Source organism: Microbulbifer maximicatervae (SeqCode) (assembly GCF_052467325.1).
This window is the reverse complement of the sequence record NZ_CP174310.1, coordinates 2,251,269-2,366,611: the sequence shown is the minus strand read 5'-3', so window position 1 is coordinate 2,366,611 and position 115,343 is coordinate 2,251,269. Positions and strand designations below refer to the sequence as shown.

General features: G+C 49.2%; 99 protein-coding genes and 1 pseudogene (2 of these 100 cut by a window edge). 71 read left to right on the top strand and 29 right to left on the bottom strand.

The features are described from left to right. Together ACJJIE_RS10650 and ACJJIE_RS10645 are read left to right on the top strand one after the other, a co-directional pair. On the top strand, nucleotides 1–1,785 hold the 3' portion of the coding sequence (locus ACJJIE_RS10650; protein WP_444894566.1) for a glycoside hydrolase family 3 protein. It extends 807 nt beyond the left edge of the window; 1,785 of the gene's 2,592 nt are visible here — the last part of the coding sequence; the start codon falls outside the window, past its left edge; its stop codon occupies nucleotides 1,783–1,785. A 781-nt stretch (nucleotides 1,786–2,566) separates the two neighbouring features. Then, nucleotides 2,567–3,334 (top strand): alpha/beta fold hydrolase, encoded by a 768-nt coding sequence (locus ACJJIE_RS10645; RefSeq protein ID WP_444894565.1) that lies wholly within the window; start codon nucleotides 2,567–2,569, stop codon nucleotides 3,332–3,334. Between the two features lie 129 nt (nucleotides 3,335–3,463). On the opposite strand, the gene ACJJIE_RS10640 is transcribed toward ACJJIE_RS10645, so the two are convergent. The 4 genes from ACJJIE_RS10640 to ACJJIE_RS10625 all read right to left on the bottom strand — a co-directional run bounded on the left by ACJJIE_RS10640 (nucleotide 3,464) and on the right by ACJJIE_RS10625 (nucleotide 7,651). After that, nucleotides 3,464–4,135, bottom strand: coding sequence for a DUF1349 domain-containing protein (locus ACJJIE_RS10640; RefSeq protein ID WP_282931799.1), 672 nt, complete (start codon nucleotides 4,133–4,135; stop codon nucleotides 3,464–3,466). Continuing rightward, the gene (locus ACJJIE_RS10635; protein ID WP_444894564.1) at nucleotides 4,132–5,214 is read right to left on the bottom strand and encodes a sugar phosphate isomerase/epimerase family protein; all 1,083 of its coding nucleotides are present in this window, start codon (nucleotides 5,212–5,214) and stop codon (nucleotides 4,132–4,134) included. The genes ACJJIE_RS10640 and ACJJIE_RS10635 overlap by 4 nt, the downstream gene beginning before the upstream one ends. Before the next feature lie 95 nt (nucleotides 5,215–5,309). After that, nucleotides 5,310–7,046, bottom strand: a complete 1,737-nt coding sequence (locus ACJJIE_RS10630) for a GMC oxidoreductase (RefSeq protein WP_444894563.1) — start codon at nucleotides 7,044–7,046, stop codon at nucleotides 5,310–5,312. Nucleotides 7,047–7,057: 11 nt separating this feature from the next. Then, nucleotides 7,058–7,651 (bottom strand): gluconate 2-dehydrogenase subunit 3 family protein, encoded by a 594-nt coding sequence (locus ACJJIE_RS10625; protein WP_444894562.1) that lies wholly within the window; start codon nucleotides 7,649–7,651, stop codon nucleotides 7,058–7,060. 317 nt (nucleotides 7,652–7,968) lie between these two features. Here ACJJIE_RS10625 and ACJJIE_RS10620 point away from each other — a divergent pair, with 317 nt between their 5' ends. The 13 genes from ACJJIE_RS10620 to rpoS all read left to right on the top strand — a co-directional run bounded on the left by ACJJIE_RS10620 (nucleotide 7,969) and on the right by rpoS (nucleotide 21,089). Continuing rightward, nucleotides 7,969–9,198, top strand: a complete 1,230-nt coding sequence (locus ACJJIE_RS10620; RefSeq protein WP_282931803.1) for an AraC family transcriptional regulator — start codon at nucleotides 7,969–7,971, stop codon at nucleotides 9,196–9,198. A 68-nt stretch (nucleotides 9,199–9,266) separates the two neighbouring features. Continuing rightward, a complete protein-coding gene (gene tilS / locus ACJJIE_RS10615) occupies nucleotides 9,267–10,577 on the top strand; it encodes a tRNA lysidine(34) synthetase TilS (protein ID WP_444894561.1) in 1,311 nt (436 codons plus the stop codon). Nucleotides 10,578–10,702: 125 nt separating this feature from the next. Continuing rightward, on the top strand, nucleotides 10,703–12,337 hold the full coding sequence (gene pyrG, locus ACJJIE_RS10610; protein WP_252085084.1) for a CTP synthase: 1,635 nt from the start codon (nucleotides 10,703–10,705) through the stop codon (nucleotides 12,335–12,337). Nucleotides 12,338–12,392: 55 nt separating this feature from the next. Beyond that, entirely contained in the window at nucleotides 12,393–13,238 is an 846-nt protein-coding gene (gene kdsA, locus ACJJIE_RS10605; protein ID WP_413664888.1) for a 3-deoxy-8-phosphooctulonate synthase, read from the top strand. A gap of 143 nt (nucleotides 13,239–13,381) precedes the next feature. After that, complete coding sequence (gene eno, locus ACJJIE_RS10600) at nucleotides 13,382–14,668, top strand: phosphopyruvate hydratase (RefSeq protein ID WP_444894560.1); 1,287 nt, start codon at nucleotides 13,382–13,384, stop codon at nucleotides 14,666–14,668. Between the two features lie 95 nt (nucleotides 14,669–14,763). Continuing rightward, on the top strand, nucleotides 14,764–15,051 hold the full coding sequence (locus ACJJIE_RS10595) for a septum formation initiator family protein (protein WP_282931806.1): 288 nt from the start codon (nucleotides 14,764–14,766) through the stop codon (nucleotides 15,049–15,051). Then, a complete protein-coding gene (ispD, locus tag ACJJIE_RS10590; RefSeq protein WP_282931807.1) occupies nucleotides 15,048–15,767 on the top strand; it encodes a 2-C-methyl-D-erythritol 4-phosphate cytidylyltransferase in 720 nt (239 codons plus the stop codon). The genes ACJJIE_RS10595 and ispD overlap by 4 nt, the downstream gene beginning before the upstream one ends. Next, nucleotides 15,767–16,252, top strand: a complete 486-nt coding sequence (gene ispF / locus ACJJIE_RS10585; RefSeq protein WP_444894559.1) for a 2-C-methyl-D-erythritol 2,4-cyclodiphosphate synthase — start codon at nucleotides 15,767–15,769, stop codon at nucleotides 16,250–16,252. Before ispD ends, ispF begins: the two co-directional genes overlap by 1 nt. Continuing rightward, nucleotides 16,245–17,207, top strand: a complete 963-nt coding sequence (gene truD, locus ACJJIE_RS10580) for a tRNA pseudouridine(13) synthase TruD (protein WP_282931809.1) — start codon at nucleotides 16,245–16,247, stop codon at nucleotides 17,205–17,207. Before ispF ends, truD begins: the two co-directional genes overlap by 8 nt. 49 nt (nucleotides 17,208–17,256) lie before the next feature. After that, a complete protein-coding gene (locus tag ACJJIE_RS10575; protein WP_282931810.1) occupies nucleotides 17,257–17,928 on the top strand; it encodes a protein-L-isoaspartate(D-aspartate) O-methyltransferase in 672 nt (223 codons plus the stop codon). Next, the gene (locus ACJJIE_RS10570) at nucleotides 17,925–18,887 is read left to right on the top strand and encodes a DUF368 domain-containing protein (protein ID WP_282931811.1); all 963 of its coding nucleotides are present in this window, start codon (nucleotides 17,925–17,927) and stop codon (nucleotides 18,885–18,887) included. The genes ACJJIE_RS10575 and ACJJIE_RS10570 overlap by 4 nt, the downstream gene beginning before the upstream one ends. Nucleotides 18,888–19,081: 194 nt before the next feature. Beyond that, nucleotides 19,082–19,843: a peptidoglycan DD-metalloendopeptidase family protein gene (locus tag ACJJIE_RS10565; protein ID WP_444894558.1), complete on the top strand. Its 762-nt coding sequence runs from the start codon at nucleotides 19,082–19,084 to the stop codon at nucleotides 19,841–19,843. 199 nt (nucleotides 19,844–20,042) lie between these two features. Beyond that, nucleotides 20,043–21,089, top strand: a complete 1,047-nt coding sequence (rpoS, locus tag ACJJIE_RS10560) for an RNA polymerase sigma factor RpoS (protein WP_444894557.1) — start codon at nucleotides 20,043–20,045, stop codon at nucleotides 21,087–21,089. A gap of 92 nt (nucleotides 21,090–21,181) precedes the next feature. Here rpoS and ACJJIE_RS10555 read toward each other — a convergent pair whose 3' ends face one another. The 3 genes from ACJJIE_RS10555 to ACJJIE_RS10545 form a co-directional block, all read right to left on the bottom strand. Beyond that, nucleotides 21,182–21,508 carry a YdbL family probable chaperone protein gene (locus tag ACJJIE_RS10555; protein ID WP_444894556.1) on the bottom strand — a complete coding sequence of 109 codons (327 nt, stop codon included), beginning with the start codon at nucleotides 21,506–21,508 and terminating at the stop codon, nucleotides 21,182–21,184. A 10-nt stretch (nucleotides 21,509–21,518) separates the two neighbouring features. Beyond that, nucleotides 21,519–21,713, bottom strand: a complete 195-nt coding sequence (locus tag ACJJIE_RS10550) for a YnbE family lipoprotein (protein WP_282931815.1) — start codon at nucleotides 21,711–21,713, stop codon at nucleotides 21,519–21,521. 181 nt (nucleotides 21,714–21,894) lie between these two features. After that, entirely contained in the window at nucleotides 21,895–24,885 is a 2,991-nt protein-coding gene (locus ACJJIE_RS10545; protein WP_444894555.1) for an intermembrane phospholipid transport protein YdbH family protein, read from the bottom strand. A gap of 517 nt (nucleotides 24,886–25,402) precedes the next feature. Here ACJJIE_RS10545 and pepN point away from each other — a divergent pair. Beyond that, nucleotides 25,403–28,033, top strand: a complete 2,631-nt coding sequence (pepN, locus tag ACJJIE_RS10540; protein WP_444894760.1) for an aminopeptidase N — start codon at nucleotides 25,403–25,405, stop codon at nucleotides 28,031–28,033. Nucleotides 28,034–28,075: 42 nt separating this feature from the next. On the opposite strand, the gene ACJJIE_RS10535 is transcribed toward pepN, so the two are convergent. Then, complete coding sequence (locus ACJJIE_RS10535) at nucleotides 28,076–28,624, bottom strand: histidine phosphatase family protein (RefSeq protein ID WP_444894554.1); 549 nt, start codon at nucleotides 28,622–28,624, stop codon at nucleotides 28,076–28,078. Nucleotides 28,625–28,634: 10 nt separating this feature from the next. After that, nucleotides 28,635–30,194: a carboxylesterase/lipase family protein gene (locus tag ACJJIE_RS10530; protein ID WP_444894553.1), complete on the bottom strand. Its 1,560-nt coding sequence runs from the start codon at nucleotides 30,192–30,194 to the stop codon at nucleotides 28,635–28,637. A 273-nt stretch (nucleotides 30,195–30,467) separates the two neighbouring features. Between ACJJIE_RS10530 and ACJJIE_RS23255 the strand changes: the two are divergent. Continuing rightward, nucleotides 30,468–30,731, top strand: a pseudogene (locus ACJJIE_RS23255) (BapA/Bap/LapF family prefix-like domain-containing protein); the annotation flags it as partial. Between the two features lie 366 nt (nucleotides 30,732–31,097). Here the strand turns inward: ACJJIE_RS23255 and ACJJIE_RS23250 are convergent. Beyond that, the gene (locus ACJJIE_RS23250; protein ID WP_507021891.1) at nucleotides 31,098–31,847 is read right to left on the bottom strand and encodes a DUF2715 domain-containing protein; all 750 of its coding nucleotides are present in this window, start codon (nucleotides 31,845–31,847) and stop codon (nucleotides 31,098–31,100) included. Between the two features lie 2,323 nt (nucleotides 31,848–34,170). On the opposite strand from ACJJIE_RS23250, the gene ACJJIE_RS10520 reads away from it, so the two are divergent. The 4 genes from ACJJIE_RS10520 to ACJJIE_RS10505 are packed head-to-tail and all read left to right on the top strand — an operon-like array spanning nucleotide 34,171 to nucleotide 40,009. Then, nucleotides 34,171–35,610 carry a TolC family outer membrane protein gene (locus tag ACJJIE_RS10520; RefSeq protein WP_282931822.1) on the top strand — a complete coding sequence of 480 codons (1,440 nt, stop codon included), beginning with the start codon at nucleotides 34,171–34,173 and terminating at the stop codon, nucleotides 35,608–35,610. After that, the gene (locus ACJJIE_RS10515; RefSeq protein ID WP_444894551.1) at nucleotides 35,607–37,805 is read left to right on the top strand and encodes a type I secretion system permease/ATPase; all 2,199 of its coding nucleotides are present in this window, start codon (nucleotides 35,607–35,609) and stop codon (nucleotides 37,803–37,805) included. The genes ACJJIE_RS10520 and ACJJIE_RS10515 overlap by 4 nt, the downstream gene beginning before the upstream one ends. A 22-nt stretch (nucleotides 37,806–37,827) precedes the next feature. Then, nucleotides 37,828–39,084, top strand: a complete 1,257-nt coding sequence (locus tag ACJJIE_RS10510; protein ID WP_444894550.1) for a beta-barrel domain-containing protein — start codon at nucleotides 37,828–37,830, stop codon at nucleotides 39,082–39,084. Nucleotides 39,085–39,097: 13 nt separating this feature from the next. Next, on the top strand, nucleotides 39,098–40,009 hold the full coding sequence (locus ACJJIE_RS10505) for a transglutaminase-like domain-containing protein (RefSeq protein WP_282931825.1): 912 nt from the start codon (nucleotides 39,098–39,100) through the stop codon (nucleotides 40,007–40,009). A 127-nt stretch (nucleotides 40,010–40,136) separates the two neighbouring features. On the opposite strand, the gene ACJJIE_RS10500 is transcribed toward ACJJIE_RS10505, so the two are convergent. Next, nucleotides 40,137–44,906, bottom strand: a complete 4,770-nt coding sequence (locus ACJJIE_RS10500) for a CapA family protein (protein ID WP_282931826.1) — start codon at nucleotides 44,904–44,906, stop codon at nucleotides 40,137–40,139. A 636-nt stretch (nucleotides 44,907–45,542) separates the two neighbouring features. Here ACJJIE_RS10500 and ACJJIE_RS10495 point away from each other — a divergent pair. Continuing rightward, nucleotides 45,543–46,808, top strand: a complete 1,266-nt coding sequence (locus tag ACJJIE_RS10495) for an MDR family MFS transporter (RefSeq protein ID WP_444894549.1) — start codon at nucleotides 45,543–45,545, stop codon at nucleotides 46,806–46,808. Between the two features lie 84 nt (nucleotides 46,809–46,892). On the opposite strand, the gene ACJJIE_RS10490 is transcribed toward ACJJIE_RS10495, so the two are convergent. Continuing rightward, nucleotides 46,893–48,929 (bottom strand): oxidoreductase, encoded by a 2,037-nt coding sequence (locus tag ACJJIE_RS10490; protein ID WP_444894548.1) that lies wholly within the window; start codon nucleotides 48,927–48,929, stop codon nucleotides 46,893–46,895. Between the two features lie 225 nt (nucleotides 48,930–49,154). After that, the gene (locus ACJJIE_RS10485) at nucleotides 49,155–50,048 is read right to left on the bottom strand and encodes a LysR family transcriptional regulator (RefSeq protein ID WP_413664907.1); all 894 of its coding nucleotides are present in this window, start codon (nucleotides 50,046–50,048) and stop codon (nucleotides 49,155–49,157) included. 108 nt (nucleotides 50,049–50,156) lie between these two features. On the opposite strand from ACJJIE_RS10485, the gene ACJJIE_RS10480 reads away from it, so the two are divergent. Genes ACJJIE_RS10480 through ACJJIE_RS10455 form a run of 6 tightly spaced genes read left to right on the top strand, consistent with a single transcriptional unit; the run spans nucleotide 50,157 to nucleotide 55,211 of the window. Next, nucleotides 50,157–50,831: a histidine phosphatase family protein gene (locus tag ACJJIE_RS10480; protein WP_282931830.1), complete on the top strand. Its 675-nt coding sequence runs from the start codon at nucleotides 50,157–50,159 to the stop codon at nucleotides 50,829–50,831. 14 nt (nucleotides 50,832–50,845) lie between these two features. Further along, a complete protein-coding gene (locus ACJJIE_RS10475) occupies nucleotides 50,846–52,078 on the top strand; it encodes an acyl-CoA dehydrogenase family protein (protein ID WP_444894547.1) in 1,233 nt (410 codons plus the stop codon). Beyond that, on the top strand, nucleotides 52,071–53,123 hold the full coding sequence (locus tag ACJJIE_RS10470) for a phosphotransferase (RefSeq protein ID WP_444894546.1): 1,053 nt from the start codon (nucleotides 52,071–52,073) through the stop codon (nucleotides 53,121–53,123). The genes ACJJIE_RS10475 and ACJJIE_RS10470 overlap by 8 nt, the downstream gene beginning before the upstream one ends. A gap of 24 nt (nucleotides 53,124–53,147) precedes the next feature. Continuing rightward, a complete protein-coding gene (locus ACJJIE_RS10465) occupies nucleotides 53,148–53,924 on the top strand; it encodes an SDR family oxidoreductase (protein ID WP_282931833.1) in 777 nt (258 codons plus the stop codon). Nucleotides 53,925–53,926: 2 nt separating this feature from the next. Further along, nucleotides 53,927–54,703, top strand: a complete 777-nt coding sequence (locus ACJJIE_RS10460; RefSeq protein WP_282931834.1) for an SDR family NAD(P)-dependent oxidoreductase — start codon at nucleotides 53,927–53,929, stop codon at nucleotides 54,701–54,703. 49 nt (nucleotides 54,704–54,752) lie between these two features. Next, on the top strand, nucleotides 54,753–55,211 hold the full coding sequence (locus ACJJIE_RS10455; protein WP_282931835.1) for a MaoC family dehydratase: 459 nt from the start codon (nucleotides 54,753–54,755) through the stop codon (nucleotides 55,209–55,211). 89 nt (nucleotides 55,212–55,300) lie between these two features. Here the strand turns inward: ACJJIE_RS10455 and ACJJIE_RS10450 are convergent, their stop codons facing one another. The 4 genes from ACJJIE_RS10450 to dinB form a co-directional block, all read right to left on the bottom strand. After that, entirely contained in the window at nucleotides 55,301–55,825 is a 525-nt protein-coding gene (locus tag ACJJIE_RS10450; protein WP_282931836.1) for a hypothetical protein, read from the bottom strand. 78 nt (nucleotides 55,826–55,903) lie between these two features. Further along, nucleotides 55,904–56,368 (bottom strand): hypothetical protein, encoded by a 465-nt coding sequence (locus ACJJIE_RS10445; RefSeq protein ID WP_282931837.1) that lies wholly within the window; start codon nucleotides 56,366–56,368, stop codon nucleotides 55,904–55,906. A gap of 13 nt (nucleotides 56,369–56,381) precedes the next feature. Further along, entirely contained in the window at nucleotides 56,382–56,909 is a 528-nt protein-coding gene (locus ACJJIE_RS10440) for an RNA polymerase sigma factor (RefSeq protein WP_282931838.1), read from the bottom strand. 273 nt (nucleotides 56,910–57,182) lie between these two features. Next, complete coding sequence (gene dinB, locus ACJJIE_RS10435) at nucleotides 57,183–58,259, bottom strand: DNA polymerase IV (protein WP_282931839.1); 1,077 nt, start codon at nucleotides 58,257–58,259, stop codon at nucleotides 57,183–57,185. Between the two features lie 82 nt (nucleotides 58,260–58,341). Between dinB and ACJJIE_RS10430 the strand changes: the two genes are divergently transcribed. Continuing rightward, a complete protein-coding gene (locus ACJJIE_RS10430; RefSeq protein WP_413664916.1) occupies nucleotides 58,342–58,884 on the top strand; it encodes a carboxymuconolactone decarboxylase family protein in 543 nt (180 codons plus the stop codon). A gap of 25 nt (nucleotides 58,885–58,909) precedes the next feature. On the opposite strand, the gene ACJJIE_RS10425 is transcribed toward ACJJIE_RS10430, so the two are convergent. The 4 genes from ACJJIE_RS10425 to mutS form a co-directional block, all read right to left on the bottom strand. Continuing rightward, entirely contained in the window at nucleotides 58,910–59,068 is a 159-nt protein-coding gene (locus tag ACJJIE_RS10425; RefSeq protein ID WP_282931841.1) for a DUF1328 domain-containing protein, read from the bottom strand. Between the two features lie 45 nt (nucleotides 59,069–59,113). Next, complete coding sequence (locus ACJJIE_RS10420) at nucleotides 59,114–59,809, bottom strand: polysaccharide deacetylase family protein (RefSeq protein ID WP_282931842.1); 696 nt, start codon at nucleotides 59,807–59,809, stop codon at nucleotides 59,114–59,116. A 62-nt stretch (nucleotides 59,810–59,871) separates the two neighbouring features. After that, nucleotides 59,872–60,195 carry a ferredoxin FdxA gene (fdxA, locus tag ACJJIE_RS10415; protein WP_108732342.1) on the bottom strand — a complete coding sequence of 108 codons (324 nt, stop codon included), beginning with the start codon at nucleotides 60,193–60,195 and terminating at the stop codon, nucleotides 59,872–59,874. A gap of 139 nt (nucleotides 60,196–60,334) precedes the next feature. Then, nucleotides 60,335–62,986: a DNA mismatch repair protein MutS gene (mutS, locus tag ACJJIE_RS10410; RefSeq protein WP_444894545.1), complete on the bottom strand. Its 2,652-nt coding sequence runs from the start codon at nucleotides 62,984–62,986 to the stop codon at nucleotides 60,335–60,337. Nucleotides 62,987–63,804: 818 nt separating this feature from the next. On the opposite strand from mutS, the gene ACJJIE_RS10405 reads away from it, so the two are divergent. The 15 genes from ACJJIE_RS10405 to ACJJIE_RS10335 all read left to right on the top strand — a co-directional run bounded on the left by ACJJIE_RS10405 (nucleotide 63,805) and on the right by ACJJIE_RS10335 (nucleotide 73,669). Beyond that, nucleotides 63,805–64,233 carry a hypothetical protein gene (locus tag ACJJIE_RS10405; protein WP_444894542.1) on the top strand — a complete coding sequence of 143 codons (429 nt, stop codon included), beginning with the start codon at nucleotides 63,805–63,807 and terminating at the stop codon, nucleotides 64,231–64,233. Between the two features lie 115 nt (nucleotides 64,234–64,348). Further along, nucleotides 64,349–64,699 carry a hypothetical protein gene (locus ACJJIE_RS10400; RefSeq protein ID WP_444894544.1) on the top strand — a complete coding sequence of 117 codons (351 nt, stop codon included), beginning with the start codon at nucleotides 64,349–64,351 and terminating at the stop codon, nucleotides 64,697–64,699. A gap of 219 nt (nucleotides 64,700–64,918) precedes the next feature. Beyond that, on the top strand, nucleotides 64,919–65,215 hold the full coding sequence (locus ACJJIE_RS10395) for a hypothetical protein (protein ID WP_444894543.1): 297 nt from the start codon (nucleotides 64,919–64,921) through the stop codon (nucleotides 65,213–65,215). Between the two features lie 101 nt (nucleotides 65,216–65,316). Next, nucleotides 65,317–65,745 (top strand): hypothetical protein, encoded by a 429-nt coding sequence (locus ACJJIE_RS10390; protein ID WP_444894542.1) that lies wholly within the window; start codon nucleotides 65,317–65,319, stop codon nucleotides 65,743–65,745. Nucleotides 65,746–65,868: 123 nt separating this feature from the next. Beyond that, nucleotides 65,869–66,297, top strand: coding sequence for a hypothetical protein (locus ACJJIE_RS10385; protein ID WP_444894542.1), 429 nt, complete (start codon nucleotides 65,869–65,871; stop codon nucleotides 66,295–66,297). Nucleotides 66,298–66,411: 114 nt separating this feature from the next. Further along, entirely contained in the window at nucleotides 66,412–66,918 is a 507-nt protein-coding gene (locus tag ACJJIE_RS10380) for a hypothetical protein (RefSeq protein WP_444892124.1), read from the top strand. A 110-nt stretch (nucleotides 66,919–67,028) separates the two neighbouring features. Then, nucleotides 67,029–67,346 carry a hypothetical protein gene (locus ACJJIE_RS10375; RefSeq protein ID WP_444893097.1) on the top strand — a complete coding sequence of 106 codons (318 nt, stop codon included), beginning with the start codon at nucleotides 67,029–67,031 and terminating at the stop codon, nucleotides 67,344–67,346. Between the two features lie 102 nt (nucleotides 67,347–67,448). Then, nucleotides 67,449–67,784, top strand: coding sequence for a hypothetical protein (locus ACJJIE_RS10370; protein WP_444894541.1), 336 nt, complete (start codon nucleotides 67,449–67,451; stop codon nucleotides 67,782–67,784). 144 nt (nucleotides 67,785–67,928) lie between these two features. Beyond that, entirely contained in the window at nucleotides 67,929–69,320 is a 1,392-nt protein-coding gene (locus tag ACJJIE_RS10365; protein WP_507021889.1) for an IS4 family transposase, read from the top strand. A gap of 36 nt (nucleotides 69,321–69,356) precedes the next feature. Next, nucleotides 69,357–69,767 carry a hypothetical protein gene (locus ACJJIE_RS10360; protein ID WP_282931847.1) on the top strand — a complete coding sequence of 137 codons (411 nt, stop codon included), beginning with the start codon at nucleotides 69,357–69,359 and terminating at the stop codon, nucleotides 69,765–69,767. Nucleotides 69,768–69,830: 63 nt separating this feature from the next. After that, on the top strand, nucleotides 69,831–70,394 hold the full coding sequence (locus ACJJIE_RS10355) for a hypothetical protein (protein WP_444894539.1): 564 nt from the start codon (nucleotides 69,831–69,833) through the stop codon (nucleotides 70,392–70,394). Next, the gene (locus tag ACJJIE_RS10350; protein ID WP_282931849.1) at nucleotides 70,379–70,954 is read left to right on the top strand and encodes a hypothetical protein; all 576 of its coding nucleotides are present in this window, start codon (nucleotides 70,379–70,381) and stop codon (nucleotides 70,952–70,954) included. The genes ACJJIE_RS10355 and ACJJIE_RS10350 overlap by 16 nt, the downstream gene beginning before the upstream one ends. A 144-nt stretch (nucleotides 70,955–71,098) precedes the next feature. Then, entirely contained in the window at nucleotides 71,099–71,488 is a 390-nt protein-coding gene (locus ACJJIE_RS10345) for a DUF6678 family protein (RefSeq protein WP_444894538.1), read from the top strand. A 485-nt stretch (nucleotides 71,489–71,973) separates the two neighbouring features. After that, a complete protein-coding gene (gene ltrA / locus ACJJIE_RS10340) occupies nucleotides 71,974–73,266 on the top strand; it encodes a group II intron reverse transcriptase/maturase (protein ID WP_444894537.1) in 1,293 nt (430 codons plus the stop codon). 37 nt (nucleotides 73,267–73,303) lie between these two features. Then, on the top strand, nucleotides 73,304–73,669 hold the full coding sequence (locus ACJJIE_RS10335) for a hypothetical protein (RefSeq protein ID WP_444894536.1): 366 nt from the start codon (nucleotides 73,304–73,306) through the stop codon (nucleotides 73,667–73,669). Between the two features lie 37 nt (nucleotides 73,670–73,706). Here ACJJIE_RS10335 and ACJJIE_RS10330 read toward each other — a convergent pair whose 3' ends face one another. Beyond that, on the bottom strand, nucleotides 73,707–74,693 hold the full coding sequence (locus ACJJIE_RS10330; RefSeq protein WP_444894535.1) for an IS110 family RNA-guided transposase: 987 nt from the start codon (nucleotides 74,691–74,693) through the stop codon (nucleotides 73,707–73,709). Between the two features lie 271 nt (nucleotides 74,694–74,964). Here ACJJIE_RS10330 and ACJJIE_RS10325 point away from each other — a divergent pair, with 271 nt between their 5' ends. From ACJJIE_RS10325 to ACJJIE_RS10310, 4 genes are all read left to right on the top strand, one after another. Next, the gene (locus ACJJIE_RS10325; protein WP_282931854.1) at nucleotides 74,965–75,468 is read left to right on the top strand and encodes a hypothetical protein; all 504 of its coding nucleotides are present in this window, start codon (nucleotides 74,965–74,967) and stop codon (nucleotides 75,466–75,468) included. A 102-nt stretch (nucleotides 75,469–75,570) separates the two neighbouring features. Further along, entirely contained in the window at nucleotides 75,571–75,783 is a 213-nt protein-coding gene (locus ACJJIE_RS10320; RefSeq protein WP_444894534.1) for a hypothetical protein, read from the top strand. Between the two features lie 710 nt (nucleotides 75,784–76,493). Beyond that, entirely contained in the window at nucleotides 76,494–77,216 is a 723-nt protein-coding gene (locus tag ACJJIE_RS10315) for a protease inhibitor BamI-like protein (RefSeq protein WP_444894533.1), read from the top strand. A 23-nt stretch (nucleotides 77,217–77,239) separates the two neighbouring features. Then, on the top strand, nucleotides 77,240–78,412 hold the full coding sequence (locus ACJJIE_RS10310; protein ID WP_444894532.1) for a M12 family metallo-peptidase: 1,173 nt from the start codon (nucleotides 77,240–77,242) through the stop codon (nucleotides 78,410–78,412). Nucleotides 78,413–78,923: 511 nt separating this feature from the next. Here ACJJIE_RS10310 and ACJJIE_RS10305 read toward each other — a convergent pair. Continuing rightward, nucleotides 78,924–79,859: a TauD/TfdA family dioxygenase gene (locus tag ACJJIE_RS10305; protein WP_444894531.1), complete on the bottom strand. Its 936-nt coding sequence runs from the start codon at nucleotides 79,857–79,859 to the stop codon at nucleotides 78,924–78,926. Further along, the gene (locus tag ACJJIE_RS10300) at nucleotides 79,852–80,622 is read right to left on the bottom strand and encodes a class I SAM-dependent methyltransferase (RefSeq protein ID WP_444894530.1); all 771 of its coding nucleotides are present in this window, start codon (nucleotides 80,620–80,622) and stop codon (nucleotides 79,852–79,854) included. Before ACJJIE_RS10300 ends, ACJJIE_RS10305 begins: the two co-directional genes overlap by 8 nt. A 659-nt stretch (nucleotides 80,623–81,281) precedes the next feature. On the opposite strand from ACJJIE_RS10300, the gene pcaB reads away from it, so the two are divergent. Together pcaB and ACJJIE_RS10290 are read left to right on the top strand one after the other, a co-directional pair. After that, nucleotides 81,282–82,631: a 3-carboxy-cis,cis-muconate cycloisomerase gene (gene pcaB, locus ACJJIE_RS10295; protein ID WP_444894529.1), complete on the top strand. Its 1,350-nt coding sequence runs from the start codon at nucleotides 81,282–81,284 to the stop codon at nucleotides 82,629–82,631. A gap of 321 nt (nucleotides 82,632–82,952) precedes the next feature. After that, nucleotides 82,953–83,693 carry a carbon-nitrogen hydrolase family protein gene (locus tag ACJJIE_RS10290; RefSeq protein ID WP_444894528.1) on the top strand — a complete coding sequence of 247 codons (741 nt, stop codon included), beginning with the start codon at nucleotides 82,953–82,955 and terminating at the stop codon, nucleotides 83,691–83,693. Between the two features lie 39 nt (nucleotides 83,694–83,732). Here the strand turns inward: ACJJIE_RS10290 and ACJJIE_RS10285 are convergent, their stop codons facing one another. The 3 genes from ACJJIE_RS10285 to ACJJIE_RS10275 all read right to left on the bottom strand — a co-directional run bounded on the left by ACJJIE_RS10285 (nucleotide 83,733) and on the right by ACJJIE_RS10275 (nucleotide 86,688). Further along, complete coding sequence (locus tag ACJJIE_RS10285; RefSeq protein ID WP_444894527.1) at nucleotides 83,733–84,785, bottom strand: NAD(P)H-dependent flavin oxidoreductase; 1,053 nt, start codon at nucleotides 84,783–84,785, stop codon at nucleotides 83,733–83,735. A gap of 130 nt (nucleotides 84,786–84,915) precedes the next feature. Further along, nucleotides 84,916–85,653, bottom strand: a complete 738-nt coding sequence (locus ACJJIE_RS10280; RefSeq protein ID WP_444894526.1) for a TIGR04219 family outer membrane beta-barrel protein — start codon at nucleotides 85,651–85,653, stop codon at nucleotides 84,916–84,918. A 162-nt stretch (nucleotides 85,654–85,815) separates the two neighbouring features. Next, the gene (locus ACJJIE_RS10275; RefSeq protein WP_282931865.1) at nucleotides 85,816–86,688 is read right to left on the bottom strand and encodes a LysR family transcriptional regulator; all 873 of its coding nucleotides are present in this window, start codon (nucleotides 86,686–86,688) and stop codon (nucleotides 85,816–85,818) included. Between the two features lie 197 nt (nucleotides 86,689–86,885). Here ACJJIE_RS10275 and leuC point away from each other — a divergent pair, with 197 nt between their 5' ends. The 21 genes from leuC to ACJJIE_RS10170 all read left to right on the top strand — a co-directional run bounded on the left by leuC (nucleotide 86,886) and on the right by ACJJIE_RS10170 (nucleotide 113,081). After that, on the top strand, nucleotides 86,886–88,334 hold the full coding sequence (leuC, locus tag ACJJIE_RS10270; protein WP_444894525.1) for a 3-isopropylmalate dehydratase large subunit: 1,449 nt from the start codon (nucleotides 86,886–86,888) through the stop codon (nucleotides 88,332–88,334). After that, nucleotides 88,334–88,981 carry a 3-isopropylmalate dehydratase small subunit gene (gene leuD / locus ACJJIE_RS10265; RefSeq protein ID WP_444894524.1) on the top strand — a complete coding sequence of 216 codons (648 nt, stop codon included), beginning with the start codon at nucleotides 88,334–88,336 and terminating at the stop codon, nucleotides 88,979–88,981. Before leuC ends, leuD begins: the two co-directional genes overlap by 1 nt. Nucleotides 88,982–89,011: 30 nt before the next feature. Then, nucleotides 89,012–90,070, top strand: a complete 1,059-nt coding sequence (gene leuB / locus ACJJIE_RS10260; protein ID WP_444894759.1) for a 3-isopropylmalate dehydrogenase — start codon at nucleotides 89,012–89,014, stop codon at nucleotides 90,068–90,070. Between the two features lie 69 nt (nucleotides 90,071–90,139). Beyond that, nucleotides 90,140–91,255 carry an aspartate-semialdehyde dehydrogenase gene (gene asd, locus ACJJIE_RS10255; protein WP_444894523.1) on the top strand — a complete coding sequence of 372 codons (1,116 nt, stop codon included), beginning with the start codon at nucleotides 90,140–90,142 and terminating at the stop codon, nucleotides 91,253–91,255. A 189-nt stretch (nucleotides 91,256–91,444) separates the two neighbouring features. Continuing rightward, entirely contained in the window at nucleotides 91,445–92,440 is a 996-nt protein-coding gene (locus ACJJIE_RS10250) for an Asd/ArgC dimerization domain-containing protein (protein ID WP_282931869.1), read from the top strand. A 197-nt stretch (nucleotides 92,441–92,637) separates the two neighbouring features. Then, a complete protein-coding gene (locus ACJJIE_RS10245) occupies nucleotides 92,638–96,015 on the top strand; it encodes a motility hub landmark protein FimV (RefSeq protein WP_444894522.1) in 3,378 nt (1,125 codons plus the stop codon). 131 nt (nucleotides 96,016–96,146) lie between these two features. After that, complete coding sequence (gene truA / locus ACJJIE_RS10240) at nucleotides 96,147–97,040, top strand: tRNA pseudouridine(38-40) synthase TruA (RefSeq protein ID WP_444894521.1); 894 nt, start codon at nucleotides 96,147–96,149, stop codon at nucleotides 97,038–97,040. Between the two features lie 125 nt (nucleotides 97,041–97,165). Next, nucleotides 97,166–97,774: a phosphoribosylanthranilate isomerase gene (locus ACJJIE_RS10235; RefSeq protein WP_444894520.1), complete on the top strand. Its 609-nt coding sequence runs from the start codon at nucleotides 97,166–97,168 to the stop codon at nucleotides 97,772–97,774. 575 nt (nucleotides 97,775–98,349) lie between these two features. Next, nucleotides 98,350–99,573, top strand: a complete 1,224-nt coding sequence (trpB, locus tag ACJJIE_RS10230) for a tryptophan synthase subunit beta (RefSeq protein ID WP_108732438.1) — start codon at nucleotides 98,350–98,352, stop codon at nucleotides 99,571–99,573. A gap of 92 nt (nucleotides 99,574–99,665) precedes the next feature. Continuing rightward, nucleotides 99,666–100,475, top strand: a complete 810-nt coding sequence (gene trpA, locus ACJJIE_RS10225) for a tryptophan synthase subunit alpha (protein WP_413664953.1) — start codon at nucleotides 99,666–99,668, stop codon at nucleotides 100,473–100,475. Nucleotides 100,476–100,635: 160 nt separating this feature from the next. Next, nucleotides 100,636–101,490, top strand: coding sequence for an acetyl-CoA carboxylase, carboxyltransferase subunit beta (accD, locus tag ACJJIE_RS10220; RefSeq protein WP_282931874.1), 855 nt, complete (start codon nucleotides 100,636–100,638; stop codon nucleotides 101,488–101,490). A 76-nt stretch (nucleotides 101,491–101,566) separates the two neighbouring features. Continuing rightward, on the top strand, nucleotides 101,567–102,841 hold the full coding sequence (folC, locus tag ACJJIE_RS10215; protein WP_444894519.1) for a bifunctional tetrahydrofolate synthase/dihydrofolate synthase: 1,275 nt from the start codon (nucleotides 101,567–101,569) through the stop codon (nucleotides 102,839–102,841). Beyond that, nucleotides 102,822–103,466: an SPOR domain-containing protein gene (locus tag ACJJIE_RS10210; protein ID WP_444894518.1), complete on the top strand. Its 645-nt coding sequence runs from the start codon at nucleotides 102,822–102,824 to the stop codon at nucleotides 103,464–103,466. Before folC ends, ACJJIE_RS10210 begins: the two co-directional genes overlap by 20 nt. A gap of 241 nt (nucleotides 103,467–103,707) precedes the next feature. Then, on the top strand, nucleotides 103,708–104,202 hold the full coding sequence (locus ACJJIE_RS10205) for a CvpA family protein (RefSeq protein WP_282931877.1): 495 nt from the start codon (nucleotides 103,708–103,710) through the stop codon (nucleotides 104,200–104,202). Nucleotides 104,203–104,247: 45 nt separating this feature from the next. Further along, entirely contained in the window at nucleotides 104,248–105,735 is a 1,488-nt protein-coding gene (gene purF, locus ACJJIE_RS10200) for an amidophosphoribosyltransferase (protein WP_282931878.1), read from the top strand. A gap of 184 nt (nucleotides 105,736–105,919) precedes the next feature. Next, a complete protein-coding gene (locus tag ACJJIE_RS10195; RefSeq protein ID WP_282931879.1) occupies nucleotides 105,920–107,101 on the top strand; it encodes an O-succinylhomoserine sulfhydrylase in 1,182 nt (393 codons plus the stop codon). A gap of 415 nt (nucleotides 107,102–107,516) precedes the next feature. Beyond that, nucleotides 107,517–108,428, top strand: coding sequence for an AAA family ATPase (locus tag ACJJIE_RS10190; protein ID WP_444894517.1), 912 nt, complete (start codon nucleotides 107,517–107,519; stop codon nucleotides 108,426–108,428). Nucleotides 108,429–108,432: 4 nt separating this feature from the next. Beyond that, nucleotides 108,433–109,440: a DUF58 domain-containing protein gene (locus ACJJIE_RS10185; protein ID WP_444894516.1), complete on the top strand. Its 1,008-nt coding sequence runs from the start codon at nucleotides 108,433–108,435 to the stop codon at nucleotides 109,438–109,440. Then, entirely contained in the window at nucleotides 109,440–111,470 is a 2,031-nt protein-coding gene (locus ACJJIE_RS10180; protein ID WP_444894515.1) for a transglutaminase TgpA family protein, read from the top strand. The genes ACJJIE_RS10185 and ACJJIE_RS10180 overlap by 1 nt, the downstream gene beginning before the upstream one ends. A 36-nt stretch (nucleotides 111,471–111,506) precedes the next feature. Continuing rightward, on the top strand, nucleotides 111,507–112,715 hold the full coding sequence (locus ACJJIE_RS10175) for an MFS transporter (RefSeq protein WP_444894514.1): 1,209 nt from the start codon (nucleotides 111,507–111,509) through the stop codon (nucleotides 112,713–112,715). Between the two features lie 72 nt (nucleotides 112,716–112,787). Then, complete coding sequence (locus tag ACJJIE_RS10170) at nucleotides 112,788–113,081, top strand: DUF3175 domain-containing protein (protein ID WP_444894513.1); 294 nt, start codon at nucleotides 112,788–112,790, stop codon at nucleotides 113,079–113,081. Nucleotides 113,082–113,111: 30 nt separating this feature from the next. On the opposite strand, the gene sppA is transcribed toward ACJJIE_RS10170, so the two are convergent. Together sppA and ACJJIE_RS10160 are read right to left on the bottom strand one after the other, a co-directional pair. Further along, on the bottom strand, nucleotides 113,112–114,977 hold the full coding sequence (sppA, locus tag ACJJIE_RS10165) for a signal peptide peptidase SppA (RefSeq protein WP_413664961.1): 1,866 nt from the start codon (nucleotides 114,975–114,977) through the stop codon (nucleotides 113,112–113,114). Nucleotides 114,978–115,063: 86 nt separating this feature from the next. Continuing rightward, nucleotides 115,064–115,343: the 3' portion of a DUF2069 domain-containing protein gene (locus ACJJIE_RS10160; RefSeq protein WP_413664962.1), read on the bottom strand. 68 nt of this gene lie beyond the right edge of the window; only the last 280 of its 348 coding nucleotides appear in the window; its start codon lies beyond the right edge, outside the window; its stop codon occupies nucleotides 115,064–115,066.

Below are 115,343 nucleotides of genomic sequence, written 5' to 3'. Positions count from 1 at the left end.
GACCGAGGTGATAATGCGGTTCCGGAAAAAGAACTGGCAGAGGTCCATGCGGCGGGTTACCTGACGTCCCTGCCGGCTGGCGTACAGACCGTGATGGCTTCATTCAATAGCTGGAACGGTGAAAAACTCCACGGCCACAAATACCTTCTGACCACTGTTTTGAAAGAGCGCCTCGGTTTTGATGGCTTTGTTGTGGGCGACTGGAATGGCCACGGTTTCGTGCCCGGTTGCACCGTAGAGAGCTGTGCAGCGGCGATTAATGCCGGCCTCGATATGTTTATGGTGCCGGCGGACTGGAAAGCCCTATATAACAACACGCTGGCCCAGGCCAAAAGCGGTGAAATCGGTGCAGAGCGTATCGATGATGCGGTTCGCCGTATCCTGCGAGTGAAGATCCGCGCAGGCCTGTTTGACCGCAATATGCCGCTGGCAGGCAAAGACGGCATCCTGGGCAACTCGGAGCACCGCGCAATCGCTCGTGAAGCGGTACGCAAATCCCTGGTGTTGCTGAAAAACAACGACCAGCTGCTGCCATTGACTGCGGACCAGAATATTCTGGTTGCCGGCGATGGTGCGGATAACCTGTCCAAGCAGAGTGGTGGTTGGACGATTTCCTGGCAGGGTACCGGCAACACGCGCGCAGACTTCCCCGGTGCGACTTCCATCTTTGAAGGTATTTCATCGGCGGTTAAAGCCGCTGGCGGTGAAGCGGTATTGAGTGCGGATGGCAGCTTCTCAGATGCCACTTTTGCCAATGGTAAGGCGCCCAAGGTTGCAATTGTTGTATTTGGTGAAGAGCCCTATGCAGAGTGGCACGGCGATATTACCAACCTGGAATACCAGCGCGGTAACAAGAAGGATTTGGCGCTGCTGAAAAAACTGCGCGAGCAGGGTGTTCAGGTAGTCAGTGTGTTCCTGTCCGGTCGTCCGCTTTGGATTAACAGTGAATTGAATGCATCCGATGCCTTTGTTGCTGCCTGGCTGCCTGGCTCTGAAGGTGCTGGTGTTGCGGATGTCCTGATTAAAGGTGCCGATGGGCAAGCCCGTTACGACTTTACCGGCAAGCTGCCATTTAGCTGGCCAATGCACAGCTATCAGAATGTCCTGAATCCTTACCACGAGAATTACGAGCCACTGTTTGAGTTGGGCTATGGCCTGGCTGCTGAACAGGAATCCCTGGTGAGTAACGAATTGCCGGAGACCAGTGAATCCAGTGCCGGTGGCGGTTTAGAAGAAGCTTGGCTGTTGGTATCCCGCCCGCAAGCTCCCTGGGTGTTGAATATTGCTGAAGCTGGGGCAGAGGTTGTACCTGTGCACGGTAACTTCGCGGTTAGCGGAGACGATAAAAACATCACTGTCAGCTCCATCGATATGTCTTCCCAGGAAGATGCTCGACTGATTACCTGGAAAGGCCTGCGTCCTGGTGCAGTTCAGTTGTCTGCTGAATATATGCAGGACCTGAATGTTTACCTGGAAGAGAAATCTGCTCTGACACTGAATATCCGTGTCGATCAGCCAATTGAAAAGCCGGTGGTGGCTACCATGAACTGTGGTGATGGCTGTTCTGCAAAGGTACCGCTGGAGTCTGCGCTGAAATCCATGGAGCAGAAAAGCTGGACCCGGGTTTCTGTAGATCTGCAGTGTTTTGTAAAAGCCGGTGCGGATTTCGGCAAGGTCTTTAGTGCCTTTGGTCTGGAGAGTGAAGCTCCGATGGCTATTGCGGTTGCCAACGTTAAGTTGACCCCGGAAGCTGGAGTATCTGCTGATATTCGTTGTGACGGTTAAGTTACAACACACTGAAAGGGCTAATTACCCTCAGTTCTAACCGGAGCCTGTTTTTTTGGTTCCGGTTAGCGGCTGAAACAATTTGTTCTCACAGGAACGGTGCCAGTGTGATGTTCTATCCCGTTGGCACTTCTTTGCCCGCCAATCTCTTCTTTCCAGATATTACTATTTCTTTTATCCCATAAATTTTCTGCTGGGGTGGAAAGAAAGAATACACTTCACTCGAGACTCGCTGTGAATACAACTCTGTAAGCTCCTAATCGGCATCCATGCCTCATAGGGTCCTATTTCCTTCTCCATTTTTAGTATATTGGATAGCGTTATCCCACGATAAATCTACCTCTCCTGATTTTTGTTATTTCACGCCTTCATAGTATTGCTTGTCACAAAATTATTGCCGCTATTGGTGCTGTATTGAGTTGTCAGGCACTGCAAACGTGCAGGCGAATAAATAATTCAATAAATTTTATTTTCTAATCTTATTTAAATTTTGGAGTGGGGTAGGCTTTGCGCAGGTTCCATTTTCTCGGGAACAGAAAGGTAATTGATTTGAAATGAAGCTGCCATTCCTCTCTGGTTAGTATGGCTTCGCTCTCAAAATTAGGGCTCTTGGATAGTTGGCATTCTTATTGCTGGTTATTTTTCGAGTGTTTACTTTTCAGACCTGGCCTTCCATTGAATTATGGCGGTTATGGTGGGTTGGTTCCCTATTTGATTTTTATGCATTTTGAGGTCCTCGGTCATGATGGTGCCGGGGATGGTGCGGATAAATTAACTTGAAATGGAATTGGAGGAACTAATGGCACCTTGTCATATCGTTTTTTTACCTGGACTTTTCGCGCGTGGGTGGATTTGGAATCAGGTTGCAGATGCTTGCCGGCAGCAGGGACATAAAATAACTGTTATCGAGCCATCTATCCCCGAGGTTTTTATGGGTAAGTTGGATTCGGCGCACGAAATGATTAGAGAGTGTCTCCAGTTAAATGGAGATATGGATAATAATATTTTGGTCGGCAACTCGATGAGTGGGCTTATTACGTTAGATTTTGCCGTAAAATATCCTGAATTGGTGGCTGGGGTGGTTATCAGTGGAGCCCCGGGGCTTGAGGAATTGGAGGCAGGAGTTTCCCTTTCTGATTTACGCGGGTCGGTACCTGGAGCAGCAAATATACTTTGTGAGCGGGTCTTCCGAGATATTAACCGCCTGCCGAAACCGGACTACGAAAAGGGCGTCGCCGATATCAATACTATTTTCTCCACTAACGAAACGTTTAAATCAGTGGTTAAATGGCTGAATATAAGTAGGAAGTATGATGTTCATAGCAGTCTGAAGAAAGTGAGATGCCCGATCAAGTTAATATGGGGAGACTTCGATCAAATAACACCGGCTGAATCCTGGCGGTTGCTGGCTTCCCAGAATGATAATTTGGATTATTGTGAAGTGTATGATTGCGGGCACAGTCCTATGCTGGAAAAGCCTGAAGAATTTTATCAGCTTCTCTCTGGGTATCTTCTTGGTATAAACAGGCCCTTGGCGCGGACTGCTTGATGACAAGCATTTCCCGGGTGGCTCGAGATACATAGCTATGACAGAAGTTGCGCTTGTCATAGCTATGTATCTCGAAGGCTGTTATTAATGTTCTCTCGAAGTTTTTTCTTCGAGACGATATTCGGGTCGTTAGGTTCCCTGCATATAGTCTGTAATTGTTTTTTCCTCAAAGTTAATATCAGAAAACAAAGCTTGTACTTTGGGGCCTGTAGGTGATTGGGCGAGAAAACCAATCCTGGTGGGCTTGGAGGTCTGCAGGGAAAATGATCGAAGGTATGACCAGTGTCTGCTATCCTCTGAGTGATAAAAGAAGTATGTAGTTCCTTTCCTTGCAATTTTTAGATGGCTGTATTCCCTCTGGGTTTCTACATGGTAGGCATCGTCACCACCTTTATAAACGACGGTAGACGCTATGCCATTTTTGCCAGAGTTAAACCTCTCAAGTAGAAGTTTTGCCCAGTTTCCCTCGTCTGCATAAACAATTAAAGCGGCTCCATCAAAGTTTTTCTCAAGGTCTACAGAGACTTTTGCGGAAAAAATAAAGTCAGTTTTCGGTGCGAAAAGTAACCTTGGGGCATTGTCTATTTGATAAGAGTTGTCGGCATTGGTGAATAAATCGCTGCCTTTTGTGGCGGTGATGGTGATTTTTGAAGGTGCGATACTTGGTTCTTGAATGGTGTGCTGTTTTTCCAGCGGATAAGGAATTCTTAAATAGTCGTAAGTTTCTGGGGCGGCTGTCATTGCTATGCAATTGCTGGCTTGAAGTATCAAAGTCAATAGGGCGGGGAATAGGTATTTCATGATTTTATATCCTTTCTAGTGGACATATACGATGAAAGGTATTGCTGAAGATTTGCTTTTGATTTTATAAGCGCCTCTATTGTTTCCATACCCTTTGGCGCAGTTTCCTGCTCAAGAATAATCCACTGGCTGCCGCCGACTTCGATACTGGCCTCAATAATTGAAGGCCAATCTATTAGATCCATGCCGATTATAGGGAGCCTCTGAATAACTCCGTAATGCCTCTGCGGGCCTTGAAGGCTGCAGATGTTAGGCGCAGCTCGCCGCGAATGGCCGTAGCCCTTTGCAAGAGCTGCAACGCAGCAGCTGTAGCCTTCAAGGCCCGCCCTTCGGGGCTCGCAGAGCGATTCACACTCCGCGTTGCAACTTCTTGAAAGGTCTAGACATTCCTGCGAAGCCGCGCCTTGATTGTGAACCGCTTTGCAAGCCAGAGGTATCACGGAGTTATTCAGAGGCTCCCTAGCTTTATTGTTAATATTCTCATCAGGAACCCAGGATTTAAAGTGAGTGGTATAGGTTCGCCCCGGATATCGTTTTAGATAGCTGATAGGATCTTTGCCTGCCGCAGAAATCCAGCCGATGTCTAACTGCAAAATGAAATTGTCATCAGTAGACTGGGATATATAGTCCCAGAAAGTTGTGTTTTGGTAAGTGGAAAATTCTTTATCGTGATTATGAAATCCCATTTTCAAACCGTACTTGGAAAGAACGGATTGCGCACTGCGAAGCTGCGATATTAACTTGTCTACCCCGTTAGGGTCCCAGCTTCTCGGGTCCCAGCCAACAATTAGGTATTCGGCACCCAGGGTCTGGTAATAAGTGGCCGTTGCATCAATTGATTCCGGGAGCAGCTGGGTAATAGAAACGTGTGCACCGCTCACTTTTAGCTTTAATTGCTCCAGTAGAGAGCGGAGTTCCTTTGGCTTTTCTTTGTACGGACCTAGTTCCGTAGCCAGTTCTATCGCATTAAAACCTGCTGCTTTTAGTCTTTTTAGGGTGTCTGAAAAGTCCCGGTTTAACTCATGGCGAACAGACCATAGTTGAACCCCGAGTTGGGGTTCAATTTTCTCAGTAGCCATATTCACTTCAATTGCGACTGATTTTAAGGTGGGTAAAGTTGTCAAGAGAAGAGCTGTAAACAGATTGCGATATAAACTTCGTAGGCTTATCACTTTTATAATCTCCCCGCAGAAAGTTCGCTGGCTGCATAGTTTGCGGCTCGAGCAGTTAATGCCATAAAAGTTAGAGAGGGGTTTTGAACTGCTGAAGAGGCGAAGCAGGAGCCATCGGTTACAAAAAGGTTGGGTATATCGTGCGATTGGTTGTGCCCATTTAAAACTGAGTTGGTTTTATCACTACCCATTCGTGCTGTGCCTACCTCATGGATGGCACTTCCAGGGGGGTATTTATCACTAGTGACTTGTCCACTAACTTCACTTAGCCCCAAATTCTTAAGCATAGCTTGCATGGTCTCAGAGGCATCCTCCATCATTAGACGCTCATTTTCAGACCATTGGCAATTGATATGTAGTTGCGGGATTCCCCACTTATCTTTTTTGGTGGAGTGGAGGCTGACCTGGTTTTCGTGCCTCGGTAACATCTCTCCCTGTGCACCGATCCAAAATCCCCAGCGCCCAGGTTGTTGCAGTTTTTCTTTGAAAGATTTTCCAATCCCCTCGGAAGCAGCCATTGTCCGCCAGTCCTGCCGATAGGCGCTTCCTGAAATCTGGTAGCCGCGCTTGTAGTGCTTTCGGTAAAGTTCGGGGCGATATTGGAAATTGGGAATCAGGATGCCGGTTGGTCTCCACCCGGAGAAGTACTCATCTTCATAACCATCAATAAAGCCGTGGGCTGAGGCATTGTAATTGTGATCCATAAGGTAGTGGCCCAGTACACCAGAGCTGTTGGCGAGCCCCTTGGGGAAATGCTTGTTGGCTGAGTTGAGGAGTATTTGGGTTGAGCCCAATGTGGATGCGCAGAGGAAAACGATTCGGCCAAAATACTCTCGTTGTTGCAGGGTTTCGCTGTCGATTACCCTTACGCCAGCTACTCGGTTCTTTTGCGAGTTGTAAATAAGGCTGTGTACCACGCTATTACTGGCAATTTGTAGTTTGCCGGTTCTCATTGCGGCTGGCATGGTGGCGCTTTGTGTCGAAAAGTAGCCGCCGAATGAGCAGCCTCGTTGGCACTGGTTACGAGCCTGGCAGTTGTATCGGCCTAGGGCTACCTGTTCCCGGTTTGGCTTGGTCAGGTGAGCAGCTCTTCCAATAATGAAATGTTTATCACTGTACTGCTTTTCAAACTTGGACTTGATGTCTTGTTCACACTGGTACATCTCAAATGGTGGTTGGTATTCGGAGTCTGGCAGCTGCTCAATATTGTCCGTATTGCCACTGATTCCGGCAAAGCGTTCGACTTTGCTGTACCAGGGTGCAATATCCTTGTAGCGAATGGGCCAATCAACTCCTACGCCATCACGTTTGTTTGCGAGAAAGTCGTGGTTACTCAATCGATATGACTGCCGGAACCAGAGAAGGCTTTTGCCCCCTACTTGATTGCCGCGAATCCAGGTAAAGTCTGAGCCGGGCTCTGTGGAGTAGGGTTGTTCGTTGTCATTACAGAAAAAATGCTTGGTGCTTTCATTGAGAAAAATGCTACGACTTTGTATTGGGTAGATTTCTTTTTTCTCTTTCAGATTCATTTTAGTACGGAGTGGGAATTCCCAAGGTCCCTTGTTTTCTGTGGGGTAGTCCTGACCGTGTTTTACCATCCGGCCCCGATCTATCATCAGGGTATTTAATCCCCGTTCGGTTAGTTCTTTTGCTGCCCAGCCGCCGCTAATACCTGATCCTATAACGATTGCGTCAAATATCTGGCTTTCTTTTTGGATCAATAATTCATCATTTTGCATAGTGCTTTCCTTTAAATACGTGGCAGTGAACCCCAGGCCTTCCCGGTTTGATCCAATGGAACTGAACCTTTGAATCCACCGGGAATTGCTTGGTAAGCAAGCTCACGAGTGGCTCCGGTAAAGCTGGTGTAGTAGCCAAGGCACACCAGGAATTTAAGATTCCTGAAATCTTGCTGTAAGTCTGGGTTAAAGGGGGCTATTCCGGTGTCGAGTGATTCGAGTAGAGCAACCGATTGTTCTGGGGCAAGATGAATAAAGGGGTGTCCATACCGGGTGGTGGCACGCTCATCCAACTCATGTAAGAGCTTTTTGGTTTTTAGCTGGGTCTGCTCTTCTATGCAGTCAGTTAAATAGTGATCGACAAATAAATGGCACTCTGTTTCAGCTGCGCCGGGAGTATCCGTTGCGGGTATCAGGTAGGAGCAGATTTTGTGCAGGGTGGTGAGTTGTTCAATAGAGAAAAGCCGTGCCCGGTAGGCGTCAGTTCTTCGCGATTTGAAAAAATTATCTGCTGCCGCAAGAGCTTGCTGCTCTGTGCAGGTTAGGGCCAGAGAGGTCCCGCCCACAGTGGCCAGTCCTTGAATAAATTTCCGACGGTTTATCATCCCGGTCTCCTCTTGTTGCTTGAAGAGTTAGTTCTTTTCTAGTGAATCGATACTGGTAGGGAGATTTTGTCTTGGGGGCTTCAGCTCGTCGTCTTGATTTGTGGTGATACCCAAATCTGGACGTACAAATTCAGGTATTACCTAAAGCTTTACCCCTTATTTGGGCGGGCTGATGGTGGTTTAGTGGTAATATCTTTCTAGGGAGCCTCTGAATAACTCCGTGATACTTCTGGCATGCAGAGCGGTTCACAATCAAGGCGCGGCTTCGCAGGAATGTCTAGACCTTTCAAGAAGGTAGAAGGGCTATTTGAGTATCAATGGACGCTTTACTATTCAATTTCCACGATATTGTTCTGATAATGACCAGTTATCAGTGCGCTCTTTTTGCACTGTTGTTGTTAGTGATTCGTCGCGAGCGGCGTTTCAGCAACACCTTGTTGGCGCTATTTCTGTTCTCACAAGCCGCTATTCCCCTGGATATCCTGATTAATTTTGGTGAAGGTTTCCGCAGTTGGTCCATTGAGACTTCCCCGAACTTGTTCTTTGTATTTGGCGCAGCCTACTGGTTAGAAGGTCCCCTGTTACTTTGGTATACCCGCTCCTTAACTCGCGAGGGGTTTAGGATTTCCAGGCGAGACCTTTGGTACCTGCTGCCTTTTTTACTGGCAGTCGTGTTTGAATATTTCTCCTACTGGCAATTTGATAGCGAAACCAAGACAGCCATGCTGCGTGGGGAGAATTTAACTACTGGCTCAATGTTCGATCACTTGTTGGGATTGGCTCGTGAATCGCTTCGGGTACTTTTCGGTGTTTTGTGTCTTTTTGAGGTGCGTCGATGCCGCAGGCAGATTCGAGATAATCATTCCAGTATTGAGAAAATTGACCTGACTTGGCTGTTGGTGTTGATCTGGGGCTTCTTGCTGGTTCGTATTTGGGCTCTGATGATTAACCTGGCGGTAGGGTTGGCGCAGGAGTGGCAGCTCCAGTTGGATATTGGAGCGATGGGGCTGTTTAGTAACTACGCCGTATTTGTTTTGGTTAGTGCCATGATCTTCTTTAGTCTCAGTTACTCCTCAATGTTTGAGGGCGATGGGCATAAAGTGGAGAAGTCCGGGGAAGATGTAAGTTCTGACCAGGAACAGGATGCTAATGGGGAGCCTGAGATTGATCTGGAGTTGGCAGCCCAAATTGAAAATTATATGCGGGAAGAAAAGCCTTACTTGGTTCCAGCCCTTACCCTAGAGCAGTTGTCAGGGCAGTTACAGGTATCACGCAGGTTGCTTTCACAGACGATTAATCGTCATTTTCAGTGCAACTTCTTCGAATTTGTAAACCGTTACCGTATAGATGAGGCAAAACGGATGTTGCGGGAGCCGCAAAATGCGGGGCTCACCGTGATGGAGGTAATGTTGTCCTCGGGCTTTAATACCAAGGCTACATTTAACTCCTTTTTTAAGAAAATGGTGGGTATGACGCCGACCGAGTACCGCCGGCTTAATTGCGAAGCCAGGGCTGGCAGTGAGAAGGGTGCTATAGAGCCCAACTAAAGGGCTCTAGCCGCCTTTGCTGGGTTTGGCAGTATACTTTTGAAAATTTGATTCTGGCTCGACCCCTTGTGAAACCCGTAGACCGCCCTGAAAAACTCCCAACTCTGATAAAGGGGTTGCTAAAGTCCCACCCTGCCAGCGGCCAGCTGTGGGTGGGGTTTTCTGGTGGTCTGGACTCCACTGTTCTCCTGCACCTTCTGGTAACTTGCCAGGTTCCCGTGCGTGCGCTTCATATTCACCATGGCCTGAATGCAAATGCGGACATTTGGCTGGCTCACTGTAAAGAGTTTGCTGAAAATCTGGCGGTACCCTTTACAGCCATCCAGGTTACTGTTGATTACAAAGATGGCGGATTGGAGCAGGGGGCTCGCCGGGCGAGATATGCGGCCTTCAATCAGGTGATGTCCGAAGGTGATCAAATTCTGCTCGGTCACCACGCGGACGACCAAGCTGAGACTTTCCTGCTGCGCTTAATGCGGGGCGCGGGCGTGTTGGGATTGGCCAGCATGTCCGAGAGTCGAACGATCGGAGATAATAAGTACTTACTACGCCCTCTACTCGGAGCGGGGCGAAAAGAGCTAGAGCAGTGGGCTGAGGCTCACGGATTGAGCTGGATTGAAGATGACAGCAATGCGGATGAGGCCCTGGAGCGTAATTTTTTGCGGCATCGAGTTGTGCCACTGCTCAACCAGCGTTGGGGAGTGAGTCGCCAGATCGCTCGGGCAGCGGAGAACCTGAGGGAGTCTGCGGACTTGCTGTCTGAGTTGGCACTTGCTGACCTGGAGGAGGCTGATTTAAAGGTGGGGCGATTTGGCGAAAGTCTGGCCCTGCCTCGCTTCTTCAGCCTTAGCGAGGGGCGCCGTAAAAACCTTATGCGGCATTGGGTATTGGGCCAAGGGGGGCAGCCGCCAGAGTCAACCCTATTAAATCAGGCGCTTTTCCAGGTGACTCATGCGGCAGGGGATGCACAGCTTGAAGTTAATATGGGTGGGCGAGTGGTACGACGTTTTCGGAGTCGTCTTTACCTGACCCCTGAGCTGGCGCCAATTGCCAATAAACCCGATAAAAATTGGTACTGGGATGGCCGCTCTAATCTGGCTCTGCCAGCGGGTGGCATTCTTCGGCCCTCGTCGGATTGGCCAGTGGGCGATTATAGAGTGTGTTATCGCAGAGGAGGGGAGCGTGCGCACCCGGTAAATCGCTCCAGGTCACAAACGCTTAAGAAGCTCTTGCAGGAGTGGGCCCTTGAGCCCTGGCTCAGGGATCGTGTCCCATTGGTATTTTTGGGGGATGATCTGGTGGCTGTCGCGGGGCTCTTTTCATGCAAAGCAGGCTGCGCCATCCCGGATGAACCACCCGGCTGGCGGTTTTTCGATTGAGTGTTAAGGGGGTTTCTGCTACCCTGGCGCCCCGTCTAAAAGGCACCGGGAGAAGCTGGATTATCCGCCCGGGCCAGCCCTGTAAGCTCGACATTCATCGAGCGCTCAACTGACCAAGGTTTTGCATGACGCGCTATATTTTTGTAACTGGTGGCGTGGTTTCCTCGTTGGGGAAAGGTATCGCCTCCGCCTCTTTGGCCGCCATTCTCGAGGCCCGCGGCCTCAAGGTTACCATCCTCAAACTGGACCCCTACATCAACGTAGACCCGGGTACCATGAGTCCCTTCCAGCACGGCGAGGTGTATGTCACCGAGGATGGTGCCGAGACTGACCTGGACCTGGGTCACTACGAACGCTTTATCCGTACCCGGATGTCCAAGCGTAACAACTTCACCACCGGCCGCGTGTACGAAACCGTACTGCGCAAAGAGCGCCGTGGTGACTACTTGGGTGGCACCGTACAGGTGATCCCCCATATTACCGACGAGATCAAGCGCCGCGTTGTAGAAGGTGGCCGCGATGTCGATGTTGCTATTGTTGAAATCGGTGGCACCGTAGGTGATATCGAATCCCAACCGTTCCTGGAATCTGTGCGTCAGCTGCGTGTGGAAATGGGCACCAATCGCGCCCTGTTGATCCACCTGAGCTATGTGCCTTTCCTTGCAACTGCTGGTGAAACCAAGACCAAGCCGACTCAGCACTCTGTTAAAGAGTTGCGTTCTATCGGCTTGCAGCCGGATATTCTGCTGTGCCGTTCCGAGCGCGAGATCGATGAGGACTCCCGCCGCAAGATCGCACTGTTCACCAATGTGGAAGAGCGCGCTGTTGTACCGCTGCCCGATGCCAAGACCATCTACGGCGTACCGCGTCTTCTGCACAGTTACGGCCTCGACGATATCGTTGTGGAAAAACTGCAGCTGGAATGCCAGGCACCAGACCTTTCCGAGTGGGATGAAGTGGTCGATGGCAAGCTGAACCCGCAGCACGAAGTAAAAATTGCCATGGTTGGCAAATACATGGAGTTGCTGGATGCCTATAAGTCCCTGATCGAGTCCCTGACCCATGCGGGTATCAAGCATCGCTGCAAAGTGGATATCGACTTTATCAACGCTGAAGACGTTGAGGGCGAGAATGGCATTGACCTGATCAAGGATGCCGATGCAATCCTGGTTCCCGGTGGATTTGGTGAGCGCGGTTTAGAGGGCAAGCTTGAATCTGTTCGCTACGCTCGTGAAAACAATATTCCTTACCTGGGCATCTGCCTCGGTTTGCAGTCTGTGGTTATCGAGTTCGCGCGCAATGTGCTCGGCCTCGAGGGTGCCAACAGTACTGAATTCAATACTAAAACCCCGCACCCGGTTATTGGCCTGATCACAGAGTGGATCGATAGCGAAGGCAATATCGAGAAGCGCGACGAGCAGTCCGACCTGGGTGGCACCATGCGCTTGGGTGGCCAGGAGTGTCGCTTGGCTAAAGACACCAAGGCTCGCGATATCTACGGCGCCGACGTCATTGTAGAGCGCCACCGCCACCGCTACGAAGTGAACAACAACTACGTTGATCGCCTGCAGCAAGCTGGTTTGAAAATTGGCGGCTGGTCTGCAGACGATACCCTGGTAGAAATGGTTGAATTGCCGAACCATCCCTGGTTCGTTGCTTGCCAGTTCCACCCGGAATTTACTTCAACCCCGCGCGACGGCCATCCGCTGTTCGAAAGCTTTGTTGCCGCCGCAATGAAGCAGCGTGAAAACCAGGGTTAATCAGTAATCCGCCCCCGGTCTCTGTGACTGGGGGTGAGATGACAGGGAGCTGACAGTGAAAACAATTGAAGTCGGAAATATTCAGGTCGCCAACGACAAGCCCTTCGCGCTGTTTGGCGGTATGAATGTACTGGAATCCCGCGACCTGGCGATGCAGGTGGCTGAGCACTATGTAAAAGTCACTGAAAAACTGGGTATTCCCTATGTTTTTAAAGCGTCTTTTGACAAGGCCAATCGCTCTTCCATCAATTCCTATCGCGGACCGGGAATGGAAGAAGGCCTGAAGATTTTTCAGGAAATCAAAGATACCTTTAAGGTTCCCTTGATTACCGATGTCCACGAAGTACACCAGGCTGCTCCGGTTGCCGAAGTCGTGGATATTATCCAGCTGCCGGCCTTCCTGGCCCGCCAAACTGACCTGGTCGCGGCTATGGCAGCGACTGGTGCAGTGATCAACGTCAAAAAGCCCCAGTTTATGAGCCCGCCACAAGTTAAAAATGTGGTGGAGAAATTTGCTGAGTGTGGCAACGAAAATATTCTTTTGTGTGAGCGCGGTGCCTGCTTTGGCTACGACAACCTGGTTGTCGATATGCTGGGCTTTAGCACCATGATCAATGCCTCCGGCGGTGCGCCGCTGATTTTTGACGTCACCCACTCACTGCAAATGCGCGATCCTTCCGGTGCAGCTTCTGGTGGTCGCCGTGCACAGGTCACTGAGCTGGGCCGCGCAGGTTTGGCTATCGGGATTGCCGGCCTGTTCCTGGAAGCACACCCGAATCCAGACAAAGCATTGTGTGATGGCCCCAGTGCATTGCCACTGGAAAAGCTGGAGCCATTCCTGGCGCAGATGAAAGCGGTAGATGACCTGATCAAAGGTTTTGAGCCGCTGGATACGAAATAAAAAAGAGATACTTTTGCGCGCCCTGATTGGGCGCGCGGCACTTTCCCCTCTGCTATTTGGCCTGAGCGCTGTAGCAAAAAGTGCGTAAAGTCTGATTTACGAAAACCTATTTTCAGTAAGTACCAATACGGAGCCCATTGTAAATGAGCAAGATTGTCGCTGTTAAAGCCTTTGAAGTAATGGATTCTCGCGGTAACCCTACCGTTGAAGCCGATGTAATCCTGGAGGATGGTTCTATTGGCTCCGCCTGCGCCCCCTCCGGTGCCTCCACTGGCTCCCGTGAAGCGCTGGAACTTCGCGATGGCGATAAAAGCCGTTACTTGGGTAAGGGTGTCCTGAAAGCGGTTGAAAATATCAACACTACTATCGCTGACCTGCTCAAGGGTATGGATGCTGCCGATCAGCGCGCCCTGGACAAGGCGATGATCGATGCCGACGGCACTGAAAATAAGGCGAACTTCGGCGCTAACGCTATTTTGGCGGTTTCCCTGGCTGCCGCTAAAGCAGCTGCCGCTTCCAAAAAAATCCCCTTGTACCAGCACATTGCTGAGGTAAACGGCACTCCGGGCGAGTACTCCATGCCGGTACCGATGATGAATATCCTCAATGGCGGCGAACACGCTGACAACAATGTAGATATTCAGGAATTTATGGTTCAGCCGGTTAAGGCTGAATCTTTTGCCGAAGCTCTGCGCCAAGGTGCTGAGATCTTCCACTCCCTGAAAAAAGTACTGTCCAGCAACAGCCTGAACACTGCGGTTGGCGATGAAGGTGGCTTTGCTCCGAACCTGCCTTCCAACGAAGCGGCACTGAAAGTCATCGCTGAAGCGGTAGAAAAGGCCGGTTACACCCTGGGCGATGATATTACCCTGGCTCTGGACTGCGCTTCTTCCGAGTTCTACAAAGATGGCAAGTACGACCTGGCTGGCGAAGGCAAGCAGTTCGATAGCGAAGGTTTTGCCAGCTACCTGGCCGATCTGTCCGCCAACTATCCGATCCTGTCTATCGAAGACGGTATGGACGAGAGTGATTGGGACGGTTGGAAAGTTCTCACCGACAAAATTGGTGAAAAAGTACAGCTGGTAGGCGACGACTTGTTCGTAACCAACACCAAGATCCTGAAAGAAGGTATCGAGAAAGGTGTCGGTAACTCTATCTTGATCAAGTTCAACCAGATCGGCTCCCTGTCCGAGACTCTGGATGCGATCAAAATGGCTAAAGATGCGGGCTATACCGCTGTGATCTCCCACCGCTCCGGTGAGACCGAAGATACCACTATTGCGGATCTGGCGGTTGCGACTGCTGCTGGTCAAATCAAGACCGGTTCCCTTTGCCGTTCAGACCGCGTAGCCAAGTACAACCGTCTGCTGCGCATCGAAGCTGAGCTGAATGGCTCCGCTCCTTATCGCGGCCGCGCTGAATTCAAGTAATCTATTATTTGAATTAGCGTGCAAGTACTACAAAGAGGGGCCAGCCCCTCTTTGTAGTACTATAAATACGAACAAGCGAAATATCGTAATCTCGTATGAAATGGCTGCTGGCAATACTCACCATTATGCTCCTCGCCACCCAGTACCGACTTTGGGTTGGTGAAGGTAGTCTCGCCGAAGTTACCCGTCTCAAGCGTCAATTAGCCCAACAGCAAGAAAAAAATATCGCGCTGGTGCGGGAAAACCGTCAACTGTTTAGGGAAGTCCGCAGTTTGAAAGTTGGCACTGATGGTGTGGAAGCGAAAGCCCGTTATGACCTGGGACTGATCAAGGAAGGGGAAACACTGTTTATCTTCCTGGATAAGGAAGAGGCTGAAAATTGATTAAGGATTATTGGGTCATTGTACCCGCTGCCGGCGTTGGCAAACGTATGGGGGCTGATCGCCCGAAACAGTACCTGCCATTGCTCGGGCGACCACTGCTATCCCTGACTTTAAAAAATATTCTTGGGTGGCCAGGCTTGGCCGGCGTTGTAGTATCGCTATCGGAGCAGGATACCTACTTCCCTCACCTGAAAGAAGCAAACCACCCCTTGGTACACACCGTCATTGGTGGAGCTGAGAGAGCAGACTCTGTTCAGTCCGCTCTGGATTTCCTGGCGGAGCGAGAAAGCGGCGATACTCCGGTTTTAGTCCACGATGCTGCACGACCCTGTGTATCTGAGCGCGATATCTGCGCTTTACTCAGTGACGAAGTCTCACCGATGGCACTTTTGGCGCGCCCCGCAAGCGACACATTAAAGCGCAGTCATGTGACTGGCGGTGTAGCCTGTGTGGAAGAAACGGTTGACCGCGAAAGTATTTGGCTGGCGCAAACCCCGCAACGGGCCCCTCTCAGTACTCTGCACTCATGCCTTGGTAAAGCCCTGGAACAGGGGGTTGCTGTAACCGATGAAGCCAGTGCACTGGAGTTTTTTGGCCATTCACCGCAATTGGTTGCGGGTGATAGTGACAATATTAAAGTGACGCACCCCGCCGATATCATAATTGCAGAAACTATTTTACGTCTGCGCTACTCCCCGACTGAGGATAAGCGATAGTGAGTTTTCGAATAGGCCAGGGCTTTGATGTGCACGCATTTGGCCCCGGTGATCATGTAGTGCTCGGAGGAGTACAAATCCCCTATGGGTATGGTTTGGTAGCTCATTCTGACGGGGATGTTTTACTGCACGCCCTCTCGGATGCCTTACTGGGTTCTCTGGCCCTGGGAGATATTGGTAAACACTTTCCCGATAACGATGAACAATTTGCCGGAGCGGATAGCAGAAACCTGCTTCGACATGTTGTTGGGTTAATCGATGATAAAGGGTATCGCCTGGTTAATGCGGATATGACGTTGATTGCCCAGGCCCCCAAAATGGCTCCGCATATCGATGGAATGCGAGTCAATATTGCCGCTGACTGTGGTGTTGATTGCGATGCGATCAGTGTCAAAGCAACCACTACAGAAAAGCTTGGATTTACTGGTCGCGGTGAGGGTATCGCCGCGCAAGCTACTGTTTTATTAGAGCGCAAAGATGTCTGAAGTTTGGAACCTGGATTGGCCCCGAGCGCTTGGGGGTGCGGTAATTTCTGGTGATTTTCGCACAGAACCAGAAGATTTTATTGTCGATGAATTGGCTATGCCGCCGGCTGATAAAGATGGTGAGCATGTTTACTTACAGGTTAAAAAGCGCGGGGCAAATACTGCCTGGGTTGCCAAAGAGTTGGCGAAGTTAGCCGGGGTGCAAAGCAGAGATGTCAGCTTTTATGGCTTGAAAGACCGACATGCTGTTACCACTCAATGGTTCAGTGTATGGCTCGGACAAAAGCCAGAAGCAGACTGGTCGCAAATAAACAGCGATGAGATTTCATTGCTCCAGGCCTTCCGGGGACCACGCAAGTTGCGTCGTGGCGAGCATATGGGGAATCGCTTCAAGATTCGGCTGCGCAATGTAGAAGGTGACCGGGACAAAGCAGAAGAAGTACTTCAGCTGATTCCCAAAGGGGTGCCCAATTACTTCGGTGAACAGCGCTTTGGGATTGATGGCAATAACCTTAGCTTGGCAAAAAACTTAGCTGAAGAAGACGGTCGCTGCCGCAAAAGCGAAAAGGCTTTTGCCATGTCTGCTGCCCGTAGCTGGCTGTTCAATCAGGTTTTGGCTGAACGAGTTAACACCGGAACCTGGCAGAGCCCTCTCGTTGGAGAGCCTGAAGATTACCCAACCGGGCCTCTTTGGGGGCGTGGCAGAAACCTGTCAACGGATGCCCTGGGGCAGTTGGAAGAGCAAGTGTTGTCCCCGTGGCAGCCTTGGTGCAACTGGCTGGAGCACTGCGGTCTTAGCCAGGAGCGCCGGGCCATGATTTTATCCCCGGAGGCATTTCGCTATGAGTGGGAAGGTGATCATTTAATCGTCGAATTTGCCTTGCCACCGGGTACTTTTGCTACGGCTTTGCTACGGGAGATAGCTCAGCTGGTCAATGTTAAACAGTGCACATAAAATTTTAGGTGACTGGCACTGTTGCACAAATCATGGACAAGAAAAGAATATGGATCGCTTGAGACAAGAAGGTCTGGGGATGACTTCCCAGCGAACCCGTAATCGCTTGATCCAGCGATTGCGGGAAGAGGGGATATCCAACGAGGAGGTACTGGATGTAATGGCATCTACACCTCGACACCTCTTTTTGGATGAGGCCCTGGCTATTCGGGCTTATGAAGATACTGCTTTGCCCATAGGGTATGGCCAAACTATTTCCCAGCCATACATTGTCGCCCGTATGACTGAACTCTTACTGAGTAGAGCCAAGTCTCTACACCGGGTTCTGGAAGTGGGTACGGGCTCTGGTTACCAAACGGCCATTCTTGCTCGTTTGGTCGAACAACTTTATTCCGTCGAGCGTGTCGAACCTCTATTGGAAACCGCTCGCCATCGGTTGGGGGAGCTGGGTTATAGCAATGTAGAGTATAAGCTCAGCAGTGGGGGCTTTGGTTGGAAAGAAGAGGGTCCTTACGATGCTATCCTGGCTGCAGCAGCACCTGCAATGATTCCTGATGAGCTGCGAGAACAGCTGGCTCCCAATGGAGTTTTGGTAATTCCGGTGGGGGCTGAGCAGCAATACCTGACGATGGTGACTCGTCGTGAGGATAGTAATAAGTTTGATGTGGAAAAGTTGGAAGCGGTACGTTTCGTGCCTTTACTCGGTGGCGTGGTTCGATGAGATTTACTGAGGTTCTAAAAAGTCGCTACCCCGGAGTACTTCTGCGGGGAATGGCAATGGGGGCTGCCGATGTGGTGCCCGGTGTTTCCGGGGGAACTATTGCCTTTATTACCGGCATCTACCAGGAGCTTTTGGACTCCCTCAGTCGAATAGGCCCGCATTGTATTACAGTGTGGCGGAAGGAGGGGTTTCTATCCACTTGGCGCTATATTAATGGGAGCTTTCTTCTCTCTCTTTTCCTTGGGGTATTGTTGAGCGTTTTTAGCTTGGCCCACCTGATTAGTGGCTTACTGCAAAATTATCCAATTGTTGTGTGGTCTTTCTTTTTCGGTTTGGTTCTCGCCTCAATTGTTCCCATCGTGAGAAATATCCCCCGGTGGTCGCCATCTGTTTTGGTTTTTCTCGCACTGGGTATTGCGCTTGCAGTAACAGTGAGCGAGATGCGGCCTTCGGAGATACCGGCAACTCCACTTACACTGTTTTTATCAGGTGCTTTGGCGATATGTGCGATGGCACTGCCGGGAATTTCCGGCGCTTTCCTGCTGTTATTAATTGGGATATACCCCAAGGTTTTAGCTGCAGTTCATGAACTCCAAATTTTAAACCTATTGTGCTTTGCGGCAGGGGCGGCAATAGGGCTGATGCTCTTCAGCCGCTTGTTGTCTTGGCTGATGCACAAATATGTAGCCAGGACATTGGCATTTCTTGCCGGGGTTTTGTTGGGTAGTTTGAAGATTATTTGGCCCTGGAAACTGCCAATGTCCGGGGAAATCGAAGCATCAAGCAAATTGGCCCCTTTGCTATCCAACACTTCTCCGCTAACTTATGTCGAGCAAACCGGCGACAGTGCTCATTTGGGGGGCGCAATTGTTGCGGCTCTAGTGGCAGCGCTCTTAGTTCTCGCTGTAGACTTCTTTGGCAAGGTGCACAGAGAGAAGTCTTGCGCCACTCCGCAATAAGATCTGGAAAATCTCGGTATGGCAGCGTTTTATCAAACTTTTCCAGAGATTTTTGGAGCTTTTCTTTAGACACTTTTTCCATAAATGCCGTGGTCTGATGTAAAAAGAGAATAATGGAATGTCATCTTTTGCAACCTCTTGAGCGCCGATGTTGGCGGAACAAACTCCCTAAAATCGGTCATTGTTTGTGGGGGGTGTTTAAAATATTAGGCTTGCTGGTTCTACTGCAGGCCGTTTCCTCCTGTTCCAGCCATAAGGCTCCCTCAAGCTCCCTACGCCAGCCTCCGAGTATCAAAATTACCCACCACACGGTTGGTAAAGGGGATACCCTTTATTCGATAGCCTGGCGTTACGGCAAGGATTTTCGCCAATTGGCGGCGATAAATGGTATCCGCTCCCCTTATCAAATATATCCTGGGCAGAGAATCAGGCTGACGGGTTCAGTGCCAACCAAGAGCACTGCCAGCACGCAAAAGAAGCAAAAAGCGCCAGTTGCAAAAGCTAAACCGAAAACAACACAAACGACCACTGCTAAAAAATCTTTAACACCAAGCCCAAAGCGCCAATCAACAGCATCTCGCCGGAGCGGATCGGTCAACTGGCGCTGGCCCGCCAAGGGGAAAGTGATTAGTCACTTCCGCTCTGGGGACCCATTGCGTAAGGGAGTTGATATCGCGGGTGAAAAGGGTGAGTCTGTACTGGCAGCGGCTGATGGCACCGTGATCTACGCAGGAAGCGCCTTGAGAGGTTATGGAAAGCTGCTGATCGTCAAGCACAACGAGGTTTACCTCAGTGCCTATGCACACAATCACCGGTTGCTCGTAAAGGAGGGCAGCAGGGTAAAGGCGGGGCAAAGGATAGCGGAACTGGGTTCGAGTGGTACCGACCGCAACAAGCTCCACTTTGAGATTCGCAAAAACGGTCAGCCAGTAGACCCTCTTGCCTACTTACCGTAAGTTCACGGCCGCAGTAAAGCTCTGCAAATAAAAATGGACTTTTAACTAGTACCACTTGAGGTAGTCACTGTAATCGTGGCCATCCCAGGGTCAGCCGATTCAGTGGCTGTCGCCACATACCTGCGGCATTGATAGTTGTGTTATCAATGTCCGAGTGTGTTGTGCGGCTGAAATTGGCAAAGTACAAGGAGCAGGGGAAATGGAAGCACAACGGCAAGACCAGTCTGTGACTGGCCAGGCAGAAGACTTTCCTCCTGAGTTAGACGTTGAAAATGATGAGCAGAAATTAGGTTCAACTGAAGCAGGTGTTAGTCGCACGCGGAAATCTGCGGCTAAAAAGAGTTCCGCACCCTCCCAGGCAGAGAAAAGTAGAGTTTGTAGATTGGATGGCGATGGCCATTTGCAGAAAAATCTCGACGCTACTCAACTCTATCTCAATGAAATTGGATTCTCCCCCCTATTGACCGCAGAAGAAGAGGTGTATTACGCGCGCAAGGCTTTGCGTGGAGATGCTGCGGCAAGAAAACGAATGATCGAGAGCAATCTTCGCCTTGTTGTAAAGATTGCTCGCCGCTACGTTAGCCGAGGCTTGGCACTGCTGGACCTTATTGAGGAAGGTAATCTGGGCCTGATTCGAGCAGTTGAGAAGTTTGATCCAGAGAGAGGCTTTCGCTTTTCCACTTACGCTACCTGGTGGATACGTCAGACGATAGAACGGGCCATAATGAATCAGACCCGAACCATCCGCCTGCCCATCCATGTCGTGAAAGAGTTAAATGTATACCTCCGCGCATCTCGAGAGTTGGCGCAGAAGCTGGATCACGAGCCATCTGCGGAAGAAATTGCCACCCTCCTTGAGAAGCCAGTCGAAGATGTCGAGCGTATGCTTGGGCTCAATGAGCGGGTTACTTCTGTAGATACTCCCATTGGCCCCTCTTCTGAGAAGACCTTGGTAGATACCATCCCCGATCAGCAGGAGTCCGACCCAGCAGAGCTTTTACAGGACAGGGACCTTTTTGACAGCATCAACCGTTGGTTGGGAGAGTTACCCGACAAACAGTGTGAAGTGGTCTCTAGGCGGTTTGGTTTGCGCGGTTTTGAAGCGAGCACCCTGGAAGAAGTAGGGCGTGAAATCGGTCTCACCAGGGAGCGCGTCAGGCAGATACAGGTGGATGCACTGAAACGTTTAAGAGAGGTGATGGAGAAGCAGGGGCTCGACGGGCATTCACTATTTGGCAATTTGTAGCCTCTACTCCTTGATAATACCCCACTGCCAGTTTCTGGCTGTGGGGTTTTTTATCATCTCTTCTTGCTGAGCTGAAGTCTTCGGGCTATGAGTTACTTCCTTACCCAGCGTCCCAGGTTGTCCTGGTAGTATTCTCCGGGTGACAAGCGGGCTTCCAACTTTTCAGCGGCGCGTGTTGCCACCTGGGCTATATCAATTTTATTGCGTTCAGCGATTCGAGCGTAAGCAGCCTTTCGTTTGGCATTCACATCTTTGACCAGTTTTTCCAGTTCTGGTGAGCTGGCATCTACGATAGCGATGTATCCGCTATTGGCTTCACCAACCAGGCCCTTACTTTTGGCTTCATTTAGGGAAATTGCCATTGCAGGCAGGGCGATTAATAAGCTCAGTGCCAAAAAGGCTTTCATTAATGTCTTCATATTTGCCTCTTTAGAAAATCCCTTCCTTGTCTTCAAACAGGTTGTCCAGGTCCTTGTCGACCTTGACCCGAATTTCATGCTCAATTTTCACATTCAGGTTTACTGTAATTGGCTCACTGGGAGCCTTTACCGCTACAGTGGGTGTACACCCTGTAGCAACCATAGCGTATAGCAGCCCCATAGGAATCAGTCGGCTGGCTTTCATCTGACACTCCTCACAGTACCTCTTTGGTACCCTTTTACTTTTTGTACCTAGCCCGTGTTACCTGCCTGGTTCAGCAGGTGAGTTGGATGCCGGCAGACCCAAGTATTTTATTGAGTCAACCTTAACCGGTGATGAACCAAGCAGACTTGTACATACCAATAAAGGCTACTTCACTCCTGACCTATTGGTCCAGCTGCTTTTCCAGGGTTTCAGTCAAATCACGACTGGCTTGCAATGAGCGCAGCATGTCTGGGATATTGTTTTCAAGGTTCAGGTTGATCACCAGGTCTCGATCAGAATCGATAGCCTCGCTTCGCCCAACCAGCTTTAGCTGTAGTTGGAGATCTCCGCTGGCTGGATAGTCTATGCTGCCTTCCAGTGTTTGAAACTCATAATCTTCCAATGCATTGGCTATCAACTTGAGTTGGGGGTTGCTTGCCAGCATCTGCGGAGAGAAGGCTCCGTAGTAGCGCAAGCGTCCGCCTGGAGCTTCACCCTGAAGGTGGCCGGCTTCCACAGTGATACCCTCAGGCCCCGTTACAATGGGGATTTCTAAATTAATTAGCCCGCTGGCCTCAAAGTTTTCTGAGTCCGTCTCCTGAGCTAAAGCCTTTAGAGAAATACCTTGCGCATGTACGATGCTTTTTCGAGTCTCTTCAGCGAGATTCCAAATAAGGGCTGATGAAGTAACCTTGCCTTGCAAAAAATCAGCAGAAAAATTATGCAATGTAATATCTTTCTGTTTGTCCAGTTGCAGTGATAACTGGACATTTTTCACTGGTAAGCCCGCGTTAATAGATTCTATCGATAGTGGGTATGGTGTAGGTGTGATCCAGTGCCCATCTTCGTTTTCTACTTTTAGATCTCCACTGATTCCGGTGGCAAAACTATCTTTATAGGTTGCTGCAATATCGTCCAATGAAACATGGATACTATCTTTGGACTGGGAGGGCAAAGACACAGAACCACCGGCAGAAAGTCTGCCCGAGACGATATTAAGGGGAAGGCCCTGGATCGTATCGTTTAGAGAGCGATCCGTACTAAAGGTAACTTCAGGAACGGAAAATTCAACTCCACCTGAGGATTTTGATAAGTCGTAAGAGCCGCTTAAATCAATTTTAATTGCACCTGCTTTAATTTGACTATGACTTGTTAGCTTATTGTGTTGCAGGGATAGCTTGCCTTTGGCTGAAGAGTTAACCTTGTACTTTTCCGGTGTCTCAATCTCTAAATTGTTACTATTAAATTCACTGTCCAGCGCTGTAGCACCATTTTTGATGGTAACAATACTATCAAGAAAATTGAGGTCTCCAGAAAGGGAAAAGTGCTCGGTGTTGATAATTCCAAACTGACTGCTTATTTCTGGGAGAGTACAGATTGTAGGCTCTGTTATTTCGCAGTGCACTGTTGGTATATCTAAGTTTACCCTGTCAGCTGCCAATGTTTTGGTTGCTATTTTTTCTCCAGACACTTTAATGCTCTCTAGCGTGAATTTTTGACCTTTAAGATTGCTTTCAACCTTTGCCTTGGCAGTTGAACTCAAATTAGTAACTGCTAATTCTCTGGATCGCTCATGAAGTTGGGGTACTTTTGTCTTTAGGTCAAAGTTACAGGCACTGGTGTCAGAGAAGTGACATTGTATGTCGCTAGCGGTTAACTGTACTGTCGAGTCCCCATTGGAGCCTTGGATTGTTGCAGTTAGAGATCCTTGTTCGACCTTAATATCTCTTTTGTTGGGATTGGTCAGGTCACCTGTAATGGAGATAAGATCTTTAATGCTTGCCTGAATCTTGCTCTGATGTAATCCGGTAGTAATTAAAGGCGAGTTTTTTCCTGATGTGGGAGCTGAAATATCCAATTGAATAGTTTGGTTTGGTATCAATTCTAATTGAAAGCTATTTACTTCTGGAGAGTTAATATTGTTAAGCGAACTTAGTTGAAGTTTACCCTTAAATGCCACATCTCCATTAACACTATCTATAGGTAGTGTTGGCAAGTGTCTGAGATATAGGGGGGAATTAACTATAGTATTTGCACTTGTTAGATGAAAAGTACCTTCGATATCTAATTCGGGAGATGTCGCCGATGTGCTCGAGCTAAAGTCCGCACTTAATAGCGGGGTATTGGTGTTTTTATCAGTACCTAAAGCTATATCAAGCTCGCCACTCCCCTTGATATGTCGAGGTTTAAATGGAAATAGTGATTCAAGTGTTATTTTTATTGGATTACTTATAGATAATTGGGCTTCTATATTGGAGTTTAGTTGACCGTATGGGATTGTGGCCTTTAGATCATTGCCATTAAGTTGAATGTCAATTTCTCGGTAGCTTGAAATGGATAGCAGATTGTCTGGCAAGCTAATTGCGGTGGTAGCTATAATTTTGCCTGATACTGTCGGCTTAGTTGTGGAGCTAGCTTTAGGTTCAAATATCTCTATCAGTGGGGCTATAGATTCCAGCTCTGATACAAGTTCACTGTTTAAAATCCATGTGTCAGTTTCTAGTTTAGCAATAGTTATATCAGCTTCAGACAGAATCTTTGAGTTGTTAGTTAGTATTCTGGGTTTTAGTTTGATTTCTGACAAACCTAAAAAAGCCTCAAAATATAAATTAAGCTCGCCAAACTGGGGGTGTTTAAGGGGAGTTTCAGCATGAATTTTTGTGCTGTCGCGAGCTATATTTAGTGGGCCGCCAATCAATTGGCCATCGAGTACTATTTGCTTAACGGATATCTTGCCTGGCAAAAAGCGGGTTAGACTTTGGCTTAGGGCACTTAACGATAATGTATTACTTGTCTTGACATTATTTTCCTGGAGCTGCTCGTTGATATGGGCTTTGGTAACGATATCTTCAGCTTCCATGCTCCTGGTTAGCTTTTCTATTGATAGTTCAATTTTTTGGGTGTTATCTCGGTCATAAATAATATGGAAAGGATAGACAATTTTTACTCCCTCGAGGAGGATAATACTATTTACGCTGGACTTTAGGCGAACTTCCTGGATGGAAACTTCTTTAAAACCCAGTCGTAGTCCTGTCAGCTCCTGAATAACTACCTCTCCTGAGAAAATATTGATTAGCTGAGAGGCAACGATATCCTTTTTCCACCAGCTAGCTGCTATGAGGGCAGCTAAAAAACAAGATAGAGTTATGATGGAGATACGGAGTTTACGCACACTGAACCTCGGAATTCCCGCAAGAGATTAGCTCAAACTTAAATCTATTATTCGTTACGAAAGGGCGAAGTAGGAATACTATAATCCCTTACTGCTACCTTATGACGAGTTTACCAGATTGGATAATTATACTGGCTGCAATTTCTCACCATGTTGGTCAGTATCTACTGTGCTGTGGGGCGGGGCAGACAGTAAGTGCTTTATATGGGTAGATAATCGACTACCAATTAATAGTTTTCACCTATTTAGGTGATCTTGCTGATAGTTTTTGGTTTCTCCACCGCTATTGCCGCCATGTCTGTGGAGGCAGACGTGCCAAGAGTGGCTGTGGGCAAGGCTGCAAGGGCAAGTATTAATCAAACTTATCTATGCGTGGCACCAATCGCGCTGGGAAGCTATAGTCCGGTTTTTAACTTGGGTGATAAATAGTATTGGCCCGGGTAACGATATTGTTGGTCCAATTAATCGAATTCATACTGCCCCGGAAGGGCATAGAATGACTGAAGGTGTTTCAATAATGAAAGATAGCCAGCCAAAGACCATTTACCTGAAAGACTATCAAGTACCAGATTACCTGGTGGATGCTACTGATTTACATTTTGAGCTGGAACCCAAGGCAACTTTGGTCAAATCTCGTTTGAATATTCGCAGAAATCCGCAAGCGGGTGCAGGGCTGCCGCCTTTAGTGCTGGATGGTGTCGAGCTGGAATTGCTTTCGGTTTCTTTGGATGGAGTTTTGTTGTCTACATCTGATTATCAGGTTCTACCTGAGGGCCTGTCTATCCCTGTAGAGAAACCAGAATTTCTGCTGGAAATCCGCAATCGGATAAATCCGGAGGAAAACACATCTCTAGAGGGATTATATCTCTCTAATGGTATGTATTGCTCTCAATGTGAAGCTGAAGGATTTAGAAAAATTACTTTCTATCCTGACCGGCCGGATGTTATGTCCAAATTTACCACCACCATCGTCGCGCCGATGGACCACCCAGTACTACTTTCAAATGGCAATGAAGTTGAAAGGGGTAGATATGAAGATGGTCGTCAGTTTGTAACTTGGGAAGATCCATTCGCCAAGCCGGCTTACTTATTTGCGTTGGTAGGCGGGGACTTGGAGCATGTGGAAGATAGCTTCACAACAGCCTCTGGTAGAAAGGTTAAGTTACAGATCTTTACGGAAGCGAAAAATATTGGGAAGTGTGATCATGCTATGCGCTCACTTAAAAATGCGATGCGTTGGGATGAGGAAACTTACGGAAAGGAATATGACCTAGACATCTTTATGATTGTTGCTGTTGATCATTTCAATATGGGGGCTATGGAAAACAAAGGATTGAATATTTTCAATTCGGCCTGTGTGCTCGCTAGCCCAGAAACAGCAACGGATTCAGCTTTTCAGCGGATTGAGTCTATTGTAGGACATGAGTATTTTCACAACTGGTCCGGCAATCGGGTTACTTGCCGGGATTGGTTTCAGTTGAGTCTGAAGGAAGGTTTTACCGTATTTCGTGATGCGGAGTTCTCCGCTGATCTTAATTCCCGAGCGGTTAAGCGTATTGAAGATGTATCCCTTTTGCGTACTACCCAGTTTGCTGAAGATGCCGGCCCTATGGCCCATCCTATCAGGCCAGATTCTTATATAGAAATTTCAAACTTTTACACTCTGACAATTTATGAAAAGGGTGCGGAAGTTGTACGGATGATTCATACACTCTTAGGTGCAGAAGGGTTCCGCAAAGGAAGTGACTTGTACTTTCAGCAGCACGATGGTTGCGCGGTAACCTGTGAAGATTTCGTCAAGGCGATGGAAGATGCTAACAAGGTTGAACTGAAGCAATTCCGCAACTGGTACAGCCAAGCAGGCACGCCGATACTTGATGTGACAGATAGCTTTAATGAAACTGATGGCACTTATAGTCTAACTATTCGCCAGTCTTGCCCTTCATCGCCAGGTCAGGAAGAGAAGTTACCTTTCCACTTACCAATAAGAATTGGATTGCTGGGGGCTGATGGCGCAGAGCTTGTACTCAATGAGCAGGGTGATACTGAAACTGTTTTACAGTTAACAGAAGATGAGCAATCTTTTGAGTTTTCCGGACTTGCGGAGAAGCCTTTACCCTCATTGCTGCGAGGCTTCTCCGCTCCAGTAAAAATAAGGTACAACTATAGTAATGAGCAGCTTCAATTTTTAATGAGCAAGGATAAGGACACGTTTAACCGCTGGGATGCAAGTCAGCGCCTAGCATTAAATGCTTTGTGTGAGCTTCAGGTGGCTTTTCGTAAAGGTGAGGAACTACAGGTACAACCAAGTTTAATCAGTGCTTATAAAGAGGTTTTACAGGATGTTGATCTCGATCTAGCGCTGGTCGCAGAGATCTTGCAATTGCCCAGCGAGCAGTTTATCGCTGAAGAGTCATCATCTATTGATGCGGAAGCAATAATTGTTGCGAGGGAATTTGTAAAGAAGGTAATTGCAGGTGAATTATTTGATGAATTTCGCAAGCGCTATCTAGAATTGAATACCACAAAGCCCTATAGCCCGAATGCGTTAGATATTGCGCAAAGACGACTTAAAAATACCTGTTTATCCTATATCTGCATAACAGAAACTGAGGAGGCGTTAGATATAGCCCAGGTTCAGTTTGAGAGCGCTAGTAATATGACAGATAGTGCGGCGGCTCTCGCTGTTATTATTAATCATGCACCGGAAGACCGAGCCGGGGGGTTGATTGAACAATTTTATGAGCGCTGGAAAACCGATACTCAAGTAGTAGAACTATGGCTGGGTCAGCAGAGTTGTAGTCCCAAGCGCGGTACATTGGAAAATATTCGTGCACTTATGGATCACCCTGCTTTTGAAATGAAAAACCCCAATAAAGTAAGGTCTGTAATAGGTGGTTTTGCTAATCGTAATTTTAAGCAATTCCATAAGAGCGATGGTAGCGGGTTTGAGTTTGTTGCCGATCAGGTTCTGGCCTTGGACAAGCTAAATCCACAAATTTCAGCAAGGCTGGTTATACCGATCACACGTTGGAAAAAATACTCTGGTAGCCTGGGTGAGAAGATGAAAGTTGCCCTGCAAAGGGTTGCTGATTCGGGAGACCTATCTAAGGATTTGTTTGAGGTAGTCAGCAAAAGCTTGATTTAAAATAAATGCCCGCTTGGGGTATGCTGCACATACCCCATTTTCTTATAGAATTTTGTTTTCTTTTTCTTCGCCTAGCTGGACTAAATGTAGCTTGTTTCCATCATTTTTTAGCTCAGTGATTGAGGTGTAATCGGGCCTAAACTGTTGTACTTTTTGGTGGTTCCGGATATGTGCAACAACTGAATTGATGACCATAAAATGGCAGAAGATAAAGGTGTCCTCTGAAAGATTTTCCAAATACCTGATTATTCCATCACGCCAATCTTTTTGTTCTCTGTCACAGGGGTCCCACTCTCCAGTAAGTAATGTTCGTAACCAGGTTAGGCGTTGAGCTTTGGGTATTTCCTCTGGTGTAGGTATTTCCGTCACTGCATTTTCAATTACAACCTCTATATCCCAAACTTCGGCCAAGGGCTTTGCTGTTTGCTGTGCACGGAGTTTGGGGCTGCTTATTAATTGAACTTTCTCGAGAGAGGAAAGTTTTAGGGCTAGCTCTTCTGCCTGCTTGTAACCTTCGTTTGTGAGTATTGGATCGGGGATGTGCTCCCCTTTCGCTGCTTCTCCATGCCTGATTAAAAAAATTCTTGCCATCTATGCCAACCTAAAGATAACCATTCAACCTATCGTCGGGTATATGTTGCCATAAACTGAGAAGCTCTGGTGAGTTAAACGCCCTGGCTGAGGGATGATTGCCAAATCGCTTACTGTGTTTTCCTGAAAACTCTGGCCAATCATTGCCGGGTTTCCCTGTTTCAGCAAAATTCAGCCAAGCTTGTTGCATTGAGGCACTTAATAAATGGGGGTTTTCTTCAGCACCATATAGTGTTTTCAAGGACTGATCGCTATGGGTTCCAAATACATAGCCAAGCTCAACGGCGTGACAGGCCCCTAGTAAAGGCTGTGCAGCGAGAGGTTGTGCAAAGTGATAGTGATAGTTTTCCCCCTGATGACTTTGTAGGTGTCTCAGCCCAGGCAAGGTGAATACCATATCAGTGAGCAAAAGGTTCCAGGCTCGACTCCACTCTGGCCAGGGATTGTCTGTCATTTTTTTTGCTAGTTGATAGTAATGTCTGAGTAGGGGCTTTAACTCGGACTCTGGGATAAGCCATTCGAGATGAGTACATATTTGCCGGTAGTCCATGTTAAAGCTTTCAGGGTTTATCGCGCTGAAGAGATTCCATTCCTCCAAATTGTTCCCTAACAAAAGGGATGTTTGGTGTGTCGGGGAGAGCTTTTTTTCAGGGGAAAAAAGTTCCCTGTCTGCGACAGGTTTAAATGGCAGTTGCCCCCATTTTGCTGTCATAGACGTGTCAGAGAGTATTGCTTTTTGGGTTTTCAGAAGAAGTTTGGTCGGACAATTTTTTAGTGAGATGCCACCAGAGATTTTCTCAAATTGTTGAATGAAAGTCTTACCAACATGGTTAGCGCTTTGCTGGGAGTGAGAGGCTCTTGGGTGCCCACTTTGGACAATTGCACGCCGTATAAGGCCTTTACATTGTGGAGTTTCAAGTAAGGAGGCAATACTCATTGCCCCGGCTGATTCGCCAAAAAGAGTGATATTGTTTGGATCTCCGCCAAATGCTGAGATATTTTTCCGAACCCATTGTAGGGCGGCTATTTGATCTAAAAGCCCTTCATTGCCGGTTGATGGTATATCACTAATATCCTTTAGACGCAGAAATCCCAGTGCGCCTAATCGGTAGTTTATAGTGACAACAATTGTCCGACCGCTAGCTGCCAAGTATTTACCATTGTAAATTTCTTGGCATCCTGATCCCATGTAAAAAGAGCCGCCATGAACCCAAAACATCACTGGCAGCTTTTTTCCTTGCGACATTGCGGGAGAGAATACATTCAAATAGAGGCATTCCTCTCTTTCAGGAAGATTCCCATTTTGATCTCGAACTTCCATTAAGGTGGATGAGTTTTGCGCAGCTGGTGATCCAAAACTATGTGCTTGGAAAGGGTTTTTCCAGCGGTCCAACTCTTGCGGCGGTAACCAACGTAAATTTCCCACAGGAGGGAGGGCGTAGGGGATACCCAAGAATTTATATACGCCAGTTTCCTCATCTGTAGTTCCGATGATTGGCCCGGCAGGCGTATCAACAACAGGTGTAGGTTTTTTGTTTAAGTGCCTGCCAATTTCCGGGTCTGTAGTCATTTGTAACTTCCTAATCTTGCTGAAGTTAGCACGAAAACCGTTTTTCTCCTGCCGCTGCCTAACTCCTCCTTGAAAAGGTTTTGAATTACGTCCATACAAAAGTAGTGCGCGTAAAAACGTACTGGCGTAATTGTTTTTATGGAGGGAAATTAGCAAGGCGATGTATTAGTGAATCTAGTCACGGATGGGCTCAAAGTGGGGTATTTTCCGTCTTTAAGCTCAGGCCATGAACTGTGTATTTAGGAAGTTGCACCGTTTGAAGTTGGTGAGAGCATGATTGCGAAAATCTTTGACAAATCCACGGGCTCTATCGATGAGCGATCACTGGAGGGGCTATCATTGTCCTCTCCTGGTCTAGTCGAAATGCCCGCAGATCCAGAGGATATTGCGTCTTTTGAAAAAGACGGAGTAGACCTTGTAATTGTTTTAAAGTCTGGTCAGGTCATTATCATTTCAGGGTTCTACCTGTTGGATGAAGATGGCGACCATAGTGAGCTGGTGCTAACCGGGGCAGAAGAGCCCCTTATGTTAGCTTCTAATGGAGATTTAATTTCTGCCTTTGCGGCGGCTGGTGGTGCATCGTATCCTGCACCAGCTCCAGCTAGCCCTGGTTTCTCTTGGTGGATTCCTGCATTAATTGCCCTTGGAGTTGTTGTTATTGCTATTGCGGCTAATGATGACGATGACAATGATGGCGATCGCTTCTTTATCCCCGATTCTGATGCAGATGCCGACTCGGACTCTGACAGCGACTCGGATTCTGACTCTGACAGTGACTCGGATTCTGACTCCGACTCTGACAGCGATTCGGATTCTGACTCTGACAGTGACTCGGATTCTGACTCTGACAGTGACTCGGATTCTGACTCTGACAGTGACTCGGATTCCGACTCTGACAGTGATTCAGATTCTGACTCCGACTCTGACAGTGACTCGGATTCCGACTCTGACAGTGACTCGGATTCTGACTCTGACAGTGACTCGGATTCCGACTCTGACAGTGATTCGGATTCTGACTCCGACTCTGACAGCGATTCGGATTCTGACTCTGACAGTGACTCGGATTCTGACTCCGACTCTGACAGTGATTCGGATTCTGACTCTGACAGTGACTCGGATTCCGACTCTGACAGTGACTCGGATTCTGACTCTGACAGTGACTCGGATTCCGACTCTGACAGTGATTCGGATTCTGACTCCGACTCTGACAGCGATTCGGATTCTGACTCTGACAGTGACTCGGATTCTGACTCTGACAGTGACTCGGATTCTGACTCTGACAGTGACTCGGATTCCGACTCTGACAGTGATTCGGATTCTGACTCCGACTCTGACAGCGATTCGGATTCTGACTCTGACAGTGACTCGGATTCTGACTCCGACTCCGACTCCGACTCCGACTCCGACTCCGACTCCGACTCCGACTCCGACTCTGACAGTGATTCGGACTCTGACTCCGACTCTGACAGTGATTCGGATTCTGACTCCGACTCTGACAGTGATTCGGATTCTGACTCCGACTCCGACTCTGACAGTGACTCGGATTCCGACTCCGACTCTGACAGTGATTCGGATTCCGACTCCGACTCTGACAGTGATTCGGATTCTGACTCCGACTCCGACTCCGACTCCGACTCTGACAGTGACTCGGATTCCGACTCCGACTCTGACAGCGACTCGGATTCCGACTCTGACAGTGATTCGGATTCTGACTCCGACTCTGACAGTGACTCGGATTCTGACTCCGACTCTGACAGCGATTCGGATTCTGACTCTGACAGTGACTCAGATTCTGACTCCGACTCTGACAGTGATTCGGATTCTGACTCTGACTCTGACAGTGACTCGGATTCTGACTCCGACTCTGACAGCGACTCGGATTCCGACTCTGACAGTGATTCGGATTCTGACTCCGACTCCGACTCCGACTCCGACTCCGACTCTGACAGTGACTCGGATTCTGACTCCGACTCTGACAGCGATTCGGATTCTGACTCTGACAGTGACTCAGATTCTGACTCCGACTCTGACAGTGATTCGGATTCTGACTCTGACTCTGACAGTGACTCGGATTCTGACTCCGACTCTGACAGCGACTCGGATTCCGACTCTGACAGTGATTCGGATTCTGACTCCGACTCCGACTCCGACTCTGACTCTGACTCTGACAGTGACTCGGATTCTGACTCCGACTCTGACAGTGATTCGGATTCTGACTCCGACTCTGACAGTGACTCGGATTCTGACTCCGACTCTGACAGTGACTCGGATTCTGACTCCGACTCTGACAGTGATTCGGATTCTGACTCCGACTCTGACAGCGATTCGGATTCTGACTCTGACAGTGACTCGGATTCTGACTCCGACTCTGACAGTGACTCGGATTCTGACTCCGACTCTGACAGTGACTCGGATTCTGACTCCGACTCTGACAGTGATTCGGATTCTGACTCCGACTCTGACAGCGATTCGGATTCTGACTCTGACAGTGACTCGGATTCTGACTCCGACTCCGACAGTGATTCGGATTCTGACTCCGACTCTGACAGTGATTCGGATTCTGACTCTGACAGTGACTCGGATTCTGACTCTGACAGTGACTCGGATTCTGACTCCGACTCTGACAGTGATTCAGATTCTGACTCTGACAGTGACTCGGATTCTGACTCCGACTCTGACAGCGATTCGGATTCTGACTCTGACAGCGACTCCGATGCAGATGTTGATATTGACATAAATATCGATATTGACATCGATATTGATATCGACATCGGTACCATCATCATCAATATTGGAACTGGTTCCAATGACGCTGATGCTCTGGATTACGGGCTCTCTTCTACGCCAGAGACTGGAGTAGAAATGGTGGATGATGATTCTGGTACGGAGATGGATTCGCTATCTATCCCAGATTCTGACTCTGACAGTGATTCGGATTCTGACAGTGATTCGGATTCTGACAGTGACTCGGATTCTGACAGTGATTCCGATTCTGACAGTGACTCGGATTCCGACTCCGACTCTGATAGTGATTCGGACTCTGACAGCGATTCGGATTCTGACAGTGACTCGGATTCCGACTCCGACTCTGACAGTGATTCGGACTCTGACAGTGACTCGGATTCCGACTCCGACTCCGACTCTGATTCCGACTCCGACTCTGACAGTGATTCGGATTCTGACAGTGACTCGGATTCCGACTCCGACAGTGATTCGGACTCCGATGCAGATGTTGATATTGATATAAATATCGATATTGATATCGACATCGATATCAACATTGACACCATCATCATCAACATTGGAGCGGATTCTAATGAATCTGATGCTCTGGATTATGGGCCGACCTCTGCGCCTGAGACTGGAGCAGATATGTTGGGCGATGATTCGGACGCTGATGCTGATGCTGATGCTGATGCTGATGCTGATTCGGACGCTGACGCTGACGCTGATTCGGACTCTGATGCCGATGCTGACTCCAGCATTGACATAGATATCAATATCGACATTGACATCTCAATTGATATCGATATTGACACTATCATCATCAATATTGGAACAGATGGTGGCGTCGGATACGAAGGTATCCTGGATATTGGTGCCGCTGCAGAGACGGATATCGATATGCTGGATAGCGGTTCCGACTTGAGTCTTGATGACCTATTAGAATCTGCGAGCAGTGATGCTCAAATATTCGATCCTGTTGGAGATGAGGTCGGCATAGATGCCAGCCAAATTCCTAGTGAGGCAATAGGTGATATTGAGGCGCTGGCGGCAACTGATAATGCAGTAGCGTTTGATGATCCTGTCGGAGATATGTGGCAACAAAATGGCTTGAGTGACACTTAGATCTGAAAGCTAAACATTAACTTAATTACCGGGCCGTAAGGCCCGGTTTTTTTTGGCTAGACTTTTGTAGCCACTCTTCAAACCGAGTCGTTAAAAGAGTGTTTTACCTCCCAGTAATTACTGATAAGTGAATATAGTGGAAGTGTTTAAACAACTATGGAAAATACCATTTGCAGTTTTTTTGGTATTTTGGGCGCTCGTTGTGGACGCCGATATTTTTAGTTCATCTCCCTCTGCTGAAGTAATTAGCCCAAGTAATATGGACATAGAGGCTAATAGCTCATTAAAGAAAATGTCTTTTCGGGAGTATGAGGAAGGAATTAAGCGAATGGAACTCAACATGCTTGAGGTGGTACATCAAGCGGTTGGGTGGCACCCATTGATCGCAGAAGCCATTGGTAATCTCTACCAACAGAGGCAGGGTGTTCGAGCTGCACGGTCTGGCTACTTTCCCCAACTGAGTGCTGGCATTGTAGCGGGGCAGGATTCCGAATATAAAAATGAGGGGGATGGGCATGCGTTCCAAGTGAATATCTCTCAAATGGTTTACGATTTTGGCAAAGTGTCTAGTAATGTTGATTTTGCCAAGGCTGGAGTACAACGATCTCAAGCAGAAGTTCTTCAGTCCATTGATGAGGTTGCAAGGAGGACTGCACGAGCAGCCATTGAAGTGCAGCGTTATCAGTCATTGCTAATAACATCTGATGCGCAAGTGCAAGGCGTATCTGCTATTGCCCAGCTTGTACAAATTCGAAAAGAACGCGGGGTTAGTTCCCGTTCCGATGTTTTACAGGCCCAGTCTAGAGTCGATGCTGCACAAGCATCAAAACAACAAGTAGAGGCTTTGCTGCGTCGATGGCGTAGCACATTGCAAAATCTAACCGGCTTCGAATCTCCATTTCGGGTTGCTATGTATGTTCCTGAGGATGTGGCTCAAGCTTGTGATGTTGTGTCGTTTGATTTGTCGTCAGTGCCTGATGTACTTATTGCTGAGGCATCTCGGGCTGAGGCTGAGGCACAGTTAAAGTCAGCAAAGGCCAATACATGGCCCACACTTACACTCGATGGCAATGTAAATCAGTATTTAGATCAAAACTATGTCGATGCCAATGCGCTTGATGATAATGAAAAAGCTATTTTCTTTAATGTTTCGATGCCTTTATACCAGGGAGGAAAGATATCTGCAGGAAGAGAGGGAGCCAGTTATGCCCTTTCATCGGCCGATGCTGCCAGAGACTCGGCACAGTTATCAGTAACCCAAAAGTATCGTGAAGCACAGGAAGAAGCAGAGGGTTTAATGCGCAGCTTGAGTGCCCTCAGTGCCAGGGAAAGCGCAATAGCTGAAACGAGGGACTTATACAAACAGCAATATGCCACTCTCGGAACGCGGACCCTAATTGACTTGTTAAATTCCGAACAAGAGCTTCACCTTGCTCGCCAGGAAAAAAATAATACAATCTTTGATTTGCATCTTCTTAAAATAGATTGTCTTCACAGCCGTGGCGGTTTGCGGGAAGCTTTCAAGCTTGATGGAACTGAAATTCAGGGTGTGGAGGTGTTGCCTTGAGTGAGAGTCAGATAGAAAATTCTGATGGTGGCAAAAGTTCATCTGTTAATTCAGAAAACACTTCTGCTGACTTCGCTCCCTGGTGTGAAGCAATCATTTCCATTGCAAGGCATTATCGAATTGATTGTTCTTCTGAGAGAGTGCGAATAGCTGGAAACTGGGGAGGCTGTACTTCTACTGAAAGTGTTGTTCGGCAGATGGCTCGGCAGGCTGGGCTTAGCGTAAAATTTTGCCCCTTCAGTGAATCTGTAATCAATTCCTGGCGCATGCCGCTGGTCGCTCAGATGGTGGACGGTCAGTTAGTTGTTATAGACTCCGTCGCTAAAGAAAATCAGTTAAGTGTTATCTACTGTGGAGATCAAGGATTAAAGAGCACGGTCCCTCTGGATGAGTTAAGAAATAGTATTCTAAGCTTGGCAGTATTTCGCCCCAGACGGACGGCAACTGACTCTCGTGTAGATGACTATGTCAAGGCTGGAGATCAGCACTGGTTTCGTAGAATTGTCCTTCGGGATTTAAAGCCTTATTTCCATGTAATGATCGCTACAACAATTGCTAATTCTTTAGCTTTGGCTGGAATTGTTTTCTCGAAACAAGTTTATGACAGGGTGATACCTGCCGAGTCTTTTCCAACTCTTTATGTGCTTTTTAGCGGTGTTGTTGTTGCGATAATTTTTGATTTCATTATGCGAACTATGCGGGTTAGGGTAACAGACTTACTGGGAAAGCGGGCTGATATTCGCATGTCGGACTTGGTCTTTGGCCATGCTATTCGAGTTAAAGATCAAGCAAGACCAAAGTCAACCGGTACATTTATATCGCAAATTCGTGATCTTGAACGAATAAGAGAGCTATTTACGTCTTCCACAGTTTTAGCTCTCGCAGATTTACCCTTCTTTATTCTTTTTCTATTTGTTATGTGGTGGGTTGCTGGGAGTTTGGCACTGATACCACTGGTTGCGGTATTTATGTTGATTATTCCGGGACTACTTCTTCAGCCTAAACTCGCGAAGCTATCAAAGGAATCAATTAAAGAAGGGGCGTTGCGTAATGCGATGTTGATTGAGACAGTTCAAGGGCTGGAAGATATAAAAGCCATGCAGGCAGAACAGCGCTTTCAGGGACAGTGGAACCATTTCAATGCTATTACCGCAGAGTCGAGTCTAAAACTTCGTTATATTGTTGGAGTATTGCTGAGCTGGACTCACAATGTGCAGTCGTCAGTTTTTGCTGTAGTTGTATTGTTCGGGGCGCCAATGGTAATGGCCGGTGATATGACAACAGGAGCACTGGTTGCAGCTTCTATTCTTGGGTCACGGATGATGTCGCCAATGGCAAATATCACTCAGGTATTAAGCCGTTGGCAGCAAGCTCGGTTTGCAATGAAGGGAATTGATCAAATTATGCAGCTACCGGTAGATAACCCGGAAGATGAAAAGAAAGTACAGAAGTCTGCTATTCAGGGAAACTACCATTTTAAGCAGGCGGTCTATTACTATGGTGATGAATCATCTGAGCCTGCTTTAGTTATTCCCGAGTTGAAGATTCAACAAGGGGAAAGAGTTGCCATTTTAGGCCGAAATGGCTCAGGCAAGTCAACTTTATTACATGCCTTGTCAGGGTATATTGAGCCAACCCGTGGTCAATTGCGGTTGGATGATGTAAGTCTGACACATATTGATCCTGCAGACGTTAGGCGAGATGTTTCCCTTCTCAGCCAAAAGACAGGCTTATTTCACGGTACTATCTATGAGAACCTGGTCTTAGGTGCTCCTTATGCCAGTGATGAAGAAATTATTTTTGCATTAGAGATGAGCGGTGCTAAGTCCTTTGTCAGTAAGCTTTCGAAAGGTTTAGGCTGTATGATTCAAGAGGGTGGTTATGGATTGTCTGGAGGGCAAAAACAATCCCTGTTGCTTGCTAGGATTCTACTGCGCCAACCGAATGTACTTTTACTAGATGAACCTACCTCTGCATTGGATGAAGCTACTGAGAAGCAATTTATCCAAGCATTATCAGAGTGGAGTGCCGAGAGGACAGTCGTAATTGCAACTCATAGAACCAGCATTCTCAGCTTTGCAGAGCGAATAATTGTATTGGATAGTGGGCGAGTTGCACTTGATGAGCCAAAAGAAAAAGCACTGTCTATTTTGTCCAGACCAAAAGGTGCAAAAAAGGGTGAAAAAGTTTCCTAGATAATAGATTGGAGTAGGTACGATGTCATTTCCTGGTGATTCTGATTTGATATCAAATCAGCGGCGAGAGCCAAAACGTGTTGCTCTCCTTGATATTGATTCTCAGAATGATGAAAAACAGTATGGGGATGATGTTGATGATGCGTCTTTAGTACGTTCTGGAAGAATAGTTTGGATGTTTTTTCTTTTACTTGCCGCATTAGGTACCTGGTCATATCTTGCCAAGGTTGATGAAGTCTCCTCTGGTAGTGGTAAGGTAGTTCCCACCTCACGTTCTCAGGTTATTCAGTCTCTGGAAGGCGGAATACTTGCAGAGCTAAAAGTTTCTGAGGGCGATATCGTAGAGCAAGGCGAAGTATTGGCCCAGCTAGATCCTACAAAGTTACGTTCAAATGTAGAAGAAATATCGGCTCGTTATAGGGCTGCATTGGCTAGTGTTGCACGCCTGAGTGCAGAGGTGAATAAGACACATTTAAAATTTCCAGAAGAGCTTGCCCAGCATGGTGAGTTAATTGCAAAAGAGAAAAAATTATTCGACACGCGGCAAAGTGGACTGGCTGAATCTTTGAAGGGGTCAAAAGAAACCTTAAAACTGGTCAATAAAGAGTTGTCAATAACGAGCTCATTAGTTGATTCTGGTGCCGCCAGCAGCGTTGATCTTTTACGTTTGCAGAGACAAAAATCAGAACTGGAAACAAAGATCCATGAAATTCAGTCTATGTATATGGTGAAAGCTCGCGAGGAGTTAGCTAACTTTAGTGCTGAAGTTGAGGCGCTCTCTTCCGTAATGGAGGGCCGATCCGATTCACTAACTAGGCTTACCCATAAATCTCCAGTAAGGGGAATCGTTAAAGCAATTGAAGTGACCACAATTGGTGGTGTTATACCTCCGAACGGTAAGATTATGGAGATAGTACCACTTGATGACCAGCTTCTAATTGAAGCTAAAATTTCTCCAAGGGATGTCGCATTTATTCGACCGGGTCAGGCAGCAAAAGTAAAAATAACTGCTTATGATTATGCCATCTATGGAGGTTTGGATGGTGAAGTGACAACTATATCTCCTGATACAATTCAGGATGAACTTGTACCGGGGGAGTATTACTACAAGGTCTTTATTCTTACCAAATCTGACTCTCTGGTTAATAAAATCGGCACTAAATTTCCAATCGTTCCAGGTATGATTGCAACAGTGGATATTAAAACTGGATCAAAAACTATTTTTGACTATTTGATGAAACCAATTAATAAGGCAAATGAAGCTCTTCGGGAGAGATAGTGGTATATTTCTAATGCTTAAAACAAGAATATTTGCTTCTGTGCTTTCTTTTTTTATTGGATTGTTCGGCTGTTCTTCCTTAGTGCAGGCTAATTCACGTCCGGTTACCCTCTCTGCTCAAATAACAATACAGAATACTTCAGGACAGGATGCTATAGGATATATTCAAAGATTATCTATCCCTGTGGAGCATGGTTTGCAGCAGTCCTTAAAGGAGGTCAGGTATGATTACTCTGAGGGGCTTACTTATAGAAAGCATAAGAAGGGTGACTCCAAATACTTGGAATTTACGCTGGATATCCCTGCTGGTGCAACAGTTACCAGAAGAATTGATTTTGATTTAATACTATCGTCTTATAATTATGCTCAGATACCTCGGGGACGTGAGCCCTTTCCCGATAAAAGGTATCTACAGTCGTCGAAGTATATTGAATCTGACTCTTTGCCAATTAAGAAGTTATCTTTAGAGATACAGAATACTTTTATGGATGAAGAGGGCCGTTTGCGAGCAGCTTTCTTGATGCCGCAAGCAATGATTGAATATAAAATTCAACCAACAAAGGGAGCTTTGGCTGGGCTTGAATCGCGCGAGGGGGATTGTACTGAGTATGCTTCACTTTTTGTTGCGCTTGCACGATCAATGGGGTATCCGGCACGGACAACTTCTGAATTTCTATTTACAAAAAGAAAAATTTTTAAACAGCCTAACCATCATGCAGCTGAAGTTTATACTAACGGTCGCTGGATCCCAGTTGATCCTAATTTGGCGCAGGAAGGCCGTTTTGGCTATGGTTTTGGTAAGGGAAAAATCAGTAAAATTACCCTAACTAGAGATTTTACCTGGGTCTGGTCAAATTTATGGCCAAAGAGCTTTAAAGGCAATATAGACAAAACCAAGGTATCTATAGAATGGAGCATAAGGTAGTTTCTTGCGAGGGTGCCTCTTTATAGTCCTGAATGTTTTTTAAGCATGATGTCGAGACATTTCAAAATTATTTAGAGTCTCCTTAAAGCTTTAAAGGGGGCTGGCAGCCTTGGTATAAGTTCTGTTCTCACTCTATTTCAATTGCTTCCCCCATTTTCTGTAGCTTATCCAGCAAGGAGGGAATATTGCCAAAATCAGAATCTCTTCTGGACCCTTTTAAGAGAACAAGGTCAGAATTTTGTAAAAACTCAGCCAGGTAAGTAACCAGAGGTGGAGCTTCAGAGAAGTGAGGGCCGAGTATTTCAGCTGGCAGAACTGCCCGGAGATAATTCATTTCATCCCCATGGGTGACTACCCAGTTAACTTTACTGTCCAGAAGTGGACCAGCCAAGCTTTCATGTAGTTCCTTTGCTTTTTCACCCAGGTGGACGATGCGACCTAAAACGGCTATTTTACGTCCACCTTTATGGGGGGCCGCCTCAGCAAATACTGAGAATGCGTTGAGCATTGAGCTGACGGTTGCATTCCAGCTATCATCTATCAAGCTGATAGATTTATCGTGTATTTTGATATCAGCGCGTTGCAGGCGCCCCTCGTCTAGGCTAATTTCCTGAAGTCGCATCGCTGCTTCATCAAGGTCCCTGTCCAATGCATAAATTGCACAGATTGAAACGATAGCATTGTGTAACATCCCTATACTTGGGGCTGGTACCCGGAGCTCAAGTTCTCGTTTTGGAAACTTCAATTGTACCCAGCTACCACTTTCTTCATTTCGTACTCGAAGAACTTGTACCTCTGCATTTGAACTTTCGCCAAAGATAATGACTCTTTTCGCATGTTTTTTAGCTTTTTCCAGAATGTACTCAAAGCACTTGAGGTGTTCCCCAATAATTGCAATAGATGCCCCTGTTAAACCATCAAAAATACGCGATTTCCATTTTGCAGTATCTTCGACACTTTTTACCAAGTGACTAGTTTGAGACATACCAATTTCTGTAATTAAAGAGATAGTAGGTTTTACTTGTCTAGTTATCGGTCCTCGTTTTACCCAAAGTGCACTTTGTGCAACTTCAATAACTGCAACTTCATGATCTTGATTAAGGCTGGCCATCATGGAGGGAGCCCCTACGCGAGAATTATAGTTTCCAATGCTGGAAAGAATTTTTTCTCTTGGGCCTAACATTTGGGTAATCATTTTCAAAGTTGTGGATTTACCTGCGGTTCCGGTGATAGCTATTACTTCACCGTGAAATCGATCTCTTGCCGCAAGTCCAAGCTCAATGATTACCTTGAGAGGATCATCCACTAAGAGTAAAGGGAAACCATCCGGAAGGCCTGAAACTGGTTTTGCTACAATTGCTCCGGCAATTTTGTGGGCGAATGAGGGTAATTTTTTGTGATAATCCCATAACTTTGTAGGCTGTTTAGAGCTGCGCTCGTGATATGTTCTATCTAATTTGGTATGAGCAACGAATAGTATTGGATCAAGTGATTCTTCGATAAAGCTGCTTCCTGAAATTACACTGCGTACGAACCATCCTTTTGGAGGTGGAGTAATCCACTTTCCCCCAGATAAGGCCTCAAGCTGCTCTGCATCCCAAGTTTGTCCAGGGTGATGCTGAAATACAATTGGAGGAAATTTGGTGTTGTATACGGGAATTTTTGGCCTTGTTGGCAGTGTTTTATTTGCTACGTTGAATTGCGTAATCATCCCCCCAACTAAAACTGGCTTAATCTGTGACTCATTTGAAATCAGCCCAACTAGAAGCTGTAGATGAATAGGCTCAATTTCACTTTTTGCCGGTGCGCGTAATCCATAGAGGTCACGATAGATAATTCCTGGTTGCCATTTTGTGGTGGGTACTTGCCAATCACATGGGTCATGATCCATGGATTTTCCCCAATAAGGCATCGTTGTTTTCTTTATTGGCATAGCGCGGAAATCGAGCCGATAGTCTTCCTCAACTTTTTGATCTGTAGTCCAAAATGATTCGACCCATAAAATTTGTCTTGATTTGATCTCTCTTGGATAGAATCTGACACCTAGTAGTTGTAGAGGGCCACATTGAATAGGTGGAATGCGGGCGTCGATAGGTACAGCTTCAACGTGCCAATTAGATTTTAGCGGGCGAGGTTCATTGATTGTCGTACGGTTATATTGAGTCTTGTATAAATGAGGTAGCTTGCGACTTTTTCGTGGGGGAGGTGATAGTAAAACAGACCCACTGAAATCCTCGTTAATAGCTAGCTTGGTATCTAAATCTGCACACATTTTGGCGAATCGTTCTGTAAGTTCTTTAGCCTTTTCACCGCTCAGTTGTTTACTAAATCCAAAGCCTACTCCTACCGGAGCGAAAGTTATTTTCTCGACACCCCTTTCACTAAGGTGCAATCGAAATATTCCACTGTCTGCAAGGTTTCGGCGAACGGCATCAAATAAGAGGTCTCCGGCATCGTGAATTATTGGCCTGTTTTGATAGACTTCAATACCCTGAAGGTTGTGCGCACTTGTGCCTAGGATGCCGTCAGCTCCAGCATCAACAATGGCATGGCCTATGGCTATTTCATCTTCGCTGGGGGCTGGTTCCCTGTTTTTCCCCCAGTGCACGGCTACCAGCACTACATTTGCTTTTTTTCTCGCTGCTGTAATTCTTGGTAATAATGTGTCATACCACAGACTTGGCATTGTGAGTGGTAGGTGGGCACAGCCGGCTATAGTAGGGCCGGCGGCAAAATGGGGTTGGGTTGCATCGATAGAGAAAATTGCCACGTTTAGTGAACCTGCGGGCCTATAAACTGGTGTGAGGGCCTCTTCTATATTGGCGCCAGACCCACAATGGCCTATACCAGTTGAATCAATCCAATGCCTTTGCTCGAGTAGAGCTTCAGGTCCGTAATCACCGCTGTGATTATTTGCAGTCGTTACTACATCTATACCCGCTTCTATCAGTACTGACAGCATCTCTGGGCGGGCCCGGTAATAGTAAGGTGAAGCTTCCCCTTTTTCAGCACCTTGTTCACCTTCAGTACCTACGACACATTCCAGGTTTATAACACTGATATCTGCATTCTTTAGTGCTGAGATGGTTCCAAGTACCTTTTCAACACCAAATTGTGCTGTCCGATAATGCTGTCTCCGGGATAGATTGACATCGCCGCCCCAAGCTAACACCGGGAGTATATCTTGGGGTTGTAATGGCGGCTGATTTTCACTTTCAAGAGAATATTTCTCGTTTTTTTTAGTCATTTTTTGGGGTTTTAGTAGGAGTTTACGGTAAGCCACAAAGCCCGATAAGTAGTGTTCAACGTCATCGATACGCACTCTGAATGCGTGATGCCTAATAAAATAGCTGCCTACAATTTTGGCTGGATTTTGAAAGAACATTGCAAATTCTGGCCAAAAGTAGCCATTCAGGAGATACATGGCACGCTTATGTAGTGCACGATAGAAGTGTTCTAGATCGACTTGTTCGAGTAGATACTGGTATTCTGGGGACTCCTGTAGCCGACAGACCATTTTTTCAGCAGCCATCATTAGCTCAAGTAGAGTTGGAAATGTAGTAATCCTGTGTTCTACAAAGTCTAAGTGGCTGGAAAAGTTTCGAATACCGAATTGATAGTACTTTTCCTCAGGGCGGTATAGAGTCAGCTCATTTACGCAATAACTCAGCCAATGATCATGGGCTCTCCAATGGTTTGCCTGAATAAAGTATTCAAACGCTTTTTCTACTATGGTTAACCATCGAGAATCTTTACTAAACCCGTAAAGGCGCATTAGGCCAAATGCGGCTTCGCCGTCGTAATAGATGATGCGGTGCTTGTCTTTCACATCCAAGCAGGGATATTCAAGTACATGAAAGAACTGACCGGTTTCGGAGTCCTGCATGAACTCGATACCCGTTGCCAGTTGCTTCATTAGTTCCGCATATTTCTGGGTATCCTCTACTTCGGAGAATTTTACAAGTGCCAATAGGGAAACAGCATTGCCGCCAAGCTTGATTTCCGAGTTTTCCTCCACAAGAAAAGCAGCTTCATCACCAGAGGGGAGGACAGCTGTTTTTATGAGTTCTGTGGTTAGATGGGTTAATGATCGCAATATGGCTTTTTCTAGTTCTTCTTCCCGCGTCACCTCCCATGCCTCAATCATGGCGTAGGTACTACTTGCATGACGGAGGTTGTTGTAGGCCTGGATCTTTTTATCAAAGCAGGCATGCCAGCCGTAGTGGAACCTTCCATTAGGTTTTACTTGTGTGCTCAGATAGCGGCTACCGCTTTCAATTAAATCGGTGACATTTTCAACGTCTAATTCATTGGTAATCCGGCGGCCAGCATTTAGACCTGGTCCATACAGATATACCGGTTCTTGATTCAACTCGCAAAAAATACCCAGCGTTGACAGAATAACAGCCGTGTTATTTTCTGAAAAATCGATCTCTGTTTGAGGTCCAAAACGTTTTTTGGCATAAGCAAGAAAATTATTCTCATTGATAATGACGTGTTTGACCTGATTGCCGCCATAGAGCATGGCATTGGCATTAAGTTCTTGCTCAAGAAATGCGATTTGACAATTTTCATCAAGGGCTAAGCCAAAACGGAAATAGGATCGCTTGGTTTCTGCAAGCACTTCTTCCAGGCCTGCGATGGTCATTATGCTTTTTCTAGTTACCCAGTCGACCCTCAACCAACAGGGCTTCATCTTGTTGGATTTGGTGGCTTTTTGTATGGATGTTGCAAGTTTCTGCCACACATCCTTAAAACTATTTGCAGTCGCGTGCCGGACAATTGCACGTTGTTTAGCATCGCTAACTGAGAAGAAGATGGTGTATGGGGGGCGTAGCCTAGTCAAAGCCTGCTCAACTTGAGCACGCACTTGAACGAGCATGTTGGATAGGGACATGTCGCGACTTATCTCTCTATTAAAAAAGCGTGGCAGTATTTTTTCTGCTGGTCGGCTCGGGTGCTTTTCCTGAACGAGTATAGACGGGGGGGAAGATTCTGCTTTTAGTGGTTTGTACTGGGGGGACGGTGTGGCAAATATTTTTTGTTTTATCTGTCAATTTGGGTTTTCAAAACAAATCTTGTCGGATAGTATTGGGTAACCGTATTCAGAATGATTGTTGTGTAACTCACTCAGATTATTCTCTATTAACCTGTAATTAACAGTGTGGGTTAATACCAAGGTTTAGCCGTAGGGCAGGAGCATTTTCTGCCAAGAAGGAAACCCGGGATCTTATCATCTCGGGTTTTTTTGTCGGTAAATATAGGTTGTTTGTCTCAAATTCATCTTACTTACTGAAACTCTTCTTTGTCTGCCTCTTAATTTGCTGAGGTAGGCTGCTTGCCCTCCCCCGAAAGATGGGTACCTTGGCCGAATAGTGAAAGAACCTTCCGGGTTTGTATTTGTACCAATATCTTGCGGGGACTCGCCGAGTGGCCTTAGCGCCATTCTTTTATCTGGAACCAGTCAACTTAAACCATACAGGACAGGTGCCTCTATCGAATTGTTGGCAGTGAATCTATTGGAGTAGTAACCATGAATGGGAAGTGGTGGAGAAGCTTGAGGAGCTTCCCTCCGTTAGTTTGGATTATTTTAATTGGCAGTTTTTTTAGCCGTGGAACTTATTTTATGGTCTGGCCTTTCCTGGCCATCCTTCTATTTGAAAAGTTTCACCTCGGTGCGGCTGAAATTGGTTTGATCTTGAGTGCATCTGCCGTTGGTGCTGCTGTATTGGGCTTCTTTACCGGTGCACTATCGGATCGCTATGGGCGTCGCAATATGCTATTGCTTGGCTGTATTGTGAGTATTTTTTCCTTTGCTTTGTTGGCTGTGACGCAAACCTTGGCAGGATTTATCTGTGCGATGACCCTGTGTGCTATCGGTCGCGCGGTGTGGGAACCGCCGGCGAGTGCGCTGATAGGCGATTTAATTGACGATCAAGCCAGCCGTGAATTGGCGCTGCAATTCCGCTACTTCCTGATTAATGTGGGGGCCGCGCTGGGGCCGATTGTGGGTGTCTGGGCTGGTTTGAGTGCGCAGCAATCCACTTTTGGGCTCACCTCTATCAGCTACTTACTCTTAGCCCTGGCCTTTGTTTGGGGTTTTGCCAGAACCGAGAGCGGGCGTTTAGCGAGTAAGCAAAGGGATGCGGGCGTATCTCTGGGAAATACGCTCTCGGTATTGCGCCGTGATCAGGTATTTCTGGTGGTGATTATTGCGAATATTTTAACGCTGTTTATCTACGCGCATATGGATTCAAGCTTGGTGCAATACCTCACCCGCGCTGAAGCGCCGGGATTGGTAGAGCTGATATCCAGCATGATCTTTGTTAATGCGTCGACGATAGTATTACTGCAGTTTCCCATTATGAAGTTAATGGGGCCGCTGGCCATTAACACCCGTATTGTGATTGGGTTGGGTATTTTGTCGATCTCCCAGATTTGGTATGCCCTAAATCCGGTAGATTGGTTTTGGGGTTGGCTCGGAGCGACTTTTATTTTGAGTCTGGCTGAGGCAATTTTGTTTCCAACCATGAGCATTCAAATTGACCGGCTGGCACCATCCCATTTACGCGGTACCTATTTTGGGGCCTCTTCCTTTTATGCCATTGGCTGGTCGATGGCGCCATTAATTGGTGGAGTGATTATTCAATGGTGGAGTGGCCCGGCCTTATACGGCTTGTTAGTGGCGTTATGTGGAGTTGTGTTCGTGCTCTATCGCCTTACCGAGTATCTGTCTCGCCCTGAGTGGCCTGAGCCTGAGGGAACGGTAGTCGCGGATCGAGTCGCCAATGTCTCCTAGCACGGGATACAGAATTTAAGGGCAAAAAAATACCCCCGCCAACTCTGGTCAACGGGGGTATTTTATTTTGTGATCGCCGGGAAATTAGATCTCGGCAGCGAGACGTGAGCCCTGGTCGATAGCGCGCTTGGCATCGAGTTCTGCGGCTTCATCAGCGCCACCAATCAGATGGGTGGTTACGCCGCGTTCTTGCAGAGCTTCGTATAGCTTGCGTGCAGGCTCCTGACCGGCGCAGACAATAATATTGTCGACTTCCAGTACCTTTTCCTCTTCACCAACGCGGATATGCAGGCCTTTATCGTCAATTTTGTCGTAAAGGGCACCGGCAATCATCTCTACCTTGCGATGCTGCAAGCTTCCGCGATGAATCCAGCCGGTGGTTTTACCCAGGCCTGCACCCACTTTGGTGGTTTTGCGTTGCAACAAATACACCTGGCGCGGAGAGCTTACTGCTTCGCGTGGCTTCAGGCCGGAGCGATTCTCCAGGGCAATATCGACACCCCATTCATTGAAGAACTCTTCCTTATCGCTGGCGACCACTTCATCTTCTGTGGAGTGGGGCCCATCGTGGGTTAGGTACTCCGCTACATCAAAGCCGATACCGCCGGCTCCGATAATGGCAACCTTCTCGCCAACCGGCTTCTTGTGCTTCAGTACATCCAGGTAACCCAGGACTTTATCGCTCTCAATGCCGGGGATCGGTGGAGTGCGCGGCTCGATACCGGTAGCAATAATCACTTCATCAAAAGATTGCAGATCTTCCGCTGTGGCGATGGTATTAAGTTTTACTTCAACACCGGTGACTTCCAGGCGGCGCTTAAAGTAGCGCAGGGTTTCCTGGAATTCTGCCTTGCCGGGGATCTGCTTGGCGATATTGAACTGGCCACCAATCTTATCGCTGCCTTCGAACAGGGTTACTTCGTGTCCACGCTCTGCGGCAACGGTAGATGCGGCCATGCCCGCAGGGCCGGCGCCGATTACAGCTACCTTTTTCACGTTGTCGGTAGGCAGGTAGTTCAATTCGGTTTCGTGACAAGCGCGGGGGTTTACCAGGCAGGAGGTCAGTTTCAGCTGGAAAGTGTGGTCCAGACACGCTTGGTTACAGCCAATGCAAGTGTTGATCTCGTCGGCGCGGCCTTCGGCGGCTTTGTTGACGAACTCAGAGTCTGCCAGGAAGGGGCGTGCCATGGAAATCATGTCAGCCTGGCCGGAGGACAGAACTTCTTCGGCGACTTCCGGCACATTGATACGGTTACTGGCGACTACCGGGATAGACAGGTGCTTTTTCACCTTGGCGGTGATATCGGTAAATGCCGCGCGGGGAACACTGGTGGCAATAGTGGGAACGCGCGCTTCGTGCCAGCCGATGCCGGTATTGATAATTGTGGCGCCAGCTTTTTCGATAGCCTGGCCCAGAGCCACTACTTCATCGAAGTCACTGCCATCTTCTACCAGGTCCAACATGGACAGGCGGTAAATAATAATAAAGTTCTCACCGACGGCTTCCCGTACGCGGCGCACAACTTCGATCGGCAGGCGGATACGGTTTTCGAAGGAGCCGCCCCATTCATCGGTACGCTTGTTGGTGCGTTTCACGATGAACTGGTTAATAAAGTAACCCTCGGAGCCCATGATCTCCACACCGTCATAGCCGGCTTCGCGAGCCAGGGTGGCGCAGCGTACATAGTCATCGATCTGGCCTTCGATTTCCTCGCTGGTCAATTCACGCGGGGTGAAGGGGTTGATCGGTGCCTGGATGGGAGAGGGTGCAATCAGCTTTTCGTTGTAGGCGTAGCGGCCGGTGTGCAGGATCTGCATACAGATCTTGCCGCCCTCAGCGTGAACAGCATCGGTGACTTCGCGGTGCTGCTGGGCTTCTTCCGAAGTGGTCATCTTCGAAGCGCCCTGGAATACGCCACTCTCTTCGTTCGGGGCAATACCACCGGTTACAATCAGGCCAACGCCACCGCGGGCACGTTCGGCAAAAAAGGCCGCCAAACGGGTGAAGCCATTGGGGTGTTCTTCCAGGTTGGTGTGCATGGAGCCCATCAGCACCCGGTTTTTCAGGGTGGTGAAGCCCAGGTCCAGGGGGGCAAGCATATTAGGGTAGGCTTGGGACATGGCAAATTTCTCTTCTTGTAACCTTTAGGGTTCATTTATGTATATGCAAAAAAGTGCATATCGTTGCCCAGCAGGATAACAAGACGGCCCACTGTGAAACAGTGACTTAACCGGTCGAATTCAGTGATCAATTACGGGCCCCGTCTAACCTTGATGCGTCCCATTCTCATCTATAAATAAAGTGTTTTTTAAGGGTTCCCTGTCTCGACGTATACAGAGGCTCATTTACTCCTCTACCAAGCTTACCAACTTGTTTCGCAGCCATTGATTGGCGGGATCGTCGTGTTGATTTTTATGCCACAGCAGGTGCCAGTCCATTTGCGGTATTTGAAACGGAAGCTCAAACAATCGGGCTGAGTACTGTCGCGCCAGGCTGGCGGGGACTGTCAGTGCCAGGTCGGTTCTCAATACCACTAACGGTGCGACCCGGTAGTGCTGGACCCTCAATTTCACATTGCGACGGCGCCCTAACTTGTTCAGGGCAATATCTTCCAGGCCAGGACCACTCCGACGGCTGGAGACATGGATATGTTCCAGCTTCAGGTACTGTTCCAGGGTAAGGCTGGCGGAATCCGCCAAGGGGTGATCCTGGCGCAACATACACAGGTAGCGATCGTTCATCAGTCGCTGTTGTTTTATCTGTGGGGAAGTGGGTACGGGAACATCCAGGGCAAAGTCCAGGGTGTTGGCGGCCAGTTCCTTGACCAGCTGCTCCCTTGGGACCTGGAAAGACTCGACAGTGATACCTGGGGCCTCCTGCTCCAGCACTTCCAGCAGCCTGGGTAAAAGGAAAGTCTCCGCCATATCGTTCATGGAGAGCCGCAAGGTTTTTCTGGCTTCCTGTGGCACAAAATGACGCTGCTCGCTAAGGCTTGCCCCCAGTAGAGAAAGAGCTTCCTGGACCTTCGGCATAATGCCCTCAGTCAGTGGCGTCGGTGCCATACCGGTGGGGCTGCGAGTGAATAGTGGGTCGTCTAACGTACGGCGAAGTCGCGCGAGAGCATTACTGACAGCCGGCTGGGTGATATGCAGTTGCTCAGCGGCACGAGTCAGGTTTCGGGTTGTGTATATCGCCTCCAGCACGGGAAAGAGGTTCATGTCGATTCGCTGTAATTGCATTGCTGCCACCGTCATCACTCTCATGAATGATTCAATATTCGCATAATAAACTTTGATGATTCAAATGCTGGAGATAGGGTTGGGGAGATCAAAAGGGGAGGGAAATAGGTGGCTGAATTTATTCTGGTACGTCACGGACAGGCTTCATTTGGGGCCGATGACTATGACAATCTCTCCGATACCGGCTGGCAACAGTCGCGCTGGCTGGGTGAATACTGGCGGGATAAGGGTATTCGTTTCGACCGGTTGCTGTGTGGCAACCTAACCCGGCACCGGCAAACTTTGGACGGCATTTGCGAGGGGCTGGAACTCCCCGGTGAAAATACCCGCAGTGTACTCCCCCAGCTTAATGAATTTGATTTTCTAGCGGTTGCCAAGCATTACAGCGAGCTATACCCGGATCGGGCACCGGGAGCAGGTGCCAGTCGCGCCGATTTTTATCGATTCCTGAAGAAGGGGATGCTGGCTTGGGCCGCCGGTGAGATCAGTCCACCGGAAACCTGGTCGCATTTTGAAGCCAGAATCGCAGATGCACTTAAAAACATTTGCGATAGCCCCAAAGGCAGCCGAACCCTGGTTGTTAGTTCGGGCGGTGCCATTGCCATGATGTTGACGCAAATATTGGGCGGCTCAATTTCCACCGTCGCCAATCTCAATATGCAAATCCAAAACACAGCCGTTAGCCGTTTATTTTTCAGTGCAGAAAATATCAGTCTGCACAGTTTCAATCATGTGCCGCACCTGGATCGGGATGGGCGTCACGAATATATCACTTACAGTTGATTGGGCAGGTAACGATGGAATTTGAATACTCAGACAAGGTAAAAGGACTGCTGGAACGCCTGCAAAATTTTATGCAGGAGTATATCTATCCCGCCGAAGCGATATTTATGCAGCAGTTGCAGGAGGATCGCTGGGGAGAGCCGGCGATTTTGGCAGAATTAAAGATTAAAGCCCGGGAAGCGGAACTCTGGAATCTGTTTTTACCGGATTCCCGTTACGGTGCCGGGCTCAATAACCTGGAGTATGCACCCCTGGCTGAGGAAATGGGGAAAGTACTTTTTGCATCGGAGGTATTTAACTGTAATGCCCCGGATACCGGCAATATGGAAGTTTTGGCTCAATACGGTTCTGAGGCCCAGCGGGAACAATGGTTAACCCCGCTTTTGGATGGAAAAATTCGCTCTGCCTTTGCTATGACCGAACCCCGGGTTGCCTCCTCCGATGCCACTAATATCGAAACGTCGATTATCCGCGATGGCGACAGTTACGTTATTAACGGTCACAAGTTTTATATCAGTGGCCTGATGAATAAACGCTGTAAAGTGATGATCGTGATGGGTAAGACCGACCCGGAAAATCCCAATCGTCACCAGCAGCAATCGCAAATCCTGGTACCCACCGATACGCCTGGAGTCAAAATAGTTCGCCCGATGACGGTATTCGGTTATGACGATGCACCGGAAGGGCATGCAGAGGTGATTTTTGAAAATGTCCGGGTGCCCGCAAGCCATTTAATTCTTGGAGAGGGGCGCGGTTTTGAAATTGCCCAGGGACGTTTGGGGCCGGGCAGGATACACCACTGTATGCGGTTAATTGGCCAGGCTCAAAGAGCGCTGGAAATGATGTCGGCACGCGCGGAGCAGCGCATTGTCTTTGGCCGCCCGATGAGCAAGCAGGGATCGGTGCGGGAAGATATTGCCAAATCTGCCTGCGAAATTGAGCAGGCACGCCTGCTGACTCTGAAGGCCGCTGCGCAAATGGATCGGTTGGGTAATAAGGCGGCCAAAGATTTAATCGCAATGATAAAAATTGTCGCGCCACAGATGGCTTGTAAGGTGATAGATCGCGCCATGCAGATTCACGGCGCCGCGGGATTGGGGCAGGATTACAGCCTCGCCCATCACTATGCCTATGCTCGGACTATCCGTCTGGCGGATGGTCCCGATCAAGTCCATATGATGCAGTTGGGCAGAAACCTGGCTGCTCACTATGCCGCCGCGGAAAATCATGGAGGACTCAGTGACTGAGACGGTAAACAATTTGCGCAGCTCTGTGGAAGAGCTGCCTGTTGAGCGACTGCAAGAATATTTGTCCGGCAAAGTCGACGGTTGCAATGGGCCTGTAACGGTCACCAAATTTCCCGGTGGCCAGTCTAACCCCACGTTCAAGTTGCAGACCCCGGCGCGATCTTATGTTTTGCGGCGCCAACCTCCGGGCAAGTTATTGAAATCTGCCCATGCCGTAGATCGGGAGTACCGGGTAATGTCGGCACTCGCCGATACTAAGGTGCCGGTGCCCAAGGTATTGCACCTCTGTGAGGACCGGGACCTGATCGGTTCTATGTTTTATTTAATGGAATATTGTGAGGGCCGGATATTCTGGAATGCAGCACTGCCGGAAGTTGACGCCGAGCAGCGCAGCGCTATGTACGATGAAATGAATCGTGTACTGGCGGCTATGCACAGTTTGGATATTAATGCCGTAGGCCTTTCGGATTACGGCCGACTTGGTAATTATTTCCAGCGGCAACTGGACCGCTGGAGCACTCAATATCGAGCCTCTGAGCTGGAGCCCATTGCCGCAATGGATGAGTTGATGGCCTGGTTGGGTGACGTTTTACCGGATGATGATGGGCGTATCGCGTTGGTGCACGGTGATTACCGGCTCGATAATATGATTTTCCATCCTCAGGAGCCCAAGGTCATAGCGCTTTTGGATTGGGAACTTTCCACACTGGGACATCCCTATGCCGACCTCGCTTACCAGTGTATGCAAATGCGAATGCCCGCTGGCAAAGATAAAATGTCCGGCCTATTAGGCTTGGATATAAAGGCCTTGGGCATCCCCTCCGAAAAAGAGTATGTGGCCAAATACTGCCAGCGAATGGGTATTGATGGGATTGATAATTGGCCGTTTTATCTGGCTTTTAGCTTCTTTCGCCTGGCAGCGATTGTTCAGGGGGTGGTAAAGCGTGCAAAAGACGGCAATGCCTCCAATAAAAATGCGGCAAAACTGGGAGCCCTGGTGGAACCCCTCGCACAAGCTGCATTGGATATCGCTGCTAACGGTTAACTTCTGAAATTATAAGGATAAGAAATGGCAAAGAATATTTTTGATCTCTCGGGAAAAATTGCCTTAGTGACAGGTGCCAGTCGGGGTATTGGTGAGGCCATCGCAAAACTTTTGGCTGAGCAGGGTGCCCATGTTTTGGTTTCCAGCAGAAAGATTGAAGGGTGTCAGGCCGTAGCTGATGCCATTGTGGATGCCGGTGGCTGTGCCGATGCGATCCCCTGTCATATTGGCAATATGGATAATATCCAGCAGGTTATTGGCGATATTCGCGAGCGATTTGGTCGCTTGGATATTTTAGTCAACAATGCGGCAACCAACCCTTATTTTGGGCATATTCTTGATACTGATCTAGCGGCCTTCGAAAAGACGGTAGAGGTCAATATACGCGGTTATTTCTTTATGTCGGTAGAAGCTGGCAAATTGATGCGAGAGCAGGGTGGTGGCGTTATTGTAAATACCGCCTCAGTGAATGCCTTGCAACCGGGTGTAGGGCAGGGTATTTATTCAATCACCAAGGCGGCGGTAGTCAATATGACCAAAGCGTTTGCCAAGGAGTGTGCGCAATTTAATATCCGGGTGAATGCTTTACTACCAGGGCTTACAAAAACCAAATTCGCCGGGGCATTGTTTTCCCACGAGGATATTTATAAAACTGCAGTTGGCCATATTCCCATGCACCGCCATGCGGAGCCGGAAGAGATGGCGGGTACAGTTTTGTACTTGGTCTCCGACGCTTCCAGTTATACGACTGGAGAATGTGTCGTTGTGGATGGTGGTTTGACTTCTTGTGGGGGGATTTAACCATGCATGATCCAATTCTCGATTTTAGCGATAAAGTCGCATTGATTACCGGCGCTGCCAGTGGATTTGGAAAATTACTGGCCGAGGAACTTGGTTCTCGGGGTGCTCGTTTGGTATTGGGAGATATCAATGAAGAGGCTTTGATGCAGTTGGCGGACAAACTGGGAAGCCAAAATATTGCTGTGCGCGCCCAGCACTGTGATGTTTCCCAAGAGTCTGATTGCGCTGCTTTGGCGCAATTGGCTCAGTCAGAATTTGGACAGCTGGATATCGCTGTTAACAATGCTGGAATCGCGCCTCCAATGATGTCTCTCAAGCAGACAGAAGAGGCCATGATGGACCTTCAGTACAACGTTAACCTAAAGGGTGTTTTCCTGGGGCTTAAACACCAGTTGCCCCTATTGAAGATGACCAGCGGAGCTGTACTGAATGTTTCCTCTATGGCGGGGCTGGGCGGCGCTCCCAAGATTGCCTCTTACGCAGCGGCAAAACATGGTGTGATCGGCCTGACCAAAACGGCAGCGATGGAAAACGCCAAGTACGGTATCCGTGTAAACGCAATTTGCCCCTTCTATTGCCTCACCCCGATGGTTACCGATATTGCAACTGAAGATGCCAGCCCTGAACAAGTTCAAGCGTTTCTCGCTGAGGGATGCCCGATGAAACGCCTGGGCAAGCCGGAAGAAGTCGTAGCGGCCATGTTGATGCTGGTTTCCCCAAAAATGACTTACATTACCGGGCAGGCACTGGCAGTAGATGGCGGCCTCTCGGCCTATTGAGGTTGGGAGTCGCTGAGAAAGCGAATAGAGAATCGAAAAGGAGCCTTCGATGCCTGTAGAAATTTCACCTGATAGCCTCGGCTATTACATTGGTTTTGAAACAGAGCCCACAGATTGGTTTGAAATTGACCAGCAGAGAGTTGATAGCTTTGCTGAGTGCACCTTGGATCGACAGTTTATTCATGTAGACCCAGAGGCCGCGGCGAAAACGCCTTTTGGGGGAACGGTTGCCCATGGTTTTCTATCACTGTCACTGCTGCCTTATTTTGTAGGGGCTCTACAGATAACGGTTACAGGTGCTTATATGGGGGTGAATTATGGTTTGGATAAAGTCCGCTTTATCAACCCGGTAAAGACCGGTAGCCGGGTGCGCGTATTTGGGAAAATACTGGATATTATGGAGAAAAAAGAGTCCCACTATCAAATTAAGCTGATGGTAACAATGGAAATAGAGGGCGAGGCGAAGCCAGCTTTAGTTGCAGAGTGGATTTTCCTACAGATTACCTAGTGGGATCAGTATCAGGCCGGACCACCATGTTTCTAAGTCGCAGAGGAAAGTGGTGGTTTCGATCTGTTTGAGAGTTGTTTAAGGCGAGTTTACAAAAATGTTTCTTGTTGTTTAAGGGTGTTGAGACCCATGCGAACAATGTTCAAGTGAGAAGCGGGAATACCTTTTTTGTAGTACTCACCAGTAAAGTCAAACTGTTGGACTTCGATAAATGGTGAGAATAGGGTGCATCCCCAATAGGGGTTTATACCCCACCAGCCATATTTTCCAGCGGTTCTGGGGTTTCTTTGAAAGAAGTTGTAAGCCCTTTTGATATTGTCATATTTGAGTTTGAATTTTCTTTTGTCATTGATGCTGTGGGCATCAAATATCACCAGGCATTGTATAGAGATGCCTTGCCGGCCAAGTGCATTGGCGATTTTTATTGCAGCATTTCCCCCTCTGCTGTAGCCAAACAATATCGCTGCTTTTTTGCGCGAAATCCCATTTTTAAGGTGACGGTAAATAGTTAGCTTTCGTGTGTGGGAAAATATCCGCCCTTGAAGTTGGTTGATTACCGACTTTAGTACCGGATTTTCTCCGGCAGAAGGACCGCCGGCACCGTAGATGCCCACCACAGTGTAGTGGCTAAGTTGAGACTGTATAGGGAGTGAGAATTCGAACTGGCCGCCTGAACTTGATATCAGTTGTTTCTAGCTCCTTGAAGCCGTGCTCGATAAAATCCGGCAGTGACGCTTAGCACTTTTACGTAGTTCATCGGGTAGGGATTCTTCACTTCCATCCTGCTGTTCTGCCCGCCAATAGTGGCACAAGGCAATATACTCGCCACTATTTACCTGATTGCGTAGTGCGAGCCAGGGATCTGGCGCTGGGGTAACTGCCATCACAGTTTCTTTCCAATCCCTTAACGCCGGCTCGTACAAATGCTGCTCGGTGGAATTTGCCTTGTGAGTGAAGGCACCTAGGTGTTGGGCTGGATGAAGAAGCAATAGCAAGGCGGTTACCAAGCTACAACTTACTGTTGCACGAGAGAGTAGATGATTGACGTTTACTTTCGGCTTATAGGTTTGGGCTGTTTTATATAGATCGTCATCCAGCTGCTGCGGGGAAGTCAACGTCTCGGCTTCTTTAAAATATTGATTTTCCCAATTGCTCATAGCATTAACTCGATTACTCTTCGATAACTTCTACTTGCCAAGGTCTTCTCTCCGAACCGTATATCGCTTCGTCCAGTGCGGTTCGGGCGCGATGATATAGGGTGCGGCATTTATTGAGAGAGAGCTGCTCGATGTCAGCCACTGTTGCCAGTGGCAGCTTGCATTCCATATGCAGTAATAAAACATTGCGCAATTGAGAAGGTAAATTTTGAATCGCTGCGAGAATTCTATTCTGCTGGGGAGACTCATGCGCGGATTTCTTCGAACTGGAAAATTCCTCAAGCTTGAGCAATTTATTGACTTGGATGTAAAGCCAACTTTTAAGCAGGCGCCCGTGCAGTTCTGGTGGATTTTCCAAAAGACCACGCCAGAGTTTTTGCAAGAGTAAAGTGGTTGAAGATGGCGCCATTTGCATACAGTAGCGATACAGGGAATCTTTATGGCGGCCGTAGAGTTGACGGAACACAGCAGGTTTGCGCGACTCCTTGTAGTATTGGAATAGCGCCTCGTCAGATAGCTGGCGTAACTCTTTGAGAGACAATGTCTTGAGCCTCCGTACGCAAATTATCCCGCCTCGAACCACTGGCCGAGTATTGGTTTATGCGGCGTCAATAAAGAAGATTGTAGTATGGTTCTGCGTCGCAATTATTCTCTGGCCAGTACTTATAATTTCAGCCGATGTCACGGTACGACAGATACGAATCTTCGGGCTTGCGAAGTATAGTTGCCCCTGGTTTGAGAGGTGGTTGCTCGGGTAAGGGCCAACGCCAGATTTATCAATAAGTGATGATGCGCCTAATTAAGCCATCAAGCGTCAAAAAGAGGCTTGCTCCGGCAAGGGTAGTGGCAATTGAACAGGGCCTTGCCCCGCCCGGAGGTCTGTGAGTCGCAGGCCTACCCCAAGAAGGCGGATGGGAGCAGGGCGTTTTTCTCGACACTCCTGCAGTAGCTGGCGGAATTCAGAAATACGCCCGGCACGGCTGCTGCGCTCGTGGGTGCTGGTAGTAAAATCTGCGTACTTTACTTTAACGGTGGCGCCATTTACTTCGTAACGATCGCCGAGTTTTTCCAGGCGCTCCAGCAGACGCATATACAGCTCTGTCAGCTGTTCCAGCCATTCGTCAAAACTGAATAAGTCTTCGCGAAAGGTGCGCTCGACACTAACACTCTTGCGGGAGCCATCGCCGCTTACCGGGCGATCGTCAACACCACGGCAAAGGTCGTAAAGACGGCGGCCAAATTTGCCAAACTTCTTACTCAGTTCAACTTGTGAAAAATTGCGTAAATCCGCGCAAGTGCGAATGCCTTGTCGATGCATTTTCTCTGCGGTTACCCGTCCCACGCCGTGAATTTTGTTGATAGGCAGGCGCAAAACAAATTGATCGACCTCGCTCGGCGTAATGACTGTCAATCCGTCAGGCTTCTGCCAATCACTGGCAATTTTGGCGAGGAATTTATTCGGGGCCACCCCGGCAGAAATAGTGATACCCAGGGTATCGTGCACCCGTTGCCGGATTTCCTCAGCGATCAGGGTGGCACTGCCGTGGCAGCGGCCACTGTCGGTGACATCCAGGAAGGCTTCGTCCAGGGATAGGGGCTCAATATCATCGCAGTAGTCGAGAAATATCTCCCGTATCTGCCCGCTGACCTCCCGGTACTTAGCCATGTTGCCGGGTACTACAATCAAATCAGGGCACAGTTTCTTGGCCTGGGCGGTAGGCATTGCGGAGCGAACCCCATAGCTGCGGGCTTCATAGTTGCAGGTAGAGATCACCCCGCGCCGGTCGCTACTGCCTCCAACGGCCAAAGGGCGTCCACGGAGATTGGGATCGTCACGCATTTCGACCGAAGCGTAGAAGCAGTCACAATCACAGTGGATAATCTTTCTCATGCTGTGATTATATACAGTGTTATGTCGTGCCAGAAAGTAATTTATGCCACTTGGACACCCGGCGATGACAGGTAGGTGAATAATGAGCAGTATTCCGTTGGTCGAGCACCCAGCTTCCGATGATGTAGCCAGGGTTTTTGCTGAGATTGATGACGAGCTGGGGGGGATCCCCAGTCTGTTCCGTGTCTACGCCCAACACCCGGGATTACTTGAGGCAAACTGGTACAAGTTTAAGACGGTGATGATTCACGGCTGTTTGTCGGCGCAGCTGAAAGAAGCCATTGGCCTGGCAGTCTCAGCCGATAACCACTGTGACTATGGCATTTACCATCACAGTATGTCCCTGCAAATGCTTGGGGTGGAAACGGATGAAGTGATGCGAATTCGCACTGACCCCAAGCATGTGCACTTTTCTGAAAAAGAGCACGCCCTGTTTGACTTGGCGCGCAATGCCAACAGCGCCCCTGATGACCATCGCGAGCACCTGATCGCCGCTGCGCGAAAGCTCGGTGCCGGTGATGATGAGATTCTTGAGGCGTTGGGCGTAATGGAGATGGTACTGGGGGCCAATCACATTGCTGAAGTGCTCAGCCTGGCGCCGACCCGAGTGCCTCACAAGAAGTAATAACAGGCGCCCTTGGGCGGCTGTTCTACTTGGGTCTGCCGAAAATCAGTGCCAGCACAAACATCACAAGGAAAATAAAGAAGAGAATCTTGGCTATTTCAGTTGCGGTCGAAGCGATGCCACTAAAGCCAAAGAAGGCGGCGATCAGCGCAATAACCAGGAAGGTGACAGCCCAGCGCAACATAAGAGGCTCCCAATAGAGTGGAGGGAGCCTTGGGCTCCCGTTCCGCTAATTGATAGAGTCCCGCTCCACAGGTTCCAAATGGTCGCCTGCTTTCATCAGGGTTAGTTGCTCCAGTGTGGCAAACTGGAAGCCCTTTTGCCTGAGTTGCGCAGTAATGAGGGGCAGGGCCTCCATTACCTGATGGTGCTGACCATACATGGGGTGAAGCAGAACCACACTTCCGTCTTTTGCCTTTTGGGATATATAGTCAGCTGCGACTTGAGCGCCGCCTGCTTGCAGTTGCTCAGTAGGATCGATATCCCAGTGAGCAATCTTGAACTGGTGATCACTTAAAAGCGTGCCCAGCTCGTCAGACATCTTTCCGTGAGGAGGGAGAAACATGGGCTTGCTGGTATAGCCATTACTTTGTAGTAGCCGACAGGTTTTTTTAATCTCTTCCTTGGCACTGCTCAAAGGCATCTGGGAAAGGTTTGTGTGTGAGTAACCATGGTTGCCTAACTGATGCCCAGCCTGAATGATTGCCTGGGTCTGTTCCGGGTACCTTTCCATTTCCTGCCCTGTAGGGAAAAAAGTGGCGGTCACTTCCAAAGACTCGAGCCGCTTTAACAGTGGCTCGGTTTTGTCGGGGGAGGGCCCCTCATCAAAAATAAGCGCTACCCATTTATCCTTGCCGGTAATTGCCTGGGCACAGATTGAAAATACAAAAAGCCAAATGCAAATAGCATTAATTATTATTTTCATTTTTTAGGGTTTCCACAGATAGAAAAAAAGCCGTCAATGACGGCTTTTTTCTTTGAACTTGTTTAGCGCTCCAGCTGGTCCAGCTTGCCCTTCTTGCCGTCCCACTCCTCGGCATCCGGTAATGGGTCTTTCTTCTCAGTAATATTGGGCCATACCTCGGCGAGTTCTGCGTTCAACTCGATAAATTCCTGCTGATCGTCCGGAACCTCATCCTCAGAGAAAATCGCGTTGGCGGGGCACTCCGGCTCACACAGGGCGCAGTCGATACACTCGTCTGGGTGAATTACCAGGAAGTTGGGGCCTTCGTAAAAACAGTCTACCGGGCAAACCTCTACACAGTCGGTGTATTTACACTTAATGCAGTTTTCCCCAATTACGAATGTCATGTTTGTCCCTCGATAGTGCCACTGAATTCTTCGTGCAGCGGATTTTATCAATTACTGGCGCGAATTGTAGTGGCTTTTCAGTCGATTTAGTTCACTGTTTATAACAGGATGAATTGGGCGACCAGGGTCGCCCGGTCTTTTACTTCAGTAACTTGCGTAAAGAATAGAGCGCTTCCAGTGCCTGGCGTGGCGTCAAATCGTCCGGATCAAGCTCCTCAAGGGCATCCACGGCCGGGTGGCTTGGGCTGCCAAACAGATCTACCTGCTGGGGGGAACCAGGGCCCGCGGCCATTGGCACAGCGGCTTCTTCCGGCTCCTGTTTGGGGGCCGGTGCAGGCGTAGCAATAGGAGCTGGCACATCTACCGACTGGGCGCCGGCTTCCAATGCTGCCAAGCGCGTGCGGGCCTCGGTCAATACATCACTGGGGATACCGGCCAGTTTGGCCACCTGCAACCCGTAACTCTTAGAGGCGGGCCCTTCCTGGATGCGGTGCAGGAAGACAATTCCCTCGCCGTGCTCGGTGGCATCCAAGTGGATGTTGGCGGCTTCAGAGCACTGGTTGGGCAGGTCAGTCAGTTCAAAGTAATGGGTGGCGAACAGCGTAAAGGCACGCACTTCCCCTGCCAGGTAGTGGGCACAGGCCCAGGCCAGGGACAGGCCGTCGTAAGTGCTGGTACCGCGGCCAATCTCATCCATCAGTACCAAGCTGTGCTCAGTGGCATTGCGCAGGATATTGGCGGTCTCGGTCATCTCCACCATAAAGGTGGAGCGGCCACCGGCCAGGTCATCGGCACTGCCGATGCGAGTGAAGATACGATCCACCAAGCCGATCTGGGCACTGTCGGCGGGCACGTAACTGCCGCAGTGGGCCAACAGGGCAATCAATGCCGTCTGGCGCATATAGGTAGATTTACCGCCCATGTTCGGGCCGGTAATTACCAGCATGCGGCGGTCTTCGTGCAACTCAATATCGTTGGCCACAAAGGGCTCGTCCAATACCTGCTCCACCACCGGATGGCGCCCGCCGGTAATATGCAGGCCCGGCTCAGTGCCCAGTTCGGGACGGCACAGGCGCAAATCGTCAGCGCGCTCGGCCAAGCAGGCCAGCACGTCTAATTCGGAGATACCTGCTGCGGCGGCTTGGAGCTCTGCCAGGGACTCATTCAACTGATTGATCAGCTCTTCGTACAGCGCCTTTTCACGAGCTAGCGCGCGGCTCTTGGCGGAGAGTGCCTTGTCTTCAAACTCCTTCAGTTCGGGCGTGATAAAGCGCTCTGCATTTTTCAGGGTCTGGCGGCGAATGTATTCAGCTGGCGCCTTATCGCTTTGCCCGCGACTGATTTCAATAAAGTAGCCATGCACCCGGTTGTAACCCACCTTAAGGGTGGGAATACCGGTGCGCTCTTTTTCCCGCTGCTCCAGTTGCACCAGGTAATCGCCGGCGTTTTCACTGATAGCGCGCAGCTCGTCCAGTTCTTCGTCGTAGCCGGTAGCAATAACGCCACCGTCGCGAATTACTACCGGAGGGTTTTCAATAATGGCATCTTGCAGCAGCTCTACGGTTTCAGGCCACTCGCCGATCTGGCTGCACAATTCATTCAATAAAGTTGCGTCAGATTCTGCCAACTGTTGCTGAATTTCTGGGAATTGAGCCAGGGACTGGCCCAGGCGAGCCAAATCCCGAGGGCGTGCAGAGCGCAGTGCCAAACGGCCCAGGATTCGCTCCATATCGCCTACAGGTTTGAGGGCATCACGCAGAGGCTCAAAGCCATAATCGGCAATTAACGCTGCGATGGCATCCTGGCGGTTGCGCAAGGTGGTCAGCTGGCGCAGGGGGTTGTTGAACCAGCGGCGCAATAAGCGGCTACCCATAGCGGTTTTACAGCTGTCGAAGACCGACAATAAGGTATTGTCATCGCCACCGTTCAGGTTCAGATCAATCTCCAGATTGCGGCGGCTGGCACCATCCAAGGCGACTGTCTCATCACCACTTTCCGTCAGCAGGCCGCGGATATGGGGCAGCTCGGTACGCTGGGTGTCCCGTGCGTATTGCAGCAGGCAGCCGGCAGCGATCACAGCACCGTGCATATGGCTACAACCAAAGGCCTCCAAGTTCATGGTGCCGAATTGCTGGTTGAGCAGACGCAAAGCGCTCTCAAGCTCGAACTCCCAAGGTGCGCGGCGGCGCACGCCCGCGCGGCGCTCGATTTCAACCGGCAGGCTAAGGTCTTCCGGCGCAAGCAGTTCAGCGGGATTGTGGCGCTGCACCTGCTCGGCGAGAGCTTCCAGAGTATCTGTTTCCTGAACCACAAAACGACCGGTTGCCAGGTCCAGCAGTGCCAGGCCAAATACATCGCCCAAGTGTGAAATAGCAGCCAGGAGGTTATCGCGGCGATCGTTGAGAAGTGCCTCGTCGGTGACCGTGCCCGGAGTAACAATACGTACTACCTGGCGCTCAACCGGCCCCTTACTGGTGGCGGGATCACCGATTTGTTCACAGATGGCAACGGACACACCAGCTTTAATCAGCCGCGCCAAGTAGCCCTCAGCTGCATGGTAGGGAATACCGGCCATGGGGATAGGTTCCCCCCCGGACTTGCCACGGGCAGTAAGGGTGACATCCAACAGCTCAGCCGCCTTCTTGGCATCATCAAAGAACAGCTCGTAAAAGTCCCCCATGCGGTAGAACACCAGCTCTTGGGGGTGCTGGGCCTTGATGCGCATGTATTGCTGCATCATGGGGGTGTGTTCGGGTTTCGCGGCCTTGGTCTTGTTTGCGGTTTTTGGCATTTTTTCTAAGAAAATCAGTAAGTTACAAAAGTGTTTGCAAACCCCAAGAGCCCCGCAGGAGTGGCGGCCGGCTCAGATTGGGGTAGGGGGCAGGTTTCCTCGGGGGCTTAATAAGCAGAAGCGTTCGATCAAATAATGAACGGCAAGCCCAAACCTGATGTTCTTGAAGCATGCAATCGGGATAGATCTGAACAGAAAGGTCCAGGCCAAAGTTCGAAGGGCTTCTTTATAGGAGGCGCAGAATAGCAGAGTGGGGGGCAAACCACTATGGATAGCTTATCAACTGCAAGTGGAATGGCCAGCAGCGACCCGGTGATTTTATGAGAGCGTTGTAGGGAAGCGGGACGTTTTCGTCTTTGAGGTAAGGACCGTCACTTTTCTTTGCTCTAAAGAGTCTGCTGCTGATCTCAATAAAAAAGATTCCTGACTCAGTAAGGTCGAGTACTAAGCAAGCCAACTCTTTACGCGGTAGCGCACCCCTCCAGATGGGACATGTGTGCATAGTAGGCTGATGAAATACAGTACTGCTAACTAAGTCCTGCTTCACATATCAGAATTCAAAAGACGCTGCTCCTATTTCTGGGGAAAATTCTATAACTTGTTGATTTTTAAAGGATGTGAAAAATGATATAAAGCAGGGAGAGCGCGGAATTATAAAGACGCTGCTTTATATCTACCTGCTGAATTGCATGCCGCTCAATGTAGAGTTTTGATTTTGTTGGGTTTTTAAGCTGGCTTTGATTGAGGGCGATGGAATTATATAGAAGGGTGATATATAGACGCTGCTTTTGAATTAACTGTTAAGCGTCCAGAGGGATATGAGCAAGTCTATAGTAATACTAGGAGCTGTAACGATATTTCTGATATTGGCATTTAGCGTTGTCAATATTCAGCAAGGTGGCAAAAGTTACGCCCAGCTCAAAAATGAGGTTTCGGACTCTGCCAAAGCGGACGCTGAAAGTGAGCTTGCTAAAGGCCAATTTGATATTCTGGCTGAAGCTTATGGCTTCGGTGATGGCGGTAGAAAAGTTCCTGGCATAGGTTTTGAACAATATAGCAAGTGCCTCAGCAAATTCGTTCCTCTAAGAATTTACTTGCGTTCAGGCGATGTCGCATGGAAAAAGAGCGAGATTGAACTCATTAAAGAGCTAACAGAATCACCAAAGTCCACACATACATATGCGAAATCGTTCAATCTCAGGAAATTTAAGTGGCTTATGGAGAGCGGCGCAGTTCGATGCGCTTAACCAAGCAATGCAGCCGACGTCTTACTTTGTGCACTTTTTGCACGGTCGCTGCGCTCCCATTTTCGTGCAAAAAGCACACAAAGTAAGCTGCGGCTGATTGCGGCGTTAAATACCGATGATACATAAAGTCTCTGTAACACTAGCTGTAATACATCTCGTATCCGTATTTATTATGGGGTATCTGATTGCAAGTAGCTCCGATGGCAGTGCGGTGATGGCTTGGCTCCTTTACCTCACAATAGATTTTCCCGTAGGTTGGGGAATGGTGCCACTAGCGTACGTAGTCGAAGCACTTAACTTCGTAGATAGTATTGGGAGTAATGGGGAGTACAGTATCTATCGAGATATCCCCAATTTTTGGTATCCAGCTATCTATATAGGTGTTGTCGGCACTGTTTGGTGGTATTACTTACCACAACTAATACTTAGATCAATTAGGTGGCTTCGTAGTGGCCGTAGTATTTAACAAAACAAAGCAGCACCGCCCACTACGTGGGCTGGACAGTTTTTCCGCAGCTTCGCTGCTCCAAATCTGCCGCTGTTTGTGGCGTTATAACTTTCAGAGGATATCGAAATCGGTCAGAGAATTACGAACGATCATGGCTTTGAATGCGTCTCTCTAACGAGTAAGACAGTTGAGAATTTCATTATCATTTATACGGAAGAGAGTGAAAACAATGTTTTAATGCTCATTTTAAAGTTAAAAGAAGTTGAACTCTACCAGCGTTTTTTTCTCGATGCTGCGCTCGGATTTTGGGAAGAGTGGAGTGAAGAAGATGCATTTTGTGACGTGGATGATTTGGAGCATGTAGATCTTGCTAAAGAGTTCGACCTGAAGCATAAGAAAGTTTTATCAATTACTTGCAAAGGGTCTTTCGAAGAGTTCTCCTCAATAGAGTTTAGATTTGAGGGGATCAATTTATTGCTAAGGCTCAGTGACAATACTGATTTTGAATCAGATGTTGTGCTGGAAAGGTTATAACCAAGTGCTGCAGTTGACAGTCAAAAGCGTCACGCCTTTTGATTCAAAAGTCGCGCTACTTTTGCCAGCAATTGAGCACGGCGTTAAGCGTCCAGAGGGATATGAGCAAGTCTATAGTAATACTAGGAGCTGTAACGATATTTCTGATATTGGCATTTAGCGTTGTCAATATTCAGCAAGGTGGCAAAAGTTACGCCCAGCTCAAAAATGAGGTTTCGGACTCTGCCAAAGCGGACGCTGAAAGTGAGCTTGCTAAAGGCCAATTTGATATTCTGGCTGAAGCTTATGGCTTCGGTGATGGCGGTAGAAAAGTTCCTGGCATAGGTTTTGAACAATATAGCAAGTGCCTCAGCAAATTCGTTCCTCTAAGAATTTACTTGCGTTCAGGCGATGTCGCATGGAAAAAGAGCGAGATTGAACTCATTAAAGAGCTAACAGAATCACCAAAGTCCACACATACATATGCGAAATCGTTCAATCTCAGGAAATTTAAGTGGCTTATGGAGAGCGGCGCAGTTCGATGCGCTTAACCAAGCAATGCAGCCGACGTCTTACTTTGTGCACTTTTTGCACGGTCGCTGCGCTCCCATTTTCGTGCAAAAAGCACACAAAGTAAGCTGCGGCTGATTGCGGCGTTAAGCGTCCAGAGGGATATGAGCAAGTCTATAGTAATACTAGGAGCTGTAACGATATTTCTGATATTGGCATTTAGCGTTGTCAATATTCAGCAAGGTGGCAAAAGTTACGCCCAGCTCAAAAATGAGGTTTCGGACTCTGCCAAAGCGGACGCTGAAAGTGAGCTTGCTAAAGGCCAATTTGATATTCTGGCTGAAGCTTATGGCTTCGGTGATGGCGGTAGAAAAGTTCCTGGCATAGGTTTTGAACAATATAGCAAGTGCCTCAGCAAATTCGTTCCTCTAAGAATTTACTTGCGTTCAGGCGATGTCGCATGGAAAAAGAGCGAGATTGAACTCATTAAAGAGCTAACAGAATCACCAAAGTCCACACATACATATGCGAAATCGTTCAATCTCAGGAAATTTAAGTGGCTTATGGAGAGCGGCGCAGTTCGATGCGCTTAACCAAGCAATGCAGCCGACGTCTTACTTTGTGCACTTTTTGCACGGTCGCTGCGCTCCCATTTTCGTGCAAAAAGCACACAAAGTAAGCTGCGGCTGATTGCGGCGTTAGGCACATTGGAAGCTATGCTCTCTAAGTCACAATTATTCGAAACATATAGAGTCCTTGGGCTGGCAGCGATGCATCCAGCTGGAGCGGAATATAAAGTGGCTTGGGCAATGACATTACTAGAGAGTGGAGCTGACACTGAATCTTTGGCAGAGCTCGCTACTTTCCAGCCACCATTTAATGAATTTGAAATCGACGACTATTTTGGTCGTGTATTAAAAGAGCTAGCTATTGCTCGACCACCTGACGATGATTCGTTAATGGGGTATGCCAAAGTAATCGCTCAGGAATGTGTCGAAGGTAAGATAAAGCCTGAGATAGCAGCATCTAAACTATATAGTGCGAACGTTGATTTAGATTATCCAGAATACTTGAATCATTTTACCGAACTAGAAGATGAGTGGTATTGTGAGCACATTAACGGTTGGACTAGAGACCAACGTAAAAATGAAATTATTAAGGCGTGCCAAGCATTGGACAATAGCATTAAATTTCCAGTGTTTCGCAGTGCCTAACAAAGGCCGGCAACGGACTTTCAAACCTGTCACTTTTTGTGCCCTTCGCTGCACAAAAATCGCCAGCTTTGCCAGCCGCTGCGGCCGGCGTTATGTCTAGGGATCGCTCTATGAAAATTGATACAGGTTGCCCCAATTGTGGTGGCGTAGCAATAAAGGAAAGTGAGCGTGGTGACGATCCAGCTATCTACAAATGTCCAGTATGTAATAGCGTTCTATTGCCTGATATAAAGAAAAGTGAATTTCGTCGCTACTTTGGCTGGATTGCACTAATAATGCTGGGATTGGTCTTTGCTCTCGGTAAATTATTTCCCGCTCTTTCGCTAGTTTTTTTTGTTACTCTTATGCTTTTAAGTTTAGTCGGTACAGGATACGAAGTTTTAGAATTCTCAAAAATCGTAAAGCTAAAATGTGTAGTAAAAACATAACAAGGTGATGATGTTCATTCCGCCCCTATGGGGCTCCACCAGACGGCCTACGCTTCGCGCAGTCCGCCGCATATCACGGCGTTATAAATCTTGGAGAGTTTTGTGCTCGGAAAGCTGAATGCAATAGCCACATATATTGCTTGGTTGTTTCTTGGGGGTATGATTGCATCCTTTGTTCTTGGTTACTTCGATGTTACTTATGAGATGCCCATCTACTATTTGATCTTTGGCGGTTTTTTCTTGTTTGCAATTATTCATTTTGTATTGGCGTTTTGGGTGCGTTGCCCGAATTGCAACAAGTGTTTAACCATTCAGGGTATGCATGGGGTTCATCCTGCCTCTATACACAAAAGCTGGTCGTCCGTTGTGTTTCACTGGTTTACAGGTAGGGTAGGTTGCATACATTGTGGTGCTACAGTTTCTACAAATGATTTATAACAAACCGCAGCAATCGCTCCCTTCGGTCGCTGGGACAGCCAAAACGCTGCGCTTATTTGTCTGCCCTTGTGCGGGGCGCTAAGTTTTATACACAAGTTTTTCCGGTTTTATTATGTAAATCAATAAGTTACAGTTTGACCTGGCATGAATTACAGATTTGATTGGATAATTATGCAGGACTGGGTCATGGAGGAAGTAAAAAATCAGGTTATGGGTGATACACGTTTGAATAAGCGCTTGTCCAATATTCTTAGTAGTTTAAGTTCAGATCCAAAGAATAGCATTCCCTGTGCAAACAAAACTTGGGCAGAAACGTTTGCAGCTTATCGCTTTATCGAAAATGATAAAGTCAATTTTGATTCTATTATGAGCGGCCATAAATCGGCAACTCTTGAGAGAATCAAGGCGCAGCCCGTTGTTCTTATCCGTCAAGATACCACCTTTCTAAATTTTGCCACTGACTTAGAAAGTAAAGAGATGGGAACACTTAGGCGGAAAGAGACCAATCAGCAACTCTTGCACACCTCCATCGCTATAACGCCATCAAGAGTTAACTTGGGTGTTGTTGAGGGTAGTATGTGGCAGAGAGACAAGGAATCAAGCTCTAATTCCCGTTATACCAAGTCGATAAAGAATAAGGAGAGTCGACGCTGGCTAGACCATTACGAAACGGCTTGTCAGATACAGGAGCGCTGCCCTGAAAGTACAATTGTGAGTATTGCTGATAGAGAGGGTGATATTCATGAGTGGTTTCAACTGGCTGAAGATCAAAGTGAACAGCGGCGGGCGAGCTATATCGTTCGAGCTAAGGCCAATCGCACTTTAGAGCTCGATGGAGAAGAAACGGTTTTGCTTTGGGATCATATGAATGAGCAGAAATCTGTTGGTCTATACACGGTAGATATTCCCAAACGGAATGGTGAATCTGGAAGAAAAGCCAAAGTCAGTGTATCCACTACTGAGATACGGCTACTTGGGAAAGGAAAATCTAAACGACCACTTTCTCTCTATGCTGTATTGGCTAAAGAATTAAACCCACCAGAGGGTGAAAAAGGCATTGAGTGGATGCTGTTAACTGATCTTCCAGTTGAAGACTTTAAGCAGGCAAGGGTCATCATTGAGTGGTATCGAAGCCGGTGGGAAATTGAAACCTATTTTCGGGTGGTGAAAGGCGGATGCCAGATAGAAAGTAACCGTTTTAGAACAGAGCAGCGCATGTTGAACTGCATTGCGATCTATATGATTATTGGATGGCGGCTACATTCGATAACTACGCATGCACGAAGAGTTCCTGACGCACCGTGTACAAGTGCCTACTCTGAAAAAGAATGGCGTATGATATGGATGATGCGAGATAAAACTACTCCACCAAATGAACCCCCAAGCATGAGGGAGATAACCCGTATGTTGGCAGGTTTAGGAGGTTTTTTGGGGCGTAAAGGGGATGGCGAGCCAGGAGTTAAAACCGTTTGGCAGGGATACACCAAGCTGCTTCATTATATAGAGGCAGCAGAAACTCTAAATGGACTTAAATAATGTGTATAAAACACAGGCGGGGCGTTATGCATCACCATGATTAAAGATATCGAGATTAAAAAATTACCACCTGAGATAAAAGTGTGTGGTATGGCAATTAAACCTGTTCGCGGAGTAACCGAAGAGGGAAAAACTATATATGAAAAAGATGTGCAGATTGAGCTAAAAAACATAGGAGGAAAAGCTCTATCCTTTGTTGACTGCAATCTTTCTTACTATGATGCTCAGGGCGAGTTTATAGGGTGTGATTCAGATGGAAGTCTTTCATTAGTTAAGCCAAATGAAAGTGTATTTGTTTCTATCCCTATGCTTAGCCCAAGTAATACTTCTAAAAAACTCTTAGAAGTTAGTATTCAAACTGCAGAAGGTATTTTTAGTAAGTATATTTCATGGGTTTTTCTAACAGGTGCGTTAGTATTTTTGGTTTATCAAAATTATTCAGCTTAATATACATAACAAGGCGTTCAAATTCGTTCTGCATCGTTGGTGCTCCACCGGACACAAAAAGCCATGGCACATTTCACTTTGCCACAACTTTTTGTGCCGTTTAGCTTGGCGTTAAGTTTTTTGAGAGGTCGTTCCATTAAAACAAATAATCTTGAAATTCATAGAGCAGAGCCTGCAGTAATTGAGTTGAATGGCTTCCTCAATGCATTAAGGTGTGTGATCGGCTGTCCGAAAAGGATATTTAGTGCAACACTTGCCGAAAAGAATACTGGTTTAAACTCTATTGTCGAAGACACAATAAAAAGTATTGGTGAGTTTGGAAAACTCATAGAACAAAGACAATCTGATTACAAAACTACTTATCAATTATTCATCGATCATATTTATAAGAAAATATCGGATACCAAAACTAGGGCTTTGGATAATTTAGATTGGAATCTAATTGAGTATTATGGTCTTATCTCAACATCAGACCAAGAAGATGGCCCTTGGAATAGATTTATTAGTCAAGAACATACGATTTTAAGATTTCTTGATGATGACGGTGATGAGTACATTTTATTCTTTGTAGAATTTAGTGATTTTGTAGTGGTAACTCAATTGGGGTTAGCATGGAACGAGAAATAAACATAACCAGGGCATGCACCCGACCTCCGGCAATTTGCACCTTTTTTGCGGTAGAGCTGCAAAAAAGCCTCCAATTACCTCCGGCTGGTGATGCAGGCGTTAAAACTATGAGTAAGTCTTACCTCAATCTATCTATCCTAGGTGTGGCGTTGCTTTTTATGGTAATTTTCTTGGCATACTCTGAGCTTGAAAAAAGTCACGAAATTGTCAGCTACGTGAGCCGCCCGGATATTGCGCAAAGATATGCGCTGAAATCGGCGAGGGATGACTTTCAGAAAAATAGAGTTGGCTTTATCTGGGTCTTTGAAATTGACGGTGTGTTAACTGTCTATGGTTTAGATGAAAAACAAGTTTCAAAGATTGCCAAAGTATTCGTTCAAGATAGATACTGGAGTTTACGGTGCTGTAGTGTTTTAGGAGAATACAAGTATCCGGATGATATCATTACTGGCGACGAACCATCTGAATTTGGTTTGATAGTCGGGGCGTATATCAGAAACCCCTATTTTGTAACTCTATACAACCGGGAAATGGCAAGGCTCCTGGGCGTAGAGTTTTAACAAAGCAAGGCAGTTCGTTCCGGCCCTGGGGGCCTCCACCGGACATCTTACTTTGTGTACTTTATGCGCAGTTCGCCACGCTCACTATTTGCGCATTAAGCACACAAAGTAAGCTGCCTCTGCTCGCGGCGTTATACGTAGGCAATGAACGAAGAAACACTAAAATTTATTGAAGAGCGGCGCCTTGTTTCGTATATGAACAAAACAAAGTGGCGAGAACTCGCTAATGCCATTACAAGTAACAGTGATTTCGAGCCTCAAGTAAGGCTTAAATATCTACGAGACTTAGAGGCAATGCCTGGGTTTTCGCTGCTTGATTGGGAATGGGTTCGCTATGGTCAATCTAACTGTATCGAGTGGATGGATATTGACCCATTCAAAAGAGAGCGAAGGGGCAATCTTTTAAGTGATAGAATTACTGACTTCAGTGGCTTTATAGCAACTGTTCTGAAAAAGTACAATATCCCATACTCCTTTGAAAATGGGTGTTACAGGGTATGGGGATATGCAAACCAGCAACCAGTTTTCGTATAACAAACGCAAGCACGCGGACCCGTTTTCCGCTGCGCTCCAAACGGCCCGGTGTTGCGGGCGTGTGTGCCAGGCATGGCATTTAACTAGAGAGGTGAAAGTCCTCTTACCAGGTATTCGTGGAGCCGAAGGTTAGCGAAAGGGCAAGGTTAATATCGCGAGGTATTGGCTGGAGGAAGCCCAACGCAAATTCACGGGGTGATGAACAAGAACTGGAAATGTCTTACCCTGGGAGGTCTATGGGTTGTTAATGGAGTAACTGAAAACTGAGAGATTGGTTTTGACCGATCCATAGAAGTCAGCAGAAGGCATAGTAGGTAGATTTCGTGCTACTGAAGGCCTGAACAATTCTGGACAGTATTATTAATGCAGAGCTTGATGACTGCATCTGACAAGTAACTTAGTTACCAGAGAAAAAAATTTTTTTTTCTGGGTGAACATCAAACTGGAAACTTAATCATACATTGTCCAATTTCTCATCTCTTTTAATGCAGCGAATTCTAGATAGGAATAATCTGTTTCGAGCATTACAACAAGTTTCTCGTAACCAGGGTGCACCAGGCCTCGATGGTATGACGGTAAAACAGTTGCCGGAACATCTTAAGCAGACCTGGATTGCTACCCGACAAAAGGTGCTAAGTAGTAGCTATCGTCCTCAACCGGTGAAACGCGTCTTTATACCAAAAGGCAATGGAGGCCTGCGTCCATTGGGTATACCCACTGTGCAAGATAGGTTGATCCAACAAGCTATCGCACAGATACTCAGTGAGCAATGGGAGCCGAAGTTTCATGCTCTTAGTTTTGGTTTTAGACCAAATCGATCGGCACACCAGGCGATTAGACAGGTCCAAAACTTTGTCCGGCAAGGAAAGCGCTGGACGATCGATATGGACTTGAAATCCTTCTTTGATGAAGTGAATCATGACAAGCTCATGCTAACACTGAAGCAAAGCGGAATACCGGCTGATGTGCTGGGGTTGATAAACCGATACCTAAAAGCGCCAACGGTAGTCGATGGCAAGGTAATAGCTACAACAAAAGGCGTACCGCAAGGTGGGCCGTTATCTCCGCTTCTAGCGAATATTGTGCTTAATGAACTGGACTGGGAGCTGCACAAGCGGCAACTCAGTTTTGTACGATATGCCGATGATTTTCAAATACTGGTGGGAAGTCGTCGGTCTGCAGAGCGGATAAAAGTAAGCCTTACGCACTTCATCAAATGTAAGCTGAAGCTCACAGTAAATACTGAGAAGAGTGCAGAGGATCACTTCTGGAAGCGGAGCTTTCTAGGATTTAGATTGCTGAAGAAGGATGCCCGGATAAAGGTATCAGAATCATCGATGAATAAATTGAAAGCCAAGATCAGAATGATCACCCGCCGAACACGAGGCCGCAAGTTTACTCAGATCATGGAAGAGTTAAAGAAGTCCCTGCTTGGTTGGAAAGCGTACTTTGACATCAGTGAAGTACTGAGCCCTCTGAAAGACCTGGACAAGTGGATAAGGCGGAAGTTGCGATGTTATTTATGGAAGCAATGGGGACGTAGTGGTTACCGCAGATTAAGAAGGCTGGGTGTTGATCGCTTTTTAGCGTGGAACACGGCCAAATCAGCGCATGGACCATGGAGGCTAAGCAAAAGTCCTGCCCTTTACAGAGCATTGCCAAATAGATACTTTAGGAACTTGGGGCTGCCGGAATTGGCAGATAGGAAGGGGAATAGAATTGAACCGCCATGGTACGTGACCCGTATGCCTGGTGGTGTGGGAGGAGGGGCATCGTGAGGTGCCTCCCTATCCCGATTAAATTTCAGGAGAGATCATGAAGCAAATTGCAATTAGGAAGTATTTCAGTTGTTTTGAAACAACTAGTGATGAAATTCATGATGATTCTTTTGGCGAGCATCTTGAAAAGCTAGATGAGGAATTAAGGGCTGTTTTCGAAAAATATGGTCTCAAGATGCTTGAGAGCGAGACACGTTTTCTACCATACCAAAAATTGTCAGTATTCAACTGTGAAAAGTGTAATCATCTAATGATAAATAGAGACATGAATCCAACAAAATTTGATGAAGGAGACTTGTACTCTGATCTCCACTGGGTGGTTTATGATGGTGGCACACACGAAGGAAAAAATTTATGTGAAGAATGTCTTCCGGTAACACACCGCTGGGGGCACTATTCATGAGAAATTTAACAAGTGACTATGGTTGCTCGTCAAGTTTTTAAGCCATGCTTTCATCCCAGTAGGTGTTGTTTTTCACCATCGTATTCAGGATCGTAATCTGCTTTCTCATGTAGGCAATCAGAGCGACCTTTTTAGGTTTGCCAGCGTCGACTAATCGCTTGTACATCGGCTTTAGTTTGGGATGATGCTGTATGGCCGACATGATGGAAACAAACAAAACCGTTCGTACACGATGCCTTCCACCCCGAATATATCTCTTTCCCTGGAAGCTGCCGCTATCACGGTTCATCGGGGCGATACCGACAAGTGCAGCGATTTCTTTACGGTTCAATTTTCCTAGCTCGGGAAGTTCACTCATCAATGTATAAGCCAATACATTTCCAACCCCTTTAGCGCTCAACAATAGGTCCCGCCTTTGCCGCCACTCAGACACACTGTTAACCAGTTTATCCAGTTGCTTGTCGATACCTTGTAACTCTTTCTTGATGGTGTTTAGAATGGCCTGTATAGGTTTGTGCACTGATTTAGGCATCCTCTGAAGCCGATTCTTTTGCATTGTGCTCATCTCTAAACACTGACTTCTTACCGCCAGTAAGTCACTGATCTCCCTAAGTTTTTCTGGCTTTAGTTCCGATAGTCTTGGCTTCATGGCCTCACCAAAATGTGCAATATCCATTGCATCTAGCTTGTCAGTTTTGGCGAGGCGCCCTGCGGATTTGGCGAAGCTTCTTATCTGTGAAGGGTTGCAAACAACAACAGGTAATCCTGCTTTGTCAGCGGCGCAAACAAACTCTAATTCGAGTCTTCCTGTAGACTCTATTAATACTCTTTGAGGTTTAAGAGGTTGTAATTGTTTAATGGCATCCTTAATGCCATTTTTATCATTGGCAACACTAAAGAACTGGCCAGTAGGTCTCACATAAATATCGAGTTGTTTACTGCTGGTATCGATACCGACATTGATCTCTTGAGGTTCCACAAGATAAGCTATCTCCGCCTTGCTATTCGGGCTCGAGGCCCACATGACTATTCGAGTTATGCCTAGTGAGTGTCTGTCACGTTCCTACTTGTTAACGGTCTTTATAAACCGGCGCAGCAACGAACTGTGACAAACAAGGCCTTCGGTGGCCGCCGAAGGTGGGTCTCAATTTACCCGTTAGCGAAAAGGATTTTCAACATCAGAATCAGGCAAGAACAACCATACAAGCCGCAGAAATCGCTCCCTTTGGTCGCTGGGACAGCCAAAACGCTACGCTTATTTGTCTGCCCTTGTGCGGGGCGTAAAAGGTACGTCAATGATTAGAGCGATTCTCGTAATAGTTTCCCTAATCATAATATCGGGTTGTGTTGGTTTGGCTATTGGTACTTACGGGAAAAAAGAGTGGGCCAGAACAGAATTCAGTCTAGGGAATGAGAGAAATCAATTCTCTTTCGAAAAGAGAGATTCGCCTTACTCAGACCTTGAAATTATTGAACGTTGGGGAGATCCTGATTCTGTAGATCTGTTTGAGTATTGTAAAGTGCTTATTTATAAAGACGGAACATCATGGGCTGGTGCAGGAGCATTTGTTGGCGTAGTGCCAGTTCCGCTCGCGGTACCAACTGGAACGTATAAGAATCGCTTTTATCTTCGTAACAATGCAGCTGTTGGCTTAATTCAAGAGTACGGAGAAATAGATCGTGCTGTTGGCTATACATGTGGTAGCAATGAGTGCGTGGCTAGCGCTGGAGAAAAGGTAAATGAGTCTGAGCTTGATACTAAAGTGGCAGTAACACAATGGTGTGCCAAGTCCCTTTAACAAACGTAGGTAGTATGTTTTCGGGCCTGCGCGGGATGCCCAGCGCTGTGCACATATTGTGCGCGTTGCTGTGTGCGTTATTTGTCACTTTAGGAGCTATCCATGATTTCTGAAGATTTCTCCGAAAGGATTGAGAGCTTTGATGAATGCTTAAGCCTGAAGCTCTCAGAAGTCGACAATATACAAGGTGGAGATTCACTCCTTTACCGAAAAATTCTTTATGTTTCATTTTTAGATCCACTGGCGGCGTGCGTCTATCCAAATTCAGGAAGCAAGGTTAGGTTTGCTGGGCTTATCGATCGATTTTCTCATTAGCCTGATCGGGATAGGCTTTGTATCGTACACATCGCAAGGTTTTGTTCACTAAACTTCGAGCCTGAGCCAGGAAGGCTCAGGCATGAGTCACTCATAATGTTAAAAGAGTGGCTAAATGACTTAGACAACACAGGAATAGTTAGAGGCGAGAAAAACCCAACTTATAGCGATTTTAAGAAAATATGGCCAAAAAGGGTTAGCGAAAGCGGGCTGCCTTATCAGCTTTCCGATTTTAAATTAGTAAATCTGCTGTATCGGTTGAGAAATGTATTGGTTTATCAGTTCCAGTCTCCCGGCCGGGAATTAGGTCCCATATTGCCAGATTAGCATTTTTTCCAGTTGTTCAAAACTATTGATGGAAATCATAAGCTAATTCCTTTACATTTTGAGTTAGTATATTCATCAGAGTTTTTAAGTGATCTATGTGGAAAAACATTAAGGAGTGTTGTTGCATATCTTAGGGAAAGCAATATAAATCCTTTCCCGAATCATTATTCAGGTGACTACTGGCTGTAGTATCTAAACAAATAACAAGCAGTGGCAGTCGGACCCAGTTTTCGCTCCTGTCTCGCTGAAACCTTCTCTCATTGAGTAGATGCTTGTCTACTGAATAGCGTAAGAAAAAAATAAATCAAGGCTAATAATTTTTTGGTGTTAAGCATTTGCAGTATTTTGCTAGAATAGGTAGGTACCCTTGTTAAGGATAAAAGATGAAATATGGAATGCTGATAGCCCTGGTCGGGGTTGTTACTATATCGGGCTACTTTATACTTGAATCAAATCAAGAGAGTAGAAATTCAGATTTTGATAGAGAGGTACGCAAACCTCGCGACTTCAGTGAACAGAAGAATACCTTGTCTAAAGGGGATAATCGTAAGATAACAAATGAAGAAGCGGGTCAATTAATAGTAATGGAAGAGGCTGGGATTGGAAAATCCGTTGATGAGGGCGAAGTAATGCCCCCAACTTTTGTCGATCGGCAGGAAGAGGAGCACTCTCATGATAATGGCCATGATAGTGGTATAAAGTATTTGCTGACCATTAATAATGATATTAATGGTGAGTATACGCCTACAAACCCAGATTTCAGTCGTCACGGAACCCCCATTTCTATCAATGAAGAAAGCATTCGAAGCCTTAGAAAAAATGAACTACTAAATTTTCCTCTCGATAAAAACCGTACTCTTTTGGTCGAAAGTGTCGATAAGAAAAACAGTGGCGCCGTCAATGTCCGATTTTCAGTTGCGAATGAAGACAATATTTATCGAGGCTTTATTACTGTTGGCAATAAAGCTACCTTTGGCCGTATCATTACTCCGGAGGGAGGGTATGAGTTAGAGGTTGTTGATGGTAAGGGGTGGATTGTTAATACAAGTTATATTGATGACAAAATGCCAGAAGATGGTATCGATTACGTGGCACCAAGAAATTAAAAAATTATAATGGAGTAAAGTATATGAATAATAAAGTATGGTTAATTTGTCTTCTTGTTTTAGGTTTCTTTTGGGAGGAGTGTAGTGCTGACGAGGTCACAGTATTAGTTTTATATACAGAGGCAGCACAAAGCTCGGTTGCAGGAGGGGCTATTGAAGATAAGATAGATAGCTATATAGAAGCAAGTAATGATACTTATCGTGCTAGCGGTATTGACATTACTCTTTCCTTGGCAAGTGCACAGCTTATTACCAATGTTGACGATACGAGTACGAATAATACGCAAAACTATAGTTATGAAGATGCGCTAGATGACCTGACAGGTGGTTTGAGCCCCTTTCATAATGTCCCAAATTTGCGTAATACTTATGGTGCTGATTTTGTTGTTTTGTTGCGCGATACGGACAATGATTGGGGGGGGTACGGATGGGTTGATAATGATGGCGGCAGGAGTGATCTCGCATACAGTATCGTTCGCATCAAGAATCCAATGGAAACATTTACTCATGAAATTGGTCACAATATGGGGCTGGCTCATTCTCGCCGCCAGGTGGCAGACGGTGGTGTTCCTGGAATAGAAACATACGCCGCAGGCCATGGTCTGGATAGAAATTATCCGTCGGAGTTTGGTTTTGTGACGGTGATGGCATACGGGTCTGCTTTTAATGGCGCACCAAGGTTGGCACTTATGTCAAATCCTTCTATAAACTGTGATTCTGGTACTAGTGTTAGCCCATGCGGAATTATTGAGACAGATCCCGATGATGGGGCTAATAGCTCGAAAGTCCTCAATGCTAGAAAATCTATATATAGGAATTATCGTCTTGCCCCTACCGTAGCATCAATATCATTTAATGATTCTAATCTATTATCTTGTTTGACCTTTTCACAATTTACTCTTATCCCGGTCTTTACATATCTGAATTGTGCAAACTTTAACATTGAATCTCTGGCTGGTTTAGAGGGTCTTACAGGCTTGACCTATGTAAACATACAAGATAACAATATCTACAGCTTGCAGCCATTGCTTGAATTGCCCAATCTTCAAACTGCTGTAGTTTCCGGAAATGATAATGCAATTTGTTCACAGCTAACTCTTCTTGAAGAAAAACTTGGAGCAAGTAATGTGATACGATCTGATGGATGTTTTCCATTGGCGGCAGTGCTCGTTTCTATAAACACTTTGTTGCTTTAAATCTTGCAGGAGATTGTAAGGGTGGCGTGTATGGTGCTGCAGTTTCATTGTGGCACTATAATAAATACATATACATATATTTTATGTGCAGATTTTTCTGCTTCTATTTCATAAATTAGAAGGTCTTATTTTTACGTAATAAATACAATCTCTTAATGTTGCTGGCAGGTCAATTTATAACTCAATAAATGGCTCATTTGGTGGTCATATATACCGTCCAGTTATTGATTAAGTTTTCGGGGGATTCGCTAAAATTTGACTCTGTGTGTTTTTTACTTTATTAGATTTTGTGCGTTTATAGTGACCCACTAATCCCGAGTGCCAGTTTAGGTCTAATTGGGAAGTGGATAGGTATTTCTTAGAAGAGAGGTTCTTTTATACGCTAGAAATGGAGAAGCATTTAAGTGCTTCTCCGTTTTAATAAAATATTATTGGTTTTGTTCAAAAAATTTTCACGCAATAATATTCTGATATTCAAGATTGTTTAGTTTGTTGATTTATAGCATAGGGCTTATTCAATCCATACTCTAGTATAGACCCGTTTCTGTTCTGGAGTATCAATAAATCCGTCCCGATCATGTAGGACTTTGGTATTGTTAATAAACACCATGTCTCCAGTGTCCATATAGAAGCTTAATGTATTTTCGGCGCTGTTCAGTTCGTTGTCCAATATATCTAGAGCTTCGACTACTTCTTGTGATAAAGGCTTGTTCACGCGTTGATGGCCTTTCTCAATCCAGTACCGCATATAACGAATGCTGAGCTTTTCGTTTGAATATTCGAAAATAGGGAAACAGTTCTCAAGTATGCTTTTTATGTTTTTGTCGCTGCCTGGAGTAACTAAATCTCTAATATAGTTGTTGTACAGGATCTCCAGTTTTTGTGGAGCAGATTTTCGCAAGTTTTCATGAACTTGAGCCGCAGATACGATTTTTGATTTTCCACCCTCAACCGCTGGAGTAAGACAGCATAATCCAAGTATTTTGGGTTGCACGGTACGTTGTGAGCTATCAGTATGAACGCCAGTGGGTGCATTTGTTTGAGATACAGGAATAGCTTCGCTAGTGTAGTCTTTTCCTGTGTCGAGAATCCCATAAAGCCGACCATAAGTATCTATAGTATTGCCCATTGCCAGGCTAAGCTTTAGGAATAGTAGGTTAAGCGTTGGCTTACTTAATGATTCCTCGCCCTGTATCCATGCCACACCACTACCATGCTCTATTTCATATTTTATCTGGTTGGCAAGCTGGTCGAACTCAGGTGTGGCAACTGATTCTTGGGTCAGGTTATCAATCGGGTTGTTTTGTTGTTTGGCCCAGCTCTCTAAAGCCTCGACTTCGGATTTCCAGTTTGAAGGCCACAGAAACTTCCAGTTGGAAGTTGCGGTCATATCATTAGCAGTCCAGGCTTGAGCTTGAACTACTTCACTTGGGGCTAAGTTAGTCATTTACTTGCACCTTAAATAATACGTGTAGTGGATAGCCGGCTAGTGGTGAGAAAAAATCTGGATCCAGGTCGAGGTGCTCTTGAGTTACTGAGAGTTCTTTAACAGTTAGTAGGGAGTTAAAACCAGCGTTTGCCAGAGCTTCAAAATAGTGTGAAAAATTTTTATGCACGCATCGCACTGAAACTGGCTTACCATCTCTGCGCCATATTTTTCCTTCAAATGTTTGATCTATGCCATCTAAATAAGTCATGTTGCCGTGTTGAAAGTAGAATGGAGGAACTTCTTCCCTCATGAATGGAAGGCAAGGGTGAGGCACTGTAAAAATAAAGGTGCCCCCTTTATTTAATAGACTTTTGACCTTACTTATGACCTTTGTCATTTCTTCTATGGTCAGATAGTTGAAAAGAAATACAGCAATAGCATGATCAAATTTATCTCTAGGAAATTCTGTAAATGTAACGGCATTTCCAACTGCATATTCTGCTTTTGTCAAGTTTTCGGCCGAAGCAGATTCCTTTGCCTGGGAGATCATCTCTGAGGAAGAGTCAACACCAAAGATTGAACCTGCTCCCTTGTTGAGCAGCATCCTGGATACATAGCCTTCACCACAGCCCATATCCAATATGTTTTTCCCATAGATATTTCCGATTTCCTCCAAAACTTTGGGGCGAGCGGTGAAGTCACTGAGTAGAATTTTCTCCGAGCGACTCCAGCTGTGAGCTTGTTTGTTATAGATGGTTTCAGTTGATAGTGGTAAGTTCATCCCGAACTGCTCCTTCAATTTTAGGGATAAAGTATGCTATGCAGTGGTGTGTTTATTGGTGTTTACTACATGGCTGGTGAGAGTTTAGTTATTTGGGGTTTTAATTATTTAGGTTTAATTTCTACTTTGATAAGGCTGGTGTTTTAAGTATTTAAAGTTAGTCGCTACCAGGAAATTCATTTGGTAGTTTTCTTGTGTACTGCAGCTTATTTTGGTGGGCGTGCTAGCAGTTTTTTTGCTTGGATGAGTGTGCAAAGCTAGATGAAGAGCGTCAAGATCTTTTGGTTGAAATGAAATGCTCATAATCCACATTTTATTTATATTTTTTACGTCGGCATAGGTTAGCAATACTTTTGTTTTTTAAATTGATATATATCAAATAGAGTTTGTTTTTTGGGGTTGGATTTAATGGATTAAATTTGCCTTAAAATGCCGTTTGGATAAAAGGTTAATATAATTACAAGTTAAGTTTGAGCTTGTTGTATTCGATTCTCTTCGGTTGGATTGCTGTGTTTGATTGGAGGCGCTTCTAGCTCCCCATATTCTTGGCGTCTCGATGCTTAGGTTAATTTTTTAGAATATCTCTTCCTTGGCTAATCTGATGTTATTGTGGTTTTGATTCTGCTGGCGTCTAGGCATCTTGTTGAGCGTGATTTGATATGAGAGCAACCGCGATTGATTCAGTCGTTTTTCGCGATATTTTTAGTACTTCAGCAATGCGTAAGATTTTCTCGGATGAACAACGCGTGCAGTACTATCTCGATGTTGAAGCGGCGCTGGCCAAAGTACAGGCGCGGTTAAATATAATCCCTGCAGAGGCTGCAGAGGACATTACTCAACACTGTGATGCCAAGCAGATAGATTTTGTAAAGCTTAAGGAGCAAACGGAGCTGATTGGTTATCCGGTGCTGGGTGTTGTAGAGCAGCTAGTGGCACTGTGTAGTCGAGATTTAGGTCAGTGGTGTCATTGGGGGGCAACTACTCAAGATATTACGGATACGGCAACCGTCTTACAGATTAGGGCGGCGCTTGAAATTGTTGAGACGGAGGTAAATAGGATTGCAGATGCTTTAGCGAGCCTGGCCAAGCGTTTCAGGGATACGCCTATGGTTGGGCGCAGTAATCTTCAACAGGCGGTACCTATAACGTTCGGCTACAAGGCGGCTGTTTGGTTGGCTGGTATTCATCGCCATCAAACGCGCTTAAAAGAGATAAAGTCTCGGGCGTTTGTAGGGGAATTTGGTGGTGCGGCGGGTAATCTTTCTTCCCTGGGGCATCAGGGGCTAGAAGTTCAAAGAGGAATTATGCAGGAACTCGATCTCGGAGTCCCTTGTATCGCCTGGCATACGATGAGAGATCGCGTTACCGAAGTGGCTTGTCTATTGGGGCTGATTACTGGCACCTTGGGAAAAATAGCCCTCGATATAAAACTAATGGCACAGACAGAAGTCGGGGAGGTGGCGGAGCCTCTTATATCTGGCCGGGGAGCGTCTAGTACAATGCCCCAAAAGCACAACCCTCTATCAGCAGTTCTTATCAGCGGTACTGTCCCAGTGGTTAGACAGCAGGTTGCCTCTTTACTGGAAGCGATGGTTGAAGACCATGAGCGGGCTACGGGCCCGTGGGAGATAGAGTGGATTGTTCTGCCGGAAATATTCTGTCTTACCGCATCGATATTATCCCAGGCACGTTTTGCGCTAGAAGGACTTCAGGTATTTCCAGAAAAAATGATGCGAAACTTGGAAATGACTGGAGGTTTAGTGCTCTCTGAGGCTGTAATGATGGGACTGGGACCGAAACTGGGGCGTGAGAATGCCCACGATTTGGTTTACCAGATTTGCTGCCAGGCAATGGAGACGGGTCGTCCTTTTTCTGACTTGTTAAAGGAAGATAGACAGGTGTCGGGGGCTCTCTCTGATGCGGAGTTAGATCAACTTCTTGACCCTCATAACTATCTTGGATCATGCGGGGAGATGGTTGATGCAACGCTTGCTGGAAAAGAGCGCTGACTCAGTAACCTGCTGTTGCCCAATTGTCACTGCTAGCTGCTGTGGTTTGATTCCTGTGTCCGCTGCTCTTAATGCAAACTCTCTAAGATTAGAGTCTAAATCTTTATCTTGGCTGGTTTTTATTTTTTTCAGTCAACTATTTTTTTTAAATAGATACCTGAAGAAAATTTAGGTTATTTATTTAAAGATAGGGATTCTATAGCTGGAAGAAACTTAAAAGTTAACACAATCAAGAATCGATGCTTATTACTTGTGGTGTAACATATACAGTGATTTAGTCGATTCATGTTGTATTTAAGTGGTGATCTGAAGGGTGGGGTGATGGGCAGGTTTAAATTGGCATTGGCACAGTTGCCGTCAGAGAAAGGAAATATTGAACGCAATATTGAGTCACATATCCATGCTGTAAAAGTCGCAGTAAGGAAAAAGGCCTCTATTGTGGTGTTTCCCGAGCTTTCATTAACTGGTTATGAGCCGGATCTGGCTGAACAATTAGCGCTTAAGATCGACGATCGACAGTTAAGCCCTCTAGCTGACTTGGCAGCTGACTGTGGTGTTTGGCTAGTTGTGGGCGCGCCTATTCGTCAGAAGAATGGTATTGCGATCGGTTCGCTCGTATTTTCTCCTCAGGGTGAGATTTCTGTTTATTTGAAAATACATTTGCACCCTGGAGAGGAAAAGTGGTTCGTTCCCGGATCTGAATATCTATCACTGAACATCGAAGGTGAGACCGTAGCTCTGGCTATTTGTGCAGATGTGTGTAACCCAGGTCATGTTGCCACCTATGAAAAGCAGGGGGCTTCAGTTTATGTGGCAGGGGTATTGATTACTCCGATGGGATACCCGGAGGATAGTCAACAGTTGGCAAATTATGCTTTGGAGCACAATTTATTGGTGGCTATTGCGAACTTTAATCAGCCGACAGGTGGTTATTCCACAGCCGGCTGTAGTGCAGTTTGGGGCCCCGAAGGTGAGATTGTCAGCGCGAGTGATACAGCCAGCCAACTAGTTTGCGTTGAGCGTGACGATGAAGGGTGGTGTTCGGAGATTGTGTCTCTTTAATTGTGCAGCTCTATAAATAGTAGTTGCCAATAGCTCCCTTCATCGACTCGCTTCCAGCTCTGCTACTAAAGCTGTCACCAATCCGGCTGCGGGCAGGGCTCGTGCGAGAGGGGCTCCTTGTCCGGCCCATTGAACGGCATAGTCGTCATTGCCCGCTTTTGTAGCTGCTTGAGCCAGGGCTTTGCCTGCGGAGTAAGCGATCGGGTAATCCGGCAGAGGGGGAGCGCCCTTACTTAGTGCTTTATAGAATTGGTTGCTGATACCGCGAGCGGGGCGCCCGGAAATATTGGCGGTAATCTCTGTGTGCTGTGCGCGCTCACTTTGCAAGGCGCTGCGGTAGCTGTCGGAGGCCGCAGATTCCGGACAGAGGACAAATGCGGTTCCCATTTGCACGGCACTAGCCCCGAGAGATAGTGCAGCGCGAATGCCAGCGCCATCCATAATGCCACCCGCAGCAACGATTGGTAAGCTGCTGTGGCAACACAGCAATCGCACCAAGGCCAGAGTTCCAATTTCCTGGTCGCCCTCTGGGTGGAAGACCCCCCTATGCCCACCAGCTTCAATACCTTGGGCAATTAAAACATCGATACCAGCATCCTCAGCCAGTTTGGCTTCTTGAGGAGAGGTTGCCGTGGCCATCAAGATAATCCCTACACCTTTTAGTGCGGCGATAAACTCTTCTGACGGTAGGCCAAAGTGGAAGCTGACAACCGGTGGCTTTTGCTCGAGCAAAACTTCCAGCATGGCCTTATTGCCGATAAATGTTGAGTAGGGTTCATTGATCAGCTTGGGAGCCGGTGCATCGAAGGCGGCAAAATGTGGGGCGAGATAGGAAAGCCAGGCTTGCTCCCGTTGGGGATCTTTTGTTGGGGGCCGGTGGCAAAAGAGATTTACATTAAAGGGGTGCTCGGTCTGGTCGTGAGTACAACGAATTTCATCTGCGGCTTTTTCTACTGAGCAGGCGCCGAGTCCAAGTGAGCCGAGTCCTCCTGCATTGGATACAGCGGCGGCGAGAGCGGGTGTGGATACCCCGGCCATGGGGGCTGCAAAGATGGGATGGGAAATCCCGAGTTTTTCGAGTAATGGATTCATGGCCCTGCCTGTGAGTTGCGCTCCCCTTCTGGGCCACCTTAGTGCAGATTGTGCGAGGTAGCTATACCTCGCAGGCGTTAGTGCTGCAAAAGTTTTTGGGGAGCGCGAACAGCAATCCTAGGTGGATTGCTTACAGGTGCAGGTTGAAACCGATGTATGGGCCTTTGATTTCAATATCGCTCTGCAAGTCGTCGAGCTCTTCCAGGTCGAGAGTCATTACGCGGTAACCAGCTTCGATAGCAAAGTCGACAGCTGGTACAAAATCCCAGCGCACTTTAGCTGTCAGGTCGGTATGGGTATCGCCACGGTAGGCCGTTGCATTGCCTTGGGCAATTACAGACCAGCCGGTAAATGGAAGATCAAAGCGCGCCATGCCGTAGGCCATTGGCAGGTAGCCAGTGAGGTCGACAGTCTCTGCCTGGGTATCGCTCACTGCGGTAAATTCACCGTCATACATACGCGCGGTCAAACCGACATCCAGGTTTACCCAGTTGTCCAAAATTTCGTAGTAAAGGGTGGCGTCGGTATGGGTGAGGCTCAGATCTGTGCGGATTTCTGAATTGGCAGTGAAGGTTTCATCATCAAAAGTAACGGAGGTGGCCAGGATATCGTCACCGTCGGTATCGATATTGCTGTGGGCCAAAAGCACATTGGGCACCAGGGGAATGGGGTGTTCCAGGGCAACCTGCAGGAAGGTAATGTTATCTTCCGAGAGGGACAGGTTATCCAGCTTGTATTCGTCGGTACCGATTTTACCGCTATAGCCTGGCAGCCATGCGCCGGCAGTAGCATCAAGGCCGAGGATAGTATCTGCGCTTGCGGTGCCGCAGGCGAGGAGGGTACTCAAGGCAAGTGCGGATTTCTTCATTGACTTCACTCCGTGATGAATTTGTCGCGGAGTTTACAGATAAATTTTTCCTGTGCCGTGGCTAAGTTGCACATTTTTACAAATCTTTAACGTTTTGCACTGGTAAAAATGGTGCGTTTGGATATTGCCTGTTAGTAAATTGGTCGCTTTTTTCCTGCCTCACTAAATAGCTGCTTCGAACAACATCTGTTGTAGCGCGCTGGCGGGATTACTCAGAGTTCGGCCCCGGTGACTGATCACGCCAAGATTTCGCAGTACTTGCAGCTTTTTGACTGGCAGCACTGCCAAGCTGCTGTCCACCAATGTGTGGGGCAGAACACTCCAGCCGAGACCGACACAGGCCATCATCTTAATGGTTTCCAGATAGTTGGTTGCCAGCTTCGCGGTGAGTTTTAACCCCTGGGCATCAAACTCCCTTTTGATCAGGCGCCCGGTATAGGTATTCATATCCGGCAGTATGGCGGGATAGTTGGCGAGGTCGGTGAGTTCCAGTTCCGGCAGCTTTGCCAGGGGGTGATCCGGGGCCGCCACCACAACACAGGGGTCGGGCCAGATCACTTCGGCATTCAGGTGCGGATACTCCTTAAGTGCCAGGGTGACCACGGCCAATTCATATTTGGCGGCCATCAGGGCTTCGTAAGCTTGTTCCGAGTCGACAAAATCGATGTCTAAGGCAACTTGTGGATAGCGAAAGCTGAACTCTTTCAGCACTGGGGGTAGATGATGTAGACCCACGTGGTGGCTGGTGGCGATACGCAAGCTGCCGCTGACCGAGTTGCTCAAAGCGCGCAATTCCCGCTCGGTGTCGCTGATTTCATTAAGTATATGGCGGGCACGGGGCAGTAGGGCGCGACCGGCATCGGTGAGCTGCAATCGCCGTCCAATACGATCGAACAGCGGGGAGCCCAGTTGCTGTTCCAGGGCAGCCAGGCGCTTACTCATGGCGGGCTGGGTCAGGTGCAGCAGCTCGGCGCCTTCAGATACCGAACCCTGTTCGGCGATTGCCAGAAATGCCCGCAGCCACTGTAGTTCCAAGCTGTTTCCCCTGAAGCGGTTTGTCGATAAAGGCTCCGGTTGAGCCCCTGTATAAATGGCAGAGACGCCAGAAGATGGATATTACCCCAGTTTGGCTTTCGAATTCCATTTAGGAATACTTTAGATAATAAATATAAATTGGTGTTATTTGGTGGGTCTGGGTAGACTCAGGCTCTTAACTACTGAGAGGAATGGCTGTGGCAGGGCAAACACTCTACGACAAACTCTGGCAGGACCACCTGATCAAGAACTGTGATGATGGCTCCTCACTTATCTATATCGATCGCCACCTGATTCACGAGGTGACCTCCCCCCAGGCGTTTGAAGGCCTGCGTCTGGCCGGTCGCAAACCTTGGCGCAAGGATTCGCTAGTCGCCACTCCCGACCACAATGTGCCTTCCGAGGCGGCCGAGCGCGCCGCTGGCGTCAGTGGTATTCGCGATGATATCTCCCGAATCCAGGTGCAGACCCTGGATGAGAACTGCCGTGACTTTGATGTAGTCCAGTTCGGTATCAATGAGCCGGGGCAGGGTATTGTGCATGTGATCGGGCCTGAGACAGGTGCGACACTGCCGGGTATGACGGTGGTTTGTGGCGACTCACATACCTCCACCCACGGGGCGCTCGGCGCCTTGGCCCACGGTATTGGCACTTCTGAGGTGGAGCACGTGATGGCTACCCAGTGCCTTACGCAGAAGAAAATGAAGAATATGCTGGTTCGCGTCGACGGCCAGCTGCGCCCAGGTGTCACGGCAAAAGATGTGGTGCTGGCGATCATTGGCAAAATCGGTACTGCTGGCGGTACCGGTTACGCGATCGAGTTTGGCGGCGAAGTGATGCGTAACATGTCCATGGAAGGCCGTATGACCGTGTGCAATATGGCCATTGAAGGCGGTGCTCGCGCGGGGATGGTGGCGGTAGACCAGATCACTCTCGATTACGTGAAAGGCAAGCCCTACGCGCCGAAAGACGAAATGTGGGATCGGGCAGTTGAGGCCTGGAGCCACTTGCAATCCGATGACGATGCGGTATTCGACGAAGTCGTGGTATTGGTCGGTGAGGATATTGAGCCGCAGGTCAGCTGGGGCACTTCCCCTGAGATGGTGGCGCCGATCAGCGCCCAGGTGCCTACCCCCAGTGACGAGAGCGATGCCACTAAGCGTACGGGCATGGAGCGAGCGCTGGAATATATGGGGTTGAACGCCGGGCAGAATATCAGCGATATCAAACTGGATCGCGTATTTATCGGCTCCTGTACCAACTCCCGAATTGAAGATCTTCGCGCAGCAGCAGAAGTTGCCAAGGGTCGTTACAAGGCGGATAGCGTCAAGCAGGTGCTGATTGTTCCGGGCTCCCAGGCCGTAAAAGCCCAGGCTGAGCGCGAGGGGTTGCACGAGATTTTTGTTGAAGCCGGTTTTGAGTGGCGCGAACCGTCCTGTTCCATGTGTCTGGCGATGAATGCGGACAAGCTGGGGGCGGGAGAGCACTGTGCTTCCACCTCCAACCGCAACTTTGAAGGGCGCCAGGGCTACGGTGGCCGCACGCATCTGGTGAGTCCCAGTATGGCGGCAGCTGCTGCAGTTGCCGGCCACTTTGTCGATGTGCGAGAGATGGCACCGGTACAGCTGGAAGAGGAGATGGTCTGATGAAAGCGTTTACCCAGCACGAAGGTCTCGTGGTACCGATGGATCGGGCCAATGTGGATACCGACCTGATCATCCCCAAGCAGTTTTTGAAATCCATTAAGCGCTCTGGCTTTGGCCCTAACCTGTTTGATGAGTTGCGCTATCTGGATGAGGGGGTTCCCGGGCAGGACTGTTCTGGCCGTCCGCTCAATCCGGACTTTCCCCTTAATTTCCCCCGCTACCAGGGGGGTTCAGTGCTGATTGCACGGGAGAATTTTGGCTGCGGTTCCAGCCGTGAGCACGCGCCCTGGGCACTGGAAGATCACGGCTTTCGCGCAATTATCGCGCCCAGCTTTGCTGATATCTTTTTCAATAACTGTTTTAAAAATGGTCTTTTGCCAATTGTCCTGGCGGAAGATGTCGTGCACCAGTTGTTTGAGGAAACACACGGGCAGGAGGGTTATGCGCTCACCATCGACCTGGAACAGCAGCATGTGCGCAAACCCTGTGGCGAGCTGATTCCATTTGAAGTGGATGCCTTCTCCAAGCACTGTTTGTTAAATGGTCTCGATCATATCGGTCTGACCCTGGAGCACGCCGACGATATTCGCGCTTATGAGCAGGCGCGCCGAGAGAAAGCCCCTTGGCTTTTTGATGCGGTTCAGTAATTAAAGGAAATTCCTGTGACGAAAAAAGTAATGATTCTGCCGGGTGACGGCATTGGTCCGGAAATTGTTGAACAGGCCATGGCGGTGCTGGAAGTTGCATCGGGAAAATTCAATCTGGGGCTCAGTTTTGAGCAGGGCCTGATTGGTGGCTCGTCTATCGATGCCCACGGTGAGCCTCTGACTGACGCAACGCTGAAGGCGGCGGGTGACTGCGATGCGGTGCTGCTCGGTGCTGTAGGTGGTCCTCAATGGGATACCCTGGAGCGGGAAATTCGCCCGGAAAAGGGCTTGTTAAAAATTCGCAGCGGCCTGGGCCTCTACGCGAATCTGCGCCCGGCGATTCTCTACCCGCAACTGGCCGATGCCTCTTCGCTTAAGCCCGAAGTGGTCGCCGGCTTGGATATTCTGATTGTGCGCGAATTGACCGGGGGTATTTACTTTGGCGAGCCGCGCGGTATCAAGACCCTGGAAAATGGTGAGCGTCAGGGCTTTAACACCTACGTGTACAGCGAATCAGAAATTGAACGCATTGCCCGCTCTGCCTTTGAGGCAGCACAAAAGCGCAATGGCAAACTCTGTTCTGTAGACAAAGCCAATGTACTGGAAGTGACAGTGCTCTGGCGCGAGGTGTTGGATCGTCTGGCTCCGGAATATCCCGATGTAGAGCTGTCCCATATGTACGTGGACAACGCGGCGATGCAATTGGTGCGGGCGCCAAAGCAGTTTGATGTGATGGTAACCGGCAATATGTTTGGCGATATCCTCTCCGATGCCGCCGCCATGCTTACCGGTTCCATTGGTATGTTGCCCTCCGCCTCCTTGAACGAAAGCGGTTTTGGTCTTTACGAGCCGTGCCATGGCTCCGCTCCGGATATTGCTGGCCAGGGTATCGCCAACCCACTGGCGACTATTTTGTCTGCTGCCATGATGTTGCGCTATTCCCTCGATATGAATGAGGCCGCAGATGCGATTGAAGCAGCAGTGAGCAAGGTGTTGGAGCAGGGTTTGCGCACTGCCGATATTTATACCGGCGGCTGCCAGAAAGTCTCTACCGCAGAGATGGGCGCTGCCGTTGTAGCCGCACTTTAAGTTTCGATTCCACTATCGCGCCGCTTTCCCGGCGGCGCACTTTGACCACCTCACATACAGGACACCGCAATGCAAAAAATAGGTTTTATCGGCTGGCGCGGCATGGTCGGCTCGGTATTACTGGAGCGCATGCGAGCAGAGGATGACTTTGCCCATATCGCCGAACCGGTTTTTTTCTCAACTTCCAATGCCGGAGGCACGGCGCCGGACATCGGCAGGCCGCTGCCGCCACTGGGCGATGCTTACGATATTGATGCACTGAGCCAGCTGGATGCGATTGTCAGCTGTCAGGGTGGTGATTACACCAAGGAAGTTTTTACCCGCTTGCGCGAGGCCGGTTGGCAGGGTTACTGGATTGATGCGGCTTCCAGCCTGCGAATGCAGGACGATGCTGTGATTGTGCTGGACCCGGTTAATCGCGATGTGATTAATCGCGCGATTGATGCCGGGCAGAAAAACTTTATCGGTGGTAACTGCACCGTGAGCCTGATGTTGATGGCTCTGGGTGGGCTGTTTAAGGCGGGCATGGTCGAGTGGGTTACCGCCATGACTTACCAAGCGGCCAGCGGTGCCGGTGCGCGCAATATGCGCGAATTGATTGCGCAGATGGGTGCGCTGCGCGATGGTGTGGCAACAGAGCTGGCCGACCCGGCCAGTGCCATTCTGGAGATTGATCGCAAAGTAGCAGCAGATATGCGCTCAGCGGAATTCCCCACCGCAGAATTTGGCGCGCCACTGGCAGGCAGTTTGTTGCCCTGGATCGATACTCAATTGGAGAATGGCCAGAGCCGCGAAGAGTGGAAGGCGCAAGTTGAAGCAAACAAGATTTTACAGACCGAAACCCCGATTCCTGTAGACGGCACTTGCGTACGTATCGGTGCCATGCGCTGTCACAGCCAGGCTTTCACCATAAAATTGAAAAAAGATTTGCCACTTGCCGACATTGAACAATTGTTAAATGGTGCCAACGACTGGGTAAATGTAGTGCCCAATGAGCGTGAGGCTACGGTGCAGAACCTGACGCCAACAGCAGTTACCGGAAAGTTGGATATTCCTGTCGGTCGACTGCGTAAATTGAGCGTTGGTCCAAAGTACTTAAACGCCTTTACTGTAGGGGATCAGCTGCTATGGGGCGCCGCAGAACCCCTGCGCAGAATCCTGCTGATTTTACTCGGCAAACTGTAACTGGTACGGACCTGAGTAAGTCCTCTACTAAGTGTGGAAATAGGCCACTTTAGTGGAGGACTTTTTGCCAAGCTGTGAACTTCTTCGCGTAAAAAACGGCTACTGTTTGTCATAGCGCCTTTTTCGAATTTTCCCCACGGGTATAATCGCCCCTCATTTTCCCTTTCCAATTCAATGAAGTGATTTGCCATGTCCGAAGCCACCCGCGAACTGGTCATTGTCGGTGTTGATAACGCCGCCTTTGGTCCCCTGCTGGAAGTACTCGAAGAGCGTGAAGTAATTTCCGCCGAGCAGCTGAGTTTGCTGGAGACTGACGAACGGGAAGTAGACCCCCAGGTATTTGCCAATCGCAATATTCCGGTAGAGTCCCTGGAGAAATTTACATTTAACGATAAGCAGGTCGTGATTCTGCTGAGCGCCGGCGATGCCGTTGAAGCCGCCATGGCTGCCGCAGAGCAAAATGGCGCCTGGATTGTCGACGTGGCCAACAATACCCGTGGCGATGAAAGTGTTGCCCTGGTACACCCAATGTTTAACAGCGGGGAACTCGCTTCTGCCGAGCGCCGTGTTGTTGCGCTGCCAAGTGCCGGCGCCTCCATGGTGGCGGAAGCCCTGGCGCCCCTGAAAGATAAACTGCAAGCGGTAGAGGTACAGCTCAACCAGCCGGTGTCTGCCCTGGGCAAGGCCGCAATTGATGCGATGGCGGCACAAACCGCGCGGATGTTTAGTGGCCAGGACGCAGAAATTGATCCAGAGATTGGCCACCGATTGGCGTTTAACCAGCTCAGTGCCTGCGAGGCCCTACTCGCGAGTGGCCACACCCTCAGTGAGCTGACTTTGGTTCACGACCTGCGCCGCTTATTTGGAGACGCGGTAGCCGTCGATGCCAGCATCAATACGGTCTCTGTTTTCCACGGTCAGCTAGCTAATTTGGGCGTCGCTTTAACGGAAGATGTCGACCTGGAAAAAGTGCGTGCGCTGCTGGCAAATGGCGCTGGCCTCAACATGGCGGAGCAGCCCTCGGCAGAAAGTGCGGTGGGCAGCGACGTGACAATCATCGGCCGCTTGCGCCAAAGCCTACTTAACAAGCGACAGTTAAATCTTTGTGCGGTGTCTGACAACCTGCGCAAAGATGTAGCAATAAACTGTGCACAAATTGCTCACTTGTTGCTAAAAAACTACTGATAATTAATACTTAGCGGCCATAGTGAAGGTGTAATCTTAACTTTTGCCTGGCTGAAATTGGCGAGATATTCGCCATATTTGGCGGCTGCCTAAACGGCGGCCAAATCGTCGAACGATTACCGTTCAGTAATGGGGATGTTCTGAAGGCGCGCTTTTCGGAAGCCCTGGGAAGGTTCTAACAATAAAGGGAATCGGATATGCGTGTGCGTAAGTTGGCACTTGCAGTTGGTCTAGTCGGTGCACTGGGAAGCAACACGGCTCTGGCGCTTGGACTAGGTGAGATCAAGCTCAACTCGACCCTTAACCAGCCTCTCGATGCGGAAATCGGATTGCTGCAAACTCGCGGTTTGGAAGATACCGAAATTAGGGTTCGCCTCGCAGGCCCTGAAGAATTTGAGCGAGCTGGTGTCGAGCGTTCTTACCTTCTCACTTCTTTAGATTTTGAAGTAGATTATTCAGGTGGCAAGCCGGTTATCCGTATTTCCAGCCGTGAAGCAATTCGCGAGCCCTTCTTGAATTTCCTTGTTGAGACTCGTTGGCCCAGTGGCCGTTTATTGCGCGAATATACGCTGTTGATGGACCTGCCGGCGTTTTCTCCTACCGCAGCACAACAGCCCGTGCGTGCGGCTGAGCGCGAACGCCAACAAGTGCGTCGCAATACCCCGGTACAGCAGCCTCAGCGACGGACAACACCTGCGCCGAGCAGTAATCAAGCTCCGGCACAGCCGACTCCCACTGAAAGCGTTACTCCTGAAAGTCGGGAGGCGGCGCGTTCACAACCTCGCTATGTGTCCACAGAAAGTGGTGACAGTAGCCAAGTTTACGGCCCGGTAAGTTCTTCAGATACCCTCTGGGAAATTGCACTGCAAAATCGTGCCAGCCGCGAGTTTTCTGTGCAGCAGACTATGCTGGCGATCCAAAGGCTGAATCCGGAAGCCTTTATTAATGACAATATTAATCTGTTGAAGAAAGGCGCCGTTCTGCGTCTGCCTAATACAGAAGATCTGCGCACACTGACTATGACTGAGGCCATCTCTGAAGTGGCCCAGCAAAATGATTCTTGGCGTCAGCGCTCCGAAGTGGAAGTGACCACAGGTGCACCACTGGATGCCCGCGCAGTTGAGGAAGAGTCTTTCACCAGTGAAACGGTTGAAGGGCGTGTGAGTCTTGTTACACCTGGGGATAATGAGTCTGTATCTTCGGGCTCTGGAGCTGGCTCTGAAGACAGTGCAGCGCTTGAAGGCAATCTCACTATGGCTGAGGAAGAGCTGGATAAGTCCAAGCTTGAAAACTCAGAATTGCGTGAGCGGATTTCCGAGCTCGATGAGCAGATTGACACCATGGAGGCGCTGGTCGAGGTTTCCAGTGAAGAGCTGGTAGCTGCGGTCGAGGCTGCTGAGCAGTCCGATGCGCTGCTCAATCCCACTGTGGTGGGTGATGCTGAAGCGGAGCTCGCAGATGACAGCCTTGCTGTCGACGATAGTGAAGAGCCAGAGGGTGCAATCGACGCAGAAGAGGAAGCTGCTGAAACTGAGCCGGCTCCATCGGAAGAGCGCAACCGGGTAGTGGCTGTGCAAACCAAACCCAAGCCCACCTTTATGGAGCAGCTCGCCGATAATGGATTGCTGATTGGCTTGGGCGGTGGGGGCTTGTTGGCCGCTATATTTGGTCTGTTTACCTGGCGTCGCCGCAAGGCCGAGCAAGAGGCGCAGCAAGAACTTGAACAGCAGATGGCTATGGAACATGAGCCGCTGGATATTCCTGAGCAAATTGCCGAACCCGATGAAACTCTCGCTGCAGTAGAAAGTATGGAGGCCGACGACACTTTCGATCTGGGCGATCTCGGCGATGTAGGCACTGATGACCCTATTTCTGAAGCGGAGATTCACCTGTCCCTGGGGCAGTACGAGGAAGCTGAAAGCAAGCTTTTGCTGGGGCTGGAAAAAGACCCGCAGGTGGTCGATGCACGCCTGATGTTGATGGAGGTCTACGCCCACAACCAGGATGTTGAGAGGTTTGACGACCACTATCGCCAGCTGCTCAGTATCAGCGACGGCCCTGCTGCTGATCGCGCCGCGCGCCTGCGTGAATCCATTGTTGGTGCACCGGATTTTGAAGCCCCGGCTATGGGTCTATCCAATGAATCCTTCGAGGCAGCGCAGCTCGACGATATTGGCGCGGCCCTGGACGATGACTTCACAAGTGCGGAACCGGATCTCGACAGCAGCGATAGCCTGGAGCCTGACACGTCACTCCTCGACGATCTGACCATGGATCTGTCATTGGATGAAGACAAGTCTGATTCTGACCAGGAATTGTCCTTGGATCTGGATTTGGATAGTAGTTTTGAAGAGCCGTTACAGGTGGCTGCGGAGCGGGGCGAATCCTTCGATACGGAGTTCAGCCTGGATGATTTGGATCTGGACGGTGCTCTCGATGGTGATAGTCAGGAAACCACCCTCGCGGCATCTGAGCCAGAAACTGAAAACGACTTAAATCTTGACGAGCTTGATTTGGGTGAACTGGATCTGGGTGATTTGGGCTCAAGCAATCAAGGGTCCGCTTTGGTCGAAGACGATTTGGGGCTAGAACCTTCTGATAACACAGATGAAAGTGTCGAAGCTCCAATAGAATTCGATACCTCTGACTTGGATCTGGATTCTCTCGATCTGGAACCGGCGGTAGAGGAAAACACTACAGCCTCAGTTGAGACCCAACTGGAAGAAAAGGCAACTACTAGCGGTGGTTCGGTTCCGGGCCTGGATTTTGAGCTGGATCTCTCCATGATGGAGGAAAAGACCCAGCCGCAAGCGGAAGAAGAGGTTTCGCTTGAGCTGGATACGGCCTTTGAATTGGATGATGCTCTGGAGCTGGATTCCGTTGACAGCGGTTTGAGCGAGGAGATCTCCCTGACAGAAGGAGTCTCCTCTGCCCAGGAGTCTGCAGAAGAGTTATCCATGGATGACTTCTCTGATGGTGATCTGGAGATGATCGGCGGCGACTTGGATTCCGACCTGGATCTCGACGGTATCGACCTGGATGATATTGCTGCGGATCTCAACGCAACTGAGCAGCCCTCGGCAGAGGTAGTCGCGGCCAGCAATGAGCCGGCAGCAGATTTATCCCTCGATGCTGATCTGGATACTCTCGATGCTGCAGGTATGGAGCTGGCCGGGGCTAGCGACCTGGACTTCAATGCGGATGCAATCGAAGAGGAGTTCTCCCTGGAGGATGAGCTGGCTCTCATCGATGAATCCACTGAGGGTGATTTGACTCTTGAGCCAGAACCCCTGGTTGAAGCTAAGCCTGAAGCGACAGAGCAGGTTGAGGCGATTGTCGAAAAGCCGTCAGATTCTGACTTTGGTGACCTCGACTTCAACCTGGAAAGCGACCTCAATTCAGAGTTGAGTTTGCTGGAAGGTGGCGATGAGATGGCAACCAAGTTGGAGCTGGCTCAAGCTTATATGGATATGGGTGACGAAGAGGGCGCTAAGGATATCCTCAAAGAGGTAGCCCAGGATGGTGGCGGTGAACACAAAGACCGCGCCGAGGAAATGCTGGAGCGGATGGTGTAAGCTAGCAGCATATTCCGTTTTTGAAAAAACCTCGCACTGGTTGCGAGGTTTTTTTATGTTTACCGGGAAGTTCCCGGCAGTGATTTTTACCCGGCGCAGTCGCAGCGGGGAGAGCAAGTGGTTTTGGTGATATGAGTCAGGTGACGCAGAGGGAATATATTTACAAGCCCAATGGGGAGGTCCCTGAAGGTGAGGGGCTGCCCGAAGGGCTGCGCCGCATAGCCCTGGGCGTTGAATACTGCGGAGCCAAACTGCACGGTTTCCAGAAGCAGAAGTCTGCATCGGAGACTGTCCAGGCTTATCTGGAGCGGGCTTTATCCACTATTGCAGCGGAGGATGTGACCTTGGTTTGTGCCGGGCGTACTGATGCGGGCGTTCATGCTACCAATCAGGTCATCCACTTTGATACCCGAGCGCAGCGCCCGGACCGCGCCTGGGTGCAGGGAGTTAATACCAAGTTGCCGGATTCAGTGCGGGTGCGCTGGGCGCGGGAAATGCCGGCGCAGTTCCATGCACGTTTTTCCGCTCACGCCCGCAGTTATCGCTACCTGATCCACAGCGCACCGACCCGCTCGGCCCACAGCGCCGCTGAGGTAACCTGGACCCAGCATTCGCTGGACCTGGAGGCGATGCGTGAGGGAGCCAGCTACTTGATCGGCCGCCACGACTTCACCAGCTACCGCGCCTCTCAGTGTCAGGCCAAGAGCCCGGTGCGTGAAATTACCCGCCTGGATATTGCTCCAGTGGGTCAGCTGATTGCCTTGGAGATTAGTGCTAACGCATTCCTTCACCATATGGTGCGCAATATCACCGGGGTTTTGATGGCTGTGGGGCGAGGTGAGCGTCCACCAATTTGGGTAAGAGAGGTGCTGGATCAGCGGGACCGCTCCGCCGGAGGCGTGACTGCGCCGCCGTTTGGCCTGTATCTCGTTGATGTGCGCTATCCGGATCATTTCCAGCTTCCCCAATGTGAGCCTGGGCCACTGCTGGTGCCACAACCTTTGGGTGCTTTGCTTTCCAGTTAGACTGCTGAATTTTTCGAGGCTAAAGCAAATCTGGGAGAGGGCGTGCATTTCGCGCCTTCTGACTATCTGCTAGTATCCGTCGTTCCCTCTTTTGATCGGCCAGCCGGCTGAGTCCAGGTTACACGATGCAAGTAAAAATATGCGGCATCACTTGTATAGAAGATGCCCTGATGGCTGTAGATGCAGGTGCCGACGCGTTGGGCCTGGTATTTTATAAGCCGAGCCCGCGCTATATCGATCTTGATATGGCAGCTAAAGTTGCAGCGGCAGTTCCCCCATTTGTCACCCTGACGGGGTTATTTGTCGATGCGGCACAGAGTGAGGTGGACGCTGTACTGGAATCGGTGCCGCTTAACCTGTTGCAATTCCACGGCGATGAAAGTGCCCGTTTCTGCGAACAATTCCGGCGTCCCTATATCAAAGCGTTGCGGATGAAAGATGACCTCGATGTCAAAGCCGCAATGACTGAGCACCCCAAAGCCCGGGGTTTTCTATTGGATGCCTACAGGCCTGGTGTCCCCGGTGGTACTGGAGAGACCTTTGATTGGGGCAGGGTTCCCCAAGATAGCAATCGCCCGATCGTTCTTGCCGGTGGCTTGAATCCCGCGAATGTAACTGCAGCAGTAGAAGCTGCGCGCCCACAGGGGGTGGATGTGAGCGGAGGTGTAGAGCGTCAGCCGGGACGCAAGGATCGAGAAAAAGTTTTTGCGTTTGTCAGTGCGGCGAAGAGATAGATTGAGAGGCGGTACCGGAAGTGCCGCCCGCCGGCTTGGCCAGCGCGAGCCAGTAAATACCACCAGATCGACGCATCTGCGTCAGTATTTTCTGGCGACGTTTGAATAGTTCAGGAAGAACTACGGCTAATAGTATTGAAGCGGCACAGGGAAGTGCCGCCCGCCGGCTTGGCCGGCGCGAGCCAGCAAATACCAGCAGATCGATGCATCTGCGCCAGTATTTTCTGGCGACGTTTGAATAGTTCAGGAAGAACTACGGCTAATAGTATTGAAGCGGCACAGGGAAGTGCCGCTCGCCGGCTTGGTCGGCGCGAGCCAGTAAATACCAGCAGATCGACGTATCTGCGCCAGTATTTTCTGGCGACGTTTGAATAGTTCAGGGAGAACTACGGCTAATAGTATTGAAGCGGCACAGGGAAGTGCCGCTCGCCGGCTTGGCCGGCGCGAGTCAGCAAATACCAGCAGATCGACGCATCTGCGCCAGTATTTTCTGGCGACGTTTGAATAGTTCAGGAAGAACTATTCAAACAGTAGGTAAACAGAAAGAAAGTTTTAACCCCACGTGACCACGGAGTATGAGTGTGAGTAAGCCAGGTGCTATCGATTTTTCCACCTTCCCGGATGCGAGCGGACATTTTGGTCCCTACGGCGGTCGCTTTGTATCGGAGACGCTGATCAGCGCATTGGATGAGCTTCAGGCAATGTATAGCCGCCTGAAAGATGATCCGGATTTTGTCGCTGCCTTTGATCACGATCTGGCGCACTACGTAGGCCGGCCATCGCCGCTGTATCTTGCTGAGCGACTGACTGAGCAGGCGGGCGGTGCGCGAATCTGGCTTAAGAGGGAAGACCTGAACCATACCGGTGCGCACAAGGTAAATAACACGGTGGGCCAGGCACTGCTGGCCAAACACAGCGGTAAAACCCGCGTTATTGCCGAAACCGGCGCTGGTCAACACGGTGTGGCTACGGCAACCGTGGCAGCGCGTCTCGGTTTGCAGTGTACGGTTTATATGGGTGCGGAAGACGTTAAGCGCCAGTCCCCCAACGTATACCGTATGAAGCTGCTGGGGGCAGAAGTGGTGCCGGTGGAATCCGGCTCCAAGACCCTAAAGGACGCCATGAATGAAGCCATGCGCGATTGGGTAACCAATGTCGATAATACTTTCTACATTATCGGCACTGTGGCTGGTCCTCACCCTTATCCGCAATTGGTGCGCGACTTCAACTCTATTATCGGCCGTGAAGCCCGTCGCCAGAGTTTGGAGCGCTTTGGCCAGTTGCCCGATGCGCTGGTGGCCTGCGTCGGTGGTGGTTCCAATGCGATCGGCCTGTTCCACCCGTTCCTGAATGACGCTGAAGTGAAAATGTTTGGTGTCGAAGCCGGCGGTGAAGGTCTGGCTTCCGGTAAGCATGCTGCACCACTGAATGATGGTATTCCCGGTGTTCTGCACGGTAACCGCACCTACCTGATGGAAGATGACGACGGCCAGATTATCGAGACTCACTCGGTTTCTGCGGGGCTCGACTACCCGGGTGTTGGCCCTGAGCACTCTTGGCTGAAAGATATCGGCCGGGTGGAATATGTCACCGCCGATGATGATGAAGCCCTGGATGCCTTCCGTCGACTCACTCGCACTGAGGGCATTTTGCCGGCATTGGAATCCAGCCATGCAGTCGCGTACGCGCTCAAGTTGGCGGCTTCCATGAGTCCTGAACAGAATGTCCTCGTGAATCTCTCCGGCCGAGGCGATAAGGATATTTTCACCGTTGCCGCTATCGACGGTATCGAGGTGTAGCAATATCACCGCCCGCCTCTGAGGCGGGCAAAATGGGTGAAGATCAAATAATTGAGCTGGCTTTTTGCCAGGAGTAGCTCAGGGAATAAACTGTGACAGAACAAAATAGAATTGATCGCCGCTTTGCCAAGTTGCGCGATGAGGGCCGCAAGGCACTGGTAACTTATATTGTCGCTGGCGATGGCGGCTTGGAAAATACTGTGCCGTTGATGCATCAGTTGGTGGCCAGCGGGGCCGATGTTATTGAACTGGGGGTGCCGTTTTCCGACCCCATGGCAGAGGGCCCGGTAATTCAGAAAGGGCATGAGCGCGCACTGGCCAATGGGGCTTCGCTGCGCAAATGTTTGGCATTGGTGAAAGAATTTCGTCAGTCGGATAGTGACACCCCGGTAATCCTGATGGGCTATGCCAACCCTATTCAGCGTATGGGTGAATTGGAGTTTGCTGAAGCGGCGTCCACTGCGGGTGTCGATGGTGCCCTGACCGTAGATCTGCCAGCTGAAGAGTCCGGTTCCCTGAATGCCTTTTTGGCGGAGCGCAACCTGCGCAATATCTTCCTGCTGACGCCTACTACTACTGAAGAGCGTATTCGTGAAATTACCGATGTTGCCAGTGGCTTTGTTTACTATGTATCCCTGAAAGGGGTTACCGGAGCAGGCCACCTGGATTTAGATTCAGTGCGTGACAATCTGGACCATATTCGTCAGTTTACCGATCTGCCCCTGTGTGTTGGCTTCGGTATCAAAGATGGTACCTCAGCCCGCCAGGTCAGTGCCCATGGCGACGGTGCTGTAGTCGGTAGCGTGCTGGTGTCGGCGGTAGATGCGGCGGCAGACCTGGAAGCCGCTAAAACGGCGGTTGGAGCTATTGTCAGCGAGATGCGCGAAGCCCTGGATCGCTAAAAGCAGCTATAGGTCTAAGCACAAAACTGGCCAGAAAGCCAAAAATAGCGGCTGATCTGGCCGGGTTTGTTGTTCAGCTTAGTGTTTTAATTCCTAGCCTGAAACCCACTGGTCGGTAAAATGTGCCGGCCCAAAGAAAGCCTCCGGATTTGGAAACGAGATGAGCTGGTTAGAAAAAATTGTCCCTGCGGTAATTCGCACAGAGCGTCGCACCGGCAGCAGCAAGGTCCCCGAGGGGGTTTGGAAGAAGTGCGTCAAATGCGATGCGATGCTTTATCGCCCGGAGCTGGAACGCAATCTGGATGTGTGCCCCAAGTGCGATCACCACTTTAGAATCGGCGCCCGTCGCCGCCTGGATATCTTCCTCGACGAGGAGGGTCGTGAAGAGCTGGCCACCGATGTGCAGCCGGTTGATCGCCTGAAGTTTAAAGACGTTAAAAAATATAAAGACCGCTTGGTACAGGCACAAAAGTCCACTGGTGAGAAGGATGCCCTGATCGCCATGCAGGGCAGCCTGAATGGTGCCCCCCTGGTAGCGGTAGCATTTGAGTTCGCTTTCCACGGTGGCTCCATGGGCTATGTGGTCGGCGAGCGCTTTACCCGTGCCGCTCAGCGTGCCTTGGAGCAGCGTATCCCGTTGGTTTGTTTCTCTGCTACCGGTGGTGCCCGGATGCAGGAGGCCCTGATCTCCCTGATGCAGATGGCCAAAACCTCGGCGGTGCTGGAAAAAATGAAGATGGCCGGTGTGCCTTATATCTCCATTATGACCGACCCGGTTTACGGTGGTGTTTCCGCATCCCTGGCCCTGCTGGGTGATATCAATGCGGCGGAGCCCGGAGCGCGCGCTGGTTTTGCCGGCCCGAATATTATCGAGCAGACCATTCGCCAGAAATTGCCGAAAGGTTTCCAGCGCAGTGAGTTCCTGCTGGAGCACGGCGCAATTGATATGATTATTCCTCGCAAGGAAATGCGCTCTACAGTGTCCCGCATATTGGGTAAACTGACCGGCAACTGATTTCCATTCCCTTGGGTAATGCTGTGATCAGCTTAATTTCCGCTGATTGCAGCCCCCATCATCGATGTTTTCAACTATGCCTTCACTGCAAGATTGGCTCTCCCGTCTGGAGCAGCTGCACCCTTCCGAAATTGAATTAGGTCTTGAGCGCGTCGCGTCTGTCGCCGATGCACTGGGCATCCAGAAACCGGCACCGACAGTGATTACTGTGGCGGGCACCAATGGTAAGGGTTCCTGCGTGGCCACTATGGAGGCGCTGCTGTGTAAGGGAGGGCGCTCCGTAGGCGCTTACAGTTCCCCACACCTTCTGCGCTTTAACGAGAGGGTGCGTATCGGGGGTGAAGAGGTTGCCGATAAAGATCTCGTGCTGGCGTTTGAGGCTATCGAGGTTGCTCGCGGTGAGACCAGCCTGACCTATTTTGAATACACCACCCTGGCGGCGCTCTGGTTATTTCAAAGGGCAGGCGTTGAGTTTGCACTTCTGGAAGTTGGCCTGGGTGGGCGCCTGGATGCAGTTAACCTGGTAGATGCGGATCTCGCTATTATCACCAGTGTTGCCATTGATCACGAGGACTGGCTTGGCAGTGACCGGGAAATAATCGGCCGAGAGAAAGCCGGTGTCCTGCGTGCTGGGGCGCCTTTTGTCTGTGCTGATAGCAATCCCACCCAATCTGTGCTGTCTGCGGCAGAAAAATTGTCCAGTTCCAGTTACTTTATAGGTCAGGATTTCTCTCTCAATTTGGGAGAGGGTAAAAAAGAACTTTACCGTTTTGGTGAGTTGGAACATGCGATCCCCCCGATCAACTTGCCGCGCCCGAGTATCGCTGCTGGGATTACCGCGCTGGCTCTGCTCAATGTCTTGCCCCAGAGTGGGATCGAATCTGCACTGGCTGAAATTGCCCTGCCTGGGCGCTGTCAGCAGGTTCAATGGCAGGGGTGTAACTTGCTGTTGGATGTGGGGCACAATCCGGCAGCGGCCGAACACTTGGCTAAATGGCTTGCAGATCACCCTGTAGATGGTGAGACCCATGCGCTGGTAGCGGCCATGGCCGATAAGGATTTGGTGGGACTCTTCGCGCCTTTGCGGGATGTGGTGGATGCCTGGCACCCCGCAGAGTTACCGGGCAATAGCCGCGCTGCGAGCGGAGAGACCTTGCTGGAAGGTCTGGCCGCAGCAGGTGTTGAGGCAACGAACGCCGATAGCCGCTGTCCAAACGTCGCCGATGGTTTACAACAGCTGCTGCCGACCATTGGTCCACAAGATAGGTTGCTTGTATTTGGTTCCTTCTTTACTGTGGCTGAGGTTCTGCAGCAGATGCGAGACGAAGGTAATGGAGAATTGCGAGGGTAAACCCTCCCGCCGAGGGCGATTGAACGACGGATTTAAGCAGCGCATTGTCGGTGCGTTGGTTTTGGCTGCGCTTGCCGTTATTTTCTTGCCCAGCCTGTTGGACCGGGAGGCCGCAGGCAATATCAGTGAAACCAGCCAGATTCCGGCGGAGCCGGATATACGCCCTATTGAAATTGCCGAGCCGCAACCGGTAGCGGATGCTGTGCCTGCACCGGCGCCCGGTGAGGCTTTCCAGCCGGATCTGCCGGAGAACTTCTCCAACCCGAAGGCTCCAGTAGCAGATGAGGGAGAGGAAGGGTCAGAGATCGCCAAGAGTGATGAGCCGGAGGAAAAACTGGCCGCGCCGAAGAAGGGAGCCTCGCCCCTTGTAGATGCCTATGGCCTGCCTGTGGCCTGGGTGGTTCAAGTGGCTTCCTACCGGGATGAGTCCAATGCGGATAAGCTGCGTTTGCGCCTGATGAACGAGGGCTACAGTGCCTATACTCGGGCAGTGGATACAGACAAGGGTCGCCTGGTGCGGGTCTTTGTTGGGCCAAAGGTCAACAAGGCCGATGCCCATCAACTGAAAAAAGAATTGGATACCCTTCTGAAAGCCCAGACCCTCGTGCTTCAGTTCAAGGCCTGATCGGGCCTTTGACTTCAGGTTGCCACTATTTCAGCCCGAGGCGGATGGTGGTAACTCGCTGGCAGATTTCCACTTTGCATTTTTATTCGCAATTAACCGATTGCCACTGTGCCAAACGTCCAGGGAAAGCGGTACTACAAGTAATAAATTCCAATCGGTTGGCCTACGGCTTCACGCGCTTAGTCCCTTCAGTTAGAATGCGCGCTCTTCGCGGCAGCAGCCGCCACGCAGGTAGGATTGAATGAATTGGGCTGACTGGATCATTCTGGCTATTGTGGGTATCTCCACGCTTATCGGCCTTAGTCGAGGTTTCATCAAGGAAACCTTGTCTCTGCTTACCTGGATTGCCGCTTTTATCGTCGCCATGATGTTTCGCGACCAGCTGGCGCCAATGCTATCCAACCTCGTCGACACCCCCTCCCTCCAAATGATTGCAGCTTTTGGCATCCTGTTTATCGGCACCTTACTCGCTGGCGCCGGTCTCAACATGGTGCTTTCTGCCTTTGTTGAGGCAACTGGGCTATCCGGTACAGATAGAGTGCTGGGAATGGCGTTTGGCTTGGTGCGGGGAGCCATTGTCGTGATGGCGCTGTTGATCCTGGCCCCGGCATTGGTGCCGGTGGAACAGGACAGCTGGTGGAGTCAGTCTGTTCTGATTCCCCATTTCCTCGAGTTTGAGGATAGTGCGCGGGAGCTGGCGGGCTCCGTTAAGGAATTCTTCGTAAAGTTGTTTTAAATAGAGCGCCAAAAGCGCTCTTCTCGAGTCAATAGGGTCAAATATATGTGTGGTATCGTCGGTATCGTCGGTAAGAGTGACGTCAATCTGCAGCTCTATGATGGGCTCACTCTGCTACAGCACAGGGGACAGGATGCCGCCGGTATCGTTACCTGTGACGATGATCGCCTGAACCAGCAGAAAGCCAATGGTCTGGTTCGCGACGTATTCCGCGCGCGCCACATGGAGCGTCTGAAAGGCAATTTTGGTATTGGTCACGTCCGCTACCCCACTGCCGGTAGCTCCGGCCCGGCGCTGGCTCAGCCGTTCTACGTGAACTCTCCCTACGGCATAGCCATGGCTCACAACGGCAACCTCACCAATGTGCACGAGGTGGTCGATGAGATCTTCCAGCAGGATCTGCGCCATATCAATACAGATTCTGACTCGGAAGTGTTGCTAAATGTGTTCGCTCACGAGCTGCACAAGTTGCACAAGCTGCAGCCGAAAGCCGAAGATATCTTCAGTGCGATGCGCTCTGTACACAAGCGCGTGCGCGGCGCCTACGCTTGCGTTGCCCTGATTGTCGGTTACGGTATTGTTGCTTTCCGCGATCCCAACGGAATTCGCCCACTGGTTTACGGCAAGCGTGAAACCGAGAAGGGCACCGAATATATGGTGGCTTCCGAGTCCGTGGCTCTGGACGTACTGGGTTACACCCTGGTGCGCGATGTCGCTCCTGGCGAAGCGCTCTATATCGAGCTGGATGGCACTGTGCACTCCGAGCAGTGTTCAGATAACCCGTCTTTGACTCCCTGTATTTTTGAGCATGTGTACTTTGCCCGTCCTGACTCCATTATGGATGGCGTATCGGTACACAAGGCGCGTTTGCGTCAGGGGGAGCATCTGGCGGACAAAATTCTCAGCATGCGCCCGGATCACGATATCGACGTGGTTATCCCGATCCCGGATTCTGCCCGCACGGCAGGTCAGACGGTAGCCCACCGCTTGGGGGTGAAATTCCGTGAAGGTATGGTGAAGAACCGCTATATCGGCCGGACCTTCATCATGCCCGGTCAAAAGCAGCGCAAGAAGTCGGTTCGCCAGAAGCTCAATGCCATCGAGCTGGAATTCCGTGGCAAAAATGTGTTGCTGGTAGATGACTCCATTGTGCGCGGTACTACCTGTAAGCAGATTATCCAGATGGCCCGCGATGCCGGTGCTGCCAAAGTGTACTTCGCCAGTGCTGCCCCTGCGGTAAAATACCCGAATGTCTACGGTATCGATATGCCCTCCGCCACTGAGCTTGTGGCTCACGGTCGCACCACCGAGGAAATCTGTGAGGAGATTGGCGCAGACTGGTTGATCTACCAAGAGTTGGAAGATCTGGTAGTCAGCTCCAGCGGCGGCAAGCAAAAAATTGATCGATTTGATTGCTCTGTATTCGACGGCAATTACATCACCGGTGATGTGGACGAGGAATACCTGAACGACCTGCACGCTCAGCGCAATGATACGGCCAAGCGTAAAAAGGCCGACGCCAACGCTTTGTAATTCGCCCTTTGGGGGAATATCTAAATATCCCTCTCTTGATTGGCGGGCGGCAAAAGAACCGTTTTTGTAGCCTGCCAATAGTAAAAAAGCGTAAGCGTCCTTTTCTCGCGGCAGAAGAGGGCGCCAGTTAAGATCGTTTCGGTTAAGATGACTGCTTCCAAAAATACTGACCAGGAAGCGGTATATGTTTGAAGACGACGGTTACGCTCTGGAAACCCTGGCGGTGCGCGCCGGCCAGGTTCGCTCACCGGAAGGAGAGCACTCCGAGGCACTTTACCTCACCTCCAGTTATGTTTTCCCCTCCGCTGCAGAGGCTGCTGCGCGCTTCTCTGGCGAAAGCTCCGGCAACGTCTACTCCCGCTATACCAACCCCACAGTGCGCACTTTTGAAGAGCGCATCGCTGCTCTAGAAGGCGGTGAAGCTGCAGTAGCCACTGCTAGCGGCATGGCTGCCATTCTCAGTATTTGTATGGCGTTACTGAAAAGTGGCGACCACGTTATCTGTTCCCGCAGTGTTTTCGGCACAACTACGGCTTTATTTGGCCGCTATATGGAAAAGTTTGGCGTGCGGGTGAGCTATGTCGATTTGACCGATATGGACGCCTGGAAGCAGGCCGTAGATGGTTCCACCAAACTGCTGTTTATGGAGACGCCTTCCAACCCTCTGTGTGAAGTAGCCGATATCCGCGCGTTGGCACAGGTCGCCCACAGCGCTGGTGCCATGCTGGTTGTCGACAACTGTTTTTGTACCCCGGCACTGCAGCGACCTCTTTCCATGGGCGCTGATATTGTGGTGCACTCCGCAACCAAATTCCTCGACGGCCAGGGCCGGGCCCTGGGCGGTGTTGCCGTTGGTCGCAAGGAAGTAATGGATGAGTTGGTGGTTTTCCTGCGCACTGCCGGGCCGAGCATGAGCCCCTTTAATGCCTGGGTATTCCTCAAAGGCCTGGAAACTTTAAAGCTGCGTATGCAGGCGCACTGTACCAATGCACTCGACTTGGCTTGGTGGCTCGATGAGCAGGAGATGGTGGAGAAGGTAAATTACACCGGCTTGCCTAAACACCCCCAACACCGCCTAGCGCGGGAACAGCAAGACGCTTTTGGCGCAGTGCTGAGTTTTACTGTGCGCGGTGGTCGCGAAGCTGCCTGGAAAGTGATCGACAATTGTAAAATCCTCTCCTGCACCGCCAACTTGGGGGATGCAAAAACCACTATTGTGCACCCTGCCACGACAACCCATGGCCGCCTTAGTGATGAAGATAAGGCTCGCGCCGGAATTACTGAAAATTTGATTCGAGTTTCGGTAGGGCTGGAAAATGTTGAGGACCTCAAGCGCGACCTGATGCGTGGATTATCCCAGTTATAAGCGCTGGCGTAAGCGCCCAGCTACCTATGATTATTAGGGAGCCTCTGAATAATTCCGCAATACCTCTGCGGGCCTTGAAGGCTACAGATGTTAGGCGTAGTGTGCCGCGAATGGCCACAGTCCTTTGCAAGAGCTGCAACACAGCAGATGCGGCCTTCAAGACCCGCCCTTCGGGGCTTGCAGAGCGATTCACACTCTGTGTTGCAGCTTCTTGAAAGGTCTAGACATTCCTGCGAAGCCGCGCCTTGATTGTGAACCGCGCTGCATGCCAGAGGTATCACGGAGTTATCCATAGGCTCCCTGGCGGACAGTGGAATACTGCCCGCCGCTTCCGGTAGCGTTTGCGTTGTTTAATGCCCCTGCCGGTGTGCAGAAATAGCCCCCTTTAGAAAAATTGAGCAGTAATGGATTTGCCGTGCAAAAAATAGTTTCCGCCATAGTGTCTGATATCGGCAGCGTTTTATTGGGTAAAGAGCGCCAGGTGAAGTTGGCGTTGGCCTGTTTGTTATCAAAAGGCCACCTGTTGATCGAAGACCTACCGGGTATGGGTAAGACCACCTTGGCCCATGCACTCGCACAGGTGCTGGGGCTAACTTATAAGCGGGTGCAGTTCACCAGCGATATGCTGCCGGCGGATATTCTTGGTGTTTCAATATTTGATCGGGAGTCCAGCCAATTTCACTTTCACGAAGGACCTGTGTTTAGCCAGGTGTTATTGGCGGATGAGATTAATCGCTCATCGCCAAAAACCCAGAGTGCGCTGTTAGAGGCCATGGAAGAGCGCCAGGTGAGTGTCGATGGCGAGACCCGCACACTGCCCCAGCCATTTTTTGTGATTGCCACGCAAAACCCGATGCAACAATCGGGCACCTTTGCATTGCCGGAATCCCAGTTGGATCGCTTTCTAATGCGTATTAGTCTCGGCTATCCCACCCGGGAGGCGGAGCGGGCTTTGTTTATGGGGGCCGATCCGAGGCAGCAGCTGGCGAAATTAAAACCCAGAATTGATATTGCCACACTCGGAAAAATGCAAAGCCTGGTTGGACAGGTGAAAACTTCTGACAGTCTGCTGGATTACCTGGAGCGACTGGTTTTGCAAACCCGCCAGAGCCCGGATTGCGCAGTGGGTTTATCACCCCGAGGCGCTTTGGCCCTTTTGCGCGCAGCCAAAGCTTGGGCGTTGATTCACAATCGCGGCCATGTATTGCCTGAGGATATCCAGGCTGTGTTGCCGGCGGTGGCAGGTCATCGGCTACAGAGCGATGGCAGCAACGGCGAACAGTTGGTGGAGCGATTGTTGCGCCAAGTGGATGTGATCGCAGCTTGAGTCGATGAGTGTGAGTTCCTCCAGTCGAAGTACTTCCCGGAACCCCCTGCACATGCTGGTGCAGTCTTGGCGTGGCCTGACGCAGCGCTGGCTTAGTCGCCGGGCACCGAGGGCCCGTGCTATCACCTTGAATCACAGTCGTTTATTTATTCTGCCCACTCGCGCAGGCCTGGGTTTCTTGTTGGTGATTGCACTTTTATGGCTACTGGGCACCAATTATGAAAACAACCTGGTTTTCGCTCTGACATTTTTGTTGGTCAGCATTTTGGCGGTGCTGCCACTACACACTTTTGCCAATTTAAGTGGCGTGCACTTGCGCCTTCTGGATACCCGGGCAGCTTTTGCTGGTGATTTTGCCGAGGCGGAAATTAATGTCAGTTGTGAGGGCAAGCGGGAGCGGGAATGGCTCGAGCTGAGTTGGCCACCGGAGCAGGGCAGTCGCGTGGATTTGTGCGAGCAGAAAAGTGCGGATATTTGTATCTCTATGCCGGTAGTAAAACGTGGGCGAGTGCAGGCACCTCGGTTGAGGATTGAAAGTCGTTTCCCTCTCGGGTTATTTCGCTGCTGGAGCCGCATTGACCTGGATGTTGAATTTTTGGTTTACCCCCGTCCAATTTCTGCGGGCCCTTTACCGCTAGGAGAGACTGTTGCCGAGGGGGAGTTTGGTGAGGTGAAGCGGGGGGGGGATGATTTTGCAGCGCTAAAACCCTATCAAGCGGGTGACTCGTTACGCCATGTAGCCTGGAAGCAATACGCGGCCGGACGCGATCTTTACAGCAAGGACTATGAGCGCAAAACTGACACGCGCTTGTGGCTCGACTGGGGTTTACTCGATGGCAGGGATATAGAGATGCGCCTGAGTAATCTCTGTGACTGGACCCTACAAGCGGAAAAGCAAGGCATTGCATACGGTTTGTGCCTGCCTGGCATTTCAATAGAGCCTTCGCTCGGTCCCGAGCATCAGCAGCAGGTCTTGCAGGTATTGGCTCTGTACCCAGGGCGAGGCCAGTGATGATTGCGAATAAGGATTTATTGCCCAGGGAAAGTTTGCTGTGGATTTTTGCTGCCCAGTTTGTCGCCCTATTGCCGCAATTCACAATGTTGCCACTGTGGGTGGCTTTTGCCTGGGCCTTTGCGGTTTATTGGCGCCTGGAAGTTTTTCGCGGGCGCAGGGATTTACCCGGCCGGGCTCTTAAACTGACAGTGATCCTGTTGACGGTAGCGGGGCTGGCTCTGTCCTATCGGCGCTTGTTTGCTTTGGAGCCGATGATTGCACTCTTGGCGCTGTCATTCACCCTAAAAAATCTCGAACTGGTCAGCCGCAGGGATGCCTTTGTCAGTCTACTGTTGGCCTACTTCGTAGCCGCCACCCTGTTTGTACAAGAGCAGACCATTCCCTATGCACTTTACGGTTTACTGAGTGTGTTGGTAATTACTGCAGCCCTGGCGGCGCAGCTGGGACACTTTAGTGCGCGCCCGCGCCGGGCTCTGGGGTTATCCCTGCGGTTGGTGGCACAGGCCACGCCGTTGATGGTGTTGTTGTTTTTGGTGATGCCTCGGCTGGGGCCGCTCTGGTCAGTACCGCAAAATACTTCCGCTGGGCGCACTGGAGTCAGTGATTCGATGGCCCCGGGAGACTTTACTGAGCTTTCCAAATCCAGCAAGCCAACCCTGCGCATCTCCTTTGATGGGCCGGTTCCCCCTCCTGAACAACGCTATTGGAGAGGGTTGGTGTACTCGGAATTTAATGGTCGAACCTGGCGTCAAGGTTATGGAGTAGATCCTCGCAATGGCGGGCGGGTGTATTGGAAGAGTGGTGAACAGGTACTGCCACAAGTGGGGCCCCGTTATCGCTATCAGGTAATTCAGGAGGCGAGTCGGAGCCCCTGGTTGTTCGCTATGGCGCAGCCGGCTTCGGAGAGCTCGGGGGTTGGAGAGACTGGGGATGATCGCCTGGTAAAACGGACCCCGGTTTTTAACCGCTTTTCCTATCAGGTTAGTTCCTGGCCGAGGGAAACCCTGCCGACTCCGACTTCTCTCAGTAATGTGGAGCGGCGCAGGAATCTGCAGCTTCCCAGTTATGGTAATAACCGTACCCGCCAGTGGATGGCTTCCCTGCGGGATCAGGGGCTTAGTGCTGAGGCGGTTTCCTCCCAGCTGCTGACGCACTTCAACAACGCTTTCACTTATACCTTGAATCCCCCGGCACTGGGAGGCGATACCATCGATGAATTCCTTTTCGATAGCCAACAGGGGTTCTGTGAGCACTTTGCCGGTAGTTATGTGTTTGCCATGCGTGCAGCGGGAGTGCCGGCGCGGGTGGTGGCTGGTTACCAGGGCGGTGAGTGGGTAAGTGGAGAAGAGTACCTGCTGGTGCGGGAATACGATGCCCACGCCTGGGCTGAAATCTGGCTTGATGATCGCGGCTGGCAGCGTGTAGACCCCACTGCGGCAGTGGCACCGGAGCGTGTACGCGACGGTCTGGAGAGTGCAGCCGGTGAGGAGTTTATGCAGGACTCCCTATTTCCCTTGCACCGTTTCGGTATTCTCAGCCAGTTGCGTTTGCAGTGGGATATGATCAACTACCGTTGGTATCAAACCGTAGTGAGCTTCAATGCCGACCGGCAACAGAATTTGTTGCAGCGAATATTTGGTGACCTCTCCCCGATGCGTATGGCCTTGTTGCTGGGGGTTCCGATTTTTGTGCTCCTATTGGGTATCAGTTTTTGGGCCGCTCGCACCGCAGGCAGGCCCAAGTTGACGCCTGCGGAAAAACTGTACCAGCGCTTTTGCCAGCGTATGGCCCGCAACGGGATCAGGCGGTGTTCTGGTGAGACGGCAGGTAATTTCGCTCGCCGAATTGCCGAGGAGAGAGTGGAGTTGGCGAATTATGCTGGGGCCGTGACAGACGCGTTTGAAGCAGTGAGCTACGGTGGTGATGCCCGCGCATTGAAAAAACTGCGGCAGCTATCAAGTTGGTATTTCTGGTTGCGGCACTCGGAAAATATGGTGCCACAAAAGAGCGAGTTGGCGGGTTATTAATCATTGAGTTATTTTGTATCTAGAATGCCAACCCGATTGCAAAGATTTCTGCTGGGCTATAGCGGCACCTCCCTGGCAACCGGGTTGCAGGTGATATTACTGCCCTGGATCGCGCTGACGATCGTGGATCTTCCGGCCCTGCAATTGGGGTGGATTCAGGCATCAGTATTGCTGCCAAACCTGGTATTCCTGTTGTTTGGCGGCGCTTTGGCGGATAGGCGAGACCCGGCTCTGGTGTCGGCTCTGGCCTGTTTGGGCCTGGCGCTTTGTCATACCGCATTGTTGTTGTATTTCACCTTCCATGTCCTGAATTTATCCACCTTGATGATTTACGGAATTTGCCTGGGGGTGTGCAGCGCTTTTTTACAGCCGGCACGGGATAACTTGGTGCAGCGCAGTGCCCGCAACCGCAAGGGGCAGGCCACTGAGCGAGGCGTGCAAAAAACCGTAACCTGGATGATGTTGGCGCAGTACGGCGGCCAGGCGGTGGGTATGCTGCTAGCGAGTCGATTTGACCAGTGGGGCTTGCAGCACTTGCTGGGTGTACAGATTGCCGTTGTGCTAGTGGCTTCATTATTACTTTTCTCCTTGCGCCAGCCTCAAGAGCGTCAAAAGGCACCAGAGAAGCGACCCCATACCCTGATTCTGGATGGTCTCAGTCAGGCATGGAAACACCCGGTTTTGCGGGAGCTGACCGCATTGATGGCATTCAATGGCTTTGTGCATATCGGGGTTTTCCTGGTGGTCTTACCGCTGCTGGCGGAGGATTACGGTCGCGGTGCCGGTTACTACGCGACCCTGCAACTGGCATTTATAGCGGGCACGGTGATCGCGACGGTGACTATGTTGAGACGGGGGCAGGGACAAGAGCCAGGGCGAGGAATTTTGATGTGCTTGCTTTACAGCGCAGCACTCTTGATTGCTATCAGCCTGGGGCCAACAAAGTTTGGCTTGATCCTGTTGTGTCTGTGTTGGGGGGCCGTTGCGGCAGCCTCCGCAGGGTTGGGGCGAGGCATTGTGCAATTGCTGGCGCCGGCGGATTATCGCAGTCGCATTATCTCCATTTATCAATTTGCCCTATTTGGCTCTGCGGCGCTGGGAGCCCTGGCTGCGGGTGTTTTGAGCGAGGTCGCAGCGCCCCTGACGACACTATTGTGGGCGGGAATCCTCAGTTTATTGGCATTCGCACTGGTTGCCCTGAGTGGGGCTCTACGGCAGGTTAAAATTTCCGATAGCGAGGTTTAGGAATCCCGTAACGACCAAATCCGGTTGAGCCACCATATATTTAACAGGGAACTGCGGTTATGGAGGTGGGGTTTGGTATCAGTAAAAAGTGCCAAATGGTCACAGAGAGTCACGACAAACAGCCATGCGCTGGACCTTGAAGCCGGTGTATTTAGCCTGGATGATCCAAAAGCGATAGCCAAATCCCTGAAGAGCGCAGCTGAGGCCAGTCAGCAGCGCAAATCAGAGTCTTTCCGTTCAGCCATGTCTATGCTCACTTTTTATATCAATCGTGCGGGTCATCATTTACCTGCGCGCAGGCGCAGGATCCTGGAGGCCGCGAAAAATGAATTGCGTGAGCTTTATGGGCGTCCGCGCCGGCATTGAGCCGGCGCAGGGTAGAGGCGATGAAGTCTTTTAGGGGGCTAGGCAGGGCAGGCAGCGCACGTAGAGTCCGCGCGGGTCGCGGAAGCTCTGCAGTTCGCCGATTGGTGCCAAAACCGGTTGTAAGCTGTTTAACCAGGCGCCGAGTGGCAGGTTTGCCTCAAGGCTGGCGGCGATACGTGCATCCACATTATCGCTCAGGGCGCGCAGGAATCTTTCGCCGGGAGTCAGCTCGCGCTGGATCTCTATTACATCGTATTCTTCGATCTCAGCAAGCTGTGCGGCGTCGGCAATGGCGTCGTTGAGATTGCCCAGATCGTCTACCAGCCCCAGGTTTTTGGCCGCGCGCCCGGTCCAGACCTGGCCCTGGGCAATTTTGTGCACTTCCTTGGGAGTGCTGCCACGGGACTCGGCCACAATTCTCAGGAACCTGGCGTAGGTATTATCCACTCCCTGTTGCAGGATACTGGCGGCGGCCTCGGGTAGGGCACGATCCAACCGCATGCTGCCGGCCAGGTCTGAAGTGCCCACACCATCGGTATAAATACCCAGTGCCTCAAGGGAATCCTCAAAGGTCGGGAAGGCGCCAAATACGCCAATGGAGCCTGTCAGGGTTGCGGGAGAGGCCCAGATTCGATCGCCGCCGGTAGCAATCCAGTAGCCACCAGATGCGGCCAGACTGCCCATGGAGATAACGACAGGGATATCGGCTTCGCGGGTGGCGAGTAACTCCTGTCGAATTGCTTCTGACGCGAAGGCGGAGCCGCCGCCACTGTCAATGCGCAGAACCAGTGCATCAACTTCTTTTTTGCGTGCCTGTGCGATTAGTTCTCCCAGGCTTTCGCTGCCGATCCTGCCGGCGGGAGCGCGGCCATCGACAATAGAACCGCTTGCCGTGATTAAGGCAATCTTATTGGGTTCTTTCTTGGCGGCGACTTCGCTGAGCTTTTGGCTGCGTAAATAGGTGAGGGCATCGATGGCCTTATAACTGCGTTCATCGTTCTCATCTTCACCGATGGTTTTGCGTAGCTCTTGAACAGCCAAGTTGCGGTTGGCGAGTTGGTCGACCAGTTTATTGGCCAGAGCAGTACGTGCCCAGTCGCCCTCATGCTGCTGCAGTTTCTGGGGTAACTCGTCGATAAATAGATCGATGCTTTCAGTTGGCAGGTTGCGAAGGCCGGTCACCTGTTCGGTGTACTCACTCCAGAGTTCATGCAGCCAGCGCTGGTTATTCTCACGGGAAGCCGGAGACATGTCGTCGCGAGTATAGGGTTCGATAAAATCCTTGTAGTCGCCAACGCGGAACACGTGGAAATTAACTTTGAGCTTTTCAAGGGCGCTTTTATAGTAATTTCGATAGACGCCAAAGCCGGTGAGCATCACGGAACCCATTGGATTCAGGTACACCTTGTCGGCGTGGCTGGCGAGGAAATATTGCGCCTGGGTGTAGTTATCACCCACCGCATAAATGGGCTTGTCGGCAGCCTTGAAGCGCTGCAGGGCTGCGCCAATCTCGTCGAGCTTACTGAGACTGCCGCCGACCATATTGTCGAGTTCCAGCACCAGTGCGGAAATGCGTTTGTCCTGTGCGGCTTTGTCGATAGAGTCGACAAGATCCTTAACCCTGATTTCCGCTGGCCCCTGGGAGCCACCGAAGAAAATCGGTAATCCGCTGGGCTGGCTGAGCTCATCTACCAGAAATCCACTCGGAGCCACTCGAAGGGCCGCGCCTTGTGGGACTACCAGCTGTTCGTCCTTGCCAAAAATTGCGATACCCAGGAATACCAGTATTAACAGGAATACCAGGTTGGTAAACACTCGCCTCAGCCAGGTAATTGAGCCGCCAATGGCACCAAAAAAGCTGCGGAACAGTCCTTTCTCATTGGATGAATCAGTCAAACCTCAAAACTCCTTAGTGCGCTGAGGGGCAAGCGTTGTCAAATTATCGGTTACAAAATCACAAGCAATGTGAATCTCGCCAAGGCTTATTGCATGCGATGCCAGCGGCTGCTCATCATTGATGAAAAGAATAGGATAAGGCTAAGGACTACCAGTACGCCATCCTGCCAGCCGCGTGTAGGCATCATTACGTCGACAATACTGGCAGTGATATACAGCAAAAGAATAAAACAGAGCCACAGATAGCTACGATAGTGCTGCTTTAGTAACCCAGGTAGTACCAACAGCAGTGGTATGGTCTGCAAGCACCACAGGAATAATGAGCCGCCTTCGAGGAATAGATTCCAGACGACAAACAGTACGAGC

Bases quoted from the DNA above. Each gene is read 5' to 3' on its own strand.
- eno (WP_444894560.1), top strand. From the start codon at position 13,382: ATGAGCAAGATTGTCGCTGTTAAAGCCTTTGAAGTAATGGATTCTCGC.
- ACJJIE_RS10360 (WP_282931847.1), top strand. From the start codon at position 69,357: ATGATTAAAGATATCGAGATTAAAAAATTACCACCTGAGATAAAAGTG.
- ACJJIE_RS10325 (WP_282931854.1), top strand. From the start codon at position 74,965: ATGATTAGAGCGATTCTCGTAATAGTTTCCCTAATCATAATATCGGGT.
- ACJJIE_RS10425 (WP_282931841.1), bottom strand. From the start codon at position 59,068: ATGTTGCGCTGGGCTGTCACCTTCCTGGTTATTGCGCTGATCGCCGCC.
- truA (WP_444894521.1), top strand. From the start codon at position 96,147: ATGAGTCAGGTGACGCAGAGGGAATATATTTACAAGCCCAATGGGGAG.
- dinB (WP_282931839.1), bottom strand. From the start codon at position 58,259: ATGAGAAAGATTATCCACTGTGATTGTGACTGCTTCTACGCTTCGGTC.
- ACJJIE_RS10570 (WP_282931811.1), top strand. From the start codon at position 17,925: ATGAGATTTACTGAGGTTCTAAAAAGTCGCTACCCCGGAGTACTTCTG.
- ACJJIE_RS10290 (WP_444894528.1), top strand. From the start codon at position 82,953: ATGGGCAGGTTTAAATTGGCATTGGCACAGTTGCCGTCAGAGAAAGGA.
- ACJJIE_RS10315 (WP_444894533.1), top strand. From the start codon at position 76,494: ATGAAATATGGAATGCTGATAGCCCTGGTCGGGGTTGTTACTATATCG.
- ACJJIE_RS10385 (WP_444894542.1), top strand. From the start codon at position 65,869: ATGAGCAAGTCTATAGTAATACTAGGAGCTGTAACGATATTTCTGATA.
- ACJJIE_RS10205 (WP_282931877.1), top strand. From the start codon at position 103,708: ATGAATTGGGCTGACTGGATCATTCTGGCTATTGTGGGTATCTCCACG.
- purF (WP_282931878.1), top strand. From the start codon at position 104,248: ATGTGTGGTATCGTCGGTATCGTCGGTAAGAGTGACGTCAATCTGCAG.
- pyrG (WP_252085084.1), top strand. From the start codon at position 10,703: ATGACGCGCTATATTTTTGTAACTGGTGGCGTGGTTTCCTCGTTGGGG.
- leuD (WP_444894524.1), top strand. From the start codon at position 88,334: ATGAAAGCGTTTACCCAGCACGAAGGTCTCGTGGTACCGATGGATCGG.
- ACJJIE_RS10280 (WP_444894526.1), bottom strand. From the start codon at position 85,653: ATGAAGAAATCCGCACTTGCCTTGAGTACCCTCCTCGCCTGCGGCACC.
- ACJJIE_RS10400 (WP_444894544.1), top strand. From the start codon at position 64,349: ATGATACATAAAGTCTCTGTAACACTAGCTGTAATACATCTCGTATCC.
- ACJJIE_RS10575 (WP_282931810.1), top strand. From the start codon at position 17,257: ATGGATCGCTTGAGACAAGAAGGTCTGGGGATGACTTCCCAGCGAACC.
- ACJJIE_RS10300 (WP_444894530.1), bottom strand. From the start codon at position 80,622: ATGAACTTACCACTATCAACTGAAACCATCTATAACAAACAAGCTCAC.
- ACJJIE_RS10345 (WP_444894538.1), top strand. From the start codon at position 71,099: ATGAACGAAGAAACACTAAAATTTATTGAAGAGCGGCGCCTTGTTTCG.
- ACJJIE_RS10465 (WP_282931833.1), top strand. From the start codon at position 53,148: ATGGCAAAGAATATTTTTGATCTCTCGGGAAAAATTGCCTTAGTGACA.
- ACJJIE_RS10405 (WP_444894542.1), top strand. From the start codon at position 63,805: ATGAGCAAGTCTATAGTAATACTAGGAGCTGTAACGATATTTCTGATA.
- ACJJIE_RS10210 (WP_444894518.1), top strand. From the start codon at position 102,822: ATGGAGAATTGCGAGGGTAAACCCTCCCGCCGAGGGCGATTGAACGAC.
- ACJJIE_RS10505 (WP_282931825.1), top strand. From the start codon at position 39,098: ATGCTTAAAACAAGAATATTTGCTTCTGTGCTTTCTTTTTTTATTGGA.
- ACJJIE_RS10510 (WP_444894550.1), top strand. From the start codon at position 37,828: ATGTCATTTCCTGGTGATTCTGATTTGATATCAAATCAGCGGCGAGAG.
- ACJJIE_RS10620 (WP_282931803.1), top strand. From the start codon at position 7,969: ATGGACGCTTTACTATTCAATTTCCACGATATTGTTCTGATAATGACC.
- pepN (WP_444894760.1), top strand. From the start codon at position 25,403: ATGAAAGATAGCCAGCCAAAGACCATTTACCTGAAAGACTATCAAGTA.
- ACJJIE_RS10365 (WP_507021889.1), top strand. From the start codon at position 67,929: ATGAATTACAGATTTGATTGGATAATTATGCAGGACTGGGTCATGGAG.
- ACJJIE_RS10485 (WP_413664907.1), bottom strand. From the start codon at position 50,048: ATGCAATTACAGCGAATCGACATGAACCTCTTTCCCGTGCTGGAGGCG.
- ACJJIE_RS10305 (WP_444894531.1), bottom strand. From the start codon at position 79,859: ATGACTAACTTAGCCCCAAGTGAAGTAGTTCAAGCTCAAGCCTGGACT.
- ACJJIE_RS10310 (WP_444894532.1), top strand. From the start codon at position 77,240: ATGAATAATAAAGTATGGTTAATTTGTCTTCTTGTTTTAGGTTTCTTT.
- ACJJIE_RS10475 (WP_444894547.1), top strand. From the start codon at position 50,846: ATGGAATTTGAATACTCAGACAAGGTAAAAGGACTGCTGGAACGCCTG.
- ACJJIE_RS10635 (WP_444894564.1), bottom strand. From the start codon at position 5,214: ATGGCTACTGAGAAAATTGAACCCCAACTCGGGGTTCAACTATGGTCT.
- ACJJIE_RS10180 (WP_444894515.1), top strand. From the start codon at position 109,440: ATGATTGCGAATAAGGATTTATTGCCCAGGGAAAGTTTGCTGTGGATT.
- asd (WP_444894523.1), top strand. From the start codon at position 90,140: ATGCAAAAAATAGGTTTTATCGGCTGGCGCGGCATGGTCGGCTCGGTA.
- trpB (WP_108732438.1), top strand. From the start codon at position 98,350: ATGAGTGTGAGTAAGCCAGGTGCTATCGATTTTTCCACCTTCCCGGAT.
- ltrA (WP_444894537.1), top strand. From the start codon at position 71,974: ATGCAGCGAATTCTAGATAGGAATAATCTGTTTCGAGCATTACAACAA.
- mutS (WP_444894545.1), bottom strand. From the start codon at position 62,986: ATGCCAAAAACCGCAAACAAGACCAAGGCCGCGAAACCCGAACACACC.
- ACJJIE_RS10530 (WP_444894553.1), bottom strand. From the start codon at position 30,194: ATGACTACAGACCCGGAAATTGGCAGGCACTTAAACAAAAAACCTACA.
- ACJJIE_RS10250 (WP_282931869.1), top strand. From the start codon at position 91,445: ATGTCCGAAGCCACCCGCGAACTGGTCATTGTCGGTGTTGATAACGCC.
- ACJJIE_RS10395 (WP_444894543.1), top strand. From the start codon at position 64,919: ATGCTCATTTTAAAGTTAAAAGAAGTTGAACTCTACCAGCGTTTTTTT.
- ACJJIE_RS10245 (WP_444894522.1), top strand. From the start codon at position 92,638: ATGCGTGTGCGTAAGTTGGCACTTGCAGTTGGTCTAGTCGGTGCACTG.
- ACJJIE_RS10595 (WP_282931806.1), top strand. From the start codon at position 14,764: ATGAAATGGCTGCTGGCAATACTCACCATTATGCTCCTCGCCACCCAG.
- ACJJIE_RS10645 (WP_444894565.1), top strand. From the start codon at position 2,567: ATGGAATTGGAGGAACTAATGGCACCTTGTCATATCGTTTTTTTACCT.
- ACJJIE_RS10555 (WP_444894556.1), bottom strand. From the start codon at position 21,508: ATGAAGACATTAATGAAAGCCTTTTTGGCACTGAGCTTATTAATCGCC.
- ACJJIE_RS10625 (WP_444894562.1), bottom strand. From the start codon at position 7,651: ATGATAAACCGTCGGAAATTTATTCAAGGACTGGCCACTGTGGGCGGG.
- ACJJIE_RS10320 (WP_444894534.1), top strand. From the start codon at position 75,571: ATGATTTCTGAAGATTTCTCCGAAAGGATTGAGAGCTTTGATGAATGC.
- ACJJIE_RS10490 (WP_444894548.1), bottom strand. From the start codon at position 48,929: ATGTCCCAAGCCTACCCTAATATGCTTGCCCCCCTGGACCTGGGCTTC.
- pcaB (WP_444894529.1), top strand. From the start codon at position 81,282: ATGAGAGCAACCGCGATTGATTCAGTCGTTTTTCGCGATATTTTTAGT.
- ACJJIE_RS10330 (WP_444894535.1), bottom strand. From the start codon at position 74,693: ATGTGGGCCTCGAGCCCGAATAGCAAGGCGGAGATAGCTTATCTTGTG.
- ACJJIE_RS10390 (WP_444894542.1), top strand. From the start codon at position 65,317: ATGAGCAAGTCTATAGTAATACTAGGAGCTGTAACGATATTTCTGATA.
- ACJJIE_RS10500 (WP_282931826.1), bottom strand. From the start codon at position 44,906: ATGTCCCTATCCAACATGCTCGTTCAAGTGCGTGCTCAAGTTGAGCAG.
- ACJJIE_RS10430 (WP_413664916.1), top strand. From the start codon at position 58,342: ATGAGCAGTATTCCGTTGGTCGAGCACCCAGCTTCCGATGATGTAGCC.
- ACJJIE_RS10495 (WP_444894549.1), top strand. From the start codon at position 45,543: ATGAATGGGAAGTGGTGGAGAAGCTTGAGGAGCTTCCCTCCGTTAGTT.
- ACJJIE_RS10535 (WP_444894554.1), bottom strand. From the start codon at position 28,624: ATGGCAAGAATTTTTTTAATCAGGCATGGAGAAGCAGCGAAAGGGGAG.
- ACJJIE_RS10460 (WP_282931834.1), top strand. From the start codon at position 53,927: ATGCATGATCCAATTCTCGATTTTAGCGATAAAGTCGCATTGATTACC.
- ACJJIE_RS10235 (WP_444894520.1), top strand. From the start codon at position 97,166: ATGCAAGTAAAAATATGCGGCATCACTTGTATAGAAGATGCCCTGATG.
- ACJJIE_RS10335 (WP_444894536.1), top strand. From the start codon at position 73,304: ATGAAGCAAATTGCAATTAGGAAGTATTTCAGTTGTTTTGAAACAACT.
- accD (WP_282931874.1), top strand. From the start codon at position 100,636: ATGAGCTGGTTAGAAAAAATTGTCCCTGCGGTAATTCGCACAGAGCGT.
- ACJJIE_RS10195 (WP_282931879.1), top strand. From the start codon at position 105,920: ATGTTTGAAGACGACGGTTACGCTCTGGAAACCCTGGCGGTGCGCGCC.
- ACJJIE_RS10445 (WP_282931837.1), bottom strand. From the start codon at position 56,368: ATGAGCAATTGGGAAAATCAATATTTTAAAGAAGCCGAGACGTTGACT.
- ACJJIE_RS10350 (WP_282931849.1), top strand. From the start codon at position 70,379: ATGGAACGAGAAATAAACATAACCAGGGCATGCACCCGACCTCCGGCA.
- ACJJIE_RS10355 (WP_444894539.1), top strand. From the start codon at position 69,831: ATGGCACATTTCACTTTGCCACAACTTTTTGTGCCGTTTAGCTTGGCG.
- ACJJIE_RS10375 (WP_444893097.1), top strand. From the start codon at position 67,029: ATGAAAATTGATACAGGTTGCCCCAATTGTGGTGGCGTAGCAATAAAG.
- ACJJIE_RS10550 (WP_282931815.1), bottom strand. From the start codon at position 21,713: ATGAAAGCCAGCCGACTGATTCCTATGGGGCTGCTATACGCTATGGTT.
- ACJJIE_RS10285 (WP_444894527.1), bottom strand. From the start codon at position 84,785: ATGAATCCATTACTCGAAAAACTCGGGATTTCCCATCCCATCTTTGCA.
- ACJJIE_RS10630 (WP_444894563.1), bottom strand. From the start codon at position 7,046: ATGCAAAATGATGAATTATTGATCCAAAAAGAAAGCCAGATATTTGAC.
- fdxA (WP_108732342.1), bottom strand. From the start codon at position 60,195: ATGACATTCGTAATTGGGGAAAACTGCATTAAGTGTAAATACACCGAC.
- rpoS (WP_444894557.1), top strand. From the start codon at position 20,043: ATGGAAGCACAACGGCAAGACCAGTCTGTGACTGGCCAGGCAGAAGAC.
- ACJJIE_RS10420 (WP_282931842.1), bottom strand. From the start codon at position 59,809: ATGAAAATAATAATTAATGCTATTTGCATTTGGCTTTTTGTATTTTCA.
- truD (WP_282931809.1), top strand. From the start codon at position 16,245: ATGTCTGAAGTTTGGAACCTGGATTGGCCCCGAGCGCTTGGGGGTGCG.
- leuB (WP_444894759.1), top strand. From the start codon at position 89,012: ATGATTCTGCCGGGTGACGGCATTGGTCCGGAAATTGTTGAACAGGCC.
- ACJJIE_RS10185 (WP_444894516.1), top strand. From the start codon at position 108,433: ATGAGTGTGAGTTCCTCCAGTCGAAGTACTTCCCGGAACCCCCTGCAC.
- folC (WP_444894519.1), top strand. From the start codon at position 101,567: ATGCCTTCACTGCAAGATTGGCTCTCCCGTCTGGAGCAGCTGCACCCT.
- ACJJIE_RS10455 (WP_282931835.1), top strand. From the start codon at position 54,753: ATGCCTGTAGAAATTTCACCTGATAGCCTCGGCTATTACATTGGTTTT.
- ACJJIE_RS10640 (WP_282931799.1), bottom strand. From the start codon at position 4,135: ATGAAATACCTATTCCCCGCCCTATTGACTTTGATACTTCAAGCCAGC.